This window comes from Pseudoalteromonas sp. GB56, from assembly GCF_054923835.1.
Window position 1 is genome coordinate 1 of the sequence record NZ_JBPCHK010000002.1, and the last position, 115,343, is coordinate 115,343.

The window sequence follows — 115,343 nt, forward strand, 5'->3', positions numbered from 1 at the left end:
TTGCTGGTATGGCAGCAGAAGGTAACCCTTACACAGGTTTCCTATACGCTGGTTTGATGATTGCAGCAGATGGTACACCGAAAGTGATTGAATACAACTGCCGCTTTGGTGACCCTGAAACTCAGCCTATTATGCTACGTTTACAATCTGATCTGTAGAGCTAATCGAAGCGGCTAACCGCGAAGAATTAGATAAAACCGAGATTCAGTTTGATTCGCGTGCTGCTGTAGGTGTTGTGCTTGCAGCCAAAGGTTACCCAGGCTCTTACCCTAAAGGTGATGCTATCTCAGGTTTACTGGTTGAGTACCCTGAAGGCGAGAAAGTATTCCACGCGGGCACTAAGCAAGACGGTGACAATGTCGTGACTGCCGGTGGCCGTGTACTGTGTGCAACTGCGCTTGGTGAAACCGTGACAGCTGCGCAGCAGCGCGCTTATGAACTAGTTAAAGCGATTGATTGGGACGGCGTAGAATATCGCACAGATATCGCCTACCGAGCGATCGCCCGAGAAAGCTAAACGCCCATCGTTTTAGTATGTGAAAAAGCGAAGCCTAGGCTTCGCTTTTTTTATGCTTAGCAATTTCTTACACTCTTGCTACTGCAGCGCTGTGACAATTTGCTACACTTTGGCAAACAACAACACTCGAAGCTAATCTATCTTGCTATCACGCATTAACTTTTATCATTTTATTGCCTGTTTCCTTTTCGCTATTTTATGCCTCATCGTTTCAGTTCTGATGATGAATTTAGCGTCGCCAGCGCAACAATACTCCCTCACGAGCAGCGATTAGACATCGCTCAGAGCTATGCCGTCCTTCCCGAACCAACACGAATAGAAAAGGTAAGGGAGCGCGCTGAGGAGCTATTTCATACAGGTTCTTGGGAACAGGTTCCATGGCGTTTTGGCAATCAAGAATATTGGTTAAAGCTCGACATTAAAAACAAGAACAAAAGCCACCGCGACTTAGTATTGCGCTTTGATAACCCCATGCTCGATAAGCTGACAATTTATCGCATCAGCAGTAACGACATGCTTGAGGAAATAAAACACTTAGGTGACCTGCAAATTGGCTTAAGTAAGCTCGAATACGCCATGCCGCACTACCACCTCTCGTTGGCGGGCAGTGAACGTCAGCAAATTTTAGTGGCAATTAACACTTCAGGGATCAGCAAAACACCTTTAACTTTGCATGAGCTCGGCGCGTTTGAGCAACTAAATCGCAATGCGTTCTCACTGTGGGGAGTATTTGTTGGGGTGCTCTTAATGACGGCCGTATATAACATTATCTTGTATTTCAGCATACGAGATCGCGTTTATTTGGTCTACGTGGGTTATATTCTTTCAGTGATGACGCTACTCGGTATTGTATTGGGCTATGGATTTTACCTTTGGCCAGTGCAATGGCAGTTATATCTCCACCACCAAGTTATCCTCAGTAACTACGCCATCGCCATTACCACTCTTGGCTTTTGTATTATGTTCTTGCGCTATCACAAGGACAAAGACTTAGCCTATCGTCTAGCTGTACGCTACCTTCAATTGCTCATTGCACTTTGTTGCATCAGTATTTTCTTGCCAGAAAACTATGCCGCCCCAGTGTTCTTCTTAACCATGCCGGGACTGTACATAATCTGTTTATGGTTGATTTATAAAAAGCTGAAATCGGGCTTTCGTTGGGCCAAGTTTTACATTTTATCTTGGCTACCCTTGGTGTGCTCTGCAGCGGTGCAACCTCTGGAACTGACTGGGGTGTTGAAATATAGCTACCTGACTCGTCACGCATTTTTATTTGGTAGCCTTTTAGAAATAGCACTCATGGCCTTAGCCTTGGCCGATCGAGTGCGCTATCAACGTAAACAGGCCCTTTACCATGCCACCCATAACAACGACAGTGGACTGCTCAACTACACCACGTTGAGTCAGCGTGTAGAGTCACTACAAAAACACAACCAGCCCTTTTCTATTGGGATTATTCATATGCGATCCTTTGGCGGCTTACAAAGCGTATTAAACGTGGAACAAAGTAATAATCTGCTGCGTAATGTTGCTAGTAATTTGTCGGACAATGTCGGTGAGTTGAACTGTTTTAATATTGTCCATCATAGTGACGAAAAGATTGTCGAGCTCAGTGGTGGCTGCTTGGCCTTCATTTTTCCTTATCACGCCCGCAGCGTTATCAACAATAAGCTACTGCATATCCTCGCTCGCCTGGATAAACAGTTTGAGATAGACACACTGACCTTACATGCTGAATATCAAATGGCTGTCATTGAGGGCCTCTCTCCTGATCACAATGTTAAACAGCTCATCGAACAAGCTTGTCATAGCTTGCACAAAGGTTCGATTATGCAATGTCCCGTGTTGTATCTCGATCAAAATGAAGAGCCTAAGCCAAATCAACTCGCTTTGGCGGCGAAGCTTCAGCAAGCGATGAACAAAGGTCAATTGAGACTATTTTATCAACCTCAAGTCGATCTCGACACCATGCAAGTCAGCGGAGCGGAAGCGCTACTGCGTTGGCCTCAACAACAACGTCGTGACTTTACGGTAGAGAATATTATTGAACTTGCTGAACAAGTTGGACTCATCAATGACCTTACGTTGTGGGTCATCAACACCGTATGCCAAGATATCGCGGCACAAGGCGACTCGTGGAAAAATCACAGTGTATCGGTCAATATCAGTGCGAGAGACATTCATATTGATGACTTCGCTCAAAAGCTTTCAGATATGCTCAGTTATCACGAAATCGCACCGTCACAAATCAAGCTGGAACTGACTGAATCTGCGCTAGTAGACGACATCCAAGCACTCAAAGCACTCATTGCCCGACTAAGTGAACTCGGTATACGCGTGGTATTGGACGACTATGGTACTGGATACTCATCATTGGAGTACGTGCTGGAGTATGCTTTCTGTGAATTAAAAATAGACAAACATTTTGTCCTCTCAATGGCACAATCGACACATCACCAAGCAATTGTCAGAACCACCATAAATATGGCGCACAACTTAGGCTTGCTGGTCACTGCTGAAGGGGTTGAGACTCAGGAAGTTGCTGCATTGTTGAGGGAATACAGAGCCGATAAGGGCCAAGGTTATCTGTTTGCCAAACCGATGCCCTTGGATGATTACTGTGATTGGCTTGCACATCACCGCTCACTTCACTAGCGCGTATACACGGCTACAGTGAGTTTGCTACCATAGCCCGATAACAATCGCATCGGGGCGTTACATGCAAGGTACTCTAAAAAAAATGAAAACGCAGCTTGGCACTGACCAAGCTGACGCTGTGCAATATCAACTGCCAATTGGCGAGCATTTATTACCTCTCAATGATCTTATCGGTAAGCCTGTAACACTGACACATACAGGTAATATTTTCTGTAGTAGTTGTGGCAAGAAAACCAAAAAAAGTTACTCACAAGGCCACTGTTTTGTGTGCATGCGTAAACTCGCCAGCTGCGACATGTGCATCATGAAGCCAGAGACCTGTCACTATGAGCAAGGTACCTGCCGAGAGCCGCAGTGGGGCGAAGAAAACTGTATGATCCCTCACTACGTGTATCTTGCCAATACGTCAGGATTGAAAGTGGGCATTACACGCCACACGCAAATACCAACGCGTTGGATTGACCAAGGTGCGACATCTGCACTGCCGATTATTAAGGTGCAAACGCGCTTACAATCAGGTTTAGTCGAAGTCGCACTTGCTGAATTTATCGCTGATAAAACCAATTGGCGTAATATGCTCAAAGGCACTCACGTGGACGTTGACCTCATTGCTGCGCGTGAAGAGTTACTGCCGCAGATTCAAAGCAAGTTAGATGAACTCGCTGAGTTATTTGGTGCAACTGCCATAGAAGTATTGGATGAGGAAGTAGTGAATATCAATTATCCAGTCGATAACTATCCAACGAAAATTAGTTCATTCAACTTTGACAAAGAAGCGGGTGTGAGTGGCGTTTTACAAGGCATTAAAGGCCAGTATCTCATTTTTGATACCGGCGTTATCAACATTCGTAAATTTGGTGCGTATGAGGTCGAGGTAGACTATAGCGCGTAGCAAATTCACTGCTACTGCAAGGCTTCCCAAGCAAGAAGCCTTGCAGATAATCACAATTCAATGCATCTAAAAATGCGCGCTGACACGGCTTTTCAACCCCTTCTGCCACCACTTCTAGGTTCAAATTCTTCGCCATAGCCACGATGGCACTGACAATTTCACTGTTGCCATATTCATCCGGCACCTTAGCCACAAAACTTGAGTCTATTTTGAGCTTGTCGATAGGTAGCTTAGTCAAGTAACTCAACGCGGAATACCCCGTGCCAAAATCATCGAGGGCTATCTTTACGCCCAACTGTTTTAACCCCGCCAAGACTTTTTTGGCTTGCGAGAATGATTCAATAAAACTGCTCTCTGTGATCTCTAATTCAAGCCCAGAAGCATCGACCTGATACTTTCCAATCGCGTCTTTAAGTAAATTAACGAGTCCATCATTGCAAAAATGCGCAGCGGAAATATTGATTGCTAGTCGGCCAGTCCACTGCCCTTGATTTTGCCAATGCCCCAGCAAGGCACAACTATGATTGATGACCCACACATCGATGGCGGTGATTAACCCCAACTCCTCGGCAAGGGGAATAAACTGACTCGGAGACACCATGCCTAAATGAGGATCCTGCCAGCGGATCAGTGCCTCAGCACCAACAAGCTCACCTTTTTTACCACTCATAACTGGTTGTAAATGAAGCTCAAATTCATCTTCTTCGAGCGCTTGCTTAATGCGACTCGTCATGGTCAAACGCTCTAATGAGCGCGCATTCATGGTCGATTTATACAACTGATATGAATTACGCCCTAAATCTTTAGAGCGATACATGGCCACATCAGCGTGCTTTAGCAGACTATCGAGTGTGGTGCCGTCGTCAGGGTAAATCGCGACACCGATGGACGTGGTGACTGTGATATTGTTTTGGGCCAAACAAAAACTGGCATTAAACTGCGCCAAAACGGCCTCAGCGCAGGCAATGACTTCATCAACATTGTCGACTTCATTAAGCAACAAGGTAAACTCATCTCCGCCTAGCCTTGCTAAGGTATCACCACTGCGCACACAGTGTTGTAGTCGCTTCGCGACTTGTTTTAGTAGTTCATCGCCAATACTATGTCCCAGACTGTCATTTACGCCTTTGAAATGATCCAAATCGATAAACATCACGGCTAGGCGTTGCTTTTGCCGCTCACTGTGCGCCAAGGCGACGCTCAAACGGTCTTTGAATAAACGACGATTTGGTAGCCCAGTCAGATCATCAAAATAAGCCAGTTTGGCAATTTTACGCTCAGCAGCCTTACGCTCTGTGATGTCGGTAAATATGCCAGCATAGACCACATTATCGTCACCTTTTTCTTTTATCTCGATGATGGTGAGCCATTCGACATAGGTATCGCCGTCTTTACGCCGATTGCAGATTTCGCCTTGCCATACGCCATTCGCTTCTATGGTTCGCCACATACCTTTATAAAACTCAACGTCATGTTGACCTGAACTAAGCAGCTTAGGAGTTTTGCCAATGACCTCGTGACTCGCATAACCAGTAAGACGGCTGAACGCGGGATTTACCTGTAAAATTGTGCCTTTCCTGTCTGTGATCATGATGCCATCTAACGATGCAGCGATAATCTTGTTCGCCAAATACAGGTTCTTTTGTGACGCCTGCAGGGCCGAATCACGCTCCGCTAACACTGCGCGCAATTCAGTTAAATAGGCTGATTCAATCTCTGTATTAATGTGCTTTAAGGTCAATACCCCCAGCACTTTGTCGCCAGTACTTTGTGAGTCGACTACAACAAGATGACGAATATTGTGTTGATGCAATTTGTGATAAGCACGGAGCAAAGTATCCCGTGTGGTGACGGTAATCAGATCTGTACTGGCGAAATGCCAGCAAGTTAGCTCGCTGTCACTATGCAATAGCATGTCTAACACATCAGCAGCAGTAATAATCCCTAGTCGGCCTTCATGCTCTACCAATACTGCATGGGTATTTGACGTCGCCATTTGCTTGGCAACATGGGTAATACTCGAACTTCCCGCTAATCGAGGTACCTCTTTATCATAGTGTTCACCGATAAGCTTCAAATGTAGGTAATGTTCCAATCCTTGGCTATCGACAATATTTGCCAAAGACAACATGCCAATGGGCGTTTGCTTAGCATTAACAACAACTAGATGGCGGATCCCCAAATTAGCGCATTTCAATGCCGCATCGCTGAGCTTCTCATGTTCGCCAATAGTGTGTACAGGTGATGACATGTACTCGCGAATACTAAGGTGTTCGCAGCCATTGTTCTGAGATTGGAAGCGAATGCAGTCTGATTCCGTCCAAACCCCCACCACCGACTCACCATCATGGATAGCAATAGCGCTGACGTTCAATGAACGCATCTGCGTAACCACATGTAAAACACTGTTTGATGGCTCACAAAAATAAAGCGGAGATGTGCGTGCATCCTTGACCTTGTAATCCCGCGTACTCAGTTGCATGGCTTATCCTGCTGATAGTAGTATGCTGATACTAGTCAAAGGGACTGTTTTTTGGATTGACCTAGGACAAAAAATGCACGAATTTTGTTACCCAATTCTCCTCGTGGAGCCAGAGTTTACGGACCTTTTAGAGGCACGAGAAGAACTTCAGTTAGCACTCAATGACAATGTTGAGTTCATAGTGGATAGTCACTTCAATTACTATGATGTCGATGGCGACCCCATTGAGGCTCGATTCGAACAATTAGTTAAAGCGTTAAAACATACTCTCAGTCAGGAGGGCCATTGTTGTAGTGCTAAAATGCACCTCACCAATGAGGCGCACGTCTTCGAAGCGATAAAGGAGATGATTGATTAGACACTAGGGTTCATAAGCAGTTAATTGGCCACGCAAGTAATGCTCGACACCACGGGCCAATGCAGATAGATGATAACCCCCTTCTAAGAAAGAGATTACCCCAAGAATATCGTTGTGCTGCGCATACTCACAAATCCGCTGACTGAACCATGCATAGTCCTGCTCTACAAACTTGAGTGCCGCCATATCATCTTCTATATGCGCATCGAATCCAGCAGATACAAAGATTAGTTGTGGCGAGAAATGAACCATAGCAGGGAGCCACTGCCCCTCAACGACTTCACGCAGCGCATTACCATCACTAGCAGGTGGCAGCGGTGACTGAATTAAATTCGCGCGCGTTACGCGTTCAGGGTTGGGATACAGTGGATTTTGATAAAGCGAACACAACAACACCTTGTCGTCATCTGCAAAAATACTCTGTGTGCCATCTCCGTGGTGCACATCAATGTCCAAAATAGCAATGCGTTCAATGCCTTGAGCTTGGGCATAACGTACTGCGATGGCTAGGTTATTAAAGATGCAAAAGCCTGCACTGTGCTCTCTACTGGCGTGATGGCCAGGGGGGCGTACCGCACAAAATCCGGCATCAATCTGCCCTGCGAGAATTTCATCGACCGCAGTCAGACCTGCGCCAACAGCGCGTTCAACCGATGCCATGGTTTGTGGGCAAAGGTGAGTGTCGCCATCTAAGTCAGCGTAACCTTGTTCAGGAATACGTTGTTCCACCAAGCTAACTAATTGCTCACTGTGCACACGAAGATAATCGTCTCGCTGCGCTTTCCGGGCACTGATGTGCTTGAGAGAAAGATCTAATCCGCTGGCTAGGATGCGATCTTGAATCACATCAAGGCGGGCCGCCGATTCAGGATGATCATCGCCCATATGATGACGACGACAAGCAGGATGACTAATGACGGCGATTCGTGACATGCGTGAAAACCTTTGACCTTTTACCTAAGATCATAACAAAGTCGCGGGCACACAGCCCTGCGACTTTGGTGTTAGAGCCCTAACGCGCCGCACAAGCAACTAAACCTTCTGAGTTACTTTTTTGGGCGCAAATCGAGGTTACGAAAATCAAAACTAAAGTCAGTGACGGCAGTAGATACCGCATGCATCTTTGCTTTTTCGACTTTATTTTCATTGTTTAAGGTAAATTCGATAAAGGCGTCCGCCTCTAGTAACGGCTCATCCCATTTCACCACAAAGGTATTGCCACTGTGGTGGATAAGCTGGCCCTTAAGACGTTTAGTATGCGTAAAATCAATACGCAGCGCGCCATCCAGCTCCTCAATCACAACATCTCCGTACCAGTTATCATGTAAAGTGCCGGTATAATAAATGTGTGGTAAGGCGCTTTGGTAGTCTTCAACGAGTGCTGGCTTTGCATTCGCATAAGCCTTTTCTTTACCTTTGAAATGTCGTTCGGCAAACATTTCGACGTAGTCTTTGTCTTCCAGCTCCAACGCTTGCTCAAAAATTTCTTCGGTCACCGCTGATAGTGCTGCGAACGCTTGTTGGTTTGATAACACCACCACACCTAACTTTTTCTCAGGGATCAAGGAGACTTGCGACACCATGCCAAGAATGCCACCGCCGTGGCCAACGCGTTTGTAGCCGTGATAATCATTAATAGACCAGCCTAAGCCATAACCACTGAACTGCTGACGCGATGCGTCGAAGGCGCTTTTAGAAACTGCTCGGTTGATATGCGGTAGCCACATTTGTTGCTGCTGTTTTTCAGAGAAAAGTGTTTCGCCATTGGCCATCACACCGCCATTAAGCTGCGTGTTCAACCATAAGCTCATCTCGTTCACGTTCGACGCAATGGCCCCTGCACCACGGAAATCTTCAAGGTAGTTCACAAAGAAAGGATGCAACTTGCCGTTGAGTGGAATATTGCCCGTCGCAAAGTTTTTATTGTCTTTATCGATACGTGAGAACCCAGCGCGTGATTTTTCCATCCCCAGTGGCTGCAGCATGTTTTGTTCAACAAAGTCTTGCCAGCTCATACCACTGACACGCGCAACCACTTCGCCTGCGGTGACGAACATAAGGTTGTTATACGCGTAGGTACTGCGAAAGCTTGATTGCGGTTTGAGATGCTGCAGACCCGCGAGGATATCCGTGATTGATTTGTCCGTATCTGGCCAAATCATCAGATCTCCCTGCCCCAACCCTAAGCCGCTGCGATGACTTAACAAGTCGCGAATGGTCATTTCACGTGTCGCATAAGGGTCATACAAACGAAACTCAGGGATATGGTCAATAACCTTATCATCCCAGCTTAACTTGCCCTCATCCACCAGCATCGCCAACGCCGCACTAGTAAATGCTTTGGTGTTAGAAGCGATACCAAATAAAGTGTCAGCATTTACAGGCTCTTTCGTATCAAGATGACGCACACCAAAGCCTTTGGCGTAAGCTACTTTGCCATCTTCAACAACCGCAACCGCCATACCAGGGACATCAAAGCGCGCCATGGATTGTTCAATTGCTGCCGTTATTTTTTGTTCGTTTAATTTAGCGTCAGCGTTAAAGTGCATTCCTGCTAAAGCGGCACTCACAAGCAGGATAGATTTCAATTTCATTATTATTCCTTAAGATGAATCTGCATTTCGTGTTGGCGGCGCTCTCGGTTTAAGTCCTCAACACTCGCTTGGTTTTTGATTGATTCTATATAGGTTTTTGGCAAATCGGCCTCTTGCGCACCTAAGTGCACATGCTGCACATACCAATCGAATGGCAAGGCGACTTTGTCGACCGTGTTAGCAACATAGCAGAACGCCGATAACAATTTTTCATTTTCAGATAAAACCACATCAACATGCGCCACATCGTAGCGAGGGCCTTCAATGCGATGTAATTGCTCTTGTTCTTCACCATTTAGTTGCCATACCACACCATAAACCAATCGCTCATCATGTGGGTGGATAGTGCATTTTCCTGAGCCATCGAGGCTTAGCATATCAAACGCCAGTTCATAACCGTGTAACCGCGCCACACCTATGCGCTTGGCATCGGGTAAACGCGCCTTTAATCTATGCGCTGACATGTTCGAGCCGAATGAAAAATAGTACTGAGTCATAGCAACACCACCTGAATAGCTAAGGCAATTAACACCACGCCAATGGCTCTATCAAACCAAAAACCCTTAGCGTTAAAGAAACTTCTCACCGCATGTTTTGATAAAATTATCGTTAAAAATGAGAACCACAACCAAGTTGCGATCGCCATGTACACACCATAGCCCAATTGCACCGCTTTAGGTGTTTGTACAGACACCACCAAGGTAAATAACGACAAGAAAAATAAGGTCGCTTTGGGGTTGAGCGCATTGGTTAGAAAGCCACGACGAAATGCGAGTGCTAAACCTTGATGCTGATGCTCTTGAAACTCCGGGGTATCTCCTTCGCTAGGCTTTGAACGCAGTGCTTGCACACCTAGGTAGCCCAGATACAAAGCAGCGATATATTTGAGGACCATAAACACAGTTGGCGCTTGAGAAATCAGTAAAGCGACACCAAGCAAACAATAAATTACATGCACAAAGATACCAGCTCCAACCCCAGCACTGGTTGCCAAGCCATTGGCGCGACCGTAGCTCACGCTGTGTTTTAACACCACGGCAAAGTCCGGGCCCGGACTGGCGACCGCGAAGAAATGAGCGATAGCAATGGCCGCAAATTCTGGCCAGTAGTTCATGCTTTTTCCTCACTAATTAGCGATAGCAGTAAGGGGTCAGCGCTTTGATTTGCGAGCTGTTTGAGATCCTTTGTTGCCTTTTTAAAGTAACCGCGTAAATGTCCTTTAAGATGCTTAGCAGCGTGTTGTTCGCCCTTAATTACGCAAAACAAGGCTAACAAAAATACATGTTGTTGCTCAGAGAGCTCACTGCTGCGATTAGCATAAGGGTTGTAGCATTTGCCACATCCACCGCGGAACTGATACACGGTGTTACTGAGCATCACACCAAAGCCAAAGAAACTGGCGATCACTTCAGTCGCCGCATTAACAAACTCTTCCCCACCAAGAGGCAGTTGTCGCGTCTGATAAATCATCACCCGAGCAAATGTTTGCGCGAAGCTGGCGATAAGATCTTGAGGCTGATTTATCTGCTGTGGGTTATACGACACGAATACAGCACCAGATGATTGCTGTAATACGGCTGATTCACCACGCAAACTACCTGTGAATTGCATCAATGGAAAATTTTGTGGTGCCGCCTGATTAGGTGCAACCAATTCGATTGGCCAAGCCTGTAAGCCGGCATGCTCTTTCACTTGCGCAAAAACCTGGGTCGCCATTTGTGCGACACTGGTGCTGCGTCCTGCAAAAAATTCATTGGTTGGCAGCACAAGGCGACTGTGTTTGAAGAAGTAGTCGCCATCGAAGTGTTCATACGCCCACAAAAATGTATCCAACAACCATTGCTGTTCATTGGCATCGAGTAGAGGAGAAGGTTTTAACCAGCTAAACATATTAATTTTATTACTTGAAAAGTCTGTTGCTAGCATATCAATTCAAATAAAAAATGACAGTCACCTCGGGCCTCCCTGACACGAAAAACTACACAAAAACTGCAAAGAGCTATCGTTCCCTGATTAGTTTGTTAAAATTCCCAAAGCAATTGACTGTACCTTTAATTGGCGCAACAATATTCCCAGTCTCTGGCATTTTCCATTAAATGTGCTAAACCATAGCACAGCGCATACATTACAAGAGTTTCGTTATGCCCCATATTATTGTTGAACACTCCGAAGACCTTCCTGTATTACCGCAAGTGCTCGTCGAAAAGGTGCATCAAGCAACCTTTGACAGCGGCCTATTTGAACTTGCTTCTATCAAAACTCGAACCGTTGCTTACCAGCATTACAAATTGGGCGACGGCAAAGAAGGGTTTATTCATATTTGTGCCTATATCATGGCGGGGCGCACCAACGAGCAAAAGCAAATGCTCAGTAAGCAACTTCTCGAGTGTCTGCGCACATACTGTCGTCGCTCTTACTGCCTTAGCGTCGACGTGCGCGATTTAGACCCTGAAATTTATCTGAAATGTTAGATAGCCGCGAACATTAAATAAGGGGCATCGAAGCCCCTTATTTGTATACCATTACATCTATTTGCGGATCTTTATAGGCGCTGTACAACAACCAATTTTTCTGTGGTACATAGGACAACCCCATGTTTCTGGAGAAGCCTCTTTGTTGCACTCGAATCACGTCTTCTGCTTGTTCAGTCGTCATATCAAATCGACTGATTCGATAATCTCCATGGCGCAAGTTAAAGAAATAAACAACCTTATTAGAATAATTCCAACCATAGTCAGAGGATAAGCGTACTTGTTTACTTAATTGCGTACTTAGCTTGGTGCTCAAATCCAATTTCCACAATCGTTTGCTCGTCAACTTCGAATACAGCAACGTATTTTCATCAACAGCCATCGCAAACGAACCACCATCTTGCGTCAGCTGCTCCAATGCATTCGTTTGTAAATCAATTTGATAAAGTTGTTTGTCATCGGAAACATAAAGCTTGGTGTCGTCCATCGACCATGTCGGGCGACCAAAATAACGTAAATCACTGCCAACTTGGCGTGCTCTACCCGTTTGCATATCGTAAATAAACAGATGGCTACTGCGCGTACTAAACGCACCAAAGGCAATATAACGTCCATCATGAGACCAACTTGGGTGCTCAATACTCATTCCTAATTTAGTGAGTTGTTTGCGTTCTTGGCCATTGAGACTCGCTAGCCAAAGCTCATCTTGCCCTGTTTCATTCGATACATAAGCTACTTTGTCGTTATTCTCACTGTAGGATGGAAAGCGCAAGCTATGATCACTGAGCAAAAGAGGAAACGGCGTAGACGCCACTTCTGCGTCTAAGCTCAAGTGCATAATAGACTTTGGAATGCGCCAACGGTGATAGTAGAGATCACCATTTTGCGCATAATGAGGGTAACTGAAACCAGGTATATCAATAGTTGTCAGTTGATTATTATTGAGGTTCAAGTGGTAACCTTGACGTCGCCCTTGCTCAATGACCGAAAAGGTCACTTTATTTTCCGTTGGGTGCCACGCCAATCCCCTTACATCAAGGAACCCAGATGTAATCTGTGTTTGTTCTTTGCTCTTCACGTCCAGTAAAAAAAGCTCTTCATGTCCAGTCGGTAAGTTGCGACTCACGACAAGCTGCGTACCATCAGGTGAAATAGTGAGCGCTTCATCACGATAATCACACCCATGTAAGCAATCTATTTGTTCACTTAAGCCGGAGTGTAAGTCACGTATGTGAGCGACATTGGTTGTTCCTGTTGCATCTAAACCAACATAAGCAAGTAGCTCACCATTGGCTGACAGTGAGACATCGCCACTACGACGATACAAACACTTATCAATCACTTGTACTTCATCGTTTAACAGAGAGTGCTGCACAACTTCACAACCAATTTTGCCACCTTTTCGATAGTAAAATACTGAGTTCATATCAGCACTGAAAACACTGCGCCCTTCATGATAGGGGGTTTGCGTCAAAGGTTGAGCTGGCTCACTTGGAGACAATAAATTTTGTTTGTAAAGATTGGTCGGTTCATCGAGCTGATACCATGCGTACAACAGCCAATGACCATCAGGAGAAACGCTTGGATAAAGCTCTCGACCTAATTGATTGGTAATTTTGTATACTTGCTTTTCGCTTATTGGCTCACTAACGCTCGTATCGGAATCTAGTATGAACCATGCCAATAACACAGTGAATATCACTGCCACAGCAGCAATAATCGGTGTGATGGCAACCGTTTTCTTTGCATTAGGTGTAGTTGTTTGAGTAGAAGTGACCGGCTCAGGCAACACTCGCAAGCGATAGCCCGTTTTGCGCAGTGTTTCTATATACTCCTGCTCATCATCACATTGTTTGAACGCTTTGCGCAGGTGCCAAATCGCGTTTGTGAGTGCCTTTTGACCAACATAGGCATTACCGCCCCATACATTGTCAATCAATTCGTCTCGGCTAACAGGCTGATTATAACGCTGTGCTAAGTAACACAGCACTTCCATAAATTTGGGCTGCAACGTTGTCACCGTACCACCGCAAGATACGGTACACATCGCCACGTCTACTTGGCAGTTGTTTAGTTTAAACTCGTTGCCCAATTGCACTTTCGAAAGCTTTCCTGCACTGCTGTTTTGTTCACTGCAAACAGTCTACACGATGCAAAATGCTTAACAAAACAGTTTGCGATGAAGACTTTACATTCATACATAAAACATTGAAATAAAAGGAATAGATATTAAATAGATATAAAAACGTTTGATAAACGACATAGCTAAATTGCATCGCTCCCTGAACCTCGTTACAAGAGTTACAAGTAGTTAACCAACTATGAGGGCGTGTTGACCTTTGCTGTGTATTTTTGCAGTAGCTATTTGGCAGTACCTACCCTCGCTGCGGCACACGAAACCGACCACCCCCAGTTTTCGGTTTTAGTGTGTTTGCAGCACCCAAAAATCCAATAATAAAGGGAATAACAATGTCTACTTCAAAACCAAGCCTACAAAAGTGCTTGCTTGCTGTGGCGATTAGCGCGTGTTTTGGTGCACAAGCCGCCGATGCAGATGAACAACAAATCGAGCGCACTAACGCACCCTCAAGTAATCAAGAGCAAGAAGCAAAAGAGCAGCCGGAGAAAATTATTGTTACCGGTTCACGCCTTCGTCGAACCAACTTTGATACACCCTCGCCCGTAGTCAGTATTAGCCGAGACGAAATTGAAGATACAGGGCTTGGTTCGTTGTCAGAGATTCTTGTAGATCAAATCCCGGGGATCAGCGAAGCATCAAGTAACACTAACTCTCAATCCAGTGTACAAAATACCGGTTTATCGACCATCGACTTACGCGATCTTGGTACTGACCGTACCCTAACTCTGATCGATGGTCGCCGTGTGGTTTCCAATAGTTACAGTGGCAATTATGTGAGCCTTAGCACGATTCCATCTGGCATGGTACAACGTGTAGAAGTGATCACCGGTGGTGCATCAGCAGTATATGGCTCAGACGCAATCGCTGGTGTGGTAAACATCATCACGCAAAGCGATAAAGTTGGCAGTGAATTGAAAGTTCGCGGAGGTAAAACACCTGAGGGTGGCGGTGAAGAATTCACTATTGATGCAGAACATGGATTTACTTTCTCAGGTGATAAAGGCTATGGCTTTTTTAGTGCCACGTGGGACCGCCAGTTTGGTATCGATTATGCCGACCGTGACCGTGCAGCCATTGAATCTAGCTTCGACTACAACACTACCAAGATGTGTAATGAGATGAACACCATCGACGGTGACCAATGTATGCGTGACATCACTCAAGCCGATTGGCGTGAGCGCAGTGATGGTACATTTGGAGGCGTTTTTGAAGAAGGGCTAAAAGCGGCTGATGGCGGCTATTGGTACAATGAAGACGGCTTACAAACAGGTTGGAATGAAGAACGCGATGGTATCAACCTTGAACAGTTCGAAAAACTAAAAATTCCTAATGACCGTATTGCCGCAGCATTCAAGCTTGATTACGACATCAATGACAGCACACGTGCTTATGCGCAAGTTCAGTACAGTAAGAACACGTCAGTAAACGTCAAATCACCAGAAGATGAATATGAAGCAGCTGATGTATTGATTATCGACCCAGAAACCGGCGCTGCGGGTGAAGTACGCCCAGGCTACATCGCGCTCGACAACCCTTTCCTACCGGATGAAATTCGCGAAAATGCCAGTGGCCGTATTAACTGGGATCGCCGCTTTGCAGAAGTGGGCCCGGTTACCACTGACAATACCCGTGAAACAATTCGTAGTTGGGCAGGCCTTAAAGGCACCGCATTTAATGATGAATGGGATTGGGATTTGTCTGTTGGCTACGGCACATTTGAACAAAAACAAAAACGCTTGAATGAGCTAAACGTGGTACGTGTTGCACAAGCACTTAATTCCGAACGTTTAGACGACGGTACAATCCAGTGTAAAGATGCCGATGCTCGCGCAGCTGGCTGTGTGCCGTTGAATATTTTCGGTATTGGTTCAATCACACCTGAAATGGCTGACTGGATCCGTTCAAACCCGACAATTACAACCAACATTGAACAAGTTAATGTGCAGGGTTACATCACAGGCGATCTTTTCGAAATGCCAGCAGGTCCAGTGGCTACCGCGTTTGGTTTTGAATACCGCCGTGACACGCAAGATGTGATTACCTCTAAGGATCAGCGCTACGGTGGCGTAACCTTTAACGTGGTACCCACGTTCTCGGGTGATATGGATGTCTATGAAGCGTTTGCCGAAGCCTCATTTCCACTGCTAAGAAATGTAGTTGCTGCAGAAGCACTGGATTTTGAAACCTCACTGCGTATCGCCGAATACAGTCCTGAAGGAATGGACACTATGGCGAGTTATCGAGCGGGCTTTAGCTGGGTGCCTATGACGGGCTATATGCTCCGTGCTAACTATTCACGGGCGCAACGAGCACCCAATATCACTGAGCTAATGTCGCCACCGCGCGGAGATTTCGACAGCTTTACTGATATCTGTGATGGCGTTACCGCAACCTCCACTGAACCCGGTCACGCAGCATGTCGTCAAGAACCCGGCATTGCTAAGGCTATTGCCGAGTCAGAAGACGGTATCTTCGTAGATGAAAACAACAGCTACTCACCGAACACGGGTAACGAGTTACTGAAAGAAGAAACAGCCGATACCTATACACTCGGCATCACAATGCAGCCTCAGTTCGCACCGAACTTGGGTATCTCCTTTGACTTCTATGACATTCAAATTAGCGATTCCATCGAGCAAATCGGCAACGAAGACATACTCAATGAATGCTATAACTCAGCAAATGTCGCATTCGGTGACGGCAACAGCTATTGTAATGACATAACTCGCGATGATGATGGTCAAATCACAGAAATCCTGCAACGTGTGTTCAACTTGAGCGAAACGCGAACCCGTGGCTACGATATTGCCGTTAGCTACAAATACACCATGACTGACTGGGGTAGCTTAGACCTTAAATTGGATTGGAACCATGTGACCGAGTACAGCATCACCTATGAAGGCAATGATGGCACTGTCGTTAATCATTACGATGGTGAATTAGACTCAGGTATCTTTACCGACAAAGCCCGTGCGTCGTTAACATGGAAATACGAAGACTTGCGAGTTCGCTGGACTACGAAGTACAAGAGCGACATCGTCGACAGCCATGATCGCGTAGAGGACATGAACGAGCTATTCGCAGAAAACGCCGCGGCATGCGCTGCAGGTGAAGATAGCTGTGTTGAGAATCCTGAAAAGCCGCTGTATTTGTACTACCCGTCATATATTACGCATAACATTTCATTGTCCTATGACATCGACCTAAATGGAGGCAATGACTTGCGTCTATTCGGTGGTGTGAACAACCTGTTCGACGACAAAGGCCCATTCATCCCTAATACAGGTGACAATATCGAAACAGGTCTTGGCAACTTTGACAGTGAATACGGCGGAGGTGTAGGTCGCTTTGTTTACGTTGGTGCCGAGTTTGAATTCTAAAACCCGGTATTTACCCATCCAAGGCTCACATTAGTGGGCCTTTTTCAATTTTAGGGGGTGCGATATACCCCTTGTGCATTGGCATAAGCAAGTGCATCAAAATCAGGGAGTTGGAGCTGTGCATACCCTTGCCAAACATCTTCATAAGAACACGAAAACAAACACAAAGGAAAGTTACTGGCGAGCATCACTCGGGAGCTCGAAAGCGCTGTTATTGCAGAGTCTATAACCTGCTTTTGCCATGCCAAATCAAAGTCAGGTTGAAGGATTTCCCAGCCAGAACATTTCAGATATACATTCGGGTAAGGGGCTAATAATGATAAATTCTTCTGCCACTGGTTAAAATTATCCCTCGTGACTAAACCTGCATGATTAATCACAATAGTAAGCTCCCCAAAGCGCTGTGAGTAATCCACCAAGGCATGTGCGAGGGTATCATCACTCAGTTCAAACTGCGCTTCCCACAACAATCCTTGCTGCTGTAACAACGCAAGATTGTCACTGACATTGACGTCCAACAGACGCCTCCCCTCATCACCTTCGGTAATATCGCGGATGCCACGCAATAAGGGATGAGCAAGTTCAGCAATAGCCTGTTTAAATTGTTCTGGGGGGGAATCTAACGAGGCAAAACTGACCGCTGGACCATTGAAGTGTTGGCTGTGCAGCCACTGCATTTCACGGATAGGGTGTTGATTATCAAACCCCGCTTCGATGTGAGTGATCCCCAATAAGCTAAATTCAGCACCAAGCGTTAAATCAGCGACGCTAAAATCGCGTTGGATACGTTTTTTTTGCGGCCAAAATGGCGCGCCTTCACGCTTCAGCCAGTGATACTCCCCATGAGCATAATCGAATAAATGCACATGGGGGTCGAAGATACGTTGGGTCATCTATTGTGTCGTGTATCCGCCATCTATCACTTGCAATGAACCAGTAATAAAGCTGGCTTGATCACTGACAAGGAAGGCAACGAGACTGGCCACTTCTTCAGGCTGCCCAAGGCGGCCCAATGGCTGTTGCGCAGCTTCATCTGCGACAACATCCTCTTTATTTGCTCCGACTCGCTCACAGTAACTATCAATAGCACTGTGGAACAGTGGTGTTTCAATGGTGCCTGGACACACAGCATTTGCACGAATGCCGAATTGGGCGTAATCCAATGCGGTTGTTTTTGCCATTGAAGCCAATGCTGATTTTGATAAATTGTACGCAAACGAGTTGCGCTTACCCACTATGGCTTGGTCAGAAGAAATATACACAATTGCGCCTTGGTGAGCGTCACGCATAATAGGCAGTACTGACTGAGTCGCAGCAAACGCGCCTTTGATATTTAAGGCGATAACTTCATCCAGTAAGGCCTCTGAGGTTTGTTCTATCGTGGCACTGCGGTGAATTCCCGCGTTACACACCAATACATCGACGCGTTCTTCTCGCTCACAAATCTCTGCGATGACACGCTGCACACCCGCTATATCACGCATATCACAGTGGCGATATTCCCCCTTATCCGAGGTAACGATATCCAAGTTGTAAACGCGAAATCCTTGCTCTTCAAGCTTTTCTACAATGGCCAGACCAATTCCTTTGCTGCCGCCCGTTACAATAGCAACTTCACTCATACTCATTTACGCCTTGATGTACTTATCAGCTAATACTAGCATCAGCGATAAATAAAAATATAGGATTAAAAATAATGACATTTCGTCTTGATATGAAAGTACGCGATTATGAATGCGACTTGCAAGGGATTGTTAATAATAGTGTGTACTTCAACTACTTAGAGCATGCTCGCCACGAGTATTTACTTGCAAAGAACATCGACTTTGCCGCCCTTGCACGCGATAAAATAAACCTAGTCGTAGTGCGCAGTGAAATGGACTACAAAAGCTCTTTGATGCCAGGCGATGCGTTTTATGTCACGGTTGAAGTGGTGCGTGAGAGTCGATTAAAGTTCGCATTTATCCAGCATATTTATCGCACCCATGACGATAAATTGGCATTAAAGGCAAAAGTCATTGGCACTTCAGTGAATGCGCAGGGACGCCCTTTTGTGCCCGAAGAACTGGAGAATCTGTTTACTGTTTAGGGCGCGCCTGAAAAGTAAGAGTGTGGGCACCGTTGAGTACTAAGGTGTCTGCACCAACAACAACAGACGGCATTGCCTTCAGCGTCTGCAGCAATACTTGCTCAACATCAACATCAACTTGGTCACATACCTTGTATGTCATACCCAAATTATCTACTCGCAGGCGCTCATCTTCAATGACACTGCTGGCAAAGAAGTCGTTACATCCCGTATGACCTTCTATTTCCATTGCATCAATAAAGCGAATATGTGCGCTACTAGCAATCGAATTGGCATCGACTTTAATCAGTTGCCAATATTTAAATTGTACATCCTCTGCCAACCCTTGATCTGTCGAAGCGCAACCAAATAAACACACACTCAGCAAAATACAAAGCACCATTATCTTTTGCACAATCAATACCCATTACAATAAAACAAGCCACGGGAGGCATAAAGGCGACATGCTAAATCAACGCTGCACACTTTGCACTGCCGAGGATGTAATAAAGTGCTATAAAACATAACTTTTAACTTCCTTTTTACACCCATACACGCTTTAGTATAGAGTTAATTACAGACTTCTCATCAATGAGGTACATTATGGACAATCGCTTTGTAAAACCTGCACTTGTTTGTGCACTGACTTCCCTACTTTTTGCGTGTGGTGGCGGTGGTGGTAGTAGTGAGACTACAACGCCTCCAACATCTTCGACTGGTTGGGTTGCCGGTCAATTTGCGCCATCTGAACAATTCAAAGGTCAATGCGCAGCGCTCAACCAGAAAAATTGGCTACGATCTTGGAGCAATGAAACTTACCTTTGGTACGATGAAATCACGGATAGAGACCCTGCCTCAGTTGCTGATGTTATCGACTATTTTGATTTGCTCATCACAGAAGAGAAAACCGCATCCGGTGCAAACAAAGATAACTTTCATTTCAGTATTCCAACTGCTGAATGGGAACAGAGTCAACAAAGCGGCTCAGTCATGGGCTATGGCTTCAACTATAAGATTGTTAAAGCAGCACCTCCACGAGAAGTCTATGTAAGCTATACCGAGCCTGATACAGCAGCCACAACCGCGGGCGTGCAACGTGGTTGGGAAATCGTTGATGTCAATGGCGTTGATGTGGTTAACGCCAATTCACAAGAGGCTGTAGATGCAATTAATGCCGCATTTTTCCCCTCGCAAACGGGCGTACAAACTGACTTTACCTTTAAATTGGTTGGCAGTAACGAAGAGCGCACTATCACGCTAACTTCCGCACAAATTACCCAAGACTCGGTAATGAATGTAAAAACAGTGAGTACTACAACGGGTAATGTTGGTTACGTACAATTTAACGACCACAATGCTCCTGCTGAACGTGAACTCTATGATGCATTTAATTACCTAGCAGCACAAAACGTAAGCGACCTGGTTATTGATATGCGTTATAACGGTGGTGGCTATCTGGCTATGGCTGCGCAACTCGGCTACATGATTGCCGGCTCAGCAAATACCAGTAATCTGGTATTCGAGCGGACCATCTTTAACAACAACCCAAGCAACCCGCTTTCTGAGAATGCGCAATCTTTTCCATTTTTTGATGAATACATCGGTTTTGATCCAGATTCAGGGGTGAGTGAAGGCTCCCCTTTACCTAGCTTAAATTTAGAGCGAGTGTTTATCTTAACTACGGGTAACACCTGTTCAGCCAGTGAAGCACTCATTAATGGCTTGCGTGGAATTCCACAAAGCAGAGGCTTTGAAGTGGTTCTGATTGGCGGTAAAACGTGCGGCAAGCCTTATGGCTTCTACCCAACAGATAACTGCGATACGACCTTCTTCACCATCCAATTTACCGGTGTAAACAATGCTGGATTTGGGGAATATGCAGAAGGCTTTGCACCGCAGAATTACACAAGCAGTAATTTTAGCCCTGTTCGCGTGACAGGTTGTGCGGTTGCCGATGACTTTACTCACCTACTGGGTGATACCAACGAAGCGATGTTTAATGCCGCATTGGACTATCGAACTTCGGGAGCGTGTCCAGCGCCAACCAGCACTGCTGGCTTAAAAGGTTATGCTGTCAGTGATGCCAGTGCGCAAATTGGTGAATCAATTAGTGACAATCGTTGGCAAAGCACATTGCGTAACAATCGCATCATGACACCACTGAATAAGGAGTCACAATGATGCGCTGCGCAAAGTTACTAGGCCTACTTGCTTTGGCATCATCCAGTGCCTTGAGCGGCTGCAATAGCACCAGCAATGATGAAGAGTTTCGCCCGGCAACCTTGAGTGAACCCAGCCACCAGCAGGTGGCTGACATCGTCGCGCAACTTGTGGGAAGTCAATCGGTGAACCTCAACACCGATGTGTTTATGGAAAAAAGCTCTTTGGTAATTGAACCGCCTAAAATAGCCGATGCTAATGGCAACCCAATCATGGGAAAACAATTGGAAATGCCACAGCGTTTTATGCTGCTCACCGATGGCAAACAGTGCTTTATTCGCCATCTGAACTCTGAGCAGGTTATTCCAACTCCGCAACTCTCCTGTAAAGAGTAAACGTAAAAAAAAGAGCCAGCATCATGCTGGCTCTTCTCTATGTTTGTTCGATGTCGGTTATTTAATTTCTACGCGTGTAGAGCGCATCACCACTTCATCATTTAGTTCAATGCCAATACCCGGCGCCTCACTGACTTTGAACTTGCCGTTCACGGGTTGTGGATCTTGAATACACAGTTCGCGGTTCCATTTCTTAATGGCATAAGTGTGGTGCTCGTGAATTAAGAAGTTAGGAATAGCAGTTTCTAGATGCAAAGACGCCGCCGTAGCAACAGGGCCACCACACACATGCGCTTGAATACGCACGTCGAAAATGTCTGCGTAATCACACACTTTCTTGGTTTCAGTAAAGCCACCGCACAAGCCGATATCGGGCTGCAACACATCGATACTTTGGTCTTCAAGGTAAGGACGCACACCCCAACGGTTATATAAGCGCTCACCACCAGCAATCGGCACTGCTACTTTGTCGGCAACCTTGGCGTGCAGTGAATGATTGAGATAATTCACTGGCTCTTCGTAGTACATACAATCAAATTCTTCAGCGATTTCACCAATTTGAATGGCTGATGTTGCCCCTGGAAGACTGTGACATTCGAAAATAATGTCCACTTCATCCCCCACCGCTTCGCGAATGGCCTGCATACGTGCGCGGTATAGCTTCATCTCAGCGCGTGAGATGATCTTGGTACGGTCATAATAGGTATTACCATGCTTGTCGTACTGGATAGGGTCAACTTTTACTGCATCATAGCCCTCAGCAATCGCTTTGAGCGCCGCTTCTGCATATTCCTGCGGCTCAACAAGCGCTTTGAACTCACTGTCCCAGTCAAACTGCAATTGCGACGCATAGGTACGCAATTCGTCATTCACTTTACCGCCAAGCAGTTGATAAACAGGTAATCCTAACGCCTTGCCCTTGATATCCCAAAGCGCCGTATCAATCGCACTCATCGCTGCATACACCACAGGCCCTCCGCCTAAACCCCAGAAGCTTTCACGCAACATACGTGACCACAGCATTTCTGTTTGGAACGGGTCGTGGCCAATCAAAAAGGCTTCAGCCATTTCTTTGATCATAGCCGCTGCAGCACTGTGTCCTAAATCATAAGCTAGGCCAGCTTCACCCACACCACTGATCCCTTCATCTGTATGGATACGCACAAATACAGGTGTCCAAGCAGGACGGTCTGGGCAGTGAATGTCGAAAACTTCAACGCGATTAACTTTCATATTCTTTCCTTCTTACTCGGCAAAGCTTGGGTCTAAACGATACGCTTTGCGTAACATTGCAGGCCATGCTAACTGCCCGCCAGTACTGCCGCTGTGCACCACATTGGCTTGGTTGTAAATGTTATCTATGATTGGCTGTGGCACGCGAATAGGCGATTGATTCATGCTTTGGATTGCCACTTGGATTTCACATGCACGCTGCAAGTCGTAAAAGCGCATAAAGGCATCACCCACGGTCGGACCCACAGTGAGGCCACCATGGTTAACCAACAACATATGATTAGTCATGCCCAAATCGTTTTGCAGGCGCGCCTTTTCTTCGTCATTAACCGCAAGGCCTTCATACTCGTGATAAGACAATGACGGCAGGGAAAACATCGAATGCTGCGAATAAGGCTGTAATCCGCCCTCAACACTGGCCACAGCGATGGTTTCTTTGGTGTGTAAGTGAATAACGCAGTGCGCATCGTCTCGCACTTCGTGAATAGCACTGTGGATTGTAAATCCTGCAGGATTAATTTGATGCGGCGTCTCATCAACAATATCGCCTTGTAGATTCACTTTCACCAAATTAGAGGCGGTAACTTCATCAAAGCTCAATCCAAAAGCATTTACCAAATACTCATCGGTACCCGGAATACGCGCTGACATATGTGTGTAAATCAAATCGCCCCAACGAAAATGTTCAACCAATCTATAGCATGCGGCTAAATCAACACGAAGGCGCCACTCTTGTTCACTGACCTTATCTTTTAGGCTCAATGGGGGTAAATGGGGGATCACACTCATAGGTCTTTCCAATCACTCAATAGATGTATAGAAGTCTAAATACTTCTCAAATGCTAAGCAACAAAAAACCACCGTTCGAGCATGCTCAAGCGGTGGCTTTCTTTGCAAATAAATAGCGTGTTACTTACTGAACACCAGCAAGGTAAGCTGCGATTGCTTCAAACTCTTCGTCTGTTACATTTGCTACCATGGCTTTCATTGCCATAGACATACCGTTGCTACGCGCACCCGACTTGATGTCTTTCATTTGTGCAACCATATAGTCTTTGTTTTGGCCCGCAAGCTTAGGGTAAAGAGGCATGATAGGCGCTTTACCATCAGCACCGTGACAGGTGTGACAGTTTTTCTCAGTGTATAGAGCCTTACCATCTGCTGCTTGTGCATTCATTGCCATCGCTGACATAGCGATAGCACCGGCTCCCATAAGTACTTTTGTCATTTTTTTCATAGTATTTACTCTTATTTTGACGGTAAAAAATTAGAGAGGTTGTGCCCCACTAGCAATCAGTGTAGACCCTTGTCCCTAACACTAGCAACTTACAATTAACCCAACATTACTGCGCCAATACGTGTTACCACATGAGATCATCAGGTACTTCGTAGTCTGCGTAAGGATCGTCCTCGTCTTTTCCTTGATCATCATTTTCCACATGGAAAACGATATATTTTTCATCTACTTCTGCAATTTTGCGTGCAGGTTCGTCCTGCAACACGTAAAACTTACCTTCCAATACACAAATTGCAAGACGACCATTGGCGAGTGCCTTTTGCGTTTGCGCGTTAACTTCAATTTCTTTGATTTTGCTGTCATAAGTGAAGTTAAACGTGACCGGACCGCGGATCTCATCTTGGTTGTGGTGTTCAAGAATTTGCTTAACGCGCGCAACTTGCTCTCGCTCTTTCAATTCAGCGTGACGCTGCTCATTGACCTGAGCGGCCTTTTCCTGCTGCGCCTTCTTGGTTTCCTCAATATGCTTTTGCAAATCACTCTGATCGCTCGTCGCACCTTTTTTCTTCTTTTTCTTCTGTGCTTTGCGCTTTTCTGTTTTCGCTAATTTCGCTTTATGCTCGGTGGTTAAGCCTGCTTTGAGCAATTGATCTTGTAAAGAACCCATTTTTGTCACTTCATACAAACAAACTGAATGCGTTTAGTTTATACCAATTGATTTCAGATTTTGACCACCGAATTAGAAATTAAATTGTCACGTGCAATTCTGCGTTTATCTATGCTCGCAAAATTAGCACGCTAAATTTTACAAGGCTTTGATTAATCGCAAGCTTTATACATACACAATAAGCCTATGATACAATTTGTTCAGCGTTTCTAGACCATCACACTGCTATGTCATATTGGTTATTGCTTTGCTGCTCTGTTGTCATCTTTTTTGTGCTGTACGCCGTGCAGCCACTACTTGCCTTATTTTCCGAGCAATATAACGTCAGCCCAGCAACAGCTGGGTCATTAATGACATTAACCATGTTGCCGCTGGCCATCGCCCCTTTGCTTTATGGCGTGTTGTTAAACCGCCGTAATTTATACAAGGTGTTGCAATGGATAATGGTGCTCTTAGCGTTGAGTAATGCCCTCATTCCTTTCACAGAACAGTTTTGGCAATTGCAGACGCTACGACTTATTCAGGGCATAGCCTTACCCGCAGCTCTTACCGCCATGACTGCAAGTATTGCCCTCAGATACAAAGACACTGATATCAGCAGTAAAATGAGTGGTTATATAGGCAGTACAATTGCAGGCGGTTTTCTCGGAAGAGCGTTGGCGGCAGCATTCAGTGAATACATTAATTGGCAGAGCTTTTTTTGGTTGAATTCGGCGTTACTTATCTTCTTAGCCCTGCTCATTCGCGCGAAGAAAAGCCCTATTCGTCAGGCTCATTCACCATTGAGAGGGAATATAAAAGCACTGGCCAACACGCGCATAATGAGTTTGTACGCTGCGGTGTTCTGTATGTTTTTCTGCTTCGCCGCATTACTGAACTACTTGCCATTTATCTTACGCAGCACCTATGCCATGACCAGTACCAAGAATATCGGCTTGGTCTACAGCGGCTACCTATTGGGGGCATTAGCCACCCTACTCACCCCTTATCTGCACAAGCGTTGCAATAGCTTATTTGGCTTTTTGAGTGCCATGTTTTTGTTCTACACGGTGACGATTGCCATGATGTACTGGCAACAATTTGAATTGTTCTTAGTCGCCTTCACCTGTTTCTGCGCATCCATGTTTATTATCCATGCCACGGCTGCGCCTTTGGTAAACAAATTAAGCACTGCCAGCGCCAGTTTAACCAATGGCGTGTATGTGTCGTTTTACTACAGTGGTGGCGCACTCGGCTCATTCTTACCTGGATTGCTATATCAAGCCTACGGTGAGCGCGTGTTTTTGACCTGCTTGGCCTTTGTGTGTCTGGCCGGTTATGCGTTTATCGTTGTTCCTGAGCGCTTAGCAACCTCCAAAACCAAAGGTTGATGCCCCCAATGCGCAAACAATTGCAGCAATGCCATTTTAGGCATAAGCCAAGTTTGCTCGTTGTCGAATGGATGGCAGTGGTACAAGGTATACTCATCAAAACCCTCCCAAATTTGTTCATCCAGCCATAGCTCAACGTGATTCTCTGGGTCATTCATTAATGCCAACATGGACACACACCCGGTTTGAACACCAAGGTATTTTGCTAACCTTTCGTCCGATGCAAATCCCAAGCGCGATATCTGCTGTGCTTTTGATAATGCTTTTAAGTCAACCAAGGCATCATGCGCGGTGATTAATAAAAAATGCCGACGACCGTAGTTGTCACGCAAAAAGAGATTTTTCAGGCGCACACCCGGGCGATGTAATGCGATTTCATCCGCAGCTTGGGCAGTGGCCAGTGGTGGGTGTGCAAGTTTTTCACAATCTATGTGCAACCCAGTGAGTAACGCTGATAATGCGTTAATATCTGCGGCCACTATTTGCAGGCTCCGCGCAGCTGCACACTAAAATCTCGCCACAAAACTTCATTAATATCATAGCCTTGCGCGCAATAATTCCGTTGTTGGAGTTCTTTTTTTAGCTCCTCTGCAGCTTCATCTTCAAGTTGCAGTTTCAGTACTCGCGACTCATCAAAGTGTTCTTGCTCCAAATAATCTTTGATTTGGCTGCGGCTAACAGGCTTATCTAGGCGCAATCCTTTGCGCTTATTCGCCTTCACCGCCATAACGTAGGCAAAGAGCTTTTCACCTTGCTCGCCAGTTTTGTCGTAAAACTGCTTATTAACGATTTCATAAGGTGCTTCATCCGGCGATGAAGAGCATGCCGAAAGCACAAAACCGAGAATGACCACACTTAAAATTCTGACCATAATCTATACTAACTGTCTGAGTGTTATCAGTTACTGTATCAAAGCAATGAAGGGATTTGGCACTTTATTAAAATTTTTTCTAGTTGAAGCTTGACCGCCACAGAAAAATTTATAAAATACGCATCGTTCCTTAGGGAATATCCCAATGAAGTGGGGCTATAGCTCAGCTGGGAGAGCGCCTGCCTTGCACGCAGGAGGTCAGCAGTTCAATCCTGCTTAGCTCCACCACTTTCTTTTGGTTTACCCATTGTTGCCGTCAGGCATCCAAGCCCATCCCCCGGCTCGATATCCTTATCTCGCGTTCAAAACTAAAAAAGCGGTGCTTTTTTCGGGCGTTTTTCACCCAGCTTAGCTCCACCACTTTCTTTTGGTTTACCCATTGTTGCCGTCAGGCATCCAAGCCCATCTCCCGGCTCGATATCCTTATCTCGCGTTCAAAACTAAAAAAGCGGTGCTTTTTTCGGGCGTTTTTCACCCTGCTTAGCTCCACCACTTTCTTTTGATTTACCCATATTTGCCGTCAGGCGTCCAAGCCCATCCACCGGCTCAAAAATACGCACATCATTTAAAACACCTATTTCACCGCGTTAACGCTTACATCCACTCGAAATAACTCTTATTATTAAGTTCTTACGCTTTTGAACAAATAATTTAGATGAGCCCCCACAAACAAAGCCTTATTTACCTTCATATTGCTGTACTGCTCTTTGGTGGCACGGCGCTATTTGCCAAACTCATTAACCTATCGGCACTGGACATCACTGTATATCGCACAGCTATCGCCGCCGTGGCATTATTTGTACTGCTGGCTTTTCAAGGTTCAAGATTGAAGTTATCAAGCATGCGAGACTATCTCGTGGTATTGATGCTTGGAGCAATTGTTGGGGTGCACTGGGTTACCTATTTCCAAGGCATGCAATTAGCAGGCGTGACCATTGGCATTATTGCGTTTTTCAGTTATCCGGTTTTAACCGTACTCATTGAGCCCTTGCTTAATCGCCAACTTCCTAAACTCAAGGACATCATCAGCGCATGTGTGGTGAGTGGAGGTATTTATCTGCTCGTCCCTGAAGCGAACCTCGGTAATGACGTGACCCTTGGGATTGTTACCGGCGTGTTCTCTGCGCTGTGTTTTGCGATGCGTAATATACTGCAAAAGCGATACTTTACCCATTATAGTGGCCCGCAAACTATGCTTTACCAAACGGCCATTGCTTCTGTTTTGCTCTGCGCGTTTGTTGAAGTACCGGTGGCTGACATTGCTCAACGCGATATCGCTTTGCTGCTTTTGGTCGGAGTGATATTTACAGCAGCACCCCATGCGCTGTTCGCTGCATCCTTGCGAGGACTGAGCGCGACAACAGCAGGATTAATCTCTTGCCTACAACCCTTGTATGCAACAATTTTGGCGTTTATGCTGCTACAAGAACGCCCTGATTTAACAACGTTAATTGGCGGATTATTAATCGTCAGTGCGGCTTTATTTGAAACTTGGTCAGTATCGAGGCAAAAAGCATGAAAGTGTTTGCACATCGCGGAGCAAGCGGCAACTACCCTGAAAACACCCAATTAGCCATTGAAAATGCGTTACTCATTGGCGTCGATGGCATTGAAGTGGACTTACAAAGCTGTCTGGATGATTATGTGATCATTCATGACTCTTGGTTGGATAGAACGACCTCAGGCCAAGGTAAAGTAAATGCCACAACCTACGCGGATATTCAAAGCTTTGACGCGGGTTTAGGACAACGTGTACCAGGTTTGCAAGATGTGATTAGTTGGGTCGGCAATCAAACCATGCTCAACCTTGAACTCAAACATACTTTCTCTTTAGATAAGCTTGTTGCCACGCTAGAGCAAAGCGTTGCTGACGGAAATCTACAACGCGAACAACTTATTGTCTCTTCGTTTGATCACCATCAACTGATGTGGTTGAAGCAGCACCTTCCTTGGGTGAAAATTGGTGCTTTAACATCGTCGATTCCATTAGGCTACGCAGAATTCGCACAGCGTTTAAACGCTTTCAGCCTGCATGTTGATAAAAACTTTGTTAATCATGAATTTGTTGCAGATGCCAAAGCGAGAGGGTTAGAAGTTTACGCTTATACGGTAGACAAACCGCAAGATATTATCGCGATGAAAGAATTGGGAATTGATGGTGTGTTCACAAACTTCCCTTGCAACACAAAAATGGTCTTAGCCCAAGAAACGTAATTACAGTTTTTGATACACGTTGGAGCTTTGCTAGTTATCAGTTCAAATCTGTATGGGTATTAGAGCTAAACACTTGAAAATATTTTGCTTTATACAATACTGAGCATGTTACCCCGTGCCCAGTTAGCAGATGGAGCCACACCTAATGAGTTGGTTTATGCGCATTTACAATTTTATTGAACAAACGTTTTTCTTTACGCTAACGCGCAAGATTGTTGGGAATCTCGGATTCTTATTCACCCTTCAGCTGATAACCTTAATATGGCTCTACAACGAACTCGAAGAAAAGGGAGTTGGCGCGCTGCTGCTTCTATCGGCACTCATCTTCGCGGGCTTCATTTTTACTATTTTTTATATGCGTCACCTTATTGTGCGGCCAGTACATGCGATGCGCGATACCCTCATTGAAATTAATCAGCAAGATGCGAATCTTAGTGCGCACCTGCCTGAATTTACCTTCGACGAATTTCGCGAGCTCAGTGAACAATATAATCACTTTGTCCATCACCTCTCAGAGTTACTTGCTACAACGTATGAAGGAGCCACCCAGGCGGCCAACAGCAATCAACAAGTGAACCTCTCAATGCAAAATACCGCAGATTTAGGTGCAAAGCAGCTGCAGTTTAGTAATGAAATTGCAGCGAGCACGACGCAAGTGACCCAAAGCTTAGAGCAAATTGTAGCCAATACAGATAGTGTATTTAGCGCCAACAAAGAAAACCTCACATTCGTGCATTCGTCATCACAAGAATTGACGCACTTAGTTGGGCAAATTCAACAAATTACCCACCTGCTGAGCCGCTTCGCCGACACAGTGGCAGGCTTAAAAGAAAACTCAGAAAACATCCGCAACATCTTAAAGATGGTCGAAGGCTTTGCCGATCAGACAAATCTACTGGCGTTGAATGCGGCAATTGAAGCAGCACGTGCCGGTGAGGCTGGACGCGGTTTTGCTGTAGTGGCGGATGAAGTGCGCAGTTTATCGCTCAAAGTCAGTGATGCGACGGGGCAAATCAGCGATTTTATCAATCAAATGAATAGCCTTGTAGCGGATACCAATGAAGAGTCTGAATTGCTAATCAATCACTCATCGCAAGCTGAAGATGCTATTAATACAACCGCCAATGGTTTTGTACAATTAGTCACAGACTTTGAGACAAACCAACAGCAATTACAGGAAATCGTCTCAGCGGTTCATGAACTTGAGCAAACACAGTCGAATACGCAAATGTCGGTGGAGCAAATACGCAGCTTGGGTGAAGATGCCAAAGCCCAAATCGATCAAGCTGCGGAGCAATGTGCGCGTTCTGAGCACCTAACGCGAACCACGCAAAATGACTTGCAGCGCTTCGTGCAATGACTACAGTAGTATCAAACATAAAAAAGCCAGACAGTGTCTGGCTTTTTTGTTTCAGTTATTTTGGCAACTTAAGCGGTTAGTCGCGTACTTGACCGACGCCATTGACCAAGTACTTCTCAGTAGTAAGAGACTCGAGACCCATTGGGCCATAAGCGTGCAACTTGGTGGTAGCAATACCAATCTCTGCACCAAGACCAAGCTGTGAGCCATCAGAAAAACGCGAAGAGGCGTTAACCATAACCACAGATGCATCAACACTGCGTTGGAATAAAGCTGCAGCTTGTTCGCTCTGAGTACAAATCACCTCGGTGTGATAACTGCCAAAACGATCGATGTGCTCCACCGCACCATTAAAGTCAGGCACGATGCGCACAGCGATTTCAAGGTCGAGATACTCTTCACCAAACTCATCATCAGCGATAACATTCGCGCCATCAAAATAGGTTGCAGCTTTTGCATCTGCGTTAATGCGCACGCCCTTTTCTGCCAAGGCTTTCGCCGCTATAGGCAAAAATGCATCGGCAATATCTTGGTGCACAACCAACCCTTCTAGCGCATTACACACTCCAGTGCGCTGCGTTTTACCATTAAGCAGCAAGTTCAATGCGATATCTAAATCCGCATCTTTATCTACGTACAGGTGACAGACGCCCTTAAAGTGTTGAATCACTGGAATCGTACTGTTTTCTGTCACGAAGTTAATCAACCCTTCACCACCGCGAGGAATAATTAAATCAATCGTGTCACGCTGCTGCATCAGTTCCATCAGTAAACCACGGTCCGGATCTGGGATCACAGAAATCAATGCAGTTGGCAGATTATGCTGTTCAAGTACGCTGTGCATTACAGAAGCGATGGCCATACTCGACCCGAGTGCCTCTTTACCGCCTCGTAAAATAACCGCATTGCCTGATTTAAAGCACAAGGCCCCGGCATCCGCTGTAACGTTCGGGCGCGCTTCGTAAATCATACAAATTACACCAAGCGGCACTCGCATCTTGTTAATTTTAATACCATTTGGGCGCTCGCCCATCGGACGAAGCTGACCTACTGGATCATCCAGTTGGGCAATTACCTCAATACCTTGCGCCATATCTTCAATACGCTCATCGGTCAGAGTTAGGCGGTCAACCATGGCCGCAGGCAAGTTGCTGTCTCGTGCATGGGCAAGATCGGTTTCATTCTCAGCTTTGATCTTGTCTTTATTAGCGCGAAGCGCATTCGCCATATCTTTTAATACGGTGTTTTTACTTTGGGTATCAAGCAACGCGAGAACCTTTGCGGCTTTCGCTGCTTGAGCTGAAATGTCCTTAATTAAACTCATGATTTCTCCAATACTGCTATATCTTCATCTGAAATAATTGGGCCGATAGAACCTTGCACTTCTTCACTGAACTCACTGCTTTCATTTTCAGCGATAAAGTTAAGTAGGCAACTGCTGTAGTTTGCCTTTGCTTTCGCTATCTTCGTACCGTCATCACTGCGCACTAAAATGGTGTCACCTACTGAGAATTCGCCGCGAACCTCAACTATCTCATTTGGGTTAAGCTGCTCACTGTTTTCATCTAAAGGCTGATTAAAGTTGCCTTCAACGATGACCTCACCCTGTTCACTTGCCGTATGTGTGCGCCAGTGAATAGCTTCTTGCATTGGTTTTTCATACGGCTTAAAGATAGTGCCCGGATTTTCACCTTCAAGTAAACGATTAAATGTTTGTTCCTTAAAACCATTTAGAATAAAGGTAGTAATGCCATGTGAAGTGGCCTTCTCTGCCGCTTCAATCTTGGTTTTCATACCGCCGGTACCAACAGCACTGGTAGCACAGCCAGCCATGGCATAAATATCTTCATTGATTTCATCAATCTCAGGCAACAACACGGCATCCGTATGGAGGTTCGGATTTTTATCGAACAAACCATCAACGTCTGAAAAGATCATTAATGCATCAGCATCAGCGGCGCCAGCCACCATTGCTGAGAGGTTATCGTTATCACCCACTTTGAGATCATCTGTTGTGACCGTATCGTTCTCATTGATAATCGGCAAGATGCCGTGATCAAGCAAGGTGAAAATCGTTTCACGAATGCTCTCATAGCGCTCACGATCACGTAAGTCACCATGGGTCAATAAGATTTGCGCCGATGGGAAATCGAAAAAGCGATCCCAAGTGGCCATCATCTCTGTTTGACCTGCAGCAGCCATGGCCTTTTTCAATGCCACCGAACGTGGTTTATTCTCAGGAAACAGATGTGAACCTGCCGCCACTGAACCTGATGACACCAGAATCACTTCAATGCCTTGTGCGCGACAGCGAACAATAAACTGAGCAATGGTGAGTAAATAGCGAGAACTACAGCCATTTTGCTCTGGTGCAATTAAGGCACTGCCGACTTTGAGTACGATGCGTTGCCATTTAAAATTTTGCATTCTGTAAATCTTCCTTACTAGCGTTAGCTAAGTTGCTCAAGTTTTTGCTCTGTCGCATAAAACGTCTCGCGCACCTGTGTGCTCGGCGCTTGTGAGAACTTACTCACCGCAACAATGGCAATTGAACTTGCAATAAAACCGGGAACAATTTCATACATCACACTACTTAGCGTGCTCCCGTCACTAAGTACTGGGGCGAAAATCCAAAACAATACAGTCGCTGCACCGACAATGATGCCTGCTAGTGCGCCTTGATAAGTCGTTTTCGACCAACACAAGCTGAATAACACCAGTGGTCCAAACGCCGCACCGAAACCAGCCCATGCGTTACTTACCAATGACAGTATGCTGTTTGACTTATCAAGGGCTAGCAAGGTAGCCACCAGAGCTACAGCAAATACCCCTACGCGACCAATTTTTACCAGCGTACTTTGTTCAATTTCCTTATTGCTGTATGCGCGATAGACATCCTCAGTTAGCGAGCTTGAAGACACCAACAATTGCGAAGATATGGTGCTCATAATTGCTGCCAAAATAGCCGCCAGTAGGAAACCGCTGATCAACGGGTGAAATAAAATTTCTGAGAACAAAATAAAAATTGTCTCCGGGTCGTCCACTTGCAACCCAAATTGATTTGCATAGGCAACACCAACAAGACCCGTACCCAATGCGCCAATAATGGTCACTGTCATCCAGCTCATACCTATATTGCGGGCTGTTTTGATATCCGCTACCGAGCGAATTGCCATAAAACGCACAATGATATGGGGCTGTCCAAAATAGCCTAAACCCCATGCCAGACTCGACACTACACCCAATAAGGTAATGCTCTGCCACGACTCGCTCCAACTTGGAATCGTTTGCTGTGCTGCATTGAGCATTTGCGCGGAGCTATCAAACTGCATATAAGCAACAATGGGCACTAAGATCAGTGCTACGAACATAATGCAGCCCTGCACAAAGTCCGTCATGCTCACAGCCAAAAAGCCACCTAGTAGGGTATAAGCAACCACCACAGATACGGTCACGATAAGACCGATGTGATAACTCAAACCAAAAGCCGACTCGAATAACTTACCGCCAGCGACAAGCCCAGCTGACGTGTACAAGGTGAAAAACAAGATAATAACCGCAGCTGAAATCACGCGAATTGCGCTCTTGTTACGATTAAAACGTTTATCAAAAAAGTCCGGCAGTGTGAGTGCATCATCAGCCATTTCGGTGTAAACACGCAGCCTTGGAGCCACCAGCATGTAGTTTGCAAATGCCCCCACAACGAGACCTACTGCTATCCACACTGTGTCGAAACCGCTTAGGAACATAGCCCCAGGTAAGCCCATTAACATCCAGCCACTCATATCCGACGCACCCGCGGACAAAGCGGTTACATGCGGACTGACTTTACGACCACCAAGAATGTAGCCAGAAATATCACTCGTAGAATTGCGATAAGCAAACAAGCCTATGCCAAGCATGGCAACAAAATACAAAGCTAAAGAGAGGTATGTATAAAAATGCATTCCTTATCTTCCTGTTCGCCAAGACGGCGGACTTTGCTTTGGGAATAAAAAAGCAGCTCCATTCGAGCACTAATTTTTACATGTGTTTTGCCCTGCCCGAGTACTTATTTGCAGTACAGGCATGGCAAGTCCCAAAAAGGTTAAAAGGAAAGCACTAACAGTTGTGGTTTACGCAACAGCGTTACGGTTCGACGCATAGGGCGTCAACGGAAAACCACAATTAATTAGCACTCTAATATTTAGTTTACGAAACATATTATGCGGATATATCAGCAAAGATCAAGGGAAAGCCTAATATTACGGGAATTTACGGTCTTTATAGTGGAGAAGCAAAGATAATTACACGTACAAAAAACCATTGGAGCGCTAATTACAACCAAGGAATATAGTTTCAACTAAAACAATTAACCAATCAATGCGTCTGAGTTTATGTGCACGCTGAATAGGCTTACTTTAATGAAAATATCTATGCCCATTTTAGTGACAGAACGTTGTTATTGCTGCATGCTTGCCTCATACTTAAGTTTCATGGATAGACTACAAGGGTCTTTATGTCAGCAATTTACATTGCAGGAATTGCGTTATGTAGCGTAATTGCACAGTGGCTTGCTTGGACTTTCCGCGTCCCTGCAATTTTGTTTCTTCTTCTTACCGGCTTATTACTTGGGCCAGCAACTTCCTATTTAAAACCAGATGAACTACTGGGTGATTTACTCTTTCCTGTGGTGTCATTATCGGTTGCGATCATCTTGTTTGAGGGCGCACTCACACTTCACTTTCGTGAACTCAAAGGGATCGGGAAAGTCGTCCGTAACCTATGCTCAATAGGGATGATTGTTACCTTTGCTGTCATAAGCACCAGTGCATATTGGTTATTGGACTTGGATTGGCGTGTAGCGGCGGTCTTGGGGGCCGTACTCGTTGTTACCGGACCTACGGTTATCGCCCCACTCCTCAACGCCATGCGCCCAACAGAAGACATTGATAGAGTGTTGCGCTGGGAGGGTATCGTCATAGACCCCATCGGCGCCTTATTCGCGGTATTAGTATTCGAAGCTGTTATGCTTGTGGGTACCAGTGGTGGCGTGTTCAGCCACACGATAGCAGCATTAGTCACCACGTTGAGTGTCGGCTTCTCTCTGGGTGCTGCGGCGGGTTGGATAACGACCCAGCTTATTCGCCGTGAATGGCTGCCCTATGAATTGCATAAATTCTTTACACTAGCTTTAGTACTTATCAGCTTTACCGTGTCGAACCACCTTAGTCATGAATCTGGCTTATTGGCGGTCACGGTATTTGGGATTTGGTTGGCAAACCAAGATGACTTGGAAATAGATTCTGTGTTGGAGTTTAAAGAAGACTTATCGATGATTCTTATCTCTACCTTATTTATTCTACTTGCCGCTCGTCTTGAACTGGCTGACTTGCTAGCACTCGACGCCCAAGTGTTTGTGTTCCTTGCAATCGTATTGTTTATAGCAAGGCCTTTGAATATTTTACTTTCCACTTATGGCAGTGATCTCCCTCTCAAGTCGCGTCTCATGCTCGCGTGGATAGCCCCAAGGGGTATCGTCGCTGCAGCTGTCGGCTCTGTATTCGCGTTGAGTATGGCCGAAGCTGGTATTTTTGATGCCAATAAAATGGTGCCACTCATTTTCACTGTGATCATCGTGACAGTGGTGTTAAATAGCCTTACGGCAGTCCCGCTTGCGAAACTACTCGGTGTTCGTCAACCTGCACCATCTACCATCCTAATAATTGGTGCTAACCATGTGTCACGTGCCATCGCGCGCGGTTTGCAAGAGCAAGAAATCGACGTGCATTTATCTGACCCGGCATGGGAAAACTGCAAAATGGCACGTATGGATGGCTTACCTTGCTACTACGGTAACCCACAATCTGAGCACGCAGAGCGTTATTTACCCCTTACCAGTCTCAGTAAGGTTGTCGCACTATCACCAAACAGACACCACAATGCTCTTGGGATTCAATATTTTAGCCATTTACTTGGCGAGAATAAGGTCTTTTCTCTGCGCTCCTCTCAAAACCATGCGAAGGCGAATAAAGACAGTGCGACCTTTTTATCACGGCAAATATTGTTTGGTGAAAACGGTTCATACGCCAAGCTCAGTAGCTTAATTGCTAAAGGAGGTAAAGTAAGCGCAACCCGATTGAGTGACGAGTTCGATTGGGATAAATACCAAGAGATGAACAGCGAGGCCATCCCTTTATTTATTATTGGTGCTGAAAAAATGGTACGCATCATTACAATCGAAATGGAGCGTCCACCTGAGCCTGGTGAAAAGATTGTGGCTTTGCAGCCGCCTAAGATGTCATTGATCAAAGATGACAAGCAGGCTCCGGCAACCAAGAATCCACAACTACAACCAACAAAAAGCCCGACGTAATGTCGGGTTTTATCTATGGGCAATCGGATCTAAATCGCTCCATTTACCTATAATTGTAATTGCCACATCTCGATAGTATTAAAGCAGCGGTTGCGCATAGCCTCAATTGCACGGACATGCTTATTTTTGGCAACAAAAAACCCGACACTAGGTCGGGTTTTTTAGCATATGCTTTTAAGCTGTAAATCAGATTACTTGATTTTCGCTTCTTTGAAGATCACGTGCTTACGAGCCTTAGGGTCGTATTTTTTAATCTCCATTTTTTCAGGCATGTTACGCTTGTTTTTGTCGGTAGTGTAGAAATAACCAGTACCAGCAGTTGAAACTAAACGAATCTTATCACGCATGACTCAGGCTCCTTAAACTTTTTCGCCGCGAGCACGGATTTCAGTAAGTACCGCGTCGATGCCTTTTTTGTCGATGATACGCATACCTTTAGTAGTAGTACGTAGTGATACAAAGCGTTTTTCACTTTCAACCCAAAAACGGTGTGTTTGTAGGTTAGGTAGGAAACGACGCTTAGTCGCGTTGCGCGCGTGTGAGCGGTGGTTACCTACCACTGGGCGCTTACCTGTAACTTGACAGACTTTAGACATGTCTATTTATCTCCAATAACTTCGCTCGAGCTTAATTTTCCCTTATGGCCTTTTTGTATACTGCCCCGGGATAAATCGAAGGGCGCTCTTTATACAGCATAGACAGGCAAAGATCAAGAAATCTGATCTAAGAATCAGCTCATGTATGAATTTTGATAGCGGCCAATTATAGAGATCTAGGCGGCAAAGGGAAAGCAAAAACTGCATTTAAATTGCACTAAACGCTGCCTTATTCATCACATCATGTCTCTTTGGCTTTGACATTGATTTAAATGAGTCCGAGTTCCGCAAATGAGACACAGTGACTGCCACCCACAATTATGTGATCCAAAACGCGAATATCCACAAGAGACAGGCCTTGTATCAGCTTGTTTGTTATCAATTTATCCGCTTGGCTTGGCTCAGCAATGCCACTAGGATGATTGTGCGCAAAAATGAGTGATGCGGCGTTGTTGTGCAATGCTGCCTTGATCACTTCACGCGGGTACACAGAAGCGGCATCCAAGGTACCTCGAAATAATATTTCTTGGGTGATAAGCCGATTTTGTGCATCAAGAAACAACACCAAGAACACTTCCCGCTGTAATCCCTTTAATTCGAGCTTGAGATAATCAGACACTGATTGCACTGAAGTGAACACTGTTTCTCTTTGCAAATCACTGAGCAAATGCCGCTTGGCTAATTCGATAGCCGCTTGGAGTTGGGTGTATTTTGCTGTGCCCATCCCCATGAACTGACAAAAATCATCATGACTTGCACTAAGCAACGGAGACAGCCCCTGACTGTGGTTGAGTACTTGTTGGGCAAGTTCAATGGCATTCGTTCCACGGATACCAGTGCGAAAAAAAATAGCGAGCAATTCAGCATCACTGAGGGATTGAGCCCCTTGACTCAAAAGCTTTTCCCGAGGCCTTTGTTGCTCGGGTATGTCCATTAGTCGCATAAGCACTCCTTGCTTGCTACCTTAGCTAAACTATAGTGCAAAGACGTGACATCTGGTATCTTTTACAGCATGTTAGGTACCTGATACCGCTATAAGATTTATATAAGATTACTGCTCGATATGCTCAATAAAAAAGTGGTCCTTGGGATCAGCGGTGGTATTGCCGCTTACAAATGTGCTGAATTGACTCGTCGTTTGAAAGAACGAGGCTGCGAAGTAAAGGTTGTGATGACCGACAGCGCTAAGCACTTTATTACCCCATTAACGATGCAAGCTGTATCGGGCGAAATGGTGTCTGATTCACTGCTTGACCCCCAAGCTGAAGCGGCGATGGGCCACATTGAGTTTGCGAAGTGGGCCGATCTTATTCTCGTTGCACCGGCCACCGCCAATATCATTGCCAAAATGGCCGCTGGCATTGCGGATGATTTACTGACTACCCTATTGCTGGCAACAGATGCTGAAGTTGCTATTGCCCCAGCAATGAATCAGCAAATGTATGCCCACCCAGCAACCAAAACAAACTTAGCCACCCTTGAGCAACGTGGCGTCAAGATTTGGGGCCCAGGTAGCGGTGAGCAAGCCTGTGGTGATATCGGTGCAGGCCGTATGCTTGAGCCAATGGAATTGGTGGAACTGGTATGTCAGGAGCCACATGAACAAGTATTACTTGGAAAAACAGTGACAATCACCGCTGGGCCAACCCGTGAAGCGCTCGACCCTGTGCGTTATATTTCAAATCACAGCTCAGGCAAAATGGGTTATGCCTTGGCCGAAGCGGCATTGTCATTGGGTGCAAAAGTAAACCTGATTTCAGGCCCTGTGACACTGACCGCACCTATTAACAGCCAACTTTATTCGGTACAAAGCGCACAGCAAATGCATCAACAAGCCTTGGCTTTAGCCCCACAATCTGATGTATTTATTGGCTGTGCAGCCGTTGCCGATTATCGTGCTGCGGACATTGCCGAGCAAAAAATGAAAAAGCAAGGTGATGAGCTTACCCTCACTTTGGTCAAAAATCCTGACATCATAGCCGATGTTGCAGCACTCAAAGCTAATCGCCCATTTACCGTTGGATTTGCAGCCGAAACGCAAGATGTTGCAACCTATGCTAAGGGCAAACTCAAAAACAAAAACTTAGATATGATTTGTGCGAATGACGTCTCTGTTCAAGGTCAGGGTTTCAATAGCGACGAAAATGCCCTCACCCTATTTAGTGCCGATAGTGAGACAAGCTTAGGGCTAACAAACAAGCGTAAGTTAGCACTCACTGTCATGAAAGAGATTGCAGCAAAGTTGATTTAAAGCAGTTAAAAGACTGGAAAGGGATTTCAGAAAGCATTAATATGGCGTTCATAATAAAGGTCGAAGACCACTAAAAGCATTATTAAGGAACGTCATGGCTGCTACTCGTCGCACTAATCGTAAAGAGCAGATTCTGCAATCACTCGCGCAAATGTTGGAGACCAGTCCTGGTCAACGCATAACCACAGCGAAACTTGCCGCCGAAGTCGGCGTATCCGAAGCTGCCCTCTACCGCCATTTTCCTAGTAAAGCACGTATGTTCGAAGGACTTATTGAGTTTATCGAAGATACCTTACTATCACGCATCAACATCATCTTAGAGAATGAAAAAGACACGCAAAGCCGCGTTTATAATATCTTGATGCTACTTCTGGCGTTTGCTGAGAAAAACCCTGGCATCACACGAATTCTTACAGGCGATGCACTGCAAGGTGAAAATGAGCGCCTGCGTGAGCGTATCCAGAGCTTATTCGAGAAACTCGAAACGCAATTCAAGCAAGTGCTACGTGAGCGCAAATTACGCGAAGGTAAAGCCTTTGCCAGCGATGAAGGCACACTTGCTAATTTATTCTTGGCGTACGTTGAAGGGAAAATGAACCAATTTGTGCGTTCAAACTTCACAGCCAAACCAAGTGCTCAATTTGAAAAGCAGTGGCAAGAACTACAGAAAATCTGGTTATAAGCTCAGTCTTAGCGCTGGTAAGACAATGGCCAGCGCTGCATTTCTATCAGCCTCGATTGTGTTCGCGCAAATTCAAATGCCAATCGCTCACCTTGATATAAATGATAAATATCTGCGTGTGCAGCAATAATGATAAGCTTGCCGTTATCATAAAACTCATCGACTAGGGCAATGAAACGCCGCGCTTCATCATCATAAACAGAGCTATGAACTGCATCATGTTCACGAATATAACCTTCTTCAATCCCTTGCGCCGTGTGATTGGTAACTGGTTGTACTCCCATTGCGGGCACATTATCGACGTACAGCACATCGAAGCGCTGTGCCAGTACCATGTAATCAGCACTTGCCCTGCCGAGCCCACATAATTCAAAGAAGTCGATACACCCAGCACTAGCCGACATACCTAAAAACGTGATATTGCGGTGATGCACAGTCAATGAACGGCTTTGTTGCGAAGTGCTTTGCTCTTTTTCAAATCGTTGTGTAAGAACATCGGGGCGGTATTGAAAATAATGGGTAAATCCAGCAAACCCTTGTAGACGATAATCCTGTTCGCCGCTGACATCATACACATCACAATGAGCTTCCAGTAACGCAATAGTCGGTAGGAAACGACTGCGCTGTAACCCATTACGGTATAAGTACTGCGGCTCACAGTTACTGGTTGCCACCAGCACCACGCCTTGCGCGAATAGCGCTTCAAACAATCGGGCCATGATCATGGCATCACCGATATCGCTGACAAAAAACTCATCAAAACACAGTAACTGAGTATCCACAGCATACTCTTTTGCGATGCGTTGCATCGGGTTCTTATGCCCTTGCAAAGCCTGCAAACGCTCATGAACCCAAGCCATAAAATGATGAAAATGCAGGCGCTGTTTCTTGGTAATGGCCACTTGAGCAAAGAATAAATCCATAATCATGGATTTACCTCGACCTACAGGGCCAAATAAATACACACCTTTGATTTGCTTTTTACGTTGCCAAAAGAAGCTGGGCTTGGCGGCCGCACTTTCAAGTTGTTGAGCCAATTCAGACAAGCGCTCAAGTGCTTTAAGCTGCACAGCGTCAGGCACTATCTTTTGCAACGCAATAAGCTGGTTATATTGACCAATGATTTTGTTCAAGTCTGCTGTTTTCGCTCTCTGGCATAGGCTATACTCGCGCCATTGTAACCAAGTTTAAGTCCATGCCCAATGAAGTTCCCTTGCCGTTTAGATAAGTTTATTAGCAACCTAGCTGAAATACCTCGTACGCATGCCAAAGCGGCAATCAAAAAAAAGCGTGTCACCGTTAACGGCGAAGTCACTAGACAGCTTGATAAACAAGTGACTGAGCAGGACGAAATCATGCTCGATGGTGAGGCGATTACTTATCAAGGATTACGTTACATCATGCTCAATAAACCAGAAGGCTATGTATGTGCGAACAGTGACGATTTGCATGACACCGTGTTGGACTTGCTTGATGAACCTAATATGAGCGAACTGCATATTGCCGGTCGATTGGATATAGACACAACGGGTTTGGTGCTCATCAGCAACGATGGCCAATGGACTCACCAAATCACCAGCCCGAAAAAGCAAAAGTACAAGACCTACTTGGCTGAAATAGCTCAACCTTTAGAAGACGCGGATATTGAAGCGCTCAAAACAGGTGTGCAACTGCATGGTGAGCGCGAACTAACACTGCCTGCCAAAGTAGAAGTGATAGCGCCATACCAAATCAGGTTACACATCATGGAAGGTAAATATCACCAAGTGAAGCGCATGCTCGCAGCGGTGGGTAATAAGGTCGTGACACTGCACCGTGAAGCCGTTGCAGGAATCACTTTGGACGATGACCTGGCACCAGGCGAATATCGCTTTTTGACAGAAGCGGAAGTCGCGTCAGTTTTATAACCCATTGTTGTACCTATAAAGAATCATTAGATTTTTTCATCTCTTGAAAATCTATTTTCGACGATTTGCTCTTAAAACTAAGTTAAAAAGGTGTTACTTGTATTCTAATTATTCGAATAATTAGGGGTGCACCTTGTCATTATCACTTTCTCTACGCGGCAAAATTATCGCTTTTGCAGCGATGTTGTTTGTCGCCCTTGTTGCGGTCTCTCTAATAGGCCTTCAAACACTGCGCCATGCCAGTGAAAAAGACAATATCGCGCGTATAAACCAGCTCATGAGCAGCACGGTTAATATTGTTGAAGAGTTTGAACAACTGGCAGCCCAAGGCAAATTGAGCACAGAGAAAGCGCAGCAATTCGCCAGTCAAATTCTGCGTGAGAATAAGTATCACGACTCCGAATACGTCTATGTGGTCGATAAAAACTTAAATTTTATCGCGGCACCACATGATCCACAGCTGCATGGCACCAGCTTCAATGATTTTCGTGATGCCCAAGGGCAAAGCATTGGTAAGATGGTTCAAACCCTTGTAGGGAGTAAAACCGGGCAAATCATTACCTACCATTGGAACTCTGAACGCGACGGCGAAGTGGTCGACCTCACCTCTGTGGTGCAAAAAACGCCTGACTGGGGTTGGTATATCGGTACAGGCATTAGCTACAAAGAAGTGGATGAGCGCTACTGGGATACAGCCAGCTGGCTGCTCGGCTTTTCACTCACCATCGCTGTATTATTAACACTCGCATTAGCTAAATATGGCTTCGCATTGAGCAATGCCCTAGGTGGTGAGCTGAGCACGGTAAAGCATGTTGTTAATGAGATATCACGTGGGCGACTTAATACTCATATAACTCCTCAAGGAACTCAAGCTGAGAGCATTGTTGCCAACATGCAATACATGCAGCAAGGGCTAAAAGGCGTGGTGAGTGGTATCAAAGAAGTGTGTGATGTACTCATGCAACAAAGTGGTGCTTCAGACGAACGCTCGCGAGAGCTTGAGCAGCTCACGCATGCTTTACAGCAAGAAACGGAACTTGTTGCATCTGCGATTACAGAGCTCACCGCCTCAGCGCAAAGTGTGGTGGATTTAGCCGACCAAGCTGCGTTCGCGGTCAATGACGCTGAGCAACAAGGTCAAGCAGCTAACGCACTGACAGAAGAGGCTATGCATGCTATTTCCCTTTTAGAGCAACAAATTGACAGCGCTGGTAATAACATCCAAATTCTGGATGAAGAAGTCAATAATATTGCCAATGTACTTAGCGTGATCCAAGGCATCGCCGAGCAAACTAACCTGCTGGCATTAAATGCTGCTATTGAGGCCGCAAGAGCAGGAGAGCAAGGTCGTGGTTTTGCCGTGGTAGCCGATGAAGTAAGACAGTTGGCTCAACGCACCCAAAGTAGCACAGAAGAAATCCGCAGTATGATTGTGAAACTGCAAAATGCCACCGTTGACGCTAAACAATCAGTGCAAAAAAGTATGGAAACAAGCGAACAAACTGTCAGCAAGTCGCAACGGGTAAGCGATGAGCTCGCTCATATTGCTCAGTCCTTAAGTTCGCTCGCTAGCATGAGCATAGAGATTGCAGGCGCTGCCAAAGAGCAATTGGCTGCAGGTGAAGACACCGCTGCACGCATCGTAGTAATCTCAGATACTGCGGCAAATACAGCAAAGGTTTCTAAACATGCTCACGCAGCATCGGAGAGCATGCGTGATTTGACTGCGCGTTTAGAAAACGAAACTGACAAGTTCGAAATTTAACGAACTCAGGTACATTTACAATACCCAATGCACTCCCCTATAGTTTGTTTATACGCCATAGGAGGAGCGCAGATGCGTATTATTCACCACGGAGCGGTCAAAGGTGTGACGGGGTCATGCCATCAACTTATTATCAGCAACACCGAGTCAATCCTAGTGGATTGTGGGATGTTTCAAGGCGAAGAGTTTAGGCATAATCTCAGTATCGACTTTGATATCAATACAGTTAAAGCCTTACTCGTCACCCACTGCCATATTGACCATGTTGGACGCATACCTTACCTACTAGCTGCGGGGTTCACTGGGCCTATTTATGCCTCACAAGCTACCGCCGAGCTTTTGCCTTTGGTCATAGAAGACGCTCTTAAAATTGGAGTAACACAAGACCCCGAGCTCGTTGAAACATGCTTACGCCTGCTTAAACGCCAATTAAAACCCATCTCCTTTAAACAATGGCTGACACTGGATGAAATAAGCTCCCCCACGCGATTTAGATTGCAACGAGCCGGCCATATCCTCGGCTCAGCTTATATAGAAATTGACGTGGGAAATGGCAGTGACACACACCGCGTTGTTTTTTCTGGTGATTTGGGCGCACCTTACACGCCGTTGCTCCCCTCCCCAAGCCACCGTACAAAGCTGATACTTTGGTTATCGAGTCAACCTACGGTGACAGGCTCCACGAAGGGCGGAAAATACGCGCTCAACGTCTCAAACAAGTAATAGAACGTGCAGTAGCCGATAACGGTGTAGTGTTAATACCCGCATTTAGCATTGGCCGCACACAGGAGCTGCTTTACGAGTTAGAGCAAATGATCCACAGCGCGCCAAAACGCTCATTTTGGCATGAAATTGAAGTAATCGTTGACTCGCCCATGGCGGCTAACTTCACCGCGCAATATCGCCGCTTTAAATCACTGTGGGACGAAGAAGCAAAATCTAGAGTGGCTAAAGGGCGCCACCCGCTTAACTTTGAGCATCTATATACAATCGACACACACCAAGAACATGAGGCAACGATTCAATACCTCAAGCGCCGACATAAACCCACCATAGTCATCACCGCCAGCGGCATGTGCAGTGGCGGTCGCATCGTTAATTACTTGGAAGCCTTTTTGGATGAACCCACCGCTGACGTAATTTTTGTTGGGTATCAAGGAAAGGGCACACCTGGGCGAGATATTCAAAAATATGGACCTCGAGGCGGTTATGTTGTGCTAAATAATCAACGCATTGATATACGTGCGCAAATTCACACCATCAGTGGATACAGTGCTCACGCAGATCAAGCAAATTTAGTGCGCTTTGTGAAAGGTATTAAAAAGAAGCCTAGCCATATCAAAATTGTCCATGGCGATGAAGACGCAAAGGCGGCATTGGCACAGAAGTTAAAAGGAATACTTAGTCACAATGCCAAAATAGACATAGCAACATGACCTTGCCGTATTAAAAAGGAGCCTTTTGGCTCCTTTTATTGTTAATCGTTATAACCATTAGGGTTTTGACTTTGCCAACGCCACGTATCAATCATCATTTCATTGAGACCACGTTCAGCCTTCCAGCCCAACTCATCCCATGCTTTTTGAGGACTGGCATAACAAGAGGCGATATCACCTTCTCGACGAGGCGCGATTTTATAGGGGACTGGCTTACCTGATGCTTGTTCAAAGGCATGCACCATCTCCAACACGGAATAGCCGTTGCCCGTGCCTAAGTTGTAAATATGCACACCCGCATGCTGCTCTAATCTCTCAAGCGCACACAAGTGACCCAGCGCTAAATCAACAACATGAATATAATCGCGTACGCCTGTGCCGTCTTTGGTGTTGTAGTCATCACCAAACACTCCTAGCTGTTGCAGTTTACCCACCGCTACCTGAGAAATATAGGGCAGTAAATTATTAGGAATACCGTTGGGGTCCTCACCAATTTGACCACTGTGGTGAGCGCCAACAGGATTGAAGTAACGAAGAATAGCAAAGCGCCATCGCGAGTCTGATTTCGCTACATCTTCAAGAATCTGCTCAACCATTAATTTGGAGGTGCCGTAAGGATTCGTTGTGCCACCCACTTTTACCAGCTCATCAATCGGCAAGTATTCTGGGTCACCGTATACTGTTGCAGATGAGCTAAATACCAAGGAGAAAACACCTGCATCGCGCATCGCATCAATCAGAGTGAGTGACCCTTGCACGTTGTTTTGATAGTACATAACAGGCTTTGCAACCGACTCACCAACTGCTTTTAGACCTGCGAAGTGAACCACACTGGTGATAGTAAAGTCGCGAAACACCTTGTCCAGCGCAGCTTTATCGCGGATGTCTCCTTCAATAAAGGTTATCGACTTACCAGTAATCACTTCAACACGGTTCAAAGACTCTTTTGATGCGTTACTGAGGTTATCAAAAACCACCACATCAGCGCCTTGATTCAATAGCTCTAATACCGTGTGGGAACCAATATATCCCGCGCCGCCTGTGACTAAGATGCTCATACTACTGCCCTAAACTACAAACTTTTAATGTGCTGCGTGAATTGCTCACCCAATTCTGAGTGCTTCTGAGCATAACGCACAAATGCTTTTAGATACCCCATCTTGTCGCCGCAATCGTGGGAAATACCACTCATACGAAACGCTTCTACTGGCTCTTGTTCAATTAACATATCGATTGCATCAGTTAACTGAATCTCACCACCAGCACCCACTGGCGTTTTACGTAATAAGGGCCAGATGTTATGAGACAACACATAACGCCCAACGACAGCAAGATTTGATGGCGCATCTTCAACCTTGGGCTTTTCGACCATGCTTTTGATAACCGCACTTTGCCCTGGTTCAATTTGCTCCCCATTGACGTCAGCAATTCCGTATTTACTCACATCTTGCAAAGCAACTGCTTCGAGCATGATTTGGCTGGCATTGGTTTGCTCAAATCGTTTAATCATTGCTGCCAAGTTTTCTGTTGTTTGATCAGCGCTGTATTCGTCTAATATCACATCCGGCAGAACCACTACAAATGGACTATCACCAACTATCGGCTGTGCGCACATAATTGCATGCCCTAGCCCCTTAGCTTCCCCTTGGCGAACACCTATGATCGTGACGTCAGATGGGCAGATAGAGCGAACCTCTTCCAATAGTTGGCGTTTAACACGCTTTTCTAAGGTTACTTCCAGTTCAAAACTGGTATCGAAGTGGTTCTCAACGGAGTTTTTAGACGAGTGGGTAACTAGGATGATTTCTTTGAATCCCCGCGTTCACACATTCATTGACGATGTATTGAATGAGCGGTTTATCAACCAGAGGAAGCATTTCTTTGGGAATAGCTTTGGTTGCAGGCAGCATGCGTGTGCCAAGACCTGCAACGGGGATAACAGCTTTCATTTTATTGAACCTTGTAATATCAAACTAAGCTACAGGCAATCCAGCCCGATTAGTCTTTAGAGTACTACTTAAAGATCCAGAGTTGCAACTGGCTTCAAATATAGAGCCACTACACTAAGAAATAAATCTCAGCGAGATTTCTTTGATTCTGAAAGCTCTAGCTCTATCGCAGCCAATCTCTGCGCAAGTCTATCTAATTTAACTTGCGTTTTTGCGCGCTCAATATCTGCTATCAATGCTTTAATCAGCAATAGTAAGCAAGTTAATGTAATAGGCAAGATAGGTGCATAAGAAATACCTACAAACCTAGCACTAATATCAGATATTTGCGGGTAAAAGCCGAGCGCTAAAGCGACTAAAGCGATGAAAAACCAACGAAATGCAGCCCCCATTAAAATGGAGTCCCTACGAATTAGAACAAACACTATTACAAAAAAAATGACCGCCGTAACGGAGGTGAAAACTTGATAGTACACGCTAGTCTCTGGTAGATAAATTCTCTGAAGGGCTAAGTTTATGAGTTTTCGCAATTTTGCTCAAACATAACATCGTAGTATATGCCATATAATACAAAACGGCGCCCCATGAATGGAATATCCTGGAGATACCATCTTTACGTGGCACCATCTGAACTTCCGCCTCTGTTTTAGATACAGAAAATGTCCTTAGCAACAACAAAACTCCTACGTCTTGATACTCAAGCAACGTTGCTTCACGTCGGCTCAACACTTCCAGTGCTTTACGGTTATAAACTCTCAAACCTGATGTTAAATCCCTCACTTCTACACCCGACAAACGCCTAAAAATCCCCCACGCAAGATGACGAGAGATGCTTCCTCTAGATACACATGAGCCAATAACAATGTCAACATCACTCTTTTTGTGATGTGATATCAAAGAAGAAAGGGAACTCGCTAAATGTTGGCCATCAGCGTCGAAAGTGATTGCTTTTTCGACCCCTTTTTCGACAGCATAACGAATGCCTGCCTGCGTAGCTTTCCACGCCCCAGGTTATATGGCAGACTCATAACAGAAACACCTGAAGCTTTTGCAATTGCACACGTGTCGTCTGTGCTCGCGTCATCCACTACCAATATACTGCCGTAGCCATGAGCTTGAAGAGAAGTAATCACCTCAGAGATAGAGTTAGCTTCATTGTGAGCAGGTATTATTATTAATGTATTCTCACAACTCATTTTAGCTTCTCATTACATAATATCTGTTTGTATAACTTCAGCGTCGCTGTAGCAACTGATGATATTTTAAATACATCCTGAAAACGTCTAAATGCGTTTCTAGACCAATCCGACAATACTAAAGGTTCAGTAATAATTCTGTCTATCTTTCTCTTGATGTCACTGGAGTCTTCGGCCCTTACTACCACGCCCGTTTTCTCATTTTGCACAACCCAACTCATTCCACTGCCTTGAACATCACTTACTAAAGCAGGTAACCCTAATGATGCAGCTTCAATCAATACAACGCCGAAAGCCTCAGTCCTCTCGATGGATGGCAAGCAAAGTAAATCGTGATTGCGATATAAATCAAATAACTCAGTTTCGCTAACAGCCCCTTTCATTTGGACCTTATTTTGAAGCTTATGGTGTTCTATAAAGGATAAAATCTCGTTTTCTAATTCCCCTTGACCAACAATTGTGAGACGAACGTTCTCTAGTTTTTTTATGGCATCAAGTAAGATTAGGTGCCCCTTGTAATATGATAATCTGCCAACCATCAACAGCCTCAGAGAATTCGACATTTGATTAACATCTCTGCATTTTCTAAGTTGTTTAATACCTAAAGGTATCACCTCACACTTATCCTTAAAGGGCTTCAAGGGCTCGCTGGAATTTAAGTAATTAGGGCTAGAACAAATGACTGAATCGGCTTTGCTTAACAACCGCTTTTCAAGAAAGCGATAAAAAACATAGGCTAGCTTCATTAACTGACTTGACTGAGATCCAATTACATCTGAGTGCCATTGAACAACCCACTTACTTTTTCTGGAGCCAGAAATAAAAAGAGCGAAAAACGCTGATAAATTAGGAACGTGGAAATGAATAATATCTGGTTGAAATTCGTTGATTAATTTTTTTAGCTCGATAAAAAAACTTAAAGAGATTGGAGTAAACAGTAACTTAAGGAACGTTTTGCATCGAATACCCTGTATCCCATTCACATCAAAACTCGACGTAGGCCTGCCGATACGGTGCTCATGAACAATTACCCGAGTATCAATAGAAGATTGGTATTCATTACTCTCTATGAGCTCTTGCATGTATTTTTCGATACCACCATGAAACGGCGAATAATATTTCCCCACATGCAATACTTTTAGTCTGTCGCTCGGCACCAACAACCCCTATCGACGCACAAATCTCAATCGACAGCCTCTTTGCACATTGAAATTGGGTAAATCTCACAATGCAAAGCCTGGCTGAATTAAACTCTGTTCACCCGCAATTAGCGGGAGGGGCGCCATATTAGCATCGTTGTCGAATATATGCGACTAGACCTTTACGGGCCAACTATTTACGACACAAATAAGCAAAGGGCCTTAGTCAAATCTTAGGCCCTATAAAAAATTCATACTGGTTTATCAACTAAACCTCAATGCCCTAACTGACATAATAATCCACATCAGTAGTAGAAGGTAGAGTAAAGAACCACTAGATGATTTCTCTGGTTTAGGCTCAGGCTCAACAACCGGAGGTTCTGCCTTTTGAGTAACCTTAGCTGACACTTCAAATGTGTTGTTGTCTACATTTGTATCATCTGTAACAGACTCGACGACAAAGTTGTGAGTAAATTGACCTTCACTTTGCGCCTTAAAGGTTACCGATACAGTTTTATCACTGTCGGTACCCAGTGAGCCAAGCATACACTCTGTATTAGCCCCTTCAGTGACTAGATCACAGCTTTCTCCATTAACAGATACCGATACCAGTGACTGCGGTGTGTTAAAGCGTAGTGTTACATCACTAGCATAACCCAGAGCAATCATAATATCGGCCTCAATCGTGTATTCATCACCGATGAACACACTGATTTCATCTGCCGACGTCAGTTCAAGTGCTACATCGGCCTTCTGCTCACCAAAGTTACCTTCACCTTGATTAAACCTAACATCAAGCGTCGCTTGAACTTCATCCAACAGTAATAACTCTGGCTGGCCATCTTTGATCTAAATCTACAAGCAGATAGTTGCTCATTGAAGGCTCGAAGACACCCGTACCTAATGTGTACTCACCATCGAAGCCTAAGAAGACCAACTCACTTTCTTGAGTTTCGATAATCAATGTCTTACCGATACCTTGCAAGGATAGATAAGAAGCTACACCCAAGTTAATTTCAGTCAGCTCACCTTGGCTGAATACGTACAACTGCTCTCCATTAGTCAGGTAAAGTTCGTCTTCTGCATTTTGGTCTACATCAGCTACAGCAACGCTAACAGCAGAGTCCACGGCAATATCACTAAGAACCTCACTTCCAGCAACAATCACGTGAACATTCGCACCATCAGCTCCCATAGCGACGTCTAGGTTACCATCACCATTCACATCAAATAGCGCTGAGCTTATGAAATCAATGCTTGGAGCCGTGATTGTTAGACTGGTCAATGCTGGGCCGTTTCCTTCTATTGGCTCAAATGGTTGGAAAATAACATTGAATCCAGGCTGCGCCTTATAAAGTTGCACGATATCAAGCGCACCGTCTAGGTCCACGTCAACAACTTCAATAGAACGTGTATCCAACGTATTGAGCATGACTGGTTTATCAAATGTTCCACTCGCGCTTCCAAGTATAAGGCCAACACCCTCTGCGCCTGCAAATACAACGTCATTGAGCTCATCAGCATTAATATCTGCAATTCGAACTGTCTTGGCTGATATTTCATTACTGATAACCAGAACCTCAGACAAGAGACCTGAGCCATCATTTATCAACGCTGTAACTGAATTATCGGATAGCAGAACAACATCGATGTCACCATCATTGTCAATATCACCAAATGTTAACTTAGAGGCATTGATATTTTCATAACGAGCACCACCTTGATCTGAGCGTGTATTTGTCACAAGAATCTGTGTGAACTTACTGACAGTCTCAATGTTAGAGCCAGACAAATTCGCATTCACTTTTACAGAGCCTGTTTCCGAAGCGCCGACTTCAAACTGCAACGATGTCGTTTCACCAGACAGTATTGTTTGACCACTCAAACAAGATACAACGTCATCTTGTGAGCACATTTCATCCACTGAACTGAACTCTCCACCAACAATGGTAAGTGATAACTCATCCACCAAGGCATCCAAATCAGAATCATTCTTAACGTCTAGCGTCAATGTTTGTGTCTCACCAATCACAAGCGGACGTTGAGACCATTTGTAATGAAGTGATAACTCACTGAGTACAACATCAACAACTTCAACATTAAACGATTGTTCTTGTGTTAATTCTCCATCAGAAACTTCAAGAGTCACAGTGAACGTCTGATCAAGTTGCTCGTCGGAAGGTGTTCCCGATAAAGTATCAATACCATCAAATATTAACCATGTTGGCAGTGAGATTGCGCTAATTGTAATATTTTCGCTATCATCTTCTACTTCTGCTTTATATTCATAGAGCTCACCAACAGTCGCTGTTAAAACTGGCTCACTCATAAATACAGGCGCGTCATTCACTGATGCAATCGTCAATGTGACTGTCGCAACATTCGATACTTCGCCATCTAGGTTACTAAATTGATAGGTGAACGAATCTGTTCCGTAGAAATCCGCCACAGGTGTGTAAGTAATTTCACCCGTGCTAGCATCAATACTCACCTGCCCCTCAGCGTTTTGAACAACCACCAATGATGATGTATCAATGTCTGCATTACCGCCTTTGTCGTTCGCGAGCGGGAAGAAACTAACCACCGTGTCTTCATCCGTAGATACAACGTCATCTTCAGCGCTTATGTCGGTTGATAAAGTCGTAAACGTCCATTGTGTAAATTCATTGCCAACATTTGCTGCATTTACAAATGCACCTTGGTCAATACTCACTAAGTAGGTTGTTGCTGAGACTAAGTTCAGATTGCCAAGGCTGAATAAGTTACCGAAAGCCTCAAGAGACGAAGTGTCTGCCGCAACAACCAGTTCACCATCTGCATGAACCTGTATTTGCTTTCCTTGCACCGGTTCCATGGCTTCGCTGAATGTGAAAGAGATGTCGGCATCCAACGCCACATCTGTTGCGTTGTCGCTTGGCGACTGACTTACAATGACAGGCACGTTAGGCGCATATTCAGTCGTCACAACATTAGATTTTATATTACCGTTTCCAGCCTTATCAATAGCGGCGGACGCTACCAACGAGACACTCACTGCTCCTGAGGACTCAGGTTTAATAGTTGCTTGATAATTACTTCCATCACCATTTAATGTCTCTACTGAGCCGTTTACGACATTAAAGTCAGTGCTACTAAGCCCTGTTACTTGCTCACTAAAACTAACGTCGACAATATAGCTTTCTTTCGCTTGAGTTGGCGCGCTCAGCGTTACGGAAGGTGCGGTAGCATCATAATCGATACTCGCACTGACTGCGGCATTTGTATTTCCAGCTAAATCTTGAGCCGCACCTGACGCAACACTAACAGTTACAGAACCATCAGTTGATGGCGTTATGGTTGCTAAGTAGTCCAAACCACTACCCGCAAAGTTCGAGATAACACTGTTTGTTGCAGTAATATCAGAGATATTGAAGTTCTGCACCACCTCGCTAAACTTAAACGTTGCGGTAAATGGTTGTGACTGTACCCCGCTCGGTAGATAAATAACCAACTCAGGTGGTGCTTGGTCAATCTCAACACTGAAACTATCAGCATTACTCATGTTACCAGCGGCATCTTGCGCTGCACCACTAGCAACAGAAAGTGATACATTACTACCTGAGCTTGGGGTCAAGGTTGCTGTATATAGAGCACCTGAACCACTAAAGTTTGACAACTGGGCATTGGTCACACTGACATCTGAACTATCAAAACCTAGCACACTCTCTGTGAATGCAAATGACACCTCAAATGACGCAAATTGTGCTACTACCGGGCCCGAAATTGTCAGTTGAGGTGCTGTCTGATCAAATTCGACTGAGCCACTCGCACTTTCATTGTCGTTACCTGCAATATCTTGAGCTACAGCAGCAGAAACACTGATGTCGACTTGGCCATCGCTGATTGGTGTAATCGTCGCCGTGTATGATGCTCCTGTGCCTGCAAAATTCGACAAGGTGCCATTAGTGACACTGATATCTGCAGCCACAAATCCCTGTACAGACTCACTGAAATTAAATTCAGCAGAAAACGCTCCAGCCTGAACGGTAGTCGGTAAAACAATTGATAAGGTTGGCGCAGTAAGGTCCACATCAATGCTTGAGTCGACCAAGGCATTCACATTTCCAGCTGAGTCACTTGCTGTGCCCGCAGGCAATTGCATAGAAACTGTGCCATCCGCTTGTGGAGTCACTGTGAATGTGTACGTATTTCCTGAACTTGCAAAATTACTAATAGCGCCATTTGTGATTGTTATACTCGCAGCACTTACACCAGTGACCGCTTCACTAAACGATAGTTCAGCAGTAAAAGCCCCATTTTGTGTGCCACTTGGTAAGTTAAACTGAGCTGTAGGTACAGTTGCATCGTAGTCAACACTCAATGAAGCACTCGAAGATGGGTTGTTTACTCCATCTTGTGCGGCGTTGCTCGCAATATCAATACTGACAGCACCATCACTCCCTGGAGTCACTAGTACTGTATACTCGCTCGCAGAGCTAGATTGGAATGCAGAAAGGCTCGCATTTGAGACAGTGATATCTGAAACATCAAAGTTCTGTACATCTTCCGAGAATGTGAAAGTAGCGGTAAATGGCTGATTATAGATGGTGTCTGAAGACGTGATAGCCAAAGTTGGCACAACCGTGTCTTTTGAAATAGTTGCGGCTACGGAGGCTGCAACATTTCCAGCAGCGTCAGTGAGCACGAGTGATGCGTCCACTTGCCCATCAGGCAAGGTCGATAGATCAATGTTACTAATTGTATCAGCAAGTGAGGCTAACGATCCCGATACCGTCTTAGTGGCAGCACTACCAGAAACACTCAGGGTAAGTTGATAACTTGCACCCACCTCGCCGTTATTCACAGACACCGATGCACTGGTGACATTCAGGCTATTAATTGCTGAGTTGAAGGCAATAGTATGACCCGATGGTGCATTTGCATCGATGGCATCACTATTTTGTGTAATTGCCGTTGAAAATGCTGCGCTCGTGTTCCCTGCGATGTCTGACACGGTAAAGTTCACGGGTACAGAGTCAGACGCAAGTCTGTCAGTATCACCTGCCGCGACGGTATAAGTGGCAGAGTAGATGCCGCCACTTGTATGGCTAAACCCAGTCACTGCTTTGCTATTAACTGTACCACTCGCTAAGGATACATTGGTGTCATCAACAGTGATAGAAACCGAGATCACTGTGCCGATATTTGCTGGTGTATTTGGTATGCTCACCGCGCTGATAACAGGCGTTGAGTTATCCATACTTAACGTGTTTGCAGTCGAGGCAATGTTCGAACTGCCTGTCGCAGTTGTTACTTCAATCGACGCAGCGAGAGAAGCACTTTCTATGACAGTTGAACTTGCTTCTAAAACAGTAAAGCTCGCTTGCCATGTGTCCCCGCTTAGTGTTGCAGCAACATCTTGACCACCGCCTAACTGTGAAAAATCAAAAGAAACATCGCTGATAGACACACCATTATTGTCACCGGTCGCGCCATTATTCCACTGTGCCAATACTGTATCACCGACAATAAAGATGCCTCCGGTGCCACTGCCACCTTGAACACTAATTGAACCGGTGGTTACTTTTGGCACTTCAAATGAAGTTGCGGTGTCTTCACCCACATCTCCTGCATTGTCGTTGGCATTCGTGTCGGCTGCTGTTCCTGCATTTGAGGTATCTGATAACACATTACTACTCGTATCCAACGCACCAAACGTCGCATTCGTTGAAAACTCTCCAAGCACGCCACTTTGGATAACGACATTGTTAACTGCCACTTGCAATTCAACTTGGTGCGTCGTTCCAACAGTGCTGCTGCTTGACGTGAGAATTATGTTCCTATCAGTAGAACCATCAAAGTCTGGATTAACAAGAACTTGCCTTTGCTGACTCACTAAAGTCGGCGCCTTCACAATACTGTAGTTGCCCGCACCAAAAATCGCGTCTAGGTCATGAACAACCGTCATTTGAGATAAATCAGAGTTACCGTAGCTTTCTAGGTAATAGTTAAACGTCACTACACCTTGCGTAACCGAGGCATCTAATGCAAGGCCGATATTAGACTGGCTCAAGCTAAACGTCGTAGGGTCATTCTCACCAACTTCATCAGCCCCTCCATCACCATCCGGATCAGGGTCGGTCCCAAAGTCTGACAAATCAGTAGCAAAAACTGAGCTTGTTGTTGAATAGGCATCCAACGAAACTTGATTGGAGTACAGACCATATCCTAGACCTACGTCCTCGACTGTATCCATATTTACTGCAAGCTCGATAGTCACTGAAGAACCTGGACTCATCGTCGAAGATGCATCAAGCAGATCTGTATCGCTCGAGCCATCATAGCTAGTATTTAACACTACAGTCCCACCTGCTCCTATAAAGTTAGGGGCTGTGGAAATTGAGTAATTTCCATTTCCAAATACTAAATCTAAATCTTGAATTAGTGATATTTGCTGTAAATCTATTGTTCCTAAGTTCTCAAGGTAATAAGTGAAGGTCACAGTTGAGCCAATTAGACTGTAATCTAACGCTATGCCTACCCTTGGTTCCTCACCAATAATAAAGCTAGTTTGATCGTTCTCACCTGCTTCATTTGCTATCCCGTTACCATTGCTGTCTGTTAACCTACCACTGTCACTCGTATCTTGAACCACAGTATCAACAGGGTCAAATGCAGAAATAGCAGCGCTTGTTGAATAGACACCAAACCCACTTCCTTGATTCGTAACAGTATCTACATTAATTACAAACTTAATCTCTGAAAATTCACCAGCATCTAAGGAAGCACCAGAGACTAAGGTTTGAGCAAATGTACCGTCAAAATTTGTAAGAACATTTATGTCTGACTTTCCACGGGATACATATGGAGCTGTCACAACAGAGTAGTTGCCAAAGCCCAGAGCACCAAACAAGTTATGACTAACCGCTATTGTATCGAGCGCGGTATCACCAATATTTTCTATGCGATATGTGAAGGTCACATTTGTACCGCTCACATCAGCATACAATGCCAATCCGATAGAAGGTGAACCAACGAGGAAAGTAGTCGCATCATTTTCACCATTTTCACTTGGGTTACCATTACCGCTTGGATCTGGGTCAGTTCCTGAATCTGAAAGATCCTGTACAGTAATTCCCGAGGAGGTTTCACTAAAAATTGTAAATTGAGGGCTATACACCCCTTCACCAAGCCCGAATTTATTTGCTAGCGTCGTCACTTCAACTGTGAATTGGATTTGAGCAGTGTCACCTGAAGGCACTGTAGAACCTGCCGAAAAGAGTGACACCGACGTGCTCCCATCGAACAAACCATTGAGGTTTATCGTACCTGGGTCATCAACAAAACTTGGATTGGCAGTTAGTGTGTAATTACCAGAGCCAAAAATTTGGTCAAGGTCAACGGCTAAAGCCAAGTTATTACTTGTAGCAGTACCAAAATTCTCTAAGTAGATGTCAAAAACAACATTGTTACCACTTGGCGTAGCAGTAAGCGCAATACCTGTTAGGCTGTCTGCTACAACAGCAAACGATGTTGCAGCACTATCATCATATGGGTCAAGGTTTAGGTTACTGTCTGGTACAGCACCAGATACAGACGCGTCATATACCGTAAATCCATTCTGTTTAGTTCCGCTGACTGTAACCTGAGTTTCATAGTTACCTACACCCAGCCCCTGCCTATCGGAGAGAGTTTGTATTTCTACAATAGTTTGAATCTGTAAACTCCCCCAGAACCAATCCAGGCTCCCGATTCAAATAGCTCACTATCGACAGAACCGTCATAAGATGAGTTTTCAACAACCATAGCATTTGAAGAAGCTACCAAGCTCGGTGCTGATGTAATTGTATAATTTCCGCTTCCAAACACTGAATCCAAACTATGATTCAACTTAACGTCAAAAAAATCTTCTGAGTTAGCGACATCAGAGCCTGCAAAAGCTACTAGGTAATAATCGAGTGTTACTTGATTGCCTGTGACGGAAATATCCAGTGCTGAGCCAAGTGTATTAGGGTTTCCTGTGATAATTGTCGGATCACTTTCACTGGGATCACCATCTTGGTTTGGATCAGGGTCATAACCTTGTGTTGATAAATCAGAAAGAGGATTTGTTTCAAAATCTAATGCATTAACTGTAGGTTGATAGGAGAAGATTCCTACCCCGCTGCCTTGGTCGGTGCTATTCGTAAGTACGGATACTGTCTTGAATATTACAGACTCATTCGCCTGCAATGTGCCCGAATTTATAAGTGAAGTATTGGTGTTACCATTGTATGCCGCATTGAACGTAAGCCCAGTAGCACCACTTACATAGGTCGGGTCTTGAGAGTGCGAAAAATTCCCCACGCCAAACACTGCATTAAGGTCACCACTGATCGTAATATTCGATACAGGTGTATTACCTAAGTTAGTCACCGTGTAGTAAAGCGAAATTTGGCCTGCTTGAGAAGGGCTCGCTATGACAGCTAAACCAATTTCAGCTGTTTGAATTACAGAAAAGGTTGTAGCGTCATTTTCACCCGTTTCATTGGGATTGCCGTTGCCATTTGGATCAGGATCCACACCTGAATCTGAAATATCACTTGTAAATGAGCCTGATGCTGATTGACCCGATACTGCAACCTGAGTCTCGTAGACGCCGTCTCCAAACCCTACATCTGCAATTGTTGTGACTTCAACAATAAGACGAATCTGCGCTGTCTCGCCAGAATTTAGCTCTTGGGTCTGAGGATTACGGCCACCGCTATCAAGTTCAGCAAATAACGTTGTATCTGTTGAGCCATCAAAACTTGGGTTGATGGTCAATGTTGCAGGGTCGTCAACAAAAAATGGTGATGACGAAATAAAGTAGTTTCCGGAACCAAAAACACTGTCCAAATCATGTTCTAAATTGATGCTTTCAACCGTCACTGACGAAAAATTCTCAAAATAGTAATCTAGGGTAATAGTATTACCTGAAACCGATGCATTAAGTGATACACCGATGTTAGGCTCGTCGCCCAAAGTAAAAGTTGTTTCACCTGCAATATTCGGGTCTGGGGCATTACTATTGTGCGAATCATCGGTAACACTTTTCCCGTATTGTGACACACCATCAACGGTAACCTGATTCGCGTATACCCCCAAACCATCACCCATGTCAGTCACATTGTCTACTAGCACTGTGATTTGGAATTGAGTTGAAGAACCCGCTGCGATAGACGCAGTATTAAGTAACTCTGTATCAGAGCTCCCGTCAAAGCCTGAATTTAAAGATAAGCTACCAACAACATTCGTTGGGGATTGTGTGATGGTATAGTTTCCAGCGCCGAATACTTGGTCTAAGTTGTTTGTTAAGCTCAGACTCTCGACATTACTATTACCTTGGTTTTGTATATAGTAATTGAACGTTACGCTGCTACCTTGTAACGTTGCTGCAAGTGAAACCGCAATGACTGGATTTTCAAATACCCAAATTTCTGTTGCGTCGTCCTCACTTGCATCAGTTGCATCACCGTTTCCATTTGCGTCGGGGTCATAACCAGAGTCAGATAAATCACTTAACGGGTTCATCCCTGTATCTGTAGCACTAACGGTTACTTGGTTTTGATACACACCAGAGCCGAATCCTTGGTCAACCACGCTGTTAACTGACACAGTAAATTCAATGGTAGAAGAATTCCCCACAGCCAGCGAACCAGCACTCACTACGGTGGCGTTTGAAGAGCCGTCAAAACTTGCATTGAGTGTTAGGGCAGATCCGCTTCGGAGCGACGGAGCACTCACGATAGAATAATTGCCGCTACCAAATACGCTATCCAGATCATCATCAAAATTGATGTCTGTAAGAAGCTCATCCCCTAAGTTCTCGATGGTGAATACGTACGTGACTTGCCTGCCTGTCACTTCGGCAGCTTTAGCTATACCAACAGAAGGCGCAGCGTAAGCGACTGCGAATATGGAGTTGAGTACGAACAGGAAAACCGAAAACCGTAGTGCTGAAAGTATTTTCATAATTTTACTAGCTTTTTTGAGTATAAGGGACAGTATTAGCGGAACCGTTCTCTCCTCTGGAGGAGTTTTTATTGGGCCGCGTTCTGAGCTCACACAATGTGTTATGACCGTTACTGTCAATATTATATATACAACTCGTCCATAATTCCCACTATTGTTAATAAAAGATTCAGATTTATTAACTCCGTGGTGTATCCTATTAATCTCAATACAAAGAATGAGTAAAAAAGGCTTTACCATCATGAAGTTGTACACTTTTTGCGCAGCACTTGCGTTTTCGACAATGTTATCAGGATGTAAAACAACGGACACAATACAAGCATCTCAAAGCTTTAACCTTAATGAGGGGACGGATGTAACCTTAACTCCTCCCGAAAGCTTTTTAATTGCGCCTGACTTTCTTGGATTCCAAAATACGGTTCAACGCTCGAAAATCGAAGTAAGTGAATTAATTTTGCCTTTTTCCACTATTGAAGACACATTTTCTAAGCAGACTCTCGCACCATTGAAGCTGGAGTTACTTAGCAAAGAGTCAATTACTTACAATGCGAAACCGGCCTATCTATTCACTTTGCGCCAACCAGTCAATGGAATTTACTTTAAAAAGCTGTGGCTACTTTATGGCGATGAAATATCAACAGTGCGTCTAACCGCAAGTTTCCAGAGAGTCTCGAGAATAGTTTACAACCAGCACTGAAAACGGCCTTGCTTGAATCTCGTGTTGACTTAGATTTGTCACAACGCCTACTCATTGGCTTACCGTTCACATTCGACACTGGTGATTACTTTGCTATTAGCAAGCGATTGAAAAATTCTATTGTTCTTAGCGGGAGAAATGCAGAGACAGTAGTAATAAGTCATGGACAACTAGAACAAAATGGCACGTCTGATTTGGAGATCGCTTCGCACTTCTTAACATCAAGCCGACAATTAAAAGACTGCAAAATAGATAACAGCTTAGTAACAAATGTTGCAACAATTCCAACAGTAAAAATAGACGCAAGCTGCGAGTTTCAGCAGCAACCAAGCCACATAACGCAATTTTTAATTACTAACCCAGGGAAGTTTTTATTAATTCAAGCTGTTGGAAATAAAGAAAATATTACAGAAAAACAAGAAAACCTCGATAAATTATTGGCGACAATGCGTTTGATTTGAGCAACCACAACCAAAACTTAACTGAACATTAACTGGTCATTCCTGTTTACAATGTTTTACATTTTGAAAAGTGTGTTAGACTAATATAAATGTATTAATTTCAACAACAACAGCGTCGTACGAGGCCTAAAATGAAGATGCGTACTCTCATGCTCACTGCACCATTGTGTGTTGCACTAAGTGCAATGGCTAATGCTCAAGTGGCACCAGATAACAATAAAGTAAAACCACTGCAAGCCACAGTGTCTGATAATGCCATTGCTCTACAAGCAATTGGGCACTTTGATAAGTATATCATTAGCATTGCTGGTGTAGATGGTTACTCAACAAGCTTTGAAAGCGATAAACCTTTCTTCGATATCAGCCAGTTAGACTTGCCTTATAATGGTGAGTTTACCTATGAAGTGAAAGCTGTGCGTATTATTGGCGAAGAACAAGAAAAAAGTTACCTGAATAACGGCCGTGGTGAGAATGCAAAGCGCTTGGTAACTGAAGTTGAAAGTACTTCTGGCAGCTTTAACAGCCAATGGGGCACTATCCAACAATTTGAACAAATTCAAGAGCAGCCTGCTGCTCAAAGTAATAAGCAGTGGTAAGGGGCTGACTCATGAAAAACCTAACTTTTAAAGCTAGCTTGTTAAGTTTAGCTGTTGCGTCTTCATTCGGTGCTCAAGCCGCTCAGGTATTTACAACTGATCTCATCGTTCAAGGTAGTGAGTGCATCGGTGTTGACTGTACCAACAGCGAAAATTTCGGCGCTGATACACTTCGCCTGAAAGAGAACAACCTACGAATTCATTTCAACGACACCAGTAACTCAGGCTCTTTCCCTACAAGAGATTGGCGTATTATTGCAAACGACTCGACAAATGGTGGCGCTGAATACCTAGCTATCGAAGATTCTGATGCTGGTACCATCCCCTTCAGAGTCATGGGTGGTGCTGGTAACAATGCGTTATATATTGATGCTCAAGGAGACGTAGGTCTTAACACCAGCAATCCGGTAGTAGAGTTACACATTGCTGACGGTGATACACCAACAATGCGATTAGAACAAAATGGTAGTTCTGGCTGGACAGCTCAAACATGGGATGTTGCTGGTAACGAAACCAACTTCTTTGTTAGGGATGTGACGAATGGAAGTAAGCTTCCATTCAAAATCAAACCTGGAGCAGAAGATAATACAGTGTACTTGTCGACCAATAAAAAGGTTGGTGTAAATAACGCCAACCCATCAGCTAACTTGGATGTAGTTGGTACCGACAAACTAGTACTTTCAGCTAAAAATCCTAGTGGTGCAGCGTGGATTGCTGTAGAAAATGGCAGCTTAAATGTACGCCAACTTGTGCAAGCAAATGGCGCTGGAGGCTTTAGCATTACCCGAGAAATCTATCGAACGGTGGCGGCAACTATACCGCGCTTTTAATTTCCGACTCGACAGGAAACCTGACAATACCAGGTACCCTTTCACAAGGCTCTAATATCCACAGTAAAGAAAACATCAAATCCGTCAATGCTGATATGCTATTGGAAAAGCTCTTAGAGCTCCCAATTTCAAGCTGGAACTACAAAACAGATGATGATTCAGTTGTTCATATAGGCCCAATGGCACAAGAATTTTTCGCCCAGTTTGGCCTTGGTCATAGTGACAAAGCGATCTCATCGCTTGACACTTCAGGTGTCACAATTGCTGCTATTCAAGCCTTAAACAAGAAACTTGAGCAAAAGAGCCTAGAGTTAGACGAATTGAAAAAGAAACTTCACAATATACAGAAAGAAAAATAGACGACACAAGTTGTAGACAGGCCTGTCTTTAGACAGGCCTGTCTACAATGTTCTTATTTCTAATATTTGACCAAAGCCTTCCACAGGGACACTTCTTTGGTATTCTAAATTAGCGTTTAATACATGGATTTGGCTATCAACATCTTTTCTATTACTTCGCTCAGACAATCCTGAACTGCCAATGTAAAAACCATCGTTAAATTCAGCTACCCCTCTCGTGAACCCCTCCAAAGACACGGAGTTACCGTTACTACTTATGAGCGCTTGGTTTGCAGAATCACACACCCACAAAGTGCCGTTTTTATACCAAACGTTATGTGCACAGTTACCGAGTGCAACCCTTTTAACCAACTCCTTGGAATCAATATCAAAAATCAACACCTCACTTTCACCAAAGTTATGTGCAACTATATGGATCTGATTATCAATAATCGAGATAGAATTAAAATGGTTGATATCACTGCCTACTTTGCCTTCTTGTTCAAGTGGATACCACACTTCCCAAGAGTTAAAGTCATAAACGTATATCGCGTTTAATATGGTACACGTTATCCATAATTTTCCTTTATGAAAGGTAGCCTGGTGGAAATCAGTTATTGCGTGAGGTGGGAAGAATTCATCTACAATCTGCAGTGAACGGTTCAAAACAAGTATTTTACTTTGCTCTTTCGCGCGCTCTTCTACTGAAAGGTAATTAAATGGGTCAGCGTTGTTTCGTGCCATTACATAAATATGTTTTCCAGATTCATCAATAGCAGCCCCATAATACAGACCAGCGCCATTATGAACCTCCCTGATTTCACCTATATCAGGAATAACATGCAAAATACTTTTACTTGTGGTTACAAGTAATTCTGTTCTTTTTTTAAGGAATAACCCTTTTAAAATGTTACTGAACATTTCTTTACTCTCTTTGGTAATTAAGTGTATTAGTGCCACTTTTATAAAATTGAACTTCAAATTATTTTGCAGTAACACTCATACGTTAAACAGTAAGCTTTTTTACTTTGTCAGGGATTACTCTTATTGGTACATTTACGCTCAGATTCAATCGTAGACGTTTATTTGGTCTAAGCTTTACTATCATCTCTCCTCACAGAATACATAGAACTAAGTATTCGTTTAACGCTGCTCCCCGCTGTCTTTGGAATATGTAAAAAGTATATTTTTTCCATCCTAGGCTCCGTATAAAGCTATCGTAGACTTTACACAGCTCTTCCAATCAAAAATAACTGGTTTGGGTAGATTTTGATTATGTACGAGAGCAACAATGCCATCTTTGATAGATTCAACATCATAAGGGTTTACTTGGTAAGTCTCTTCTCCTGAAAACTCTGACATCGAGCTGTTTTCGGATGTCACGACCGAAGTCCCAGACTGCAAAGCTTCAGCGACGGGTAACCCAAATCCCTCATACAAAGATGGAAAAACAACACCTTTCGAAGCTGCGTATAAAAACGGAATGTCACTTTGCTTTACGTAGCCTAAGTACTTGACCCAGCCCTTAGCTTCTAATTCACGAATTTTCTTATGTTCTTCGTCATTATTCCACCCAGGTCCACCTATTAATACCAACGGCAACCCCCCATTATTACTTTCTCGATAAAGTTGAAATGCTTGCAGCAAGCGCAACAGATTTTTACGAGGCTCGATAGTTGAAACAAACAATAAAAACTGCTTATAAGCCAACCCATACTTCTTCAATACTGAAGTACACTGACTCTGATTTCGGGGGAAGTACTGGTCACTTACGCCTAGGTGGATAGGTGTCACCTTACCTGGAGACAAGGCGAAAATTTCGCATAATTGACGTTTGATAAACTCACTGTCTGTAATGATATGATCTGCATACTTTACAGACTGTTCAATAGCATTATTGACCAGCTTGACACGCGAAGATGGGTGAAACTCTGGGTGTACGACTGTTGAGAGGTCGTGAATCGTCACTATTCTCTTGCCACCATGGTTCGGAAGCAGAAAATTTGGGGAATGAAAGACGTACTCACCTTTATTTTGTAAAGCACGCTTCTCAATAATTGGCATGAGTTTGCTATACAAAGATACAGCCGCATTAGATCGCGCTAGGTTACCGCGTAAAGCACTCCAGATCTTACTCTTCACCTGTTTAGGTTCAACAGGTGCAGGAGCATCAGATTCAATCAGTAGCTCATGCCCATAAAACTTACCATGTGCGAACAACTCCAGTGCTTCGATTTGGTTACTCCTAAGCAACCCAGCTCCTAACTGTTTGGTATAGTGCCCAATGCCAGTTAACGGCGCTAACAGTGGATCGCAGCCCAATATAACCTTCATTTAACTGTTAATCATCCACTCTAGAGTTTGCTCGAGGTCATATCGCCTGTATTCACCGATCGCGTTACGAAGATTAGAATCATCTCCATATAGAGTTTTTACCTCATTGCTGCGCACAAAAGCAGGGTTAACAAACACGCCCATTTTTCGGCCTGTTAACTTTTCACACAATTCAAGTACTTGAGAAAGTGCCACAGCACGTCCGCTACAAACGTTAAACGTGCCTTGATGGCCTTGCTCAAGCAGCGCCAGATACGCTGATACCACATCTCTAACGTCAGAAAAGTCTCTGGAAACATCGAGGTTTCCAAGTTCCAGTTCATCTTGGCGTTGTTTGAATGCTTTGACAATTTTTGGGATCAAAAAGTGTTCAGCTTGCCCCAAGCCCGTGTAATTGAAAGGACGAACAATAGTAATTTTTGTACTTTGAGAACGAACTTTCAGGGCCATTTCCATTGCACATTTAGAGGCAGCATAATCATTCGCAGGGTTAAACTTATTCTCTTCTGTTATAGGTAGCTGCTGAGTATTACCATAGATATTACCCGAGCTCGCAACTAAGAAATGCGTAGGTTTTTGAGACACCTCATTAACCACATCAATTAGGTTTGTTGTACCGAGAAGGTTTGTCGCATAAATCTCATCAATATCACCATGCGCAACAAAGGAGATGGCAGCTAAATGAACAACAGCATCAAACGCTTGCCCTTTTAGTGCTTCTTGTATAGATGTTTTATCGGTCAAGTTAGCATAAACAGTGTGAACTTGCTCAGCCTCACTGCGTTGACTATTGCTCAGGGCAACACATTCATGCCCTTGAGATTTAGCATGAGCAATAAAATGGCGCCCGGTAAAACCGGACGCCCCTGTAACTAAGATCCGCATTAGAATGAGAAACCGACTTCATTGCGACGTAGATCTGCTTCCACCATCATAGCGCAAAGCTCTTCTAACGTTGTTTTAGGCTCCCAGCCCAAGTCTTGCTTGGCTTTTTCTGGGTTACCAATTAATAAATCAACTTCAGCAGGGCGGTAGAACTTAGGGTTAACTTTAACAACGACTTTACCAGTCGCAATATCAACTGCTGTTTCTTGTTCTTCTTTGCCGCTCCATTCAAGTTGAATGTCAGCAGCTTTAAACGCCATTGTTACAAAATCACGAACCGTCTCGGTGCGGTTAGTTGCTAGAACATAGGTATCTGGTTTGTCCGCTTGAAGCATACGCCACATGCCTTCAACATAGTCTTTTGCAAAGCCCCAGTCACGCTTAGCATCCATATTACCTAGCTCCAATACATCTTGCTTACCAAGCTTAATTTTAGCAACTGAGTCGGTAATTTTACGGGTAACAAACTCTTGACCGCGCAGTGGTGATTCATGATTAAATAAAATACCGCTGGTCGCAAAAATGTCGTAAGACTCACGATAGTTAATCACCATCCAATGAGCATAAAGCTTTGCTACGCCGTAAGGGCTGCGGGGATAAAAAGGCGTAGATTCACGCTGAGGGATTTCTTGTACTTTTCCGAACATTTCAGAAGTAGAAGCTTGATAGAAGCGAATCTTTGGATTGACGATTCGGATTGCCTCAAGCAGGTTTACAGGGCCTATCCCTGTAATTTCTGCAGTGGTTAGAGGTTGGTCAAAAGAAACACCAACAAAGCTTTGCGCTGCTAGGTTGTAAACTTCATCTGCACCGCTTGTTTGTAATAAGCGAATACTCGCAGATAAATCAGTCAAGTCATACTCAACCAACTCTAAGTTCGGATGCTTTTCAATGCCTAATTCTTCAATGCGCCAAAAGTTTACCGAACTAGTACGGCGATAAGTACCGTAAACCTTATACCCTTTATCTAAAAGGAGCTCTGCTAAATAGGCCGCATCCTGGCCAGTAATACCTGTAATAATTGCTGTTTTCATCATTTTTCTCTTCTAATCACCATTAAAAAATGGCGTTAATTTTTCGTAAATAAAAGTTCGATGAGGCTTATGTTCTAATTCTTTGATTAAGCCTAACTCAAATAATTTGCAAGCTAATAACTCAGTACTCCCTTTCGACACACTAAGAAATTCTGGCTTCCTTATGGTATACAAAACATCCAAGTATTTTGCACAGACATTGTTAAATGACAGATTCTTAGATGAGTAATCGAGCATGGTTCGTTGTAAATGGCTAAGTTTATCTTTGTCTTCCACAAATTCTTGTATAAAACCAGTCAACATTGCCGTCCCATTATCACTTGAGTCTACTTTGCATACAAACTCAGGAAGTTCACTGTACCACCCGACATCCGTCACAACCAAAGGCTTGCCCAACTGCATCGCCCTCATAGCAATAGCCGAAGTCTCTCCCATTGTTGGATTTCTCAATGCAATTACAACGTCAGAGCTATTTATTTCAGATAAGAACTCACTCTCTTCGAGATACCCTAAAACACTTAAAGTCACATATTCTTTTATAGATTCAAGCTTATTTAAAAGTTTCTCATAATATTCAGTGTCAGCAACTTTTCCTGCAACCCTAACTTCAAACTTGGAACCTTGAGGGTCAATTTTGGTCAATGCGTCTAGAAGTTTGATCAATACACTTATTTGGTTGGACATGGCCAAAAACACCAAAAATAAAATTAACATGATTATTCTGATCAACATCATTCATATCGTACACTTGCTCAATGTGTGCGATTGGCGTTAGCGGCGACTTCTCTAATATTTTTTTCTTCGCAAATTGAGAGTGCGTAATGATGGCATCAGCATGAGCAACCACTTCATCATTAATTGGTAACTCTAAAACTGAGTTCCCCTCCCAAGCACAAATACCACGCTCCCAATCCAACTTCACCTGTTCAGCTATACTTGCGCCATAATATGCCGTAATAATATCAAAGTACCACTCCCAACCTCTATGTGCCTGAGCCATACCAGCTACAAGGTGATGTAAGACATAATCATGCAGATGCACAATTCCACCAAAATGCTTCAGGAGCTCCAACATATGTTGGTGAAAGTCAAAGTTATTTCCGAAGTGAAATACCTTCACGTCAAAATGGTTTAAGTCCCACTTCAAGCAATCCCCATTAATTAAAGTGACGCCGCCTAATGGAACTGGCTCTGAGCAAGATGTAAAAACGGTGACATCTGCACCTACCTGTGCAAGCCCCTTAACCAAATCATAGCTATAGTCTGCAATTCCAGAACGCTCTTTCGGCCATGGTGTTATTACTGCTATCCTCATAGAAAAGGTACCACTAATTTCTCAAGAACGTTGTCCCAAGTCGTCTCTTTTGCGTGGTTGTACCCTTTTTTCGCTTTCTCTTCCAGTTTCTCATCAGAAAGTTCAGCAATATTATCAAGAACTGTCGCAATATCTTTAGGTGATGGCTTAATAATCCAGCCCCCATTATACTCGTCAACAATTCGAGCTACTTCACCACTATCGGTTACTGTAACAACCGGCTTTTTAGCTAGAAAACCTTCAATTGTAGCGTAGCCATAATCCTCATCGATTGGTCCGTAATACACAGCCCGTGAATTGGCGTAGATACTAAGTAACTCTTCATCATCGACAAAGCCAAAAAGCTCTACTTTGGACTCTAGCTGGTTAGTTATAATTAGCTGTTCCAACGATTTGATATACTCTGGATCTCCCTTACCCACAATTTTTATTTTGAGGTCGGACTTCATTTCTCGAGCAGCTTCGATAAGCAAATGCTGACGTTTCATAGAGTTCACGCGCGCGACACAAACCACATAATCACCATAGGTTCCAGGAATGATTTTTTCCGCCAGAGCACTAGGTGGAAACAATACGGTGCTATTGATTCCATTAAAATTATTTAGCCTGTCAGTCACGGTATTAGCAATGGAAAAAATCTCTCTTGATTCACTGATAAATTGCGAGTCGAGCTTTCTAACTAGCTGCCGTGTTTCTAACTCTGATTTTGTGAGTATAGGCTTGTCGTATTCACTGCCTTCGAGGTCATAGAAAAATCGATGTTGATGAACCAACCAAGTAACTTTATTGGGATGTTTTGCTGCGTAAGTTGGGAACTTAGTACCAATTACAGAATCAATCTTCTGACCGTTTGACTCTGTTAAGTCGAGCCCCCTCCATGCCATCAAGTCAGATAATATCTGTTCTTCTGGGTACCATTTAAAAGGTAGCTGTACAAGCTCAGCCTCGACTCCTTCGAGTTTAGTATTTATTGCATTAACGAGACCTTCAACTAAAAGCTCTGCACCTCCTCGGACAAAAGGCACTTGCCCATGCAATACTAAAACCTTCTTCATATTTTACTCCCAATTACAGCATAATCCTGACTGCCAAAAATTAAATTATCCAGTAGATGCGCTCCTTCAAACTCTCTAAAATACCCCTTTTCTGGGTGAGGATTTAACGGAATAGCACGTGTCTCAAAACCCTGATGACTGACAAGGAACTCTAAAAGAGGACTAGGCAAAGGGTTTAAGTGGGTAGGATCCATATAGAATGTATTTGCACCTACCATTAAATTCCCTGGATTTGGTGTTTCAAGAATTACAACACCATTAGTAACAAGTACTCGATGTATCTCCTTTAATACTTGAAACAATAGGTCAAATGGTAGGTGCTCAACGATATGGAACGCAGAAATCAGTCCTACACTCTCCGCTGGTTGTCTTTGCAAATATTCCAAAATATCAGCAGTTTCGACATCGAGTCCTAATTCGATACACGAATCATTAGTAGCTTGGTTTATGTCTACACCCCGAGCTTTGAAACCTTGTTCATTGAGTAGCTGTATCCATTCCCCTCTGCCGCAGGCCAAATCCAGCGCTCCATAGGAACTTAAGGGCTCTATACTGGAGACTTCGGGAATATAGTGCCTTAGGCGATTAATTATATCTTCTCGACAACCACGAAATCGAATCTTCAAACTCTTTGTAAAAATGATGTGGTACGTCATATTTAGGAGCAGTGAGCCTACTTTCTAACTCTTCACACAAAAGAATTAGCTGTTTCTTCTGGCTCTCTAGTTTAGATAAAAAATCCGTCTGTAGGTCTGTTTGATTACGCTCTAATAACTGCATCTGCGACGCGTATGCATTCATTTTTTCTATGGTGCTTTTATTTATTCCAATAAACTTATCGCTAAAAGCATCAACTTTTACGTCAATCGCATTGACGGTTTCACTAAATTCAACCCTCTAATCTTTCATCAATTTCAGGAAGGACTTCCTATCCTTTTCAATCCTTTCAGTGACGTCTTCATTAATTAGCGACTCAAGTTTATCACATTGATTTATCAGCTTATTTATTGACTCTCGTCCCGATTTAATATCTGACAAAATCTCAGTGTCAAAGGTTTGTTTATTTATTTGGGCATCTAAACACTCCGACACATCACCACCTAGTTCGTTAAGCCTTTTCTCGATCAATGTCGAAGCATTTGCTAGCGAATTGAGGGCTTTACTAACTTCAGTCGAGCTATCTCTGAGATATGTTTGCAGGTGAACATGAAGTGCCAACGAGTGGGCTAGGTTTTCATTTACCTGCTTTTGTAAATTGGGTAAAGTCAAAAATGATTGCATCCAGCTTGCTACAAAGCCAATAACTGGGACTTGTTTAATAAGGCTCCAACACACTATATGTAAAGGGATTTTAAACTTTCGGTTTTTCCTATTAACTCTGGCTTCTTTCGAAACGTATAACCTTGCCAAAACTCCTATTTTATCCAGTTTCCCCGAACGAATGAGAGCTAGATGGTGCTCCATGCCATTAGCGTCCGCTGGTCTTCCAAGCAAAGCCATGTATGAAGCATTCACAAAGACATGGTCATGTAAAGCTAGAATGGATCCCAATCGCCAGTTAGATTCATTTGGATAAGTTTGGAATTCATATTCCGGTAGATTTATCGCTTGAATTGAACTGTTTGAAAATCGACTACTAGATTTATCCTCGCTGGAATTAACAGCGATTCGAAAAGCTTGCAACTCATCACCGATGAGCTTTTTAAACTGATTGAAATCCATTAAGCTTTACCTACTTACCATTAAATTCAAACGGTATATCTATTTCATGCTTAACGCCCTTCGCAATGATTCCTTCAACTTTTTTATACAGCTCCTCATCGAAGTACCTGTGCCCATCTGACTTCCTAATCCCCGTAGGCGAATTTAATGTATTTACTTTTACACCTTTACCTTCCAAAGCTAACTCAATCCTGGCTGGTTCTGCCTTGTCTTGTGTAATTCCTTCCACTATCCGAGTTAATTCAGATTCAGTATCGTCCACGAGATTATCATAAAGGACAAATACTTTGTTCAGCCCATCGTTTGGATCAAACCACTTGTTGTAAAACTCTACTGAGTACTTTGCATCTTTGATTGCAAACTTTTTAAAAGAATCAAATGTATCAGTGTAAACACCATTAGAACTTTTCAGCGCCAGTTCAAAATTTGATTGTATGCGAGTCATTGGAGAGCGATGCTGAACTATATAAGTTGCGGAAGGAGACTTATCATCACTTAATTTAAAGTCATGGCTCTTTTGGATCATGTATTTGTTATTTACTTGGGCGTTAAAAGGCTTTTTACAAGGGTTTGTTTTGCAACAGTTTTCTGGATTATGAGCCTCACAGTAATGCGCTTCTTCGCCAAAATACTTCGTTAACATCGAAATTAAGAAGTGATGACCACTTCTTGGTAATGATTTAGACTGAATAAACTTCACTTTCCCAATATCAGTCGCTGCTTTATAACTTGGCAGCAACAAGTTCTCCAAGACCCATTGTGCGCTCGCAGAATCAGGATATACCTCTAACTCGCTATCAATTGCCTTGCACAAGCATAGGATTTCTTCATTGCTTAATCGACCTTCTGCCTATTTTCGAAGGTCAGCTTTGAAGTATATTCGTCGCTCGAAATGATATTTATAAATTGCTTAACCCAACTATGCGCACTCATAGATTCGATCGCTGTGGACTTTGCCGCCCTTCCTAAACACGCTTTAAATAACAAATTAGTGATATTATAAGACATAAATTTCTCTAAATTTTTCCTTCGTTTATAACCACAACTCGGTTACATAATCTTTTTATTAAGCCTGCTGAGTGTGAAACAACCACAACAGTCATATCTGAGGATGCTTTTTGGCTAATTATACGTTCAGCCTTCTCTCTAAACTTCGCATCTCCCACTCCCAATACTTCATCAATTAATAACACATCAGTGTTCATCGTAATTGCAGTTGCGAATCCTAATCGGGCTCGCATTCCCGCGCTGTATGTTTTCACCGGTTCAAAGAACTTATCACCAAGCTCGGAAAGTTCTTGAATTTCATGGCGCTTTATTTTGGCCTCTTTCTTAGAGTGCCCCAAAAGCATCGCGCCAATCAGGGCGTTATCTTCACCACTCAGCTCAACATCAAAGCCTGCTGATAAAGTCTGTAGCGAAACATGATTACCAAACCGTTCTATACTTCCTTTCGCTGGTTCATAAATACCCGCTAGCAACTTAAGTAACGTGGATTTACCACTACCATTGCGTCCCTCAATACCTAAGGTCTCACCTTTATAGATGTCTAGATTGATATTTTCTAACGCCTTGTAGGTAGTTTTGCGCATCCACTTTCGTTGTGTATACAAATAATCAACGTTTTTAAGCTGAATCGCTAATTTTCGCTCATTCATTGTACAAGAACCCTTGGATAGTGAGCGTCTAATTTCCTCAACACACTTAAACACGCGAATAATATAAGGATTGAGACGGTCAAAATAGCACCTAATGCATAAAAGTTCGGTGATACACCATGCATGAGAACCTGACGGTACTGTTCAATTAGGCTTGCCATTGGGTTCATCAAAAAAAGTGGATGATGCTGCTCCAATATGACAAGTTTATAGTTGTAGAAAATACCGGAAGCAAACATAACTAACTGTATGCCCGTTGCGACCAAGAACTTTAAGTCTGGGATAAAAGGCACAACCATCGCAACCATTATTGCTACGCTGCTTACAAATACTAATTGAACAAAAATGATTACCGGTAAACTGAACCACGCCTCATTAACAGGGCGGCCTATACCCAGCACAACAAGGAACAGCAATAAAAATATACAAATAGCCTTAAAAAAGTCCTGAAATATCGTTACCACAGGAAAAAACACTTTCGGAATTCTTATTTGTTGCATTAGAGCGCGCCCTTGCTCTATCGAAGAGGCGCCGTTAGTGACTGTTCGAGCAAACCACAAAAAGGGTACCTGTCCACATAACAAAAACACTAAGAAATCGGATGTTCCCCGAGCTAGAAATACCCCAAAAACTAAATAAAAAACACCAACAAACAAGGCTGGTTCTAAAAGCCACCATAAATAACTCAGGTAGCTTTTCTTCGCTTCAGATTTTAGGTTTAGCTGAACTTTCGTAAAAGTGAGCTGTATAAAGTGCTTAAGTGTCACTAGCTGTCCCTAGCTACGTCCATATACATCATTAAAGCGAACAATATCGTCTTCACCTAAATAACTACCACTTTGCACCTCAATTAACTCAAGGCTTACTTTCCCTGGATTAGTCAAGCGATGTGTTGCTCCCAGTGGAATATAAATAGACTGGTTTTCACTTAGCAGTGTCTCTTTTTCATCCACTTCAACAATTGCAGTACCAGAAACAACAATCCAATGCTCTGCCCTATGATGGTGCATTTGTTTACTCAACGAGGCACCAGGTTTCACTGTAATGCGTTTTACTTGGTACCTAAATCCATTGTCAATTGAGTCATACTTTCCCCATGGGCGGTGCACTTCGCGATGAAGCAAATGCTCACACCGATCAGTATCACTCATATACTGAACAACTTTCTTGACGTCTTGAACTCTATCTTTATGAGCAACTAAAACCGAATCTTTAGTGCCAATAACAATCAAGTCTTTAACTCCAATGGTCGCCACAAATTGGTTTTCTGATTGCACTAAACAGTTTTGTGAGTCAATATTTTTAATATCCCCCAAACTGGCATTGCCTTGCTCATCTTTATCTAATACTTCCCATAACGCAGAAAATGACCCAACATCACTCCAGCCAACACTTATTGGCAACACCATACCTTTTTGCGTTTTTTCCATCACAGCATAATCAATGGAGTTATCAGGGCATAATGCAAACGCTTCCTCAGGAATACGAGTGAAATCCAAGTCGCTCACTGCTTTCTCATAAGCAGCTTTTACCGATTGGTACATATCAGGCTGGTGAACATTTAACTCTTCAAGGAAATTTTTAGCCTTAAAAACAAACATGCCGCTATTCCAATAGTAGTCTCCACTCGCTACATATTGTTGCGCTGTTTCTGAATCTGGCTTTTCAACAAAACGCTTAATCGCACTCAACTGCCCTTCCGTTTCGGCTTGAATATAACCAAATCCAGTTTCAGGCTTTTCAGGTACAACTCCAAAAGTCACAAGAGAACCGTTTTCAGCTTCTTTTACAGCTTCTTCAACAGCACATTGGAATGCATCGGTATCTTCAATCACATGATCTGCTGCAAGCACAACGAGCACTGCATTTTCATTAAGTTCAAGTGATTTCAGCGCAGCTAACGCTATGGCTGGCGCTGTATTGCGAGCAACTGGCTCTAAAATGACAGCAGAAGGAGTTTGACCAATTTCCGTAAGTTGCTCAGCAATAGTAAATCGGTGTGCTTCATTACACACTGCAATCGGCTTATTAAACCCAGTTAATCGAAGAGCTGTCTCTTGAACCATAGTGTATGAGCTCGTTAGCTTCAAAAACTGTTTAGGGTAATGCTTGCGAGATAATGGCCAAAGGCGGGTACCGGAACCACCGGATAGAATTATTGGGTAAACGTTTTTCATGTTTTATTATGTTACTTTCCTTAGGATAGGATGCCAATATTACCTTGCTAAAAGGTGATTGCAAGCATTGTCCCAACGCTGGCCGTTCGGAAATAAAATGCAAAAAGGCCTCAGCTACTAACCAAGACCCTTTATTCCCACAAGCTGAACGATTTAGTGAAATCTTACAGCGTAGTCATTATCGTTGATGAGAAACTCAATTGCAGTAGCTGCATCTCCTTGCATCAACTCGCTCTCCCTGCCATTTAGCTCTGATTGTGTACCGGAGCGCATCAATAGGGTGTGATACAACACTGATGCATTCACTTTATTTTTGGAGAGTCTCACTTTCTCCTCTGAATTGCTAAATGCCGCTAACATCACACCACGCGATGTGCCACTTTCTAATCGACTTACCCAGTAATTTTTACCACTCTCAGTAGCGGTTCTACCTAATACATTATGAAAGATTAGGTCTACATATTCTTCATCACTCAACATACCGTATCGTGATATAAACTCACTACTTTGTGCAAACCTGTTTGCTATCGTCGTGATACTTACACCATCCTCAAAACGACCTTGCCAATATTGCCAACCACTATAGTTAGGCATACGCAAAAACGCAGATTCATATAGTCTCGTCACAGGTGTTTGGGTGGATATATACTCCTCATTTTGCAGGAGGCTTGCTGCCCAAGCTCCACGTGAACTGGTAGCAACCAGCTCCAAGATCTCCTGAGTTAACAACTCTTCTGACCACAATTCACTCACCAGATCTCTGTACATCTGACGTATAAATAGAGCATCATCGTTAGTTACATCATTATCTTTGACTAAGTAATTATAACCATCAGCAAACTCAATTCCGTCAGGTCGCTGATCGGCATCGGTATCCGCTGACACATCGAACGGTGTTACAAGGTTAGGTCTATGATATTCATCATTAGCCAGAATATAGCGGAACATATCTCTTGTATTTTGGCTAAATAAACTTTCTAACAAAACCTGCTCATTTAGTGCTGGCTTAGTTTCGAATAGATGCATGTACAAGCCCTTAATTAAAGGCGAACTCCCTACTCTATTTTTATATTCACTACTTTCCAGTACAGCTAACATGATTTGAGAACGAGATATTACGCGTTCCATCAACTTAAATACTAAGTTGTTCTCCTCCTCAAAACTGGGAGATTTTCCAAGCAAATTGACGTATACCTTTTTAACAAAATCATTGTCTACATTGGTACCGTATATATTCAAGTATTCTTGAGAATTCATGAATCTTTCAACAAGTTGCTTCTTGGTAACTCCTTGATTCAAGTTGCGCCAATTAGTACGCAAGCCTACTAGAGTCGCATCACGCAACAACATTCCATTATGAACTCGTTGCACGAAGCTAATATAGTCTTGTTGTTTCACATTAAAAAGTTGGGCATATATATCTGATGCCGAAGTCACCTTAGCGTTGAGTTGATTCACTCTCCACTTAAAATAGGCATCTTCATCACTCAAGCGCAACTGAGTATCATAAATAGCTTGGTAAACTAGTAGCCTAGATTCACTCACTAAATCATTGTCTTTGACTGATTCATTTAGCCCCTCTAATCGCTCGATAACCGCTGGCATTCTATCCCCGTCTTCATCAAGCCATACGCTATTGGGGTCGCCATTGAAGCCCAATGAATTCTCGATGTCGTCTGGTACACCATTTTTATTAGTATCCGCACCACTGAATCTCATTGGATTTAGTGGGTATTGGTCTTGAAGATCATTGACTCCATCACCGTCAGAATCTGGATTATAAGGGTCTGTGCCCATTTCTATTTCAATACTGTTTTCCAGTCCATCTTCATCGGAGTCTAGCTTTGGAATGGCCAGTATAAAGGAAGAGTTACTACAAGTGATATCATTACAGGCTACCACAAACAATTGCGTATTTTCGGTTAGCCCGGTAAGCGTAATCGTTGGATTGTAGCCACTATAGACTGGTGTATTCTCGATACTGTGCTTAAAAACCTTATAATAGGTAGCATCACTCACGGCTTGCCAACTCAATGAGATCGCTCCAAATTGCTGTAACGCTGTTGCGGTCAGCCCATACGGGCTACTCAAGCTATTACTAATATAGAAGTTTCTTTTATTAGAAGGTGAGCATCTGCCCAGTGTGTCGCAAAACTCAATAGTTGAAATATAGTCACCCGCTGTATAAATGGGGAACTCAGTACTTCCCTGCTTTATCTGAGATAATCCAAATGCTTACTTGAAATATATTCAAAAATGTTACTTCTTTTAAATACACGTATATTTGCAGAGACAACATCCACTCCTGCTGGCGGAGTAAAATTAACCGAATTACTATTTGAGTAACGATAATGGTAGCCCTCAGGAGGGTTATCACTAGTCAAATCTATTAACGAGCTAAACGCAAGGTTGCTTGTTAACATACCGTTACTCTCGACACCAAGTTTTTCAAAATGACTATCTAATCGCTCTCCAACTGGCGCCCTTAACTCAAGTTCTCCGTCTATGTAGAGAGAAACATCATCACTACCAGCCTCTCGCTTGACCTTTATCCTATGCCAGGTTTCCGCCTTAATAGCATAGGTTTCAACATTTTCACTTTGAGACAATTTAATTTCCAGCTGCGATGTGGAGCTTTGATAACCACATCCCCCCTCCGGACGACTGATAGAGAGCACATTCCTAATTAATTCGGAACCAGCATCGTTACTCGTCCCCAAACGCACACTAAACAAGTTTTCACAGTTGATACCATATTGTTGCTGCAGCTTAGGCTCTAAATAAATATCAAAATCAAGCTCAAAACCTTTCCCATAATAGAGGCCCTGTGTCGACCTAATACCGCTCGCAGCGTTGTATACTCCGGATTTACCTTTGTAACTTGCTAAAACAGTACTTGTTCCTGATTGGTAAATCGAAGAATCCAAAGAAAATGTATCTGTGTATTCTGGTAACGTAAGACCTGAAAGCGTTCTCTCTTCAGAGCAATGAGATGAATCAATTAATGAACATTGTTTCACCCTAAAGTTAATGAGAGTTCCAGCAAAATCGCTATCAGAAAGATAGAAAGAAGTGGCAATCGCCGAGGATTCTCTTGAACTATACTGCGCAGAGTCAGAAGTTTTATATTGAATATGCAGGCGCGTCTCGGTACTGTGATTCTTATTTATCAAGTCCACTCTCCCCGGTGCTGAGCCCTGGCGAGTATAAAGATCAGGTATTGGCAGAGTCTGGGGTAATAATACTGGGTTAAACGTTTTAAAACGCTCGTTCAGCTCACACTGCGTAGCATTAAAGCAGGTTTCCACCCAGAAGTAATACTTTGTTTGCATATCAGAAGGCGTAAAGATGAACCTATCATTCACGTTACTGACAGGAACCTCGGTTTTTTCTCCACCTATACTAGCCGCAACATACACTTTCCTAGAGTACCCTTCTGAAGACACACCAACTGATATTTCATCAACCCCATTAGTTCTAATATCGTAGATATACGATAACGGTCGTGAAGAGCTATACTCTGAGTGGTAAACAACTGGGTCACTCCATCCAGAACAACCGATAGCACTACACGCTTTCACTCGATAATAGCGTGTTCGGTCGTAAGGAATCGTTGTTAACGACAAAGTGTCTGGAACGCTGATATTTCCTTGTATATATTCCGAATAAGGAGCATCAGAATACCCTACAACATAATAAGCCGCATTTTCGGAAGACTCCCATGTTATAGAGAGTTCGACGCCACCTAAATTTGTCGATTGTTTGCTTATGTCCAAAATGGCCGTTTTCAGGGGAACACTCACTGTGTCAGATGTCGTGCCTGTCACCTCACTGGACAATGGGCCACAATGGTTATAGTTACACCACTGAGCAGTTACCGTGACTGCACTACCAATTGGCATACCATACAATCTAAATCGTTCATTGGCATATTCCCCAAAAAAGGTTTTACTACCCCCAATATCGACTGTAAAGACTCTTAGAAACTTAGCGTTGGTAGGTTTATTCGTAGTCACAAACTCAACTGAATCAAATTCATAGTTACTCAAGGGCTTTAACTGAGGCGTTTCAGATATATAGGCATCTGATGCGGTATAAAGTTTCGGTGTAATTGTAACTATGTTAGAGCGCAGAGCTGATGAACCGAAAGAATAAAAAAGTTGATAAGAGTACTCTCTCCCAGGAGTCACTTCGGTGTCTATATACTTATTTGTTGACGCTTGAAACTGCTCTAGAATGTTGCCATTGCGACTTATATACAGGCTATCTAAAGAATTCAATGGTAAATCCCACCCCAGCTCAATTGCATGACCACCAGCAATAGAGTCTGCTTCAAGCTTTATATGTTCGCCGTGAAAAAACTGGTCAATAGATACCTTGGTAGTTTCGGAGCGCATGCATTTATTATCTGAACAAGCTTCTATCCAGTAATAATAGCTATTATGACTTGGTTCTATCGCATCTTTGTAGGCACCAATTCTCTCGCCTTGCGTCGAAAAAATCAGCTGCTTTTGTCCAAAAGCCGTGTCTGCTCGATAAATCTTAGTTAAGTGTTTTGAGTTATTTGTCCATGTGAGATTAACATAACCAGGCTCGATGAATTGTTCTGCACGCAAGTAGGGAGTGCTCACATCTATCTGATTACCAGAAAAAACGAAGTGCTTCCTCGCAATTTCGCTATCATTATAGTCGAATGCAACAACACGATACTCAATGCCGTAAGAAGGGCTTGGGTCCAAAAAATAATTATTGCTAGATTTAGAGCGCTGAACAAACTGCTGTCCAGAATTTGATGAATAAACAATAAAATAAGCAGCTAAAGGCATATCCCATGTCAGAATCAAGCTCCCAGACCCCACATCTAGTTCTGAGTTTATCTCTAACTGTCCCCGCGGAATCGTAAGGCTTTGCCAAGCTGGCATGTCTGCACACAGATTAAAGGCACAGGCTTGAACCTTTACATATAAAGACTGGGTATTCGAATAAACACTGTAAAAGTTATATCGATTAGAACTCGTTGTATCTTGTGATACTAGCTCATTTTGAATCGAGTAGACGTTATACTTAGTCGCTAAGTCAATTTGCTCCCATGATAGCGCTTTACTAGCATCAATGCTTAACTCTCTCGGATTTTGAGGTTTGATTGCAGAGCCAGCAGCTTCAAGCGATTGTGTACATACGAAGTACCAGTTACATGGTTCTATATCATAGACAAAATCCTCGTCGGTGTGGGGGTAGTCAATAAACTTTTCAACACCGGAGGTCATAGTTAATAGTTCGCGACTGTCTGGGTCTGACTCTGAAGTTCTATAAATAGCAAAAAATTGCTCTTCGGATTGTGGTAAGGCAATATCTATTTGGCCGACTAAGTTAGTGGTTGCACTCACACCGCCGCTTGCATTGCTAACTGAAGTTGATTTAAGGGCCTCTACATTCGTTGCGTATAAATAATTATAGTCTTGAGAATAAATAATCTGATTATCTGCTGAAAAGTAAAAGTGTTTATCTATGTCACCAATAACACGCACAAAGCGTTCATCACTAAAGTCATAAAGCCATACAGTATTACACGACAGACTACTGTAACTCCCGTTACACCAATAGTCAGTTGATAAAAGAACTTGGCTGCCACTTGAGTTAACATCATCCAAACTATCTAAAAATAAGGCTGCATTTTCTATATTGACCAAGTTTTTGATCGAACCATTTACGTCATACATAGACACCGACTGGTGGGAACGGTCAAAGACAGCGATACGGCTACCATCACCGGATAAAGAGATTTGGCTACTGTAGCTGTAATATACATTTGGAATGGTTGCCACTTCTCCTGTTTCCCTTTGAAGTAAAGCAAACTCACTCCCCTTGCGAAGTAAAATAACGGTTCCATCCGCGGAGGTGTCATGTATCCATGTTTGGCTTTGCAAATCATCGTAAACTAAGTCGACAGAACTTTGAGCGAAATCATAGAAATAAAGCTTACTGTCTGTACTATTATCGTTCTCCACCACACCTAAAGACTTGGAAGTAAAGAAGAACCCTTCGCCACTTTTTATGGATATAATAGAGTCAATACCTCTATCTAACTCTGTGTTTTGGTAACTTAAGATACGTGTATAAGCGCCTGATTCCGTATTGAAAATATACACATCTCTGTAGCCATTAACGTCATCTTCTTCATTCACTGCGTGAGAAGTTAAAACTGCAACTGACTGACCATCATCACTCAACGCTAGTGACTCAAAGCTTCCTTGAGGTAGCGCTGATTCAACTTGTACTTCAGCACCGGGCTCTGACAGCGTTCTAATATAAAGAGCATCTGAACCATTATAGAATGAAGTGAAGGCGACCTTACTTCCATCGCTGGATGGGTTGGATAACCTACGAATTGTGAGTTTTTCGCCGATAATTGGTTCTATATTGACACGTTTTTCAACGGTTACAGCGGCAAAAAGGTTGGTAGAAATAGTAGCAACAAGGACAAAAAACATCCTTATTAAGGCATGGCGTCGATCCATCGTGAGCCTCTTGTGGTTTGGCTGAGTATTATATTCTTGTGAATAATAACTGAACAAGAGAGGTAATTACAAGGTATTTGCTTATGTGATGTACATAAAAAAGGGCCACTTTTTGTGACCCTTTAAATCAATGATTACATAGCATTAAAAGCGATTAATAAACGCCGTACTGCGGATTAAGTCAACAGCATAGCCTGCCACTGCTTCATCATACGCTGCACCACTCAAACCACTCACTGCTGTATTAAAGCTTGATTGTTGAGCACCTGTAATAGCCAATCTCAACAATGTAAGATGTAGTACTTCCGCCGTATCTCTATTGACATTGTTACCTACGTTTTCTGCCGACTCACTCAGAAGACTTACAAACTTTCCTCGACTCATTCCATTGTCCAGCTTATCCAACCAATACGCCTTTCCTGAAGCGCCTACTGCCCGGTTGAAAATATTCATAAATGCAACATCTATAAACTCACTGTTGGATAAGTCCGTTCCAAAGCGCGCTTCAAATTCCGCACTCTCAGCAAAAATATTCGCTATCCCTTCTAAGGTCAATTCGCCCTCCACCAAGCGTGCTAACCAATATTGGTAACCACTGCTTGCTACTCCGCGACCCAACACTGAATAAAATAAGCGAACCAGTGACTTACGCTCCTCAAAACCTTCACCCACTAACTCTCCTTGGATGAAACTGTTTAGCTGCGTATCCCCACTATCTGCATCAATCAACGCCGCTTTATCTTCTATAGCTTGGAATGAATAGAACTCATCGTTTAACTCGCGAGCAATCTGTTTCAACAACGCTTCTGTGCTGTCATTTACTCCATTATCCATTACACTGCTATCTAATCCGTCCGTGAACTCCGCGCGCAATGGCAAACCATCAGCATCATCATCTCTTGACGCCAGTTGAGTTTGTGGCGACATATTCTTAAAGAATGTATACGCAACCAAGTTATCACGCATAATACTCTCTAAAGCATACCCCTCGTCATCAAATGTTGTCGTTTGACGAGCCAAACCTGCTGAATCAATCACCTGGCCTGTCATTGCTAAGTGAATGTTCTTAACTATCTGAATCGTTGACTGAGCATCCATAAACTCCGGCGTATTAACAAAACTCAACATCATATGAGCCCTTGTATAGCCCGGCTGTGACAGCTTACCTACCCAATAGTCATAACCACTCTGACTCGGTGAACGTCCTAATACATTTTGGAATACTAGTTCAACGAACTCACCATCGCTTAGGCTACCGTATTTACTCTGGAACTCACTCGAATTCACGAACGATGTCACCATTTGCAGCTCAGTGACGCCTGAATTTAACTTTGAACGCCAACTATTTAAGCCTGTATAAGCCGCATCGCGTTCTAATACCGCCTTATAAGCGCGACCGATAAAACTCAAGTTGAGCAGTGCATCCGGAGACGCAACCTTGGCATAAACATCATATGCCGGTGTTTGCGTGGTAATGCCTAAATCACTTTGCAACGTTGCCAAATCTGTATCGCTGATTTGCAATGTGCCACGAATGTGCGCCAGCGCCATGCGCGTCAGCATGTCTGTGTAGGTTTGGTCGTTGAAATAACGATATGAGTCGTTGTCTTTTTGTGATGCGTTGGTTTGCAGCACTGACTCCAATGCCTTAACAAGCCCATCGCCGTCACTGTCTGCCCATAACTGTGCAGATGTAAGATTCGCGATGTTTAAGTACACCTCATAGTCATCTGGTAAACCATCCCTGTCAGCATCTAGATTGCTATTTGGGTTGGTCCCGATGCCATGCATACCAGCTTCATCAACATCTGACACACCGTCACCGTCAGAGTCTCCGGTGTTTGCAACTAGAGGGTCTAGACCGTAAAAATACTCGTCGCCATCCAAAATACCATCATCATCAGAATCATTATCAAACGCACTTGTTCCTGCCACATTTTCTCTGAAATTTGAAAGGCCGTCACCATCCAAATCTCCCTGAGCACTGGCATCAAAACTATAAGTAAGGTTTACATTGCTAAATGCCGAATAGGCACGCACCATGACATGATAAGTACCATTTGTATCAAGTGGGCTACATGATTCGTTACTCCCAGCTAAAAACGGACGACAGTCCCATTCAGATGTTGTTGGTGCTTGTCCAAAACGCACGTATAAATCGGCATCACCATCCGCAGTCGATGAGTTAATGCTCACATTTATATTTGAGGCATCACTGGGGACAAAAAATGTTTCCCTGATTTCTCCTGAGCTTTCTGCACTCAAGTTTTCAAACGTTGTACTTAGGGTAACTTGTTCCTCACCATTAGCCTCAGTAAGGGATAAACGGTATTCACCTCCACTTCCGTAGCTACTGAACCCGGTAGAAGGATTGCTATCTGGATATGAAGCTGATACTTCGACATAGTATTGCCCTGGCGCTAATTCATCAAAGTAATCCACCTGATTTAGCTGGGGTGTCAATGTTGCAGGAGAAACTTCATAGCTATAGATTTCAACATGTGCTGTATTAAAGATTTTTACTGCTAGCGGTAAGTTTGCGGCAAAATTTTCACCTTCATAGGCTAAATCGCTCATCACTTTAAGTTTTACCAACGTGGGCTCTGTAAGCGTAAATACATATAGGTCTTTATCTACGAATAAACCACTTGGTGTGATTTGCGATTTGAAATTTTGTAAACCTAGAGGGATCCACTTAGCATTGCTAAAACTATCACCAATGTTGTCTGACGCTACGTCTACCATACCTTGTATTATCGCAAGATCATCCTCTTGGCGATTTGCATCAGTGTAGTCACCGTTATTCCATTGCACATACTTTTTACCAAATGGCGCGCCCATGATGGGCCCCCAAGAGCCATGGCCACTGTAGTAACCTAAAGAGCTCGTACCATCATGACTTAGCCCCATTTGGTGACCTGATTCATGAGAGTGGGTCATGCCCATAGAGCCAGTACCGCTATTAAATGTCCAACCCGTTTTCAAGTAATCAGAAGTTCTATCGAATATACCGACATACGCAACTCCACCCGCTGCGGAATAAAATGTGTCTCTCGTAGCTGTCGTAGTGGCAATGATTTGCGAACGATTAGCAATAGGAGTTGCATCATACACTTCTTGGCTTGTAGTCACATTCAAATCGAATGGAGCATAATCTTCAGCAGCTTCTTTCCACGCCAGCCACATCCGGTACAATTCTTCGTTGCTAAATGATGCTGTATCACTATCAATGTCGTAAGGATCATATGGTATGTCGTTACTGTCATTGAAATTATCATTCCACGCAGTACCGCTTAAAACACCTCCCCAGTTGTTGATATACAAAACCTTGCTTGCCCCAGGGCGGCTTTGCAGGCTTTTAACATTTGCAAGCGTCAGTGGTATTGACGCACCTGCGACACTTACTTCACTTGGTATTTCTGCATTAGTGAACTCCTTAGCAATCGCTTTAGGCACCTTCACTTGCGATTCGTGAGGGTGGTCAGCACACTGAATGGTATGAATATCGATTTCTTTGAAAGATGCAGTGCCCGAGCCATCCACTGATGCGTAGTAGTACTTCATCGACTTGCTATCGAATAACTGCATACCACTTACTTGTCCATCAGACTCCACTATCGTCAATGAGCCTGAGCCATTTTCCAGCGCAGCAACTGACGCGTTACTTGCGTAACTTGATCGTCTATCGCTTTCTAAAACCGAATGGATAAGCGCTTCATCAGCCGATAACTCTCGCATCACTTTGGCTGCAAGCACTTCACCCGAAGGCATAGGAATAGCAAACGATTGAGAAAGGCTTGGTCGTTGAGTTGACGCAGAGAGTGTGACCGCAAACTCTCGTTCACTTTGAGTTTGCATGTGTGCGTTGTTCGGTGCCAATTCAAAAAGTAATTCCGAATTAGCACCTAAACTGTGAGCACTGAACGCTACTGAAAGCGACAGGGCAAGACTACGTAATACTTGTGTGGGCATTTCCAACATCCATTTAATAACATCCCGTTTAGTTTAGCCTCCTCCGCCGAACATGTATACAAGTTGAGCAACCATTAAGCTCTTATTAACACTAAAAGCTCATCAGTCTTTTGTTGCATTAACTGCGAGTCACCTCTGGTTTCCAGGTTTAATCTGAGTAAAGGCTCTGTATTCGACTTACGTAGATTAAATCGCCAATCATCGAACTCTAGGCTGATCCCATCCGTCGTGTCTTTTGAAATTGACAGTGGTTCATAGTGAGTAAGTACTCGCTCAATAACAACATCAGCATCTTCTACTGTGGAGTTTATTTCCCCAGGTGACGGATAAGCGGCGACGCGCTCAGCAACAAGCGATGACAATGATTGTTGCTTTAAGCTCACTAATTCAGCGACTAACAACCAAGGGATCATGCCACTGTCACAATACGCAAAATCCCTAAAGTAATGGTGCGCACTCATTTCGCCACCATACACTGCATCTTCTTCTCGCATACGCTCTTTAATGAAAGCATGGCCCGTTTTAGACTGAATCGGTAGTCCGCCGCACTGCGTAGCAATGTCTATTGTGTTCCACGTTAAGCGCGGATCATGGATAACCTTTGCGCCCGGTTGCTTTTGTAAGAAGGCTTCAGCTAGGAGCCCCACAATGTAATAACCCTCAATGAACTCACCTTTTTCGTCAAACAAGAAGCAGCGATCAAAATCCCCGTCCCAGGCAATACCAAAATCAGCTTGATGCTCGATAACAGCCTCAGAAGTTGCGCTGCGATTTTCTGGTAAAAGGGGGTTAGGTATACCGTTAGGAAACGTTGCATCAGGCTCGTGAAAAATCTTGATGAACTCCACGGGCACATTCATCTCTTTAAATCGACGCTCAATTTCGTCAACAACGTGCCCAGCTGCACCATTACCCGAATTCACGACTAATTTAAGTGGCTTAAGCGATTCAACATTAATGTATTCGAAATAATGTTGTACTAACTCAGAGGTCAGATCTTTAATTGTGATCTGGCCAATATTTTTTGATGCTTCTTCGTTAGACAGCCATGGCTGCTTTTCTGCTAATGCCTTAATTTCAAATAACCCAGAGTCTCCGCTCACAGGGCGAGCATCGCTTTGCACTAACTTCATCCCGTTATAATCTATGGGATTATGAGAAGCGGTTACTTCAATTGCACCGTCAATCGGTAAATGAAACGCTGCAAAATAAGTTTCTTCTGTACCGGTCAAACCTAAATCAATTACATCAACGCCTGCGTCACAAAGCCCTTTTGCAACCGCCAATTTCAAAGCTTCGCTTGTTTCACGAGCATCACCGCCCACCGCAACAGTGTTAGGTTTAAAATACTCTCCATATGCTCTACCGATTCTGTAGGCAATATCTTCGTTGAGCTGAGTGCCTAATTGGCCGCGAATATCGTATGCCTTAAAGCACGATAAGTTTTCCATGGTATCTCTCAATTGTTATGGTTATTTACCCTCAGAGATTATGCTACCATGAAGTTTGAAATCTAATAAATAGACTATGGATTGGCGATGCTAAATGTGAACTTCGAATACTATAAACACCTCTTCATTTACCTCCTCACATTGGGTGTTTTATCGCTTTTTTTGTATTACGGATCACTTGATGTTCCATTTTACCTCGACGACTACGAATCCATTGTTCAAAGCAGAATCCTTCAAGAGCTTGACAGCGTCGCCCTTTGGAATAGTCCTAGACCGCTCGGATTAGCTACTTTTTTTTGGCAATACCAATTAGGATTTGATTCACCGCAAGCTATACATTTTATAAATAACCTTATTCACGCAGCCAACGCATCGCTCGTCGCAATTCTTACATGGTTGCTGGCAAAGAAAGTAGTCAAAGAGCCTACTCACGCATCCATGGTTGCGCTTGTGTGCGGGCTATTATTTGCTATTCACCCGCTTAACTCTCAACCCGTGGTCTATGCAATTCAACGTTATACTCTTCTTTGTACGCTGTTCTATTTACTATCACTTATCTCTTTTGTTTGGGCACGTAATAAACTAAGCAGTAGGTTACCTTTACTAGCAATTGTTGGGTTTGTAGCAACAACCTTATTTGCTTTACTAGCCTATGCTAGCAAGCAGACTGCTGCGAGCATTATACTTGCCCTTTTCGTAATAGAAGTCGTCTTTTTCAGTGCTTCGCTCTCAAACAAAAAGCTAGGAGCACTCATTGCTTCACTGCTTGGTTTAGCATTACTTGCTCTAGCAATTTTGCCCTCAAATATAATAGACGCGCTGGACAGTGCGTCCCGTGAAACTACAGATATAAGTCGCCTGGAATATTTAACTGTTCAGTCAGTGGTTGTGTTAGGGTACATAGGTAAATTCTTATGGCCGATAGGTCAGCAATTAGAGTATTCTGTTAGTCTACAAAGTTACAGCTCATGGCAAGTTGCAGGGGCTGCATTCATTCATTTATCTCTCTTAATTACCGCTTTTTTGTGTCGGGTGCGTTTGCCACTAGTGTGTTTGGCTATTTTCTTTTACTACATTGGATTAAGTGTTGAATCGAGTGTTATTCCTATTCGAGATCTTGCATTTGAACATCGCACCTACCTTGCGAATGTTGGCTTATGTCTATTGGCCGCTTTTGGATACTCTCAGTTATTCATTTCAAGCGCTTATAAGCGTGTTATAGCACTTACTTCGTGCTCGCTTTTGGTGTTGCTAAGCTACCTTACCTACGAAAGAGTTTCATTGTGGCAAGATAGAGTCGCGTTTTACGAAAATGAGTACGAGCTAAATCCACGTCATACTCGTGTTCTTAGTAATCTGGGGTTAGCATACATCGAACAAGATCAAAGAGAAAAAGGTAAATCATTTCTAGAGAAAGCAGCCAAATTAAGCAGTAATAACCTACGCCCAGATGTAGGCTCTAATTATCTAGCAATGCTGGTAGAAGATGGTAACTTTGAGAATGCAAAAAGTTTAGGTGAAGAGTTGCTGAAAAAAGTAAAAAACCAGCTGATCCGCTCAAGAATAGATGCAAATATGGGGATTGCTTATCTAAATACAAACGAATTAACCCGTGCAGAAAAGCACTTGCATGCAAGCCTTAAGCAACAACCTCAGCAAGAGAACATCCTATATGCACTGCTTATCACACAAATTAAGCTGAATAAGATGCTTCTTGCATTAGAAACTAGTGAGGCATTATTAAAACTTAACCCTAACCACGAGCAAGCACTGTCTATTTACCCACGACTGAAGGCGCTAGCGGATCGGCAGAACATTTCCGGTTAGCTTCGCCTCGGTGAATACTAAATCTTTAATCTCCGACGATGGCGTAAAAGCTGTAGGAGCTTCTAATAGTAAGTCCCTTACTAGGCTGTGATCAAAGTCATGGCAAGCGTCATCGAGTCTGTCCATAAGTGTTTTATACTGAGACCACGGCAGGAACATTTCATTCGCTGTCATAATTCTCGGATGTGCGCTACCACTTACATTCTCACCGATAAGTAGCTCTTCATATAACTTCTCACCTGGACGTAAGCCGGTGTACTTTATCTCAATATCACCATCTGGGTTATCCTCGCCTTTCACTGTAAGGCCTGAAAGGTGAATCATTTTAGTCGCAAGAATCGGTAATTTTAACAGGCTCACCCATATCTAAAACAAACACGTCGCCGCCTTTGGCCATCGCACCTGCTTGAATTACCAATTCTGAAGCCTCTGGAATGGTCATAAAGTAACGTGTTATTTCTGGGTGAGTAACCGTAACTGGCCCGCCATGTTTGATCTGCTCACGAAACAACGGTACCACTGAACCTGAAGAACCAAGCACGTTACCAAAACGCACCATGCTAAAACGTGTTTTAACCCCATCGCGGGCTGCTAACGCTTGCAGTGTGAGTTCAGCAAGACGTTTACTTGCACCCATCACATTTGTTGGGCGTACTGCTTTATCTGTCGATACCAACACAAAAGTAGAAACATTCGCATCAATAGCAGCTTGTGCTGTAAAGAGGGTTCCAAAAACATTGTTTCGCACCCCTTCGATAATATTGTATTCCACAAGTGGAACGTGTTTGTACGCGGCGGCATGATATACCGTACTCACATTGAATGTTTTTAAAACTGAGAAGACACGGTTTTGCTTCTGGACGGAACCGAGCAGCGGAACGAGCTCGATATCCAATGCATGTTCAACCAAATACTTTCTCAGCTCTTGCTCGATACGATAAAGGCCATATTCAGACAGCTCAAACAAAATCAGTTTACTTGGCTTTTGACGAATTATTTTTCTGCATAGCTCTGAACCTATTGAGCCCCCAGCACCTGTAACCATAACAACTTTGTTAAAAATATCTTGAGCGAGAAGCTGTTGATTTGGTTTAATTGGATCTCGACCAAGTAAATCAGCAGCATCGATTTCCTCAATATGGTCAATTTGGTGCACACCATCCACTAACTCACTAATACTTGGAATAGTTAAAACTTTAAGGGATAGGCTCTGTAGTTGAGTCAGAATGTGCTTTCGCCTTTTCGCACAAACACTTGGCATCGCGAGTAGTACATGCGTAACTGCTTTCTCTGCGGACAAGGACTTTGTTCTCTTTGGCGAATAAACATCGATACCATGAAAGCTTTTTCCATGTAAACGCTCATCATCATCAACAAAGGCATATACATAATACTGGTTACCGCTTTCTAGGGCACGAGCTAGCTCTCGCCCTGCGGAACCTGCACCATACACAATTACAGGTTCTTTCTTGCGAGCTGAGTAACTCATCATCGATGCACGAATTAAAATTCTTGATGAGCCAACAAAAATAGTTAAAAAACTCGTAAACACGAGAGTGAATAAAATAGGAAAATCAAACGAGGATTGGAACACTGCAAGATAAACAATGCATGTTGAGGCGGCTAGCCCCAAGGTTATAAACTTAATGGCTTTGTAACTAACATAGCGTAATACGGCCCTGTAAAAGCCAAACTTAATGAAGCAAAGTAGTGATGCCCCAACGATAATTACCTGGGTAAAAATAGGGAGTGATAGTGACTTACCATGACTCACAACCGCAAATGATATCCACATAGCTGATAGAATAAAAAAACTATCGACCAAAAGCATGAGTGCAAGTTTAAAAGTGTATGGTAAGCGAACAAGTTTTGCTAAGCGTGACATATGTACTTTTCTCTCTTCCTGAGTAAGTATTTTAGCATGATTACACGTAATTCTTAGCGTTTTCTACATTTAAAAAGTTGTTAATTGTTACCAATATACTGCCAATAAAAAAGGGCCACTTTTTGTGACCCTTTAAATCAATGATTACATAGCATTAAAAGCGATTAATAAACGCCGTACTGCGGATTAAGTCAACAGCATAGCCTGCCACTGCTTCATCATACGCTGCACCACTCAAACCACTCACTGCTGTATTAAAGCTTGATTGTTGAGCACCTGTAATAGCCAATCTCAACAATGTAAGATGTAGTACTTCCGCCGTATCTCTATTGACATTGTTACCTACGTTTTCTGCCGACTCACTCAGAAGACTTACAAACTTTCCTCGACTCATTCCATTGTCCAGCTTATCCAACCAATACGCCTTTCCTGAAGCGCCTACTGCCCGGTTGAAAATATTCATAAATGCAACATCTATAAACTCACTGTTGGATAAGTCCGTTCCAAAGCGCGCTTCAAATTCCGCACTCTCAGCAAAAATATTCGCTATCCCTTCTAAGGTCAATTCGCCCTCCACCAAGCGTGCTAACCAATATTGGTAACCACTGCTTGCTACTCCGCGACCCAACACTGAATAAAATAAGCGAACCAGTGACTTACGCTCCTCAAAACCTTCACCCACTAACTCTCCTTGGATGAAACTGTTTAGCTGCGTATCCCCACTATCTGCATCAATCAACGCCGCTTTATCTTCTATAGCTTGGAATGAATAGAACTCATCGTTTAACTCGCGAGCAATCTGTTTCAACAACGCTTCTGTGCTGTCATTTACTCCATTATCCATTACACTGCTATCTAATCCGTCCGTGAACTCCGCGCGCAATGGCAAACCATCAGCATCATCATCTCTTGACGCCAGTTGAGTTTGTGGCGACATATTCTTAAAGAATGTATACGCAACCAAGTTATCACGCATAATACTCTCTAAAGCATACCCCTCGTCATCAAATGTTGTCGTTTGACGAGCCAAACCTGCTGAATCAATCACCTGGCCTGTCATTGCTAAGTGAATGTTCTTAACTATCTGAATCGTTGACTGAGCATCCATAAACTCCGGCGTATTAACAAAACTCAACATCATATGAGCCCTTGTATAGCCCGGCTGTGACAGCTTACCTACCCAATAGTCATAACCACTCTGACTCGGTGAACGTCCTAATACATTTTGGAATACTAGTTCAACGAACTCACCATCGCTTAGGCTACCGTATTTACTCTGGAACTCACTCGAATTCACGAACGATGTCACCATTTGCAGCTCAGTGACGCCTGAATTTAACTTTGAACGCCAACTATTTAAGCCTGTATAAGCCGCATCGCGTTCTAATACCGCCTTATAAGCGCGACCGATAAAACTCAAGTTGAGCAGTGCATCCGGAGACGCAACCTTGGCATAAACATCATATGCCGGTGTTTGCGTGGTAATGCCTAAATCACTTTGCAACGTTGCCAAATCTGTATCGCTGATTTGCAATGTGCCACGAATGTGCGCCAGCGCCATGCGCGTCAGCATGTCTGTGTAGGTTTGGTCGTTGAAATAACGATATGAGTCGTTGTCTTTTTGTGATGCGTTGGTTTGCAGCACTGACTCCAATGCCTTAACAAGCCCATCGCCGTCACTGTCTGCCCACAACTGTGCCAATGTAAGATTCGCGATGTTTAAGTACACCTCATAGTCGTCACGCAAACCATCTCGGTCATTGTCCGTATTACTGGTTGGGTTGGTCCCGATACCATACTCACCAGCTTCATCAACATCTGATACTCCGTCGCCATCCGTATCTCCAGTGTTAGGAACGTTTGGATCAAATGCATACAGAACCTCAACACCATCCCAAATACCATCGCCATCTGAATCTTTCACAGTTGGATCTGTATTATGTTCGTTTAGCTCAACACTATCAGACAAGCCGTCTCCATCAGTATCGCTATTGATAGGGGAAGTGCTATGTGTATTCACTTCATCGAAGTCATTAATGCCATCACCATCAGAGTCAACATTTAACGGATTACTCAAATGTGTATTAACTTCATCTCCATCGCTAAGTCCATCGCCATCTGTATCTAGGAGCAGTGGGTTCGTTCCTAAATCGTTTACTTCTTGCCCATCACTCAAGCCATCTGAGTCACTATCGAAAGTTGTAGGACTGGTCTTTGCATCATTGACTTCAACAAAGTCGTCTAAACCATCGCTATCTGTGTCATCAACGTTCGGATTGGTATTGTTTTTATATTCCTCTAGCAAAGATAACCCGTCGCTGTCTGCAACTTCGCCTAACAACGCTCTGTACTCTACTGGCATCCCACCATTATTGCGATCAAATGGCACAGTGACGCTATCTATGTAGACTTTTGGTGCACTTGAGCAATTAGTCGTACAAGAAGCTCCCACAAAACGCCAACTTAGTTGATATGCACCAGGGGCTGAGTTAGTAACCGAAACCTTGGTCCATCCCCAACTCTTAACTCCTGTAGAGAATAGTACTTTTTGGCTTGATTCATCGTAACGGGTAGCTACCAGCTCCAGACGCTCTCCAGCGGTAAATGCCGGATCCATCTTGTAAGCAAAAGATATGGTCCCGCTTGCGAGCGCTCTACCAAACTCACCTAAATAGTCTTCATTTGTAAGTGGGTTAAAGGTTAATGCAGGTGTTGCACTCGATAGTGCAACTGAACGAGAGCCTCCGTAGGCATGCTGATCAGTTGTGATTGAGCCGTAACCAAACACCCCCTCTTTTTCACCAATCAAAATATAGTTATCAAGTCTGTCGTTAACCCTTCTATATGCCTCGGTATCATTTTTAATCCACTCTGGAGTAGCATCAATATTCAGCCAGCTACTTTCAAAACTCTGGTCAACTAAATCGCCTTCAAAGGTTATGTGTAATCTATTCAATTGGACCTCGTTCAACGAGCCCTCGGGGTATACAGAGTTATTTAAATAATCTTCATGCAATGGCTCAGGTGTTGAACGACCTATAGAGCAATCTGGGTCAACGCCATACTCGCAAGAAACTGTACCTAGCTCTTTGTTGGTTGCATCTATATATGCGTACTCATATTTAGCACCTATACCGTCGTTATCGAGATCAGTATCTGCGTCAAAAGGATCGTTTTTATCAAGACCTAAGAGATCTTCTAAGTTATTACTCAGTCCATCGTTATCAAGAATCGTCATCATTTAAATCAGGTGTACCATCGCCATCAACGTCCCGAATATAGCGACCATCTTTAGGAAACGCATCAATGTTGTCCGGAGCACCATCACCATCAAAGTCGTACAACCTTACTCTGGTCGGAATATCCCGATATGGTTTTGATATGTGAGTATTAAAGCCTAGTTGGTTGTACGCATTTGCACCCCAAGTGAATAAGCGTCCCTCACGGGTAATGCCTACTGTATGGTTTGTGCCAGCACTAACTTGAGCCCATGATATACTTGGCTCAACCGCTTTAGGTACATTGAGATCTAACAGGTCACCATGACCTAGTTGACCAGAATCACCCCGCCCCCAGCTGTATAAATCCCCATCCTGAGATATTACAAAGTGAGAAGTTGCAGATGAAAATATCTTGGCACCAAAACTTAAAGAATTTGCTGCTAACTCGTTGTCTTGAGCGGGAAGTTGTACTGGTGTCGAAGCATCAGACTTTTCCCAAGTGCTCAATTCAGCGTTATAACTTAGGTCTTGGTTGGCGCCCCATACATACAAGTTGGTTTCATTATTTTCGATGCCAATCGCATAACCACTTCCTGAGCCAGCCTCAATGCTTCCCCATTGCTCGATACTATCTACTACTAATTCAGGAGCGGTAACAATAAGCTCATTATCAGCCACTGCATTACCCAAAGCACCTCTACTTTGAGTTCCCCACGCATATCGCTGACCTGAAGTCGTCGTAGCAAAGCTGAAACCATTGCCAGCAGCGACCTCTTGCCAATGTGTCAGATTAGACACAAGTTGAGGTTCCAGTGATTCAGTTGTAGAACCCACTCCTAGTTGTCCTTGGTCGTTTTGTCCCCAAGCCCATAGTTTACCATCTGAGTCTATTGCTAACGTGTGAGATTCACTGGTAGAAATACTTCGCCACCTTAACTCGCTGTCAGTAGGGTGTTCGATTTTAGTAAATTTAGTTTTGTCGGCTTTAGAGCCATCACCTAGCTGACCAAAAGTATTGTCACCCCATGCATATAAGTTGCCGTTAACATCAATCGCAAAGCTGTGGTTTGCGTTAGATACGACATCAATCCAATCTCGCTTTGGAGATAAGATAGTTGGATAATCGATAACTACGGTATTAGGGTTAGGGTCTACTAAGTATGATGAAAGTTGATTTTCCGAGTTATCACCCCACCCCCATAATTCTCCGATAACAGTGTCTTCACTTACACCCGACGGGCAGATATCTCCCGCAGTTTTACATTTCGTCCCAAAAGTTATAGCAAGAGAATGATTTTGTCCCGCTGCAGCCTTGTGCCAAGTATGCCCTGCTGTTGGATGTACAACTTGCTTCTGTAATTCGACACCCAAACTGTCTATACCCAATTCACCATTCAGATTGCGACCATAAGCTAATATCTCGCCACTGTTAGTTCGAATTATCAATGAGCTAATCGTTAGTTTAGCCTCTTGTGCTACCACAGGCGTTCTGTCTGGTCGTTTAACGAGTGTAGGCTCTGTTACTAAATCATATGGGAGGGGATCAACAAGGTTGTAGTCGTTAAAACCCCAAATATAGATATTGCCATTATCAGTTATAATCGCGTTGTTATTTTCACCGATGATTAAACGGTCTTTGATGTCAGCGACGAGGGTATTTAGACTGTATTGAACTTGCTCACCATCAACCAAAAGTGGTTGAGGAGTAGCTCCTCGAGGGCCATTTAGCATCTGCCCCCAAAACCACACTTTTCGTTCTGAATCAACAGCTAACACTCCCTCGAACCCTGCTCGCATAGTCAGCCAAGATTTATTTTCAGGGTGTAATACTTCCCCTGGAGTGGCTAAATCAGCCACAGTTCCACGGCCAAGCTGGTTTTGGTCATTGTTACCCCAAGTAAAAATTTTGCCATCGGAACTTAACCCAGCGAAAAAATTTGTACCTAGCCCAATTTCAGACCATTCTTTATCTTTAGTTTTTTCGATTAAATGTGGTGATGATATGATACTGCTTGGCAAATCACTGTCGATGGTCATAGCACCATTGTCACCCCAAGCATACCAGTCGCCACCTGTTGTTAGGCCTATCGCCAATAATGAATTAGCTGAAATATTACGCCATAGTTGTGGCCCCGTTGAAGTCCATGCCGGTTCTTCCTCAACCGCGTCAACATTCTTTCTGAAACCACTGGCAACTATTGTCAGCTCAGTAACATCATTAATGTGACCCACACCTAACGTTCCTCGTGAGTTAACTCCTGCCGCATAAGCTTCGCCTGAGGAGTTAATAAGGTAGCTACTATAAGAGCCTGACGACAAGCTTTGCCAATTTGTTTGGGAACTAATTTGCTTGGGGTAATCAAAATTTACACCACGTTCGCCTAGCAACTGTCTTAAGTTGTTATTGCCCCACCCCCAAACAGTGCCATCTTCTTTTAATGCTAGCACATGGTAAGAGCCAGTATTGATGTCTGACCAATACCCTGCAGTTCCCGAATGGGCCATCGAAGAAACACATAATGGGAGTATTAAACAAGAAAGGAGCTTCTTACGCATTCACTTTACCTCTAGGACTACGTGTGGAAATGTTGTGACAGACACAATTTAGCATGGTCACATAATAGACAGCTAGATATTAACAGATTCTGAATATCAAAAGAAAGGAAATTGAGGTTGTGTATTTAAAATAAAAAAAGCGCACCGAAGTGCGCTTTTTTATAACTAACTAGATCTTACTGCCATTGACGGCCGTCGTTGATGTTATTAGTTTTGTATAGAACTGGGCTGTCAGCACGGCCACGTGGGTCAGAGTTCTGAGCCGCAGCGTGTACGTAGTTCTGAGGCGCATTCACTAGGAATGTCGCTTCGATGTGCCAGTTCATAGACGTATCGAATGTACCAGGGTACTCAGCGTTGATAGCTGCGATTAGGTCTGTACCAGTGAATGTGTACTGACCCATTGCTGGGATAGTCATAGGTAGTTTAATACCGATGAACGTGTTATTACCCATAGGAGCAGTGTTACCAGCAGTTGTACCAGTACCTAGACCAGCAGGAGCTACGATGATGTCAGCTTCGATACCAGCAGGCGTGTTGAACTCGTTAGTCACTTTAATAGTTGAAGAGTAACCAGTTGTGCTACCGATGTGGTAAACATAAGGTACTTTGAACTGTGCACCGTCGATGTTCCAAACGTGAGTTACACCGTTAACAGCAACTGAATCAGCATCTGAGCGATCAGTAGTGATAAGTGGGTTAGTACCTGAACCAGTCGTTGCAGTTTCACCGTATACTACAGGAACCATAACTGGGCTAGTTAGTGCACCACCAGAAACCTGAACGTTAGAAAGAACCCAGTCAGCTGCGTCTTGAGCGTTAGGGAACAACGCGTCAACACCGTTAACTGTGATGTCGATTGGCGCTTCTAGACGAGTACCCATAGTGTCAAGAAGATTCGCAGTACCTAGTGTACCAGTACCTGTGTAAACAGTGCCAGTAGCAGGTTTAGTAGCAGAGATGCCACCAAATGTTACTGTATCTACACCGTCAAGAGGCTCACCGTCTTTACGTGAAAGAGCGAAGCTGAACGCGTTTGAATCAGTGATTTGAAGGCCTACGTCTGCAGAGCTTGCAAACTGAACGAATGCACGTGAAGTAAGACCTTGATCGTTACCGTCTGTACCACAAGTGTAGTTAGTGTTGTCAGCTAGATCTACAGTTTCATCGTTAGCAACACAATCTTCGAACGTAGTACGCTCAGTTTCTACTTGGATTGTGTTAGTAGCTTGGTCTACAACTTGAATTTCGAAGCCGTCAGTAACAGTAATAACTGTAGAAACACCAGTTGTAAGTGAGTCTAGAGGTAAGTTAGCTGTGTTTCGTACTGCTGAAACTTGCGCTTCTACTACGTCACCTTTCACAGCTGTTGACTTAAGAGCCATAGTTAGTGGGTTGTATGAACCGTCAGCTGCAGCTGATGCAAGGAAAAGCTGAGTACCAGCTGGTAGAGCATCACCAGTAACAAATGAACCAACACCTGCACGGTCAGTCCAACCTGCTGCAGTGCCAGCACCATCAGCGTGTAGGAAATCTAGGCCGCTTAGGAAGCTAGGAGCAGTATCGATCTGAATAAGAACTTCGCTGATTACACCGTCAGTTGTAGTTGAAGTGATAACAGAACCAACTTCAACATATTGACCTTGTGAAGCAAGACCGCTTGCTGTATATGCTTGAGCAACAAGAACAACGTTCTGTACGTCAGAAGCAGCTAAACCACCAGCACCTGTGAAAGTGTAAGTGAATGTAGCTTCGTTAGGAATTGTACGGTCTGCTGCATAGCCAACTGAAACGTCAGTACGTGCTGAACCAGCAAATGAACCGTTCACAAGTGGAAGCGTGTCAGCGTCGAAGTCAATATCTTGGCCAGCAAGAATTTGGTCAACCGTTAGGTCGTCGTTTACAACTGGGCTACAAGTAATAACAGCGCTGTTTTCCAAACCACAGAATACTGCGTTGTTTGTGCCGTCGTTAGTAGGGCCAGTTTGAGGACCAACCTGAGCTGCAGTAGTGTTCGCAGTGTCAGTTTGACCACCAAAAGTTACTAGCTGCGCAGCATTAGCGGCAAGCGGAGTAGCTAGAGCACCTGTGATTGCTAGCGCTACTAGACCTTTTTTATAGTTCATTAAGTTTCTCCTTTAGAACTTATTTCTATTGGTATACCAATTAAAGGTTGTATTAAAGCACAGGCGATTAAGATGTCAATGTGTATATTGCCAACTACTACCTGTTTTAATTTTATTCGGTTTTGCTAACGAAGATATCAGCCCTTTTTTTATAAAGGTTACTGCCAGCGTTGTCAATTAAAACCTATTGTAATTAGAGCAAATTACCAAGTTCACTGCAATGGAATTTACACCTAATTTTACAACTTTTTAAACTCGCCCCGCATTTTAGAGCAAGATATTTACATAAGGATAAACCTTAAAGCTTAACACCTGCTTAAAATTCAAGCTTTAAGTTCTCATAATCGTTTGAAAACGCATCAATCGCTGTATCAATATCAAGTTCATTAGCAATTATTCTCGGTGTTATCATTACAACAAGTTCTACTCTGCGGTTTTCCTCTGACTTACTGCCAAAAAACAGATTTCCTATTACAGGCAACTTAGATAATCCGGGAACAGCGGTGTTTGCGTTACTCTTATCTTGGCTGATTAAGCCCCCTAAAATAACTGTCTTGCCATCTAATGCAAGAAGCTCGGTATTTACCGATCGATTTAGAATGGTTGGCGAGTTAATTCCTTCAATTTTATCGCTACCTACAGCAGACAAAGACTGCGCCACTGTCATAGACACAACACCTCGAGCGTTGATAGTCGGTGTTACACTCAAATTGACACCTGTAGAGCGATACTGAACAGTTTGTAATACCTGATCAGTGTTGTCTAAATCATTTACCGATTGAGTAATGACAGGGACATCAGTACCCACATTCATTGTCGCCGTTCGCCCATCGCGCACCAGCATTCTCGGGCGTGAAACTATTTTGATGTCACTGTTTGATTCGAGGAAGCTAATGCTGGCATTAAAATCAACCCCTTGTATAGCGTAAGAAAGCCCATTACCAATACTCAAAGTAGACTGTTTGTTCTGAGCCTCTAATCCATTGCTACTCGACCAATCAATCCCTTGACTAAATGCATTATCCAGCGTTACTTCGATAACAGCGGCTTCAATCAGTACTTGCCCTGGCATCACATCTAGGCGTTCAATCAATTCTAGCGTCTCGTGATACTTAGATGGCGTTGCATAAAATATTAGGGCGTTTTGTATTTCATCGACAGCCATAGACAAATCCTGCTGACTGGCGGACGTGTTCACTGTTTTCGCGGTTCCATCATCGCGATTCGATGCAGTATTTTGGGATGATGCAGCTCCACCATTTCTGCTACTGAGTGAAAATAATTTACTCAGACTTGCTCCCATATCTTTTGCACTAACATTCTCCGGGAAATACGTATAATACTTACGGCCATCTGATGAACTTGGCACATCAAATCGCTCCGCCCAATACATCACCCTCTCATAAATATCTTGTGATGCAGAGTGGACCAGTGCTGAGCGCATACGTTTGAGCGGAGTAACTGAAACAACTCCCTCTTTAGCCCCGTCTGAAAGCTGAATTCCTTCAATAGTGAACACTTCATCAAGCTGCTCTCTAAATTCTTCCGGGGTAATATAGACTAGCTCTATGACACCTATGTGACGGCCTTTCGCTGAGGGTCGGTCAAATGCATTGATAATTTTCAAGACCTGCTCAACTTCCTGTTTAACACCTGTGATAAGCACGGCATTTCGTTCCGACAGATAGCTTAATTGAGCGTTTGTTAGAGCTCCTGCAACCCTGTTTAACGACCTCCAATCAGCGTAGTAAAGAGGAGTAACATGTAGGATTTGCCCCGGTACATCAGGTACATCCGTCAAATTGCGACCCACGCCTAAGTTAAAGCCTGCCTTGTCGTTTGGGTTTACCATACGGAAGAAATACACACCGCTTTTTTCCTGAAACACTACATTATTTTGCTCCAAGACGTTACGAGCAAGTAAATAAAGGCGCTGTTTAGGAATGGGTTGCTTAATACTTAGCGTTGCTTTTGCTTGGCTTGAACGCACTTTATCGCCCAACGCGTAATCAAGATTTAACTGCTCACCATAGACGAGGTGAATAAAATCCGACAATCTTAGATTATTGGCCTGAATGGTGACTTTTTCATTGTCAAACTTAGGGAGTTTTTCACTATTGGTGCTAGGAGGTGTTACCCCCACTCCATCAAGCGAGTCAATTGGCGTTAATGTAAGCTCCCCAATTTCATCTTCAACACCTCGAGGCTGTGTGTCGACAACTCTTTCATCCTTGTTGATCTGTAAGGATGATGGCTTAACCACATGCGATGAAGTTGTGCTGCAGCTTGCACTTAAAAGGGCCAAGCCTACAGCTGTAAAAAGACGAGTTAACTTCATGTAATTCAACCTTAATTCGTTTTAAACATTGTGAATGTATAAGATTTACCAGCCAGATCAAAAGTTGCCGAGCTTTGCGAAATCGAGGTCAGAGTAAAGTCCCCAATTTTTTCGCCCACCTTTAACTTTTGTGTTTTATTCTGTGATTTTTTTAATGCTGCAAACACATAGGCTTCTGGCTGAGTGTATATTGCTAACAAATTTAATGCTTTAGCGGGGTCTTCAGCTTTCGGTTTTTCAGCCACTTTTTCTTCAGTCTTTATTTCTTCCTGTGCGACTTTACCAAATAAACTGTCGTTAAAATCTGGCTTCTCTGGTACATCAAACGTTACAGCTTGATAATTTACACTCGACGCTACAACTGTTTTTCTATCAGGATCATCAGGAAGTACACGCACTATGAAATCAACACAAAATATCAACACACATACTACAGAGATAAGCTTCATCATCCGGGAGTAACCTCTGCTAATTGATGGATCCTCAAAATGAGATCTGCGTTCGCGGTTCTCCCTACTGAACTAAAGCGCATGGACTTTACCAACAGTTTTGGCTCTTGCGTATCCAACCAGTACAAAAATTCCTGTAGCGGCTTCGACGTTCCTCTCAAGCTAATGTTGTATTCAAACGTCGTGATTCCCTCTACCGTTTGTAACTCTTTGCTGTTGCGACTCGATAGTTTTAACTCTAGTTGTTGTGCTTGTTTCGCTATCTTGTCATTGAGGTGCACCTGCAAAGCTGTCTTAGAGCCTTGAAAGTACTGCTTATTAATTATATTAACTTGGTCGTCCAGATGAGCAATCGATTTTTCTAATTGTTCAACTGCACCTGATATACTTTCCTCATCTCTGAGTTGAAGTGTATAAAAGCTCGTTTCCTCTTGTAGTTCACTCTGCCATTGTAATACAGGAACAATTAAAAATTTGGCCAACAATAGAACAACGCAGAGCAACACCATCTTCGCTTGTTTTTGGCTCACACCATAACAATCAAACACTTCTAAAATAGGTGTGTTTAAACTTTTCATTGTTTTACCTTAAAACCTATACTGAAAGAGTCACGCGCTCCTGACTTTCTGATCGGCATAACATATCTTAAGTCAGACACACTCTCATTTTCTGACAGTGCTCTAAACAACTCACCCGCATCGTCAGAGATACCTGCAATTTGAATTTCACCATCAGCAATTGTCATCCCTGAGAGCTCATAATAAATACCTATATCTTTAAGTACACTAAACACCAAAAAGGTGTATCCATAGTTTTCAAACGGTTTATTCTTTTTAACAAACGTAGTCTCTAAATCGACCAGTTCCGTTTCTTTTTGTTGTACAGCCCGAGTAAGTTGTTTATTTTCTGAGAATGTCTCAAGAACTGATTGATGCTGCCAATAAATAAACGCGGAACTCAGACCCAGATAACCCAAAACAAGTAAGGTTAAAATGAGAGAATGACCAAGCGTGAATTTACTTTCAAACAGTCGCCCGAAGTGAATTTTTCTTAAAGATTGTAATAACTGCTTTTCTGAAAACTTCTCTACTATAAGAGCTTCAAAGTCATTCCGTGATACTCGCTCCCCTGATGCGAGCGCACTCAAAATTGAGTTCTGACCTCTGACAAACTGCATGCCATAATTGTCATCATCAACATAATTTCCGTAACCGTCGATGTGTGTATTTTCCTTCATCCCCAACTGGCGGATAAGTGCTGTTTCGGGAATAATCAATCCGCCCCGAGGCTGTAATTTTCGTGCCTGCTGAACAAGTTCTTTTGTTATATAACTAATAGTAACAAAATAGCCTTTTATTCCTTTTCTTACTGTTGTCCAATACTCACCATCTACTACAGGGTTATTTTGATTAACAAATAGCTCAATAGCACTCGTTAAGTCTTTGCGTTTACTGATGTTGAAATATTTACGCTGTTCGATCACATAGTCAGCTGGAATAATAAGAACCACAGGGTAAACGCTAGATTCGCCCCGCTGTTCAAGCGAAAAATACTTGGTATGCTTCCTAACGAAACCAGTTATCGCAGAAGAGTTGAAATTCATATCTAAAACTACTCGGACCAATGCCAGTATTGGATCAACGGCCTTGGTTTATACCGCAATCGATAACTAAACACAACCTCACGCTTAGCATATACTCCATGACGTTCAACTTGGACATTGATAATCAAGTTATTCGAGATTTGAAAATCCGACATCATCGGCCCTGATTGATTGCCTTTTAGGAAGTCACTGGCCTTTTCCTCTTGTCCTTGTTGTAAAAATGCCACAAGCGTCTCCTTTTTGTCACTCGCTAAGCTGGTTGCCAAAATAACGTCTTTCGATGCAAATCTGGGGTTAAAGTCTCCGCTTGTGTATAATCGCAAGTTCTCTCTAAGCAGTTCTTGTATTGATGGCTCTTTTGGAAAGCCGCATGTAATTTCGAGCTCTGATAATGATTGTATTTTTGTGTTTCTCGGTAATGGTAACTCCTGCTCTTCATACCAGAGGCTCTCACCACCATTTAGTCGCTTGAAATCATCACTATCTTGCCAATCTAACAAGCAATCGATAAATGAGTCACTTTCCATGATACTTTGCCCAGCGTTTATTAGCAGGCTTTTTACCATGGGTTCATTCAACCCCATCAAAGATAAAGTCCCTGCTGTGTCTCGAACTCTTACTTCCACATCATCCTGTAATTTAAATGCCTTACCGTAATAGTTCCCACCTTGAGCCCTATTTATCATTCCGGAAAAGTGCATAAACATAGTTCTATCGATGGCAGAATCAGCATCGATTTCTGCCAATACTCGGCTGCGCGCATTTTCGACTAACTCAATATTATCCTTTGTTTTGTCGATAAAATAGCTGAGCACCCAGCTCAGGATCGCTGCAATTACAAGTACGGAGATTAGGGCTACCCCGCGCTCTTTACGGAATTGGTTAAACATTGATTCCCGCGCCTTGTATCTCATAGAACTTCATTATATTTTCAACTCGCGTATGAAAATTCCAAATGGTCTTAACATTGCCATCATTCAATATAATTTTTATAGATTTGGGCAATAAATGTGCTGTTTCTGAATTTTCAGTTTGAGTGGGTCTCAAAATACTAAATACCGCTTCTCCCTTATCTTCTAAATCAGTCGACATTGATACATTGACTCTTTCTATACCACTGGACACTTCTAAACATTGTTCAGAGTTGGTGACAAATTCCTGTTGAATGTATGGTAGAACAGCACTGAGGGGGCATTCCCACACATTAAGTTGCTCCCCATTGGCAACGGTTACTTTCTCTATCGACACGAACACTTCCTGAAACGACTTAAATACCATGGGTGAGGAAGATACGTATTGAATCTTGGATGCGGAATGGTAGAAGTATGGCCTATAAAGCCCCTCTTGATTCTTTACGTAATAATCCAGCATACCTGCAACTGAATTACGTAAAGATACGCGAGTTAATATCTCTTTTTGTTTTTCTCCTAGTAGAGAATTTGAATTAGCAGCAGCTTTTAAAAACACCGAGAGAGACTGATAGCTTAGCGCTAAAACAAGCGTAAGTATGGTCATCGTTATCAGTACTTCTACCAATGTCATGCCTTTTTGTTTGCTCATTCCTACCCCATAAAGCCCGAACTTGGGGCATCCACTATCAGTACGTCCATATTAAACTCTGGCGCTATTTTATTGCCATTTTGGCATGAGATAATCAGTTGTACGAGGGTGAATTTTGTGCCGCCTGAAGATAGCTGCCCAGTAACAAAGTCAAAGGTTGTTTGTGTTTCTGTCGTTTTTTCTTTGGTACTCCAGTCACATGAAGTTTCATTAATCTTTACCGAGCCTGACTCTTCCCTGAACGCCTTTACTTGCTCCCTGATACTGTCACTTGCTTCAAGTAAATCACTGTACAATTCAGACGACTCAGCAAAGCGCCGGTCATTCAGAAGGTAATTGCTGTATACCACGGTGGAAATAGCAATTACCGAAGAAATAATCGTAATGGCGACCAGTAGTTCGATTAGCGTGAAGCCGTTGCTTTTGCTTTTTGACATAGATGCGTATTTAGACTCAAAGTTTGTTGTGGCTGTGTAACCTCAACACGGCAGCTGGATAACAATCCGCCTTCGAAAATCGTGAGTGTTTGTTCTTCAAAACGAAGATGCTTGAATGACTTACTTAAATAAACCTTACCTTGCTCTTTAATTTGTAACTTACCTTTATTGAGAACCAAGTGATATGCACGATTACTCCATCTTGCTTTACGTTGCAGCACCTCTAAGTTCGATTTAAACGACACTAACTCTTGCTTGGCTTGACGCTTTTCAATGGTATTAATTGTAACTGGCGCAACAAGAGCAAAACTCGCAGACATAATAATCAGAACAACTAGAATTTCAGGCAGAGTCATGCCCGCATGCTTTTTAGATGCCGACATCTTGCGCACTCATAATACTAAGCATCATGATAATCACTACGGCGCCTACAATAACCCCCATGAAAAGGATTAATAGTGGTTCCAGCATCTTTAACGTGCTTGCCAGTTTTGTATCAAACTCGTAGCTCTTTCTTTCTTGCATCTCAGAAAATGCTGTTACCAAATTACCTGTTTCTTCACCGACCTCGATAAAGCCCAACTCCATTACTGTAAAGAGACCCGTTTCTTCCATCGCGTCTGTCAGCGAAGTTCCACTTTGAATCTTATTTTTCACTTCGGTAAATTTAAGTCGGGAACTCTCATCTGTTAGCGTGTTTGCGGAGAGCATAAGTGCGTCAGTAATCGACAACCCAGAATTCAAAGTAGTCCTCATTGCTGAGGAAAATCTGAGCTGTTGAGACAACACAACCATAGAGCTAATAAGAGGCAGCGCCTTACAATATTCCCACAACGCTTTTCGGGCATTACGAATGGATTGAGAGTTTGACAGAGCAAATAGAAAGATCCCTGCGAAGCCGACCACTAGACTAATGGTTCCCGCTGGACTTCTAACAAATTCAGACAACCCCATAAGAGCAATGGTGTACCCAGGTAGATCTTTTGCTTGCTCCAACATCACGGAAAGCTGAGGTACAACACTATACAAAATAAACAAGACTGATAGCACACATACAAATACGATAATCATCGGATAAATACCCGCTTGTTTGATTTGTCTGTTTACTTTTTCTTGAAACTTTAACTGTAAGCTCAAATCTGTAAGCACTTGTGCCAAGCGCCCTGTGCTCTCACCGATGGTGACTAGATTAATAACAAGTTCATCAAAATGGTCTTTATGTTTGCTTAGGGCATTAGCAAAAGACTGCCCCCCACGAACTTGATTCTGTAGATCATCAACTAACTCTCTCTGAGCTTCGCTTTCAGAAGATTTTGCAACAAGGCTTAACGCACGATCCAAGGTAATCCCGCTTGACAGCAAACTCGCTAAGTTTGTCATGATAAGCTCAATAGCCTGAGAGTCGATTTTTTTGCCAAATAAACTGTCTTGCCACGAATCGCCCTGAGCTTTAATGGTCAAGGCTGTTGCCCTCATTTCCTTGAGTTCATCATAAACGCCATTTTCATTTTCAGCGGAGAATATTTTTTTACCTTTTATTCCTTGGTTATCGACGTATGTGACAAGATACTTTTTCATTATCCAGCAACCCTAACCACTTCATCAATTGTTGTTTGCCCTTTGAGAACCTTAACTATTCCATCTTGATAAAGTGTCCTCATTCCGTTGGAACGCATGTACTCAGAAGCTTTAACAGTAAAAGAAGAGTCTTTTGGCATTGTCTTCACATCAACATTATTTGGAAGGTATTCGATAAGCGCTAGACGGCCTTTGTAACCGCTATTCCCACATTTTGGACAACCTACTGCTTTTCTAATTTTTGCACTTTCCAGCAAACTATCGTCAAGTATATGGCCACTATTTCTCAGTTTACTTAGTGTTTCTTCAGCCAACTCATCCGGTTGTGAACATTCACATAGCTTTCTAGCAAGTCGTTGAGCAATCATGGATATAACAGAAGCATTAAGTAAAAACTCATCTACACCTAAATCAATCAAGCGAACGTATGCACTAGGGGCATCATTTGTGTGTACGGTACTAAACACTAAATGCCCTGTCAGTGACGATTGCATAGCAATTCTCGCAGTTTCTGCATCACGAATCTCACCCACCATGATGACATCAGGGTCTTGACGAACAATTGATCTCAGACCGGCAGCAAAGTCGAAGCCAATCTCACTATTCACTTGGATTTGGTTCACTCCTTCAAGCTCATACTCTACCGGGTCTTCAAGCGTAATGATCTTTTCATTACTGGAGTTTAATTGTTGCAAGAATGAATACAGCGTAGTCGTTTTACCCGAACCTGTTGGTCCAGTCATTAATATAACGCCTGCAGTCTTGGTTAAATCAGCTTGAAGCTTCGCTATCGTATCTGGTTCAAACCCTAAGTCAGCCATATCAAGTCTTAGCGAGCCTTTCTCTAAGAAACGCATTACGACACTCTCGCCGTTGTTTAGTGGCAAAATTGAGGTTCGAATATCAATCTTTCTCTGTGGCAGCGCAATTTTTCCATCCTGAGGGCGGCGTTTTTCAGCAATGTCCAAATGAGCAAGGATTCTTTATTCGAGAAACGACCGGGAGAACTAGATTTGGAGGAATATCATCTAAGTTTTGCAACACACCATCAACACGAATTCGTACTCTACCACCACGCTCAATAGGTTCAATGTGCATGTCAGACGCTTTAGCATCAAGCGCCCTATTAACAAGGGAGTTTACTAGGTTGATGATTGGCGCCTCAGATGCCATAGCCCGCAATCTCTCGACTTCCACTATTGCCGATGTTTGAATTTCTTTTGTTTGCTCGAATACCGTCGCCACCTTTTGCAATAAAGCTTCAGATGTCAGCACCAGTCGGTAAGAAACTTGATTAAAGTCCAAGAAATTCGCGGCTTCGATACTCAGCGGGTGATTTGTAACAATCGTCAAAATGTCGTCCTCAAAGGACAACGGATACCACGAATATTGCTCGAGCCAATGCCAGTCTACACCTTGCTCGTAGGCCTTTTTGATCTGAGTTTCATCAATAAAATCTGAAAAATTATCAAACGTAATAATATCCAGCGATAGACGTTTTCCTAGAAATTCTAAAAACCTTTCTTCAGATACGCCTGACAATGAGAGAATTACACTCTCATAACTTGCATTGTGCCCTTGCTGATACGCATCAAGTTCTGAGCGTTCGATAGGTGATTCAGAAGGGCGTAATTCATTAATTAGCTCAAGCAACAGGTTCATTGATAAACGATATCCGTATCTAAATCTTCGCCACCCTGTTTACCATCTTTACCTAAGCTCTGAAGCTTGTAAGTTGAGCCTGAACGCTCGTAGTAGTAAGGATTGTCCCATGGATCGTTTGGAATTGCCTTAGGAAGATATGGGCCATCCCAATGGCGGCCTGTTTTGTTCATTAAGTCATCCAGCTTTTCAGGAAAATCTCCCGTATCCAAACGATAAGTATCAATCGCAGTACCAAGAAGCTGCATTTGCGCTTCAGCAGTTTTGACTTTAGATGAGTCCACCTTGCCAAACATTGCCGGCCCCACTAACGATGCGATTAAACCAATGATCACCATTACAATTAATAACTCTACGAGGGAGAAACCTCTGTTTGAACTCATTTTAAACCCTTTTGTGATTGTTTTTGCTTAAATGCACAGCAATTAAACATGATACTTATTATTGAATCAAGCGAGCAGGGCTGCCTATATAGACACCTGTTGCTAAGTTCTTAGTTGCCGTGGCATTTGCCCCTAAAACAACGCCATCCCCCAAACTAACCAATGGCAAAACAACACTGGATGCCCCAACTAAGCAATTGCAGCCAACATTTGCTCCACCTAACAAAACTGAATTTGGCGCGATATGAGAAAAGCTACCTACGCAAACATCATGTTCAACTACAGAAGCTGAATTCACTATGACGCCATCTTCAATATGCGCGTCAGCATTAACAGTCGCATTTGGCGCTATTAAGACACCTTTACCCAAGACACATGAATTACTCACCGATGCGCTTGGCGCTGCCAGTGTTACAATATTTAGTTGCTCAATGAATATACGCTCAGCTAGGCGCTGTCTAATTGTATTACTCCCTACCGCAATAAATACATTTTCATTATTATTGAGTTCGAAAAAGCGTTGGGAGTTACCAACAACAGTGATGCCGCAGACTTCTTTGCCAATCAAATCTATCGCATCGTCATACAAATACAATTCGTTGTAGCCAAGTTGCATCGCCACATCGATAACAACTTTTGCATGCCCGCCTGCTCCAAGTATATGTAGCTTTGTGTTCAATCAATTATTTCCTTTAAACGGTTCAGCTGTCGCTTTACCATCTTGGCTTATCCCTTTACGGGACAGCACAGTACCGATAGTTTTAAAAATAACTTTAATATCTAACCACAAGCTCATATTTTCTACGTACCAAACATCTAGCTCGAATTTATCTTTCCATGAAATAGCGTTTCGACCATTCACTTGAGCCCAGCCAGTGATTCCCGGACGCACTTCATGTCTTCGACTCTGACGTTCATTATACAAAGGGAGATATTCCATCAACAAAGGTCGCGGTCCAATAAAGCTCATATCCCCTTTTAAGATGTTGTATAGCTCAGGAAGTTCATCTAATGATGTAGCTCGTAACTTTTTGCCAAATGATGTCAGGCGTTTATCATCATTCAATAACTCACCATTTTGGTCTTTTTCATCGGTCATAGACCTAAATTTATACATCATAAATGGCTTTCCATTTAAGCCCGGTCTCATCTGTTTGAATATAACCGGCCGCCCCAATCTAATAGCTATCACAAAATATAAAATAATAAACACTGGCAAAAGGACAGCTATGAGAATCAGTGCAAAAATAATATCAAGTAGTCGTTTCATAAATCCGGAAGATATGGTGTGCGAGATTTTTATCGTGAGGAGGAATATAACACACATCAATTATGTGCCATATTCCAAACTTGATTTAGACCTGAGCTAACTTCAAAACTTCTTGCAACGTAGATGCAGTCTTGGCAATTTCTTCTTGGGTTAATGTTGGGTGCACTAAAAACATAATACTAACTTCACCTAATTGAGCCGCCACTGGCAGGGTGTCCACTTCAAAACCAGCGTTAGTAAATGCCTTCTCTTTATATATTTCGCTGCATGAACCTTGATAACAAGGAACACCACGAGCAACGATTGCCTCAATTATCTTATCTCTACTCCAGCCAGACTTCAGAAGACTTTCATCAACATAAAAGTAAAGTTTATAGTATGCATGAGAGATTCCTTCTTCAGGTGTAAAGTCTTTCAGCAACTCAAAACTACTCGCTGCCTCTTTGATAGCTTGGGCATTTTCTTTACGAGTTTTGATCCACGAAGGCATACGTCGCAATTGAATACGACCGATTACAGCCTGCATTTCTGTCAACCTGAAGTTTGTTCCGAACGACTCATGCAACCATCTGAAGCCTGGTGGGTGCGACTCGTTGTAGACAGTATCATAGCTTTTGCCATGATCCTTGTATGACCACATCTTATCCCAAAGTGACTTATTGTTAGTTGTAACCATGCCACCTTCACCACCCGTAGACATTATTTTATCTTGGCAGAAAGACCAGCAGCCTACGTCTCCAATGCTACCTACTGATTTACCCTTATAAATAGCACCATGAGCTTGTGCACAATCCTCTATCACATAAATATTATGTTGCTTTGCGGTGGCCATTATTTCATCCATGTCACATGGCCAACCAGCCAAATGAACACAAATTATTGCCTTCGTTTTGCTTGTGATCATTGATGCAACAGACTGAGGACATAGGTTACCACTGTGCTCTTGCACATCAGCAAAAACAGGTATACCTTTTTGCATAATTACACTGCTGGCAGTCGCCAGAAACGTTCTTGGGGGTACAATAACTTCATCACCATCTTCTAACCCGATGGCTTGAAGAGCTAATTCCAGCGCAGTTGTGCCATTACTCACTGCAATGGCATATTTAGTTTGCGCAAACTGTGCAAACTCGTGCTCAAACTTACGACACTCTTCTCCCGTCCAGTAATTAACACGATTACTTAACAAAACGTTAGAAACAGCATCCGCTTCTTCTTGTGTGAATGATGGCCATGGTGAGAAACCAGTGTTAAGCATTAATTAGAGCTCCTTCGCAAAAATATAGCGGTATTAAATTAGGGAAATTTTACTGAATATAGGGATCACAATCAGCCAATTCTGAGTGATAGCAAGCCGCAGTCAAGCTAAATACCTCGGCAAATCCATTATCGAAATATGCAGGCCACTCGAACAAGGGGTGGCGCTCTCTGCTTGTGTTGGGGCCAACATAGTATTCTAGCGCGCTATTACTAAGAGGAAATTGAGATGCCATCTTTAACATACCTTGTTGGTATTCTTTGGAGTCCAAAAAAGTATAATATCCGACAAAAAGAGTCCCTGATAGCTGGTACGCTTGATAACCATTCCCGCTGCCTTGCGTCACATAGTTGTATCGATATATCCCATTCTCTCCGGTTGAGAAATTCCGTTGTAGAAGTGTGAAATTCCCATATTCATCAGTTACGTTTTCCAACACTAGATTTTCGTATGTTTGCCTATGGGCATTTTTTATTTGCTGAAAATATTGGTCGTTTGCTGCATCTGCAAATGAATCGAGCCACAAAGGCAGCCTATGTAAATGACTACTATCTATTCCAATATTATCGATTTGTTTAACTTCTAGGTTATCACCCATCTCTTGATGACCAGCATAAGCATAATCACGATGATCAGACCATACTCCTCGCTGAAAAAACCAATTTCCTTGGGTGTCATATTCACCATAACTCTCTAACAGTGACTTGGTCAGAGTGAACACTTCATCATGGTTTAAGTTTAAGGATTCACCCGTCAGCTTCTCTAAATAAACGAGATCATTAATTGCTGCCAAAGTAAACCAATCTACATCCACAACGGCTCTATAAAACTTATAGCGAGTTTCTGGTTTACTGAGCAACCACTCAAGCTTTTCCTTGACTCCAGTGAACTCGAGTGACGTATCCCAGTGAAATGCTTGTCGTGAGGACCACAATTCAACCACTTCATTTCTAGCCCAATACAGTATTTCTGGGTTCAACTCACCTTGTTGTGCTACCAACTTTAGGTATTGCGTTATAAAGTAAAGATATTGCGTGCCAGTTACAGTTCCTCTAATACTTTCAATATCAATATTAAAGTAAGAATCTTCTACCAAGCGAGCAAAGGCAGGCCTTGGATCTTCTTCGAACCTTTCTGGATATTTGTAGGCATAGTGCATTGGCACCATTAAACTCGCTGAAGCATCATAAGCATAATCAAACATCCACAATGGCTCATTCGCGGCGTATTCAATGGAGTCACTCCAAAGCGCTTGAAAGTGATTACTGTGATACACAATTTCAACAGGTTCTTTTATCTGCGTATCTTCTGACTGCTCAGAACAACCAACCAACAACGCTAGCAGTATGGGGAGAGTGAGTGCGTTACTTTTCATCATTGATGTTCCAAATAATCAGACTGTATAGAAAAACGTAAAATAGTGCCATGACGCAACTATACACAAGCAGAAACTCTACCGCTAGCCAGTTTAAAGTTACTGCGAATGCTATCAACAATAACAGTGAGACAAACCTCAGCATATCCCAAACAAGCGCAACATGCTGCTTATTCAGCACATTTAGAGCGTTTGTGATAGCGAAGAAAGTTAATTGCGCAACGAACATGGGAATTAATACGCGTAGGAAACTCCCCGCATCCCCCAACCATCGCCAAATAGAAATTGGCTCACACTGGGAGCACCGATATACACTAATGAAAAAATAACCAAGGAAACAAGAAAGGATTTGAGGATCACTTTATTGACGAGTTCTTTTCTGTTGTTGCTGCAATCAAGCTTGCTGAATTGACTTGAAAAAGCTTGCGACATTGATTGCCCTACTAACGCAAGCGGTGCGGCGGCCACACGATTAACCAAAAAATATACTCCAGCTGCAGCAGCTCCATACTGGTAGGCCAAAAATAAGCTGGGGAGCTGCAATGACGCTGAGTTCATTAATCCTGCAGGAACGGAGTACTTTATAAATGACTTGCTAAGGGTTAGCTGTTTCTTAAAGCTAAACCCAACTTTATATTGAGTAATATCTCGCCAATTTCCTTTCATGGAGAATATAGACGCCGCACATCTACCCAGTGCCTCTGAAATTAGCAAGCCCTTGCCAGCAGAAGCTAACACAAACTGTGATATTACCGTGATAACGCTTTTTGAAACTTTGCCGCTATTTGCCGAAGAATATAACCCTTTGTAAACAAGAAAGTTTGTAATCGTATTAAATATCGCAAGCAAGAAGGCAAAAGGAGGAATAAAGAATAAAACCGCGGTTGGCACATTCAGCCAAGCACTCAATGTATTAGAGAAGATAAAGATTAGTGCAGCAAAAGCAAATGCGTTGAATATTGACGTAATTACGGCAGAAAATAATGCGTGATGCAGCTGGGACTCTTTTCGTGAGTTAAAGATTGATAGTTCAAGCTTCAATGAGACAACGATAGATAGTACTGCACTTGCACTAACTACCACCGCTAAAACACCAAATTCCTCTTTGGAATACAAACGGGCGATAAAGGGAGTCGCTGCGAATGTAATCAATTGCGCTAATGCATTGCCTTTGACTAGTTTTAATACCCCCTTAACATAGCTATTAAAATAGGCTGAGCGCCCCGCGCCAAAAGGTAGATTTGATTTCAATCGTAAGCCCTATATCCCAGATAAAATGAATGTAGTGGATATATTAAACCTCAAACCTGAGAGGCTTCCTTATCCACTACATTATTCAACACAGATTCACTACACCCAATCGCGATAGCCTGCAATAATATTATTAACCTGCTCTTCCCAGCTATATTTATGAATGTTATTTTTACCGTTATTACCTAATTTTCCTCTTAATTCATTATCTTGAATTAAGCTCAACAACGCTTTATTGATACTTTCCCTGCTTTCAGGTTCAACCAACAATCCACACTCTTCTTCTTCCACAATCTGCCTATTAATGGGGAAATCAGAGACGAGAAAAGGAATGCCTAGCGCCATATATTCAAAGATTTTTGTGGGGTAAGAGGATATATAGTTTGGAGTTCTATCAAGGACTGCACACCCTACATGGCAATCCTTAATAACATTACTAGCATCCTCAAATTTCATATACCCTGGAGCATAGAAATAATCTAGCTGCGCCCCCAAAGCTTCTAACTTTCCTTGAATATCAGGTGAGTTAAAAGGCCCAATGCAAATATAACCAAGCTGTAATTCACTATTCGCCTTTTTTATCTCAACTAGCTCCTCTAAGACAGTGAGGCAGCCCCTTGCATAGGTGATACTGCCCACATAACCGATATCAATTCGAGACGAACCCTTATCCGTTTTGGTCAGCTTGGTTAATGTATCAACGTCAGGTAAGTTCAATGCAAACTTAAACTTATCTACATATGGATAGTTGTTTTTATAATCCGTTTCAGCGAATACAACTGGTCCTTTACCAATCAAAATACGTTCGTATAATTTGGCAAGTAGCCTACTAGCTCCCCTGAAAGCCTTTGGGATACTGGGCTTGAGAAGCAATTGTTCGTGAAAAGCCTCATGGGCATCATAAACCAAACACTTACGTTTTAATAAAAACAAAGGCTTCAAAATTAATAACTCAGGGTCATGAATGTGATAGATATCTGCCTCAGTAGTAACGGCAGTTCTATATGCTTTCATCACCATTCTTAAACGCCCCAATAAACCTTTGTGCTTTTTGCCCAAAGGTAAAACTTTAACAGCGCCCTTAAACTCTTCGTTTTCACCTGGCGCTACAAGTGTAACGTCTAACCCCTTCTTAGCTAACCACTGGCACTCTTTATAGTAAATTCGGTTATCAAAAGCATTATGAACAGTTGTGATATGAGTAAT

The 115,343-nt window shown here is 43.4% G+C and carries 93 protein-coding genes, 1 tRNA gene and 3 pseudogenes (1 of these 97 running past the window's edge); 26 read left to right on the plus strand and 71 right to left on the minus strand.

Translation table 11 applies throughout. The features are described from left to right. The 3 genes and pseudogenes from ACH19P_RS14820 to ACH19P_RS14830 form a co-directional block, all read left to right on the plus strand. Nucleotides 1–517, plus strand: a pseudogene (locus ACH19P_RS14820) (phosphoribosylamine--glycine ligase); the annotation flags it as partial. Nucleotides 518–715: 198 nt separating this feature from the next. Continuing rightward, the gene (locus ACH19P_RS14825; protein ID WP_462159376.1) at nucleotides 716–3,172 is read left to right on the plus strand and encodes an EAL domain-containing protein; all 2,457 of its coding nucleotides are present in this window, start codon (nucleotides 716–718) and stop codon (nucleotides 3,170–3,172) included. Nucleotides 3,173–3,236: 64 nt separating this feature from the next. After that, nucleotides 3,237–4,067, plus strand: a complete 831-nt coding sequence (locus ACH19P_RS14830) for a DUF2797 domain-containing protein (RefSeq protein WP_462159377.1) — start codon at nucleotides 3,237–3,239, stop codon at nucleotides 4,065–4,067. Here the strand turns inward: ACH19P_RS14830 and ACH19P_RS14835 are convergent. Beyond that, entirely contained in the window at nucleotides 4,015–6,549 is a 2,535-nt protein-coding gene (locus ACH19P_RS14835; RefSeq protein WP_462159378.1) for an EAL domain-containing protein, read from the minus strand. The two genes, ACH19P_RS14830 and ACH19P_RS14835, sit on opposite strands and share 53 nt — an antisense overlap. Before the next feature lie 73 nt (nucleotides 6,550–6,622). Here ACH19P_RS14835 and ACH19P_RS14840 point away from each other — a divergent pair, with 73 nt between their 5' ends. Beyond that, entirely contained in the window at nucleotides 6,623–6,907 is a 285-nt protein-coding gene (locus tag ACH19P_RS14840; protein ID WP_462159379.1) for a hypothetical protein, read from the plus strand. Between the two features lie 3 nt (nucleotides 6,908–6,910). Here the strand turns inward: ACH19P_RS14840 and ACH19P_RS14845 are convergent, their stop codons facing one another. The 5 genes from ACH19P_RS14845 to ACH19P_RS14865 form a co-directional block, all read right to left on the minus strand. Further along, entirely contained in the window at nucleotides 6,911–7,840 is a 930-nt protein-coding gene (locus ACH19P_RS14845; protein ID WP_462159380.1) for a histone deacetylase family protein, read from the minus strand. 113 nt (nucleotides 7,841–7,953) lie between these two features. Continuing rightward, nucleotides 7,954–9,501: a serine hydrolase gene (locus ACH19P_RS14850; RefSeq protein WP_462159381.1), complete on the minus strand. Its 1,548-nt coding sequence runs from the start codon at nucleotides 9,499–9,501 to the stop codon at nucleotides 7,954–7,956. A 2-nt stretch (nucleotides 9,502–9,503) separates the two neighbouring features. Next, on the minus strand, nucleotides 9,504–9,998 hold the full coding sequence (locus ACH19P_RS14855; RefSeq protein ID WP_462159382.1) for a gamma-glutamylcyclotransferase family protein: 495 nt from the start codon (nucleotides 9,996–9,998) through the stop codon (nucleotides 9,504–9,506). Beyond that, the gene (locus tag ACH19P_RS14860; protein WP_462159383.1) at nucleotides 9,995–10,615 is read right to left on the minus strand and encodes a LysE family translocator; all 621 of its coding nucleotides are present in this window, start codon (nucleotides 10,613–10,615) and stop codon (nucleotides 9,995–9,997) included. Before ACH19P_RS14860 ends, ACH19P_RS14855 begins: the two co-directional genes overlap by 4 nt. Further along, a complete protein-coding gene (locus ACH19P_RS14865; RefSeq protein ID WP_462159479.1) occupies nucleotides 10,612–11,391 on the minus strand; it encodes a hypothetical protein in 780 nt (259 codons plus the stop codon). The genes ACH19P_RS14860 and ACH19P_RS14865 overlap by 4 nt, the downstream gene beginning before the upstream one ends. Nucleotides 11,392–11,642: 251 nt before the next feature. Between ACH19P_RS14865 and ACH19P_RS14870 the strand changes: the two genes are divergently transcribed. Beyond that, nucleotides 11,643–11,972, plus strand: coding sequence for a 5-carboxymethyl-2-hydroxymuconate Delta-isomerase (locus ACH19P_RS14870; RefSeq protein ID WP_462159384.1), 330 nt, complete (start codon nucleotides 11,643–11,645; stop codon nucleotides 11,970–11,972). A gap of 37 nt (nucleotides 11,973–12,009) precedes the next feature. Here the strand turns inward: ACH19P_RS14870 and ACH19P_RS14875 are convergent, their stop codons facing one another. Next, complete coding sequence (locus ACH19P_RS14875) at nucleotides 12,010–14,070, minus strand: winged helix-turn-helix domain-containing protein (protein WP_462159385.1); 2,061 nt, start codon at nucleotides 14,068–14,070, stop codon at nucleotides 12,010–12,012. A gap of 371 nt (nucleotides 14,071–14,441) precedes the next feature. Here ACH19P_RS14875 and ACH19P_RS14880 point away from each other — a divergent pair, with 371 nt between their 5' ends. Continuing rightward, nucleotides 14,442–17,492, plus strand: a complete 3,051-nt coding sequence (locus ACH19P_RS14880; RefSeq protein ID WP_462159386.1) for a TonB-dependent receptor plug domain-containing protein — start codon at nucleotides 14,442–14,444, stop codon at nucleotides 17,490–17,492. 50 nt (nucleotides 17,493–17,542) lie between these two features. Here the strand turns inward: ACH19P_RS14880 and ACH19P_RS14885 are convergent, their stop codons facing one another. Further along, a complete protein-coding gene (locus tag ACH19P_RS14885; RefSeq protein WP_462159387.1) occupies nucleotides 17,543–18,385 on the minus strand; it encodes an amidohydrolase family protein in 843 nt (280 codons plus the stop codon). Next, nucleotides 18,386–19,114, minus strand: coding sequence for an SDR family NAD(P)-dependent oxidoreductase (locus ACH19P_RS14890; protein ID WP_462159388.1), 729 nt, complete (start codon nucleotides 19,112–19,114; stop codon nucleotides 18,386–18,388). It abuts the gene before it with no gap. Between the two features lie 74 nt (nucleotides 19,115–19,188). On the opposite strand from ACH19P_RS14890, the gene ACH19P_RS14895 reads away from it, so the two are divergent. Beyond that, nucleotides 19,189–19,581 carry an acyl-CoA thioesterase gene (locus ACH19P_RS14895; protein WP_462159389.1) on the plus strand — a complete coding sequence of 131 codons (393 nt, stop codon included), beginning with the start codon at nucleotides 19,189–19,191 and terminating at the stop codon, nucleotides 19,579–19,581. Here the strand turns inward: ACH19P_RS14895 and ACH19P_RS14900 are convergent. After that, nucleotides 19,571–19,975 carry an META domain-containing protein gene (locus ACH19P_RS14900; RefSeq protein ID WP_462159390.1) on the minus strand — a complete coding sequence of 135 codons (405 nt, stop codon included), beginning with the start codon at nucleotides 19,973–19,975 and terminating at the stop codon, nucleotides 19,571–19,573. The genes ACH19P_RS14895 and ACH19P_RS14900 overlap by 11 nt on opposite strands. A gap of 188 nt (nucleotides 19,976–20,163) precedes the next feature. Between ACH19P_RS14900 and ACH19P_RS14905 the strand changes: the two genes are divergently transcribed. Beyond that, on the plus strand, nucleotides 20,164–21,741 hold the full coding sequence (locus tag ACH19P_RS14905) for a S41 family peptidase (protein ID WP_462159391.1): 1,578 nt from the start codon (nucleotides 20,164–20,166) through the stop codon (nucleotides 21,739–21,741). Next, nucleotides 21,738–22,115: a hypothetical protein gene (locus ACH19P_RS14910; RefSeq protein WP_462159392.1), complete on the plus strand. Its 378-nt coding sequence runs from the start codon at nucleotides 21,738–21,740 to the stop codon at nucleotides 22,113–22,115. The genes ACH19P_RS14905 and ACH19P_RS14910 overlap by 4 nt, the downstream gene beginning before the upstream one ends. A 57-nt stretch (nucleotides 22,116–22,172) precedes the next feature. Here the strand turns inward: ACH19P_RS14910 and ACH19P_RS14915 are convergent, their stop codons facing one another. The 4 genes from ACH19P_RS14915 to ACH19P_RS14930 all read right to left on the minus strand — a co-directional run bounded on the left by ACH19P_RS14915 (nucleotide 22,173) and on the right by ACH19P_RS14930 (nucleotide 25,252). Further along, nucleotides 22,173–23,348 (minus strand): mandelate racemase/muconate lactonizing enzyme family protein, encoded by a 1,176-nt coding sequence (locus ACH19P_RS14915; RefSeq protein ID WP_462159393.1) that lies wholly within the window; start codon nucleotides 23,346–23,348, stop codon nucleotides 22,173–22,175. 12 nt (nucleotides 23,349–23,360) lie between these two features. Next, entirely contained in the window at nucleotides 23,361–24,137 is a 777-nt protein-coding gene (locus ACH19P_RS14920) for a class II aldolase/adducin family protein (protein WP_462159394.1), read from the minus strand. A gap of 124 nt (nucleotides 24,138–24,261) precedes the next feature. Continuing rightward, complete coding sequence (locus tag ACH19P_RS14925) at nucleotides 24,262–24,576, minus strand: c-type cytochrome (RefSeq protein ID WP_462159480.1); 315 nt, start codon at nucleotides 24,574–24,576, stop codon at nucleotides 24,262–24,264. 133 nt (nucleotides 24,577–24,709) lie between these two features. After that, nucleotides 24,710–25,252 carry a DUF2058 domain-containing protein gene (locus ACH19P_RS14930; RefSeq protein WP_462159395.1) on the minus strand — a complete coding sequence of 181 codons (543 nt, stop codon included), beginning with the start codon at nucleotides 25,250–25,252 and terminating at the stop codon, nucleotides 24,710–24,712. 227 nt (nucleotides 25,253–25,479) lie between these two features. On the opposite strand from ACH19P_RS14930, the gene ACH19P_RS14935 reads away from it, so the two are divergent. Beyond that, nucleotides 25,480–26,622 carry an MFS transporter gene (locus ACH19P_RS14935; protein WP_462159396.1) on the plus strand — a complete coding sequence of 381 codons (1,143 nt, stop codon included), beginning with the start codon at nucleotides 25,480–25,482 and terminating at the stop codon, nucleotides 26,620–26,622. On the opposite strand, the gene ACH19P_RS14940 is transcribed toward ACH19P_RS14935, so the two are convergent. Beyond that, on the minus strand, nucleotides 26,568–27,101 hold the full coding sequence (locus ACH19P_RS14940; protein WP_462159397.1) for a prolyl-tRNA synthetase associated domain-containing protein: 534 nt from the start codon (nucleotides 27,099–27,101) through the stop codon (nucleotides 26,568–26,570). The two genes, ACH19P_RS14935 and ACH19P_RS14940, sit on opposite strands and share 55 nt — an antisense overlap. Continuing rightward, nucleotides 27,101–27,493: a hypothetical protein gene (locus ACH19P_RS14945; RefSeq protein WP_462159398.1), complete on the minus strand. Its 393-nt coding sequence runs from the start codon at nucleotides 27,491–27,493 to the stop codon at nucleotides 27,101–27,103. The genes ACH19P_RS14940 and ACH19P_RS14945 overlap by 1 nt, the downstream gene beginning before the upstream one ends. A gap of 152 nt (nucleotides 27,494–27,645) precedes the next feature. Here ACH19P_RS14945 and ACH19P_RS14950 point away from each other — a divergent pair. The 4 genes from ACH19P_RS14950 (at nucleotide 27,646) to ACH19P_RS14965 (ending at nucleotide 31,067) form a co-directional block, all read left to right on the plus strand. Beyond that, nucleotides 27,646–27,721: transfer RNA gene (locus ACH19P_RS14950), tRNA-Ala, on the plus strand. Between the two features lie 427 nt (nucleotides 27,722–28,148). Then, the gene (locus ACH19P_RS14955) at nucleotides 28,149–29,012 is read left to right on the plus strand and encodes a DMT family transporter (protein ID WP_462159399.1); all 864 of its coding nucleotides are present in this window, start codon (nucleotides 28,149–28,151) and stop codon (nucleotides 29,010–29,012) included. Further along, on the plus strand, nucleotides 29,009–29,707 hold the full coding sequence (locus ACH19P_RS14960) for a glycerophosphodiester phosphodiesterase (RefSeq protein WP_462159400.1): 699 nt from the start codon (nucleotides 29,009–29,011) through the stop codon (nucleotides 29,705–29,707). The genes ACH19P_RS14955 and ACH19P_RS14960 overlap by 4 nt, the downstream gene beginning before the upstream one ends. A 145-nt stretch (nucleotides 29,708–29,852) precedes the next feature. Beyond that, nucleotides 29,853–31,067 (plus strand): methyl-accepting chemotaxis protein, encoded by a 1,215-nt coding sequence (locus ACH19P_RS14965; RefSeq protein WP_462159401.1) that lies wholly within the window; start codon nucleotides 29,853–29,855, stop codon nucleotides 31,065–31,067. 76 nt (nucleotides 31,068–31,143) lie between these two features. Here ACH19P_RS14965 and ACH19P_RS14970 read toward each other — a convergent pair whose 3' ends face one another. The 3 genes from ACH19P_RS14970 to putP are packed head-to-tail and all read right to left on the minus strand — an operon-like array spanning nucleotide 31,144 to nucleotide 35,014. Next, on the minus strand, nucleotides 31,144–32,391 hold the full coding sequence (locus ACH19P_RS14970) for a glutamate-5-semialdehyde dehydrogenase (RefSeq protein WP_462159402.1): 1,248 nt from the start codon (nucleotides 32,389–32,391) through the stop codon (nucleotides 31,144–31,146). After that, entirely contained in the window at nucleotides 32,388–33,494 is a 1,107-nt protein-coding gene (gene proB / locus ACH19P_RS14975) for a glutamate 5-kinase (protein ID WP_462159403.1), read from the minus strand. Before proB ends, ACH19P_RS14970 begins: the two co-directional genes overlap by 4 nt. 23 nt (nucleotides 33,495–33,517) lie before the next feature. Beyond that, complete coding sequence (gene putP, locus ACH19P_RS14980; RefSeq protein WP_462159404.1) at nucleotides 33,518–35,014, minus strand: sodium/proline symporter PutP; 1,497 nt, start codon at nucleotides 35,012–35,014, stop codon at nucleotides 33,518–33,520. Nucleotides 35,015–35,565: 551 nt separating this feature from the next. Between putP and ACH19P_RS14985 the strand changes: the two genes are divergently transcribed. Then, nucleotides 35,566–37,422, plus strand: a complete 1,857-nt coding sequence (locus tag ACH19P_RS14985) for a cation:proton antiporter (protein ID WP_462159405.1) — start codon at nucleotides 35,566–35,568, stop codon at nucleotides 37,420–37,422. 191 nt (nucleotides 37,423–37,613) lie between these two features. On the opposite strand, the gene rpmG is transcribed toward ACH19P_RS14985, so the two are convergent. The 3 genes from rpmG to radC all read right to left on the minus strand — a co-directional run bounded on the left by rpmG (nucleotide 37,614) and on the right by radC (nucleotide 38,961). Further along, a complete protein-coding gene (gene rpmG / locus ACH19P_RS14990) occupies nucleotides 37,614–37,769 on the minus strand; it encodes a 50S ribosomal protein L33 (protein WP_099643121.1) in 156 nt (51 codons plus the stop codon). Between the two features lie 12 nt (nucleotides 37,770–37,781). Then, a complete protein-coding gene (gene rpmB / locus ACH19P_RS14995) occupies nucleotides 37,782–38,018 on the minus strand; it encodes a 50S ribosomal protein L28 (RefSeq protein WP_010364213.1) in 237 nt (78 codons plus the stop codon). 268 nt (nucleotides 38,019–38,286) lie between these two features. After that, complete coding sequence (radC, locus tag ACH19P_RS15000; RefSeq protein WP_462159406.1) at nucleotides 38,287–38,961, minus strand: RadC family protein; 675 nt, start codon at nucleotides 38,959–38,961, stop codon at nucleotides 38,287–38,289. 120 nt (nucleotides 38,962–39,081) lie between these two features. On the opposite strand from radC, the gene coaBC reads away from it, so the two are divergent. Both coaBC and slmA read left to right on the plus strand, forming a co-directional pair. Next, nucleotides 39,082–40,269: a bifunctional phosphopantothenoylcysteine decarboxylase/phosphopantothenate--cysteine ligase CoaBC gene (gene coaBC / locus ACH19P_RS15005; protein WP_462159407.1), complete on the plus strand. Its 1,188-nt coding sequence runs from the start codon at nucleotides 39,082–39,084 to the stop codon at nucleotides 40,267–40,269. Between the two features lie 94 nt (nucleotides 40,270–40,363). Then, nucleotides 40,364–40,951: a nucleoid occlusion factor SlmA gene (gene slmA / locus ACH19P_RS15010; RefSeq protein ID WP_462159408.1), complete on the plus strand. Its 588-nt coding sequence runs from the start codon at nucleotides 40,364–40,366 to the stop codon at nucleotides 40,949–40,951. Nucleotides 40,952–40,959: 8 nt separating this feature from the next. On the opposite strand, the gene zapE is transcribed toward slmA, so the two are convergent. After that, nucleotides 40,960–42,084, minus strand: coding sequence for a cell division protein ZapE (zapE, locus tag ACH19P_RS15015; protein WP_462159409.1), 1,125 nt, complete (start codon nucleotides 42,082–42,084; stop codon nucleotides 40,960–40,962). 69 nt (nucleotides 42,085–42,153) lie between these two features. On the opposite strand from zapE, the gene rsuA reads away from it, so the two are divergent. The 3 genes and pseudogenes from rsuA to ACH19P_RS15030 all read left to right on the plus strand — a co-directional run bounded on the left by rsuA (nucleotide 42,154) and on the right by ACH19P_RS15030 (nucleotide 46,059). Beyond that, nucleotides 42,154–42,858, plus strand: coding sequence for a 16S rRNA pseudouridine(516) synthase RsuA (rsuA, locus tag ACH19P_RS15020; protein WP_462159410.1), 705 nt, complete (start codon nucleotides 42,154–42,156; stop codon nucleotides 42,856–42,858). A gap of 181 nt (nucleotides 42,859–43,039) precedes the next feature. After that, nucleotides 43,040–44,623: a methyl-accepting chemotaxis protein gene (locus ACH19P_RS15025; protein ID WP_462159481.1), complete on the plus strand. Its 1,584-nt coding sequence runs from the start codon at nucleotides 43,040–43,042 to the stop codon at nucleotides 44,621–44,623. A 72-nt stretch (nucleotides 44,624–44,695) separates the two neighbouring features. Continuing rightward, a pseudogene (locus tag ACH19P_RS15030) lies at nucleotides 44,696–46,059 on the plus strand (MBL fold metallo-hydrolase RNA specificity domain-containing protein). 41 nt (nucleotides 46,060–46,100) lie between these two features. Here ACH19P_RS15030 and galE read toward each other — a convergent pair. The 8 genes and pseudogenes from galE to ACH19P_RS15070 all read right to left on the minus strand — a co-directional run bounded on the left by galE (nucleotide 46,101) and on the right by ACH19P_RS15070 (nucleotide 60,315). Then, nucleotides 46,101–47,117 carry a UDP-glucose 4-epimerase GalE gene (gene galE / locus ACH19P_RS15035; protein ID WP_462159411.1) on the minus strand — a complete coding sequence of 339 codons (1,017 nt, stop codon included), beginning with the start codon at nucleotides 47,115–47,117 and terminating at the stop codon, nucleotides 46,101–46,103. Nucleotides 47,118–47,131: 14 nt separating this feature from the next. Next, nucleotides 47,132–48,008: pseudogene (gene galU, locus ACH19P_RS15040) on the minus strand (UTP--glucose-1-phosphate uridylyltransferase GalU). A gap of 128 nt (nucleotides 48,009–48,136) precedes the next feature. Then, a complete protein-coding gene (locus ACH19P_RS15045; RefSeq protein ID WP_462159412.1) occupies nucleotides 48,137–48,484 on the minus strand; it encodes a DUF2304 domain-containing protein in 348 nt (115 codons plus the stop codon). A gap of 438 nt (nucleotides 48,485–48,922) precedes the next feature. Continuing rightward, entirely contained in the window at nucleotides 48,923–49,204 is a 282-nt protein-coding gene (locus ACH19P_RS15050) for a glycosyltransferase family 2 protein (RefSeq protein ID WP_462159413.1), read from the minus strand. After that, nucleotides 49,201–50,361: a glycosyltransferase gene (locus ACH19P_RS15055; protein ID WP_462159414.1), complete on the minus strand. Its 1,161-nt coding sequence runs from the start codon at nucleotides 50,359–50,361 to the stop codon at nucleotides 49,201–49,203. Before ACH19P_RS15055 ends, ACH19P_RS15050 begins: the two co-directional genes overlap by 4 nt. A 246-nt stretch (nucleotides 50,362–50,607) precedes the next feature. Beyond that, nucleotides 50,608–51,162 (minus strand): hypothetical protein, encoded by a 555-nt coding sequence (locus ACH19P_RS15060; protein ID WP_462159415.1) that lies wholly within the window; start codon nucleotides 51,160–51,162, stop codon nucleotides 50,608–50,610. Continuing rightward, nucleotides 51,155–57,736: an Ig-like domain-containing protein gene (locus tag ACH19P_RS15065; RefSeq protein WP_462159416.1), complete on the minus strand. Its 6,582-nt coding sequence runs from the start codon at nucleotides 57,734–57,736 to the stop codon at nucleotides 51,155–51,157. Before ACH19P_RS15065 ends, ACH19P_RS15060 begins: the two co-directional genes overlap by 8 nt. A 287-nt stretch (nucleotides 57,737–58,023) precedes the next feature. After that, nucleotides 58,024–60,315, minus strand: coding sequence for a hypothetical protein (locus ACH19P_RS15070; protein ID WP_462159417.1), 2,292 nt, complete (start codon nucleotides 60,313–60,315; stop codon nucleotides 58,024–58,026). 217 nt (nucleotides 60,316–60,532) lie between these two features. On the opposite strand from ACH19P_RS15070, the gene ACH19P_RS15075 reads away from it, so the two are divergent. From ACH19P_RS15075 to ACH19P_RS15095, 5 genes are all read left to right on the plus strand, one after another. Next, the gene (locus ACH19P_RS15075; protein WP_462159418.1) at nucleotides 60,533–61,012 is read left to right on the plus strand and encodes a hypothetical protein; all 480 of its coding nucleotides are present in this window, start codon (nucleotides 60,533–60,535) and stop codon (nucleotides 61,010–61,012) included. An 8-nt stretch (nucleotides 61,013–61,020) separates the two neighbouring features. Beyond that, nucleotides 61,021–61,473, plus strand: coding sequence for a hypothetical protein (locus ACH19P_RS15080; protein ID WP_462159419.1), 453 nt, complete (start codon nucleotides 61,021–61,023; stop codon nucleotides 61,471–61,473). Between the two features lie 131 nt (nucleotides 61,474–61,604). After that, nucleotides 61,605–62,069, plus strand: a complete 465-nt coding sequence (locus ACH19P_RS15085; RefSeq protein ID WP_462159420.1) for a hypothetical protein — start codon at nucleotides 61,605–61,607, stop codon at nucleotides 62,067–62,069. An 11-nt stretch (nucleotides 62,070–62,080) separates the two neighbouring features. Then, nucleotides 62,081–62,899 carry a hypothetical protein gene (locus ACH19P_RS15090; protein ID WP_462159421.1) on the plus strand — a complete coding sequence of 273 codons (819 nt, stop codon included), beginning with the start codon at nucleotides 62,081–62,083 and terminating at the stop codon, nucleotides 62,897–62,899. Between the two features lie 56 nt (nucleotides 62,900–62,955). Further along, nucleotides 62,956–63,258, plus strand: a complete 303-nt coding sequence (locus tag ACH19P_RS15095; RefSeq protein WP_462159482.1) for a tail fiber domain-containing protein — start codon at nucleotides 62,956–62,958, stop codon at nucleotides 63,256–63,258. Nucleotides 63,259–63,300: 42 nt separating this feature from the next. Here ACH19P_RS15095 and ACH19P_RS15100 read toward each other — a convergent pair whose 3' ends face one another. The 17 genes from ACH19P_RS15100 to ACH19P_RS15180 all read right to left on the minus strand — a co-directional run bounded on the left by ACH19P_RS15100 (nucleotide 63,301) and on the right by ACH19P_RS15180 (nucleotide 87,358). Then, the gene (locus ACH19P_RS15100; RefSeq protein ID WP_462159422.1) at nucleotides 63,301–64,158 is read right to left on the minus strand and encodes a YncE family protein; all 858 of its coding nucleotides are present in this window, start codon (nucleotides 64,156–64,158) and stop codon (nucleotides 63,301–63,303) included. Nucleotides 64,159–64,434: 276 nt separating this feature from the next. Beyond that, complete coding sequence (locus tag ACH19P_RS15105; protein WP_462159423.1) at nucleotides 64,435–65,490, minus strand: glycosyltransferase family 4 protein; 1,056 nt, start codon at nucleotides 65,488–65,490, stop codon at nucleotides 64,435–64,437. An 81-nt stretch (nucleotides 65,491–65,571) separates the two neighbouring features. Further along, entirely contained in the window at nucleotides 65,572–66,456 is an 885-nt protein-coding gene (locus tag ACH19P_RS15110) for an NAD-dependent epimerase/dehydratase family protein (protein ID WP_462159424.1), read from the minus strand. After that, nucleotides 66,456–67,493, minus strand: a complete 1,038-nt coding sequence (gene gmd / locus ACH19P_RS15115; RefSeq protein ID WP_462159425.1) for a GDP-mannose 4,6-dehydratase — start codon at nucleotides 67,491–67,493, stop codon at nucleotides 66,456–66,458. The genes ACH19P_RS15110 and gmd overlap by 1 nt, the downstream gene beginning before the upstream one ends. Before the next feature lie 9 nt (nucleotides 67,494–67,502). Next, nucleotides 67,503–68,204 carry a glycosyltransferase family protein gene (locus ACH19P_RS15120; RefSeq protein ID WP_462159426.1) on the minus strand — a complete coding sequence of 234 codons (702 nt, stop codon included), beginning with the start codon at nucleotides 68,202–68,204 and terminating at the stop codon, nucleotides 67,503–67,505. Next, nucleotides 68,119–68,805, minus strand: a complete 687-nt coding sequence (locus tag ACH19P_RS15125) for a glycosyltransferase family protein (protein ID WP_462159427.1) — start codon at nucleotides 68,803–68,805, stop codon at nucleotides 68,119–68,121. The genes ACH19P_RS15120 and ACH19P_RS15125 overlap by 86 nt, the downstream gene beginning before the upstream one ends. Further along, on the minus strand, nucleotides 68,802–69,860 hold the full coding sequence (locus ACH19P_RS15130; protein ID WP_462159428.1) for a glycosyltransferase family 4 protein: 1,059 nt from the start codon (nucleotides 69,858–69,860) through the stop codon (nucleotides 68,802–68,804). The genes ACH19P_RS15125 and ACH19P_RS15130 overlap by 4 nt, the downstream gene beginning before the upstream one ends. Next, nucleotides 69,857–70,378, minus strand: coding sequence for a class I SAM-dependent methyltransferase (locus ACH19P_RS15135; protein ID WP_462159429.1), 522 nt, complete (start codon nucleotides 70,376–70,378; stop codon nucleotides 69,857–69,859). Before ACH19P_RS15135 ends, ACH19P_RS15130 begins: the two co-directional genes overlap by 4 nt. A gap of 379 nt (nucleotides 70,379–70,757) precedes the next feature. Then, the gene (locus tag ACH19P_RS15140; RefSeq protein WP_462159430.1) at nucleotides 70,758–71,582 is read right to left on the minus strand and encodes a DUF4214 domain-containing protein; all 825 of its coding nucleotides are present in this window, start codon (nucleotides 71,580–71,582) and stop codon (nucleotides 70,758–70,760) included. 10 nt (nucleotides 71,583–71,592) lie between these two features. Further along, entirely contained in the window at nucleotides 71,593–72,321 is a 729-nt protein-coding gene (locus tag ACH19P_RS15145) for a hypothetical protein (RefSeq protein WP_462159431.1), read from the minus strand. Nucleotides 72,322–72,598: 277 nt separating this feature from the next. Continuing rightward, a complete protein-coding gene (locus ACH19P_RS15150) occupies nucleotides 72,599–73,240 on the minus strand; it encodes an ABC transporter ATP-binding protein (RefSeq protein ID WP_462159432.1) in 642 nt (213 codons plus the stop codon). Further along, on the minus strand, nucleotides 73,237–74,007 hold the full coding sequence (locus ACH19P_RS15155; RefSeq protein ID WP_462159433.1) for an ABC transporter permease: 771 nt from the start codon (nucleotides 74,005–74,007) through the stop codon (nucleotides 73,237–73,239). The genes ACH19P_RS15150 and ACH19P_RS15155 overlap by 4 nt, the downstream gene beginning before the upstream one ends. 9 nt (nucleotides 74,008–74,016) lie before the next feature. Next, complete coding sequence (locus tag ACH19P_RS15160; protein ID WP_462159434.1) at nucleotides 74,017–75,417, minus strand: mannose-1-phosphate guanylyltransferase/mannose-6-phosphate isomerase; 1,401 nt, start codon at nucleotides 75,415–75,417, stop codon at nucleotides 74,017–74,019. A 153-nt stretch (nucleotides 75,418–75,570) separates the two neighbouring features. Further along, a complete protein-coding gene (locus ACH19P_RS15165; RefSeq protein WP_462159435.1) occupies nucleotides 75,571–77,451 on the minus strand; it encodes a DUF4214 domain-containing protein in 1,881 nt (626 codons plus the stop codon). 179 nt (nucleotides 77,452–77,630) lie between these two features. Further along, nucleotides 77,631–81,935 carry a fibronectin type III domain-containing protein gene (locus tag ACH19P_RS15170; RefSeq protein ID WP_462159436.1) on the minus strand — a complete coding sequence of 1,435 codons (4,305 nt, stop codon included), beginning with the start codon at nucleotides 81,933–81,935 and terminating at the stop codon, nucleotides 77,631–77,633. Between the two features lie 144 nt (nucleotides 81,936–82,079). After that, nucleotides 82,080–85,907, minus strand: a complete 3,828-nt coding sequence (locus tag ACH19P_RS15175) for a DUF4214 domain-containing protein (protein ID WP_462159437.1) — start codon at nucleotides 85,905–85,907, stop codon at nucleotides 82,080–82,082. Nucleotides 85,908–85,981: 74 nt separating this feature from the next. Further along, nucleotides 85,982–87,358 (minus strand): phosphohexomutase domain-containing protein, encoded by a 1,377-nt coding sequence (locus tag ACH19P_RS15180; RefSeq protein ID WP_462159438.1) that lies wholly within the window; start codon nucleotides 87,356–87,358, stop codon nucleotides 85,982–85,984. A gap of 87 nt (nucleotides 87,359–87,445) precedes the next feature. On the opposite strand from ACH19P_RS15180, the gene ACH19P_RS15185 reads away from it, so the two are divergent. Next, on the plus strand, nucleotides 87,446–89,185 hold the full coding sequence (locus ACH19P_RS15185; RefSeq protein ID WP_462159439.1) for a tetratricopeptide repeat protein: 1,740 nt from the start codon (nucleotides 87,446–87,448) through the stop codon (nucleotides 89,183–89,185). Here the strand turns inward: ACH19P_RS15185 and ACH19P_RS15190 are convergent. The 23 genes from ACH19P_RS15190 to ACH19P_RS15300 all read right to left on the minus strand — a co-directional run. Further along, entirely contained in the window at nucleotides 89,156–89,545 is a 390-nt protein-coding gene (locus ACH19P_RS15190; RefSeq protein ID WP_462159440.1) for a polysaccharide biosynthesis protein, read from the minus strand. The genes ACH19P_RS15185 and ACH19P_RS15190 overlap by 30 nt on opposite strands. After that, a complete protein-coding gene (locus ACH19P_RS15195; protein WP_462159441.1) occupies nucleotides 89,511–90,677 on the minus strand; it encodes a polysaccharide biosynthesis protein in 1,167 nt (388 codons plus the stop codon). The genes ACH19P_RS15190 and ACH19P_RS15195 overlap by 35 nt, the downstream gene beginning before the upstream one ends. A gap of 547 nt (nucleotides 90,678–91,224) precedes the next feature. Continuing rightward, nucleotides 91,225–94,311: a DUF4214 domain-containing protein gene (locus ACH19P_RS15200; RefSeq protein ID WP_462159442.1), complete on the minus strand. Its 3,087-nt coding sequence runs from the start codon at nucleotides 94,309–94,311 to the stop codon at nucleotides 91,225–91,227. Then, entirely contained in the window at nucleotides 94,295–96,847 is a 2,553-nt protein-coding gene (locus tag ACH19P_RS15205) for an RCC1 domain-containing protein (protein ID WP_462159443.1), read from the minus strand. The genes ACH19P_RS15200 and ACH19P_RS15205 overlap by 17 nt, the downstream gene beginning before the upstream one ends. A 176-nt stretch (nucleotides 96,848–97,023) precedes the next feature. Then, a complete protein-coding gene (locus ACH19P_RS15210; RefSeq protein ID WP_462159444.1) occupies nucleotides 97,024–98,973 on the minus strand; it encodes a hypothetical protein in 1,950 nt (649 codons plus the stop codon). 316 nt (nucleotides 98,974–99,289) lie between these two features. Next, nucleotides 99,290–101,311 carry a hypothetical protein gene (locus ACH19P_RS15215; protein ID WP_462159445.1) on the minus strand — a complete coding sequence of 674 codons (2,022 nt, stop codon included), beginning with the start codon at nucleotides 101,309–101,311 and terminating at the stop codon, nucleotides 99,290–99,292. Nucleotides 101,312–101,322: 11 nt separating this feature from the next. Beyond that, on the minus strand, nucleotides 101,323–101,763 hold the full coding sequence (locus ACH19P_RS15220) for a hypothetical protein (protein WP_462159446.1): 441 nt from the start codon (nucleotides 101,761–101,763) through the stop codon (nucleotides 101,323–101,325). Further along, a complete protein-coding gene (locus ACH19P_RS15225) occupies nucleotides 101,760–102,338 on the minus strand; it encodes a GspMb/PilO family protein (RefSeq protein WP_462159447.1) in 579 nt (192 codons plus the stop codon). Before ACH19P_RS15225 ends, ACH19P_RS15220 begins: the two co-directional genes overlap by 4 nt. Beyond that, on the minus strand, nucleotides 102,335–103,363 hold the full coding sequence (locus tag ACH19P_RS15230; protein ID WP_462159448.1) for a hypothetical protein: 1,029 nt from the start codon (nucleotides 103,361–103,363) through the stop codon (nucleotides 102,335–102,337). The genes ACH19P_RS15225 and ACH19P_RS15230 overlap by 4 nt, the downstream gene beginning before the upstream one ends. An 8-nt stretch (nucleotides 103,364–103,371) precedes the next feature. Further along, nucleotides 103,372–104,253: a type II secretion system minor pseudopilin gene (locus ACH19P_RS15235; protein ID WP_462159449.1), complete on the minus strand. Its 882-nt coding sequence runs from the start codon at nucleotides 104,251–104,253 to the stop codon at nucleotides 103,372–103,374. Next, complete coding sequence (locus ACH19P_RS15240; protein ID WP_462159450.1) at nucleotides 104,246–104,923, minus strand: PulJ/GspJ family protein; 678 nt, start codon at nucleotides 104,921–104,923, stop codon at nucleotides 104,246–104,248. The genes ACH19P_RS15235 and ACH19P_RS15240 overlap by 8 nt, the downstream gene beginning before the upstream one ends. Nucleotides 104,924–104,925: 2 nt before the next feature. Then, a complete protein-coding gene (locus tag ACH19P_RS15245) occupies nucleotides 104,926–105,360 on the minus strand; it encodes a type II secretion system protein (RefSeq protein ID WP_462159451.1) in 435 nt (144 codons plus the stop codon). Continuing rightward, entirely contained in the window at nucleotides 105,327–105,743 is a 417-nt protein-coding gene (locus ACH19P_RS15250; RefSeq protein ID WP_462159452.1) for a prepilin-type N-terminal cleavage/methylation domain-containing protein, read from the minus strand. Before ACH19P_RS15250 ends, ACH19P_RS15245 begins: the two co-directional genes overlap by 34 nt. Then, nucleotides 105,730–106,938 (minus strand): type II secretion system F family protein, encoded by a 1,209-nt coding sequence (locus ACH19P_RS15255; protein WP_462159453.1) that lies wholly within the window; start codon nucleotides 106,936–106,938, stop codon nucleotides 105,730–105,732. The genes ACH19P_RS15250 and ACH19P_RS15255 overlap by 14 nt, the downstream gene beginning before the upstream one ends. Continuing rightward, entirely contained in the window at nucleotides 106,938–107,906 is a 969-nt protein-coding gene (locus ACH19P_RS15260; RefSeq protein ID WP_462159454.1) for a GspE/PulE family protein, read from the minus strand. Before ACH19P_RS15260 ends, ACH19P_RS15255 begins: the two co-directional genes overlap by 1 nt. After that, nucleotides 107,893–108,600: an ATPase, T2SS/T4P/T4SS family gene (locus ACH19P_RS15265; protein ID WP_462159455.1), complete on the minus strand. Its 708-nt coding sequence runs from the start codon at nucleotides 108,598–108,600 to the stop codon at nucleotides 107,893–107,895. The genes ACH19P_RS15260 and ACH19P_RS15265 overlap by 14 nt, the downstream gene beginning before the upstream one ends. Then, a complete protein-coding gene (gene gspG, locus ACH19P_RS15270) occupies nucleotides 108,597–108,983 on the minus strand; it encodes a type II secretion system major pseudopilin GspG (protein WP_462159456.1) in 387 nt (128 codons plus the stop codon). The genes ACH19P_RS15265 and gspG overlap by 4 nt, the downstream gene beginning before the upstream one ends. A gap of 58 nt (nucleotides 108,984–109,041) precedes the next feature. After that, nucleotides 109,042–109,662, minus strand: coding sequence for an acetyltransferase (locus ACH19P_RS15275; RefSeq protein ID WP_462159457.1), 621 nt, complete (start codon nucleotides 109,660–109,662; stop codon nucleotides 109,042–109,044). After that, entirely contained in the window at nucleotides 109,663–110,310 is a 648-nt protein-coding gene (locus ACH19P_RS15280; protein ID WP_462159483.1) for a sugar transferase, read from the minus strand. 28 nt (nucleotides 110,311–110,338) lie between these two features. After that, nucleotides 110,339–111,511, minus strand: coding sequence for a DegT/DnrJ/EryC1/StrS family aminotransferase (locus ACH19P_RS15285; RefSeq protein ID WP_462159458.1), 1,173 nt, complete (start codon nucleotides 111,509–111,511; stop codon nucleotides 110,339–110,341). A gap of 49 nt (nucleotides 111,512–111,560) precedes the next feature. Further along, the gene (locus ACH19P_RS15290; protein WP_462159459.1) at nucleotides 111,561–112,889 is read right to left on the minus strand and encodes a hypothetical protein; all 1,329 of its coding nucleotides are present in this window, start codon (nucleotides 112,887–112,889) and stop codon (nucleotides 111,561–111,563) included. Between the two features lie 231 nt (nucleotides 112,890–113,120). Next, a complete protein-coding gene (locus ACH19P_RS15295) occupies nucleotides 113,121–114,137 on the minus strand; it encodes a lipopolysaccharide biosynthesis protein (protein WP_462159460.1) in 1,017 nt (338 codons plus the stop codon). Between the two features lie 99 nt (nucleotides 114,138–114,236). Beyond that, a protein-coding gene (locus ACH19P_RS15300) for a glycosyltransferase (RefSeq protein ID WP_462159461.1) crosses the window boundary here: on the minus strand, nucleotides 114,237–115,343 show its 3' portion. The gene runs 6 nt beyond the window's last position; only the last 1,107 of its 1,113 coding nucleotides appear in the window; the start codon falls outside the window, past its right edge; it ends in the stop codon at nucleotides 114,237–114,239.

Bases quoted from the DNA above. Each gene is read 5' to 3' on its own strand.
- ACH19P_RS14925 (WP_462159480.1), bottom strand. From the start codon at position 24,576: ATGACAAAAGTACTTATGGGAGCCGGTGCTATCGCTATGTCAGCGATG.
- ACH19P_RS14890 (WP_462159388.1), bottom strand. From the start codon at position 19,114: ATGAGTGAAGTTGCTATTGTAACGGGCGGCAGCAAAGGAATTGGTCTG.
- ACH19P_RS14905 (WP_462159391.1), top strand. From the start codon at position 20,164: ATGGACAATCGCTTTGTAAAACCTGCACTTGTTTGTGCACTGACTTCC.
- ACH19P_RS15280 (WP_462159483.1), bottom strand. From the start codon at position 110,310: ATGTGTGTTATATTCCTCCTCACGATAAAAATCTCGCACACCATATCT.
- radC (WP_462159406.1), bottom strand. From the start codon at position 38,961: ATGCGACTAATGGACATACCCGAGCAACAAAGGCCTCGGGAAAAGCTT.
- ACH19P_RS14915 (WP_462159393.1), bottom strand. From the start codon at position 23,348: ATGAAAGTTAATCGCGTTGAAGTTTTCGACATTCACTGCCCAGACCGT.
- ACH19P_RS15285 (WP_462159458.1), bottom strand. From the start codon at position 111,511: ATGCTTAACACTGGTTTCTCACCATGGCCATCATTCACACAAGAAGAA.
- ACH19P_RS15025 (WP_462159481.1), top strand. From the start codon at position 43,040: ATGTTGTTTGTCGCCCTTGTTGCGGTCTCTCTAATAGGCCTTCAAACA.
- ACH19P_RS15170 (WP_462159436.1), bottom strand. From the start codon at position 81,935: ATGGATCGACGCCATGCCTTAATAAGGATGTTTTTTGTCCTTGTTGCT.
- ACH19P_RS15195 (WP_462159441.1), bottom strand. From the start codon at position 90,677: ATGATGAGTTACTCAGCTCGCAAGAAAGAACCTGTAATTGTGTATGGT.
- ACH19P_RS14955 (WP_462159399.1), top strand. From the start codon at position 28,149: ATGAGCCCCCACAAACAAAGCCTTATTTACCTTCATATTGCTGTACTG.
- ACH19P_RS14880 (WP_462159386.1), top strand. From the start codon at position 14,442: ATGTCTACTTCAAAACCAAGCCTACAAAAGTGCTTGCTTGCTGTGGCG.
- ACH19P_RS15200 (WP_462159442.1), bottom strand. From the start codon at position 94,311: ATGATGACGATTCTTGATAACGATGGACTGAGTAATAACTTAGAAGAT.
- ACH19P_RS15205 (WP_462159443.1), bottom strand. From the start codon at position 96,847: ATGCGTAAGAAGCTCCTTTCTTGTTTAATACTCCCATTATGTGTTTCT.
- ACH19P_RS15235 (WP_462159449.1), bottom strand. From the start codon at position 104,253: ATGTTTAACCAATTCCGTAAAGAGCGCGGGGTAGCCCTAATCTCCGTA.
- ACH19P_RS14835 (WP_462159378.1), bottom strand. From the start codon at position 6,549: ATGCAACTGAGTACGCGGGATTACAAGGTCAAGGATGCACGCACATCT.
- ACH19P_RS15085 (WP_462159420.1), top strand. From the start codon at position 61,605: ATGAAGATGCGTACTCTCATGCTCACTGCACCATTGTGTGTTGCACTA.
- ACH19P_RS14970 (WP_462159402.1), bottom strand. From the start codon at position 32,391: ATGAGTTTAATTAAGGACATTTCAGCTCAAGCAGCGAAAGCCGCAAAG.
- ACH19P_RS15050 (WP_462159413.1), bottom strand. From the start codon at position 49,204: ATGAGTTGTGAGAATACATTAATAATAATACCTGCTCACAATGAAGCT.
- ACH19P_RS15255 (WP_462159453.1), bottom strand. From the start codon at position 106,938: ATGAAAAAGTATCTTGTCACATACGTCGATAACCAAGGAATAAAAGGT.
- ACH19P_RS15180 (WP_462159438.1), bottom strand. From the start codon at position 87,358: ATGGAAAACTTATCGTGCTTTAAGGCATACGATATTCGCGGCCAATTA.
- ACH19P_RS14870 (WP_462159384.1), top strand. From the start codon at position 11,643: ATGCCCCATATTATTGTTGAACACTCCGAAGACCTTCCTGTATTACCG.
- proB (WP_462159403.1), bottom strand. From the start codon at position 33,494: ATGCAAAATTTTAAATGGCAACGCATCGTACTCAAAGTCGGCAGTGCC.
- ACH19P_RS15110 (WP_462159424.1), bottom strand. From the start codon at position 66,456: ATGCGGATCTTAGTTACAGGGGCGTCCGGTTTTACCGGGCGCCATTTT.
- ACH19P_RS14910 (WP_462159392.1), top strand. From the start codon at position 21,738: ATGATGCGCTGCGCAAAGTTACTAGGCCTACTTGCTTTGGCATCATCC.
- ACH19P_RS14860 (WP_462159383.1), bottom strand. From the start codon at position 10,615: ATGAACTACTGGCCAGAATTTGCGGCCATTGCTATCGCTCATTTCTTC.
- ACH19P_RS15070 (WP_462159417.1), bottom strand. From the start codon at position 60,315: ATGAAAATACTTTCAGCACTACGGTTTTCGGTTTTCCTGTTCGTACTC.
- gspG (WP_462159456.1), bottom strand. From the start codon at position 108,983: ATGAGTTCAAACAGAGGTTTCTCCCTCGTAGAGTTATTAATTGTAATG.
- ACH19P_RS15160 (WP_462159434.1), bottom strand. From the start codon at position 75,417: ATGAAAAACGTTTACCCAATAATTCTATCCGGTGGTTCCGGTACCCGC.
- rpmG (WP_099643121.1), bottom strand. From the start codon at position 37,769: ATGCGTGATAAGATTCGTTTAGTTTCAACTGCTGGTACTGGTTATTTC.
- ACH19P_RS15175 (WP_462159437.1), bottom strand. From the start codon at position 85,907: ATGCCCACACAAGTATTACGTAGTCTTGCCCTGTCGCTTTCAGTAGCG.
- ACH19P_RS15250 (WP_462159452.1), bottom strand. From the start codon at position 105,743: ATGTCGGCATCTAAAAAGCATGCGGGCATGACTCTGCCTGAAATTCTA.
- ACH19P_RS14840 (WP_462159379.1), top strand. From the start codon at position 6,623: ATGCACGAATTTTGTTACCCAATTCTCCTCGTGGAGCCAGAGTTTACG.
- ACH19P_RS14865 (WP_462159479.1), bottom strand. From the start codon at position 11,391: ATGTTTAGCTGGTTAAAACCTTCTCCTCTACTCGATGCCAATGAACAG.
- slmA (WP_462159408.1), top strand. From the start codon at position 40,364: ATGGCTGCTACTCGTCGCACTAATCGTAAAGAGCAGATTCTGCAATCA.
- coaBC (WP_462159407.1), top strand. From the start codon at position 39,082: ATGCTCAATAAAAAAGTGGTCCTTGGGATCAGCGGTGGTATTGCCGCT.
- ACH19P_RS15220 (WP_462159446.1), bottom strand. From the start codon at position 101,763: ATGATGAAGCTTATCTCTGTAGTATGTGTGTTGATATTTTGTGTTGAT.
- ACH19P_RS14920 (WP_462159394.1), bottom strand. From the start codon at position 24,137: ATGAGTGTGATCCCCCATTTACCCCCATTGAGCCTAAAAGATAAGGTC.
- ACH19P_RS15090 (WP_462159421.1), top strand. From the start codon at position 62,081: ATGAAAAACCTAACTTTTAAAGCTAGCTTGTTAAGTTTAGCTGTTGCG.
- galE (WP_462159411.1), bottom strand. From the start codon at position 47,117: ATGAGCATCTTAGTCACAGGCGGCGCGGGATATATTGGTTCCCACACG.
- ACH19P_RS15245 (WP_462159451.1), bottom strand. From the start codon at position 105,360: ATGTCAAAAAGCAAAAGCAACGGCTTCACGCTAATCGAACTACTGGTC.
- ACH19P_RS14960 (WP_462159400.1), top strand. From the start codon at position 29,009: ATGAAAGTGTTTGCACATCGCGGAGCAAGCGGCAACTACCCTGAAAAC.
- ACH19P_RS14825 (WP_462159376.1), top strand. From the start codon at position 716: ATGCCTCATCGTTTCAGTTCTGATGATGAATTTAGCGTCGCCAGCGCA.
- ACH19P_RS15100 (WP_462159422.1), bottom strand. From the start codon at position 64,158: ATGTTCAGTAACATTTTAAAAGGGTTATTCCTTAAAAAAAGAACAGAA.
- ACH19P_RS15225 (WP_462159447.1), bottom strand. From the start codon at position 102,338: ATGAAAAGTTTAAACACACCTATTTTAGAAGTGTTTGATTGTTATGGT.
- ACH19P_RS15130 (WP_462159428.1), bottom strand. From the start codon at position 69,860: ATGAAGAAGGTTTTAGTATTGCATGGGCAAGTGCCTTTTGTCCGAGGA.
- ACH19P_RS15140 (WP_462159430.1), bottom strand. From the start codon at position 71,582: ATGGATTTCAATCAGTTTAAAAAGCTCATCGGTGATGAGTTGCAAGCT.
- ACH19P_RS15185 (WP_462159439.1), top strand. From the start codon at position 87,446: ATGCTAAATGTGAACTTCGAATACTATAAACACCTCTTCATTTACCTC.
- ACH19P_RS14855 (WP_462159382.1), bottom strand. From the start codon at position 9,998: ATGACTCAGTACTATTTTTCATTCGGCTCGAACATGTCAGCGCATAGA.
- ACH19P_RS14985 (WP_462159405.1), top strand. From the start codon at position 35,566: ATGTCAGCAATTTACATTGCAGGAATTGCGTTATGTAGCGTAATTGCA.
- ACH19P_RS15150 (WP_462159432.1), bottom strand. From the start codon at position 73,240: ATGAATGAGCGAAAATTAGCGATTCAGCTTAAAAACGTTGATTATTTG.
- ACH19P_RS14895 (WP_462159389.1), top strand. From the start codon at position 19,189: ATGACATTTCGTCTTGATATGAAAGTACGCGATTATGAATGCGACTTG.
- ACH19P_RS14935 (WP_462159396.1), top strand. From the start codon at position 25,480: ATGTCATATTGGTTATTGCTTTGCTGCTCTGTTGTCATCTTTTTTGTG.
- rpmB (WP_010364213.1), bottom strand. From the start codon at position 38,018: ATGTCTAAAGTCTGTCAAGTTACAGGTAAGCGCCCAGTGGTAGGTAAC.
- ACH19P_RS15265 (WP_462159455.1), bottom strand. From the start codon at position 108,600: ATGAACCTGTTGCTTGAGCTAATTAATGAATTACGCCCTTCTGAATCA.
- ACH19P_RS15290 (WP_462159459.1), bottom strand. From the start codon at position 112,889: ATGATGAAAAGTAACGCACTCACTCTCCCCATACTGCTAGCGTTGTTG.
- ACH19P_RS15215 (WP_462159445.1), bottom strand. From the start codon at position 101,311: ATGAAGTTAACTCGTCTTTTTACAGCTGTAGGCTTGGCCCTTTTAAGT.
- ACH19P_RS14850 (WP_462159381.1), bottom strand. From the start codon at position 9,501: ATGAAATTGAAATCTATCCTGCTTGTGAGTGCCGCTTTAGCAGGAATG.
- ACH19P_RS14945 (WP_462159398.1), bottom strand. From the start codon at position 27,493: ATGGTCAGAATTTTAAGTGTGGTCATTCTCGGTTTTGTGCTTTCGGCA.
- ACH19P_RS15075 (WP_462159418.1), top strand. From the start codon at position 60,533: ATGAGTAAAAAAGGCTTTACCATCATGAAGTTGTACACTTTTTGCGCA.
- ACH19P_RS14930 (WP_462159395.1), bottom strand. From the start codon at position 25,252: ATGGGTTCTTTACAAGATCAATTGCTCAAAGCAGGCTTAACCACCGAG.
- ACH19P_RS14885 (WP_462159387.1), bottom strand. From the start codon at position 18,385: ATGACCCAACGTATCTTCGACCCCCATGTGCATTTATTCGATTATGCT.
- ACH19P_RS14965 (WP_462159401.1), top strand. From the start codon at position 29,853: ATGAGTTGGTTTATGCGCATTTACAATTTTATTGAACAAACGTTTTTC.
- gmd (WP_462159425.1), bottom strand. From the start codon at position 67,493: ATGATGAAAACAGCAATTATTACAGGTATTACTGGCCAGGATGCGGCC.
- ACH19P_RS14845 (WP_462159380.1), bottom strand. From the start codon at position 7,840: ATGTCACGAATCGCCGTCATTAGTCATCCTGCTTGTCGTCGTCATCAT.
- rsuA (WP_462159410.1), top strand. From the start codon at position 42,154: ATGAAGTTCCCTTGCCGTTTAGATAAGTTTATTAGCAACCTAGCTGAA.
- ACH19P_RS15230 (WP_462159448.1), bottom strand. From the start codon at position 103,363: ATGAATTTCAACTCTTCTGCGATAACTGGTTTCGTTAGGAAGCATACC.
- ACH19P_RS14830 (WP_462159377.1), top strand. From the start codon at position 3,237: ATGCAAGGTACTCTAAAAAAAATGAAAACGCAGCTTGGCACTGACCAA.
- ACH19P_RS15240 (WP_462159450.1), bottom strand. From the start codon at position 104,923: ATGAGCAAACAAAAAGGCATGACATTGGTAGAAGTACTGATAACGATG.
- ACH19P_RS15210 (WP_462159444.1), bottom strand. From the start codon at position 98,973: ATGAACTATAAAAAAGGTCTAGTAGCGCTAGCAATCACAGGTGCTCTA.
- putP (WP_462159404.1), bottom strand. From the start codon at position 35,014: ATGCATTTTTATACATACCTCTCTTTAGCTTTGTATTTTGTTGCCATG.
- ACH19P_RS15120 (WP_462159426.1), bottom strand. From the start codon at position 68,204: ATGTTAATTTTATTTTTGGTGTTTTTGGCCATGTCCAACCAAATAAGT.
- ACH19P_RS15125 (WP_462159427.1), bottom strand. From the start codon at position 68,805: ATGAGGATAGCAGTAATAACACCATGGCCGAAAGAGCGTTCTGGAATT.